The organism is Klebsiella sp. M5al, from assembly GCF_002090195.1.
GTDB classification, from domain to species: domain Bacteria; phylum Pseudomonadota; class Gammaproteobacteria; order Enterobacterales; family Enterobacteriaceae; genus Klebsiella; species Klebsiella grimontii.
Genome location: NZ_CP020657.1, coordinates 2757730 through 2871229, shown reverse-complemented (window position 1 = coordinate 2871229; position 113500 = coordinate 2757730). Strand labels below are relative to the sequence as shown.

At 57.8% G+C, this 113500-nt stretch carries 108 protein-coding genes and 2 pseudogenes (2 of these 110 running past the window's edge); 42 read left to right on the top strand and 68 right to left on the bottom strand.

Features of this window, described 5'->3' with window-relative positions; translation table 11 throughout:
* A protein-coding gene (locus BWI76_RS13770; RefSeq protein ID WP_064371751.1) for an alkylhydroperoxidase domain protein crosses the window boundary here: on the top strand, window positions 1-233 show its final stretch. 859 nt of this gene lie to the left of the window's left edge; the window shows 233 of its 1092 coding nt (coding positions 860-1092); its start codon lies beyond the left edge, outside the window; it ends in the stop codon at window positions 231-233.
* Window positions 234-238: 5 nt separating this feature from the next.
* On the opposite strand, the gene araJ is transcribed toward BWI76_RS13770, so the two are convergent.
* Window positions 239-1390, bottom strand: a complete 1152-nt coding sequence (araJ, locus tag BWI76_RS13765) for an MFS transporter AraJ (RefSeq protein ID WP_004138087.1) — start codon at window positions 1388-1390, stop codon at window positions 239-241.
* A 544-nt stretch (window positions 1391-1934) separates the two neighbouring features.
* Between araJ and BWI76_RS13755 the strand changes: the two genes are divergently transcribed.
* On the top strand, window positions 1935-2258 hold the full coding sequence (locus tag BWI76_RS13755) for a CcdB family protein (protein WP_004138090.1): 324 nt from the start codon (window positions 1935-1937) through the stop codon (window positions 2256-2258).
* A gap of 41 nt (window positions 2259-2299) precedes the next feature.
* Here the strand turns inward: BWI76_RS13755 and fdnI are convergent, their stop codons facing one another.
* The 3 genes from fdnI to fdnG are packed head-to-tail and all read right to left on the bottom strand — an operon-like array spanning window position 2300 to window position 6892.
* Window positions 2300-2956 carry a formate dehydrogenase-N subunit gamma gene (gene fdnI, locus BWI76_RS13750; RefSeq protein ID WP_024358230.1) on the bottom strand — a complete coding sequence of 219 codons (657 nt, stop codon included), beginning with the start codon at window positions 2954-2956 and terminating at the stop codon, window positions 2300-2302.
* Window positions 2949-3833 carry a formate dehydrogenase subunit beta gene (fdxH, locus tag BWI76_RS13745; RefSeq protein WP_024358231.1) on the bottom strand — a complete coding sequence of 295 codons (885 nt, stop codon included), beginning with the start codon at window positions 3831-3833 and terminating at the stop codon, window positions 2949-2951. Before fdxH ends, fdnI begins: the two co-directional genes overlap by 8 nt.
* 11 nt (window positions 3834-3844) lie before the next feature.
* Window positions 3845-6892 (bottom strand): formate dehydrogenase-N subunit alpha, encoded by a 3048-nt coding sequence (gene fdnG, locus BWI76_RS13740; protein ID WP_102649835.1) that lies wholly within the window; start codon window positions 6890-6892, stop codon window positions 3845-3847.
* A gap of 227 nt (window positions 6893-7119) precedes the next feature.
* On the opposite strand from fdnG, the gene yddG reads away from it, so the two are divergent.
* Complete coding sequence (gene yddG / locus BWI76_RS13725) at window positions 7120-7998, top strand: aromatic amino acid DMT transporter YddG (protein ID WP_004138101.1); 879 nt, start codon at window positions 7120-7122, stop codon at window positions 7996-7998.
* Here the strand turns inward: yddG and benD are convergent.
* The 7 genes from benD to BWI76_RS13690 all read right to left on the bottom strand — a co-directional run bounded on the left by benD (window position 7995) and on the right by BWI76_RS13690 (window position 14243).
* Entirely contained in the window at window positions 7995-8768 is a 774-nt protein-coding gene (gene benD, locus BWI76_RS13720) for a benzoate diol dehydrogenase BenD (RefSeq protein ID WP_004138104.1), read from the bottom strand. The two genes, yddG and benD, sit on opposite strands and share 4 nt — an antisense overlap.
* Before the next feature lie 9 nt (window positions 8769-8777).
* Window positions 8778-9794, bottom strand: a complete 1017-nt coding sequence (benC, locus tag BWI76_RS13715; RefSeq protein WP_004138105.1) for a benzoate 1,2-dioxygenase electron transfer component BenC — start codon at window positions 9792-9794, stop codon at window positions 8778-8780.
* Between the two features lie 9 nt (window positions 9795-9803).
* Window positions 9804-10289, bottom strand: a complete 486-nt coding sequence (gene benB, locus BWI76_RS13710; RefSeq protein ID WP_024358234.1) for a benzoate 1,2-dioxygenase small subunit — start codon at window positions 10287-10289, stop codon at window positions 9804-9806.
* On the bottom strand, window positions 10289-11671 hold the full coding sequence (locus BWI76_RS13705; protein WP_004138109.1) for a Rieske 2Fe-2S domain-containing protein: 1383 nt from the start codon (window positions 11669-11671) through the stop codon (window positions 10289-10291). Before BWI76_RS13705 ends, benB begins: the two co-directional genes overlap by 1 nt.
* A gap of 105 nt (window positions 11672-11776) precedes the next feature.
* Window positions 11777-12703, bottom strand: a complete 927-nt coding sequence (gene catA, locus BWI76_RS13700; RefSeq protein WP_004138110.1) for a catechol 1,2-dioxygenase — start codon at window positions 12701-12703, stop codon at window positions 11777-11779.
* 70 nt (window positions 12704-12773) lie between these two features.
* Window positions 12774-13064: a muconolactone Delta-isomerase gene (gene catC, locus BWI76_RS13695; RefSeq protein WP_004138111.1), complete on the bottom strand. Its 291-nt coding sequence runs from the start codon at window positions 13062-13064 to the stop codon at window positions 12774-12776.
* Window positions 13065-13076: 12 nt separating this feature from the next.
* Complete coding sequence (locus BWI76_RS13690; RefSeq protein WP_162685322.1) at window positions 13077-14243, bottom strand: muconate cycloisomerase family protein; 1167 nt, start codon at window positions 14241-14243, stop codon at window positions 13077-13079.
* Between the two features lie 172 nt (window positions 14244-14415).
* Between BWI76_RS13690 and BWI76_RS13685 the strand changes: the two are divergent.
* Window positions 14416-15254 (top strand): annotated as a pseudogene (locus BWI76_RS13685) (IclR family transcriptional regulator C-terminal domain-containing protein).
* A 4-nt stretch (window positions 15255-15258) separates the two neighbouring features.
* Here the strand turns inward: BWI76_RS13685 and BWI76_RS13680 are convergent.
* Window positions 15259-16749 (bottom strand): MFS transporter, encoded by a 1491-nt coding sequence (locus BWI76_RS13680; RefSeq protein ID WP_064371750.1) that lies wholly within the window; start codon window positions 16747-16749, stop codon window positions 15259-15261.
* Window positions 16750-16868: 119 nt separating this feature from the next.
* Here BWI76_RS13680 and BWI76_RS13675 point away from each other — a divergent pair, with 119 nt between their 5' ends.
* The 6 genes from BWI76_RS13675 to narI all read left to right on the top strand — a co-directional run bounded on the left by BWI76_RS13675 (window position 16869) and on the right by narI (window position 25773).
* Entirely contained in the window at window positions 16869-17444 is a 576-nt protein-coding gene (locus BWI76_RS13675) for a TetR family transcriptional regulator (RefSeq protein ID WP_049085249.1), read from the top strand.
* A 189-nt stretch (window positions 17445-17633) separates the two neighbouring features.
* Window positions 17634-19022, top strand: a complete 1389-nt coding sequence (locus BWI76_RS13670) for a NarK family nitrate/nitrite MFS transporter (RefSeq protein WP_004138117.1) — start codon at window positions 17634-17636, stop codon at window positions 19020-19022.
* Between the two features lie 97 nt (window positions 19023-19119).
* Entirely contained in the window at window positions 19120-22860 is a 3741-nt protein-coding gene (locus tag BWI76_RS13665) for a nitrate reductase subunit alpha (RefSeq protein ID WP_064371748.1), read from the top strand.
* Entirely contained in the window at window positions 22857-24401 is a 1545-nt protein-coding gene (gene narH / locus BWI76_RS13660) for a nitrate reductase subunit beta (RefSeq protein ID WP_004138127.1), read from the top strand. Before BWI76_RS13665 ends, narH begins: the two co-directional genes overlap by 4 nt.
* Window positions 24401-25096 carry a nitrate reductase molybdenum cofactor assembly chaperone gene (gene narW, locus BWI76_RS13655; RefSeq protein ID WP_004138128.1) on the top strand — a complete coding sequence of 232 codons (696 nt, stop codon included), beginning with the start codon at window positions 24401-24403 and terminating at the stop codon, window positions 25094-25096. The genes narH and narW overlap by 1 nt, the downstream gene beginning before the upstream one ends.
* Entirely contained in the window at window positions 25093-25773 is a 681-nt protein-coding gene (narI, locus tag BWI76_RS13650; RefSeq protein ID WP_004138129.1) for a respiratory nitrate reductase subunit gamma, read from the top strand. Before narW ends, narI begins: the two co-directional genes overlap by 4 nt.
* 129 nt (window positions 25774-25902) lie before the next feature.
* Here narI and nhoA read toward each other — a convergent pair whose 3' ends face one another.
* From nhoA to BWI76_RS13630, 4 genes are all read right to left on the bottom strand, one after another.
* The gene (gene nhoA / locus BWI76_RS13645) at window positions 25903-26748 is read right to left on the bottom strand and encodes an N-hydroxyarylamine O-acetyltransferase (protein WP_004138130.1); all 846 of its coding nucleotides are present in this window, start codon (window positions 26746-26748) and stop codon (window positions 25903-25905) included.
* A gap of 76 nt (window positions 26749-26824) precedes the next feature.
* Complete coding sequence (locus BWI76_RS13640) at window positions 26825-28480, bottom strand: ABC transporter permease (protein WP_004138131.1); 1656 nt, start codon at window positions 28478-28480, stop codon at window positions 26825-26827.
* A 278-nt stretch (window positions 28481-28758) separates the two neighbouring features.
* Window positions 28759-29727: an ABC transporter substrate-binding protein gene (locus BWI76_RS13635; RefSeq protein ID WP_004138132.1), complete on the bottom strand. Its 969-nt coding sequence runs from the start codon at window positions 29725-29727 to the stop codon at window positions 28759-28761.
* Window positions 29724-30428: an ABC transporter ATP-binding protein gene (locus BWI76_RS13630; RefSeq protein WP_172616324.1), complete on the bottom strand. Its 705-nt coding sequence runs from the start codon at window positions 30426-30428 to the stop codon at window positions 29724-29726. Before BWI76_RS13630 ends, BWI76_RS13635 begins: the two co-directional genes overlap by 4 nt.
* A 211-nt stretch (window positions 30429-30639) precedes the next feature.
* On the opposite strand from BWI76_RS13630, the gene BWI76_RS13625 reads away from it, so the two are divergent.
* Window positions 30640-31221, top strand: a complete 582-nt coding sequence (locus BWI76_RS13625; RefSeq protein WP_064371747.1) for a flavin reductase family protein — start codon at window positions 30640-30642, stop codon at window positions 31219-31221.
* 145 nt (window positions 31222-31366) lie between these two features.
* Here BWI76_RS13625 and BWI76_RS13620 read toward each other — a convergent pair whose 3' ends face one another.
* A complete protein-coding gene (locus BWI76_RS13620) occupies window positions 31367-32188 on the bottom strand; it encodes a helix-turn-helix domain-containing protein (protein WP_004138139.1) in 822 nt (273 codons plus the stop codon).
* 203 nt (window positions 32189-32391) lie between these two features.
* On the opposite strand from BWI76_RS13620, the gene BWI76_RS13615 reads away from it, so the two are divergent.
* The 3 genes from BWI76_RS13615 to BWI76_RS13605 are packed head-to-tail and all read left to right on the top strand — an operon-like array spanning window position 32392 to window position 37020.
* The gene (locus tag BWI76_RS13615) at window positions 32392-33963 is read left to right on the top strand and encodes a family 78 glycoside hydrolase catalytic domain (protein ID WP_064371746.1); all 1572 of its coding nucleotides are present in this window, start codon (window positions 32392-32394) and stop codon (window positions 33961-33963) included.
* 26 nt (window positions 33964-33989) lie between these two features.
* Entirely contained in the window at window positions 33990-35372 is a 1383-nt protein-coding gene (locus BWI76_RS13610) for a glycoside-pentoside-hexuronide (GPH):cation symporter (protein ID WP_064371745.1), read from the top strand.
* Between the two features lie 43 nt (window positions 35373-35415).
* On the top strand, window positions 35416-37020 hold the full coding sequence (locus BWI76_RS13605) for a carbohydrate porin (protein WP_064371744.1): 1605 nt from the start codon (window positions 35416-35418) through the stop codon (window positions 37018-37020).
* Window positions 37021-37060: 40 nt separating this feature from the next.
* Here the strand turns inward: BWI76_RS13605 and BWI76_RS13600 are convergent, their stop codons facing one another.
* The 6 genes from BWI76_RS13600 to BWI76_RS13575 form a co-directional block, all read right to left on the bottom strand.
* Window positions 37061-37507: a hypothetical protein gene (locus tag BWI76_RS13600; RefSeq protein ID WP_004138142.1), complete on the bottom strand. Its 447-nt coding sequence runs from the start codon at window positions 37505-37507 to the stop codon at window positions 37061-37063.
* Window positions 37508-37586: 79 nt separating this feature from the next.
* On the bottom strand, window positions 37587-37883 hold the full coding sequence (nadS, locus tag BWI76_RS13595) for a NadS family protein (RefSeq protein WP_004138143.1): 297 nt from the start codon (window positions 37881-37883) through the stop codon (window positions 37587-37589).
* A gap of 75 nt (window positions 37884-37958) precedes the next feature.
* Window positions 37959-38276, bottom strand: coding sequence for a type II toxin-antitoxin system RelE/ParE family toxin (locus BWI76_RS13590; RefSeq protein ID WP_004138145.1), 318 nt, complete (start codon window positions 38274-38276; stop codon window positions 37959-37961).
* A gap of 246 nt (window positions 38277-38522) precedes the next feature.
* The gene (pptA, locus tag BWI76_RS13585) at window positions 38523-38750 is read right to left on the bottom strand and encodes a tautomerase PptA (RefSeq protein WP_004138159.1); all 228 of its coding nucleotides are present in this window, start codon (window positions 38748-38750) and stop codon (window positions 38523-38525) included.
* A 68-nt stretch (window positions 38751-38818) separates the two neighbouring features.
* Window positions 38819-39436 (bottom strand): glutathione S-transferase family protein, encoded by a 618-nt coding sequence (locus BWI76_RS13580; protein WP_004138161.1) that lies wholly within the window; start codon window positions 39434-39436, stop codon window positions 38819-38821.
* Between the two features lie 100 nt (window positions 39437-39536).
* The gene (locus BWI76_RS13575; RefSeq protein WP_004138163.1) at window positions 39537-40541 is read right to left on the bottom strand and encodes a LacI family DNA-binding transcriptional regulator; all 1005 of its coding nucleotides are present in this window, start codon (window positions 40539-40541) and stop codon (window positions 39537-39539) included.
* Between the two features lie 304 nt (window positions 40542-40845).
* Here BWI76_RS13575 and BWI76_RS13570 point away from each other — a divergent pair, with 304 nt between their 5' ends.
* Both BWI76_RS13570 and BWI76_RS13565 read left to right on the top strand, forming a co-directional pair.
* Complete coding sequence (locus BWI76_RS13570) at window positions 40846-42042, top strand: L-talarate/galactarate dehydratase (RefSeq protein WP_004138165.1); 1197 nt, start codon at window positions 40846-40848, stop codon at window positions 42040-42042.
* A gap of 232 nt (window positions 42043-42274) precedes the next feature.
* Entirely contained in the window at window positions 42275-43585 is a 1311-nt protein-coding gene (locus BWI76_RS13565; RefSeq protein WP_004138166.1) for an MFS transporter, read from the top strand.
* A 65-nt stretch (window positions 43586-43650) separates the two neighbouring features.
* On the opposite strand, the gene BWI76_RS13560 is transcribed toward BWI76_RS13565, so the two are convergent.
* The 8 genes and pseudogenes from BWI76_RS13560 to BWI76_RS13520 all read right to left on the bottom strand — a co-directional run bounded on the left by BWI76_RS13560 (window position 43651) and on the right by BWI76_RS13520 (window position 52022).
* Window positions 43651-44544, bottom strand: coding sequence for a transporter substrate-binding domain-containing protein (locus tag BWI76_RS13560; protein WP_004138167.1), 894 nt, complete (start codon window positions 44542-44544; stop codon window positions 43651-43653).
* Complete coding sequence (locus tag BWI76_RS13555) at window positions 44541-45320, bottom strand: amino acid ABC transporter ATP-binding protein (protein ID WP_004138168.1); 780 nt, start codon at window positions 45318-45320, stop codon at window positions 44541-44543. Before BWI76_RS13555 ends, BWI76_RS13560 begins: the two co-directional genes overlap by 4 nt.
* A complete protein-coding gene (locus tag BWI76_RS13550; RefSeq protein WP_004138169.1) occupies window positions 45304-46230 on the bottom strand; it encodes an amino acid ABC transporter permease in 927 nt (308 codons plus the stop codon). The genes BWI76_RS13555 and BWI76_RS13550 overlap by 17 nt, the downstream gene beginning before the upstream one ends.
* Window positions 46231-46239: 9 nt before the next feature.
* Window positions 46240-46749: a GNAT family N-acetyltransferase gene (locus BWI76_RS13545; protein WP_004138170.1), complete on the bottom strand. Its 510-nt coding sequence runs from the start codon at window positions 46747-46749 to the stop codon at window positions 46240-46242.
* Between the two features lie 11 nt (window positions 46750-46760).
* Window positions 46761-49034, bottom strand: a pseudogene (locus tag BWI76_RS28510) (NtaA/DmoA family FMN-dependent monooxygenase).
* Window positions 49035-49064: 30 nt separating this feature from the next.
* Window positions 49065-50186: an amidohydrolase gene (locus BWI76_RS13530; RefSeq protein ID WP_004138174.1), complete on the bottom strand. Its 1122-nt coding sequence runs from the start codon at window positions 50184-50186 to the stop codon at window positions 49065-49067.
* Entirely contained in the window at window positions 50183-51184 is a 1002-nt protein-coding gene (locus tag BWI76_RS13525) for an LLM class flavin-dependent oxidoreductase (RefSeq protein ID WP_004138177.1), read from the bottom strand. The genes BWI76_RS13530 and BWI76_RS13525 overlap by 4 nt, the downstream gene beginning before the upstream one ends.
* A gap of 298 nt (window positions 51185-51482) precedes the next feature.
* Window positions 51483-52022, bottom strand: a complete 540-nt coding sequence (locus BWI76_RS13520; RefSeq protein WP_004138178.1) for an AAA family ATPase — start codon at window positions 52020-52022, stop codon at window positions 51483-51485.
* A gap of 267 nt (window positions 52023-52289) precedes the next feature.
* Between BWI76_RS13520 and ansP the strand changes: the two genes are divergently transcribed.
* Window positions 52290-53747 carry an L-asparagine permease gene (ansP, locus tag BWI76_RS13515; RefSeq protein WP_024358258.1) on the top strand — a complete coding sequence of 486 codons (1458 nt, stop codon included), beginning with the start codon at window positions 52290-52292 and terminating at the stop codon, window positions 53745-53747.
* A 49-nt stretch (window positions 53748-53796) separates the two neighbouring features.
* Here the strand turns inward: ansP and BWI76_RS13510 are convergent, their stop codons facing one another.
* Both BWI76_RS13510 and BWI76_RS13505 read right to left on the bottom strand, forming a co-directional pair.
* Window positions 53797-54018, bottom strand: coding sequence for a YgdI/YgdR family lipoprotein (locus BWI76_RS13510; protein WP_004120747.1), 222 nt, complete (start codon window positions 54016-54018; stop codon window positions 53797-53799).
* A gap of 171 nt (window positions 54019-54189) precedes the next feature.
* Window positions 54190-55251 carry a YncE family protein gene (locus tag BWI76_RS13505; protein WP_004872410.1) on the bottom strand — a complete coding sequence of 354 codons (1062 nt, stop codon included), beginning with the start codon at window positions 55249-55251 and terminating at the stop codon, window positions 54190-54192.
* Window positions 55252-55514: 263 nt separating this feature from the next.
* Between BWI76_RS13505 and pqqU the strand changes: the two genes are divergently transcribed.
* A complete protein-coding gene (gene pqqU, locus BWI76_RS13500; protein WP_064371743.1) occupies window positions 55515-57626 on the top strand; it encodes a TonB-dependent receptor PqqU in 2112 nt (703 codons plus the stop codon).
* Window positions 57627-57698: 72 nt separating this feature from the next.
* Here pqqU and BWI76_RS13495 read toward each other — a convergent pair whose 3' ends face one another.
* A complete protein-coding gene (locus BWI76_RS13495; protein ID WP_004138889.1) occupies window positions 57699-57998 on the bottom strand; it encodes a DUF406 domain-containing protein in 300 nt (99 codons plus the stop codon).
* Window positions 57999-58289: 291 nt separating this feature from the next.
* Here BWI76_RS13495 and rihA point away from each other — a divergent pair, with 291 nt between their 5' ends.
* The gene (gene rihA, locus BWI76_RS13490; RefSeq protein ID WP_024358260.1) at window positions 58290-59225 is read left to right on the top strand and encodes a pyrimidine-specific ribonucleoside hydrolase RihA; all 936 of its coding nucleotides are present in this window, start codon (window positions 58290-58292) and stop codon (window positions 59223-59225) included.
* A 44-nt stretch (window positions 59226-59269) separates the two neighbouring features.
* On the opposite strand, the gene BWI76_RS13485 is transcribed toward rihA, so the two are convergent.
* Complete coding sequence (locus tag BWI76_RS13485) at window positions 59270-60307, bottom strand: NADP-dependent oxidoreductase (protein ID WP_004138894.1); 1038 nt, start codon at window positions 60305-60307, stop codon at window positions 59270-59272.
* A 65-nt stretch (window positions 60308-60372) separates the two neighbouring features.
* Window positions 60373-60948, bottom strand: a complete 576-nt coding sequence (locus BWI76_RS13480) for a helix-turn-helix domain-containing protein (protein ID WP_004138903.1) — start codon at window positions 60946-60948, stop codon at window positions 60373-60375.
* A gap of 276 nt (window positions 60949-61224) precedes the next feature.
* On the opposite strand from BWI76_RS13480, the gene BWI76_RS13475 reads away from it, so the two are divergent.
* Together BWI76_RS13475 and BWI76_RS13470 are read left to right on the top strand one after the other, a co-directional pair.
* Complete coding sequence (locus BWI76_RS13475; protein ID WP_004138905.1) at window positions 61225-61743, top strand: GNAT family N-acetyltransferase; 519 nt, start codon at window positions 61225-61227, stop codon at window positions 61741-61743.
* Complete coding sequence (locus BWI76_RS13470) at window positions 61740-62189, top strand: DMT family transporter (protein WP_004138908.1); 450 nt, start codon at window positions 61740-61742, stop codon at window positions 62187-62189. The genes BWI76_RS13475 and BWI76_RS13470 overlap by 4 nt, the downstream gene beginning before the upstream one ends.
* 8 nt (window positions 62190-62197) lie before the next feature.
* Here BWI76_RS13470 and BWI76_RS13465 read toward each other — a convergent pair whose 3' ends face one another.
* The gene (locus tag BWI76_RS13465; protein WP_004120770.1) at window positions 62198-62431 is read right to left on the bottom strand and encodes a YdcY family protein; all 234 of its coding nucleotides are present in this window, start codon (window positions 62429-62431) and stop codon (window positions 62198-62200) included.
* A 16-nt stretch (window positions 62432-62447) separates the two neighbouring features.
* On the bottom strand, window positions 62448-64046 hold the full coding sequence (locus tag BWI76_RS13460; protein ID WP_049086504.1) for an ABC transporter substrate-binding protein: 1599 nt from the start codon (window positions 64044-64046) through the stop codon (window positions 62448-62450).
* A 269-nt stretch (window positions 64047-64315) separates the two neighbouring features.
* Here BWI76_RS13460 and BWI76_RS13455 point away from each other — a divergent pair, with 269 nt between their 5' ends.
* Window positions 64316-65749 (top strand): aldehyde dehydrogenase, encoded by a 1434-nt coding sequence (locus tag BWI76_RS13455; RefSeq protein ID WP_064371742.1) that lies wholly within the window; start codon window positions 64316-64318, stop codon window positions 65747-65749.
* 3 nt (window positions 65750-65752) lie between these two features.
* On the opposite strand, the gene BWI76_RS13450 is transcribed toward BWI76_RS13455, so the two are convergent.
* From BWI76_RS13450 to BWI76_RS13440, 3 genes are all read right to left on the bottom strand, one after another.
* Window positions 65753-67009, bottom strand: coding sequence for a putative acyl-CoA thioester hydrolase (locus BWI76_RS13450; protein ID WP_004138913.1), 1257 nt, complete (start codon window positions 67007-67009; stop codon window positions 65753-65755).
* 80 nt (window positions 67010-67089) lie between these two features.
* Entirely contained in the window at window positions 67090-67860 is a 771-nt protein-coding gene (locus tag BWI76_RS13445) for an alpha/beta fold hydrolase (protein ID WP_064371741.1), read from the bottom strand.
* 72 nt (window positions 67861-67932) lie between these two features.
* Window positions 67933-68106, bottom strand: a complete 174-nt coding sequence (locus BWI76_RS13440; RefSeq protein ID WP_004101823.1) for a GhoT/OrtT family toxin — start codon at window positions 68104-68106, stop codon at window positions 67933-67935.
* A 196-nt stretch (window positions 68107-68302) separates the two neighbouring features.
* Between BWI76_RS13440 and yncL the strand changes: the two genes are divergently transcribed.
* Entirely contained in the window at window positions 68303-68395 is a 93-nt protein-coding gene (yncL, locus tag BWI76_RS13435; RefSeq protein ID WP_004101822.1) for a stress response membrane protein YncL, read from the top strand.
* 52 nt (window positions 68396-68447) lie between these two features.
* On the opposite strand, the gene BWI76_RS13430 is transcribed toward yncL, so the two are convergent.
* On the bottom strand, window positions 68448-68732 hold the full coding sequence (locus tag BWI76_RS13430; protein WP_004138917.1) for a hypothetical protein: 285 nt from the start codon (window positions 68730-68732) through the stop codon (window positions 68448-68450).
* Between the two features lie 559 nt (window positions 68733-69291).
* On the opposite strand from BWI76_RS13430, the gene BWI76_RS28110 reads away from it, so the two are divergent.
* On the top strand, window positions 69292-69414 hold the full coding sequence (locus BWI76_RS28110; RefSeq protein WP_004138919.1) for a small membrane protein: 123 nt from the start codon (window positions 69292-69294) through the stop codon (window positions 69412-69414).
* A 360-nt stretch (window positions 69415-69774) separates the two neighbouring features.
* Here the strand turns inward: BWI76_RS28110 and patD are convergent, their stop codons facing one another.
* The 6 genes from patD to BWI76_RS13400 all read right to left on the bottom strand — a co-directional run bounded on the left by patD (window position 69775) and on the right by BWI76_RS13400 (window position 76905).
* The gene (patD, locus tag BWI76_RS13425) at window positions 69775-71202 is read right to left on the bottom strand and encodes an aminobutyraldehyde dehydrogenase (protein WP_064371740.1); all 1428 of its coding nucleotides are present in this window, start codon (window positions 71200-71202) and stop codon (window positions 69775-69777) included.
* A 22-nt stretch (window positions 71203-71224) separates the two neighbouring features.
* Entirely contained in the window at window positions 71225-72031 is an 807-nt protein-coding gene (locus tag BWI76_RS13420) for an ABC transporter permease (RefSeq protein WP_004138923.1), read from the bottom strand.
* Window positions 72021-72950, bottom strand: coding sequence for an ABC transporter permease (locus tag BWI76_RS13415; RefSeq protein ID WP_064371739.1), 930 nt, complete (start codon window positions 72948-72950; stop codon window positions 72021-72023). Before BWI76_RS13415 ends, BWI76_RS13420 begins: the two co-directional genes overlap by 11 nt.
* A gap of 1 nt (window position 72951) precedes the next feature.
* Window positions 72952-73962 carry an ABC transporter ATP-binding protein gene (locus tag BWI76_RS13410; protein WP_064371738.1) on the bottom strand — a complete coding sequence of 337 codons (1011 nt, stop codon included), beginning with the start codon at window positions 73960-73962 and terminating at the stop codon, window positions 72952-72954.
* A gap of 19 nt (window positions 73963-73981) precedes the next feature.
* The gene (gene ydcS, locus BWI76_RS13405; RefSeq protein WP_064371737.1) at window positions 73982-75127 is read right to left on the bottom strand and encodes a putative ABC transporter substrate-binding protein YdcS; all 1146 of its coding nucleotides are present in this window, start codon (window positions 75125-75127) and stop codon (window positions 73982-73984) included.
* A gap of 365 nt (window positions 75128-75492) precedes the next feature.
* Complete coding sequence (locus tag BWI76_RS13400) at window positions 75493-76905, bottom strand: PLP-dependent aminotransferase family protein (protein ID WP_024358270.1); 1413 nt, start codon at window positions 76903-76905, stop codon at window positions 75493-75495.
* Window positions 76906-77231: 326 nt separating this feature from the next.
* On the opposite strand from BWI76_RS13400, the gene BWI76_RS13395 reads away from it, so the two are divergent.
* The 4 genes from BWI76_RS13395 (at window position 77232) to BWI76_RS13380 (ending at window position 80166) form a co-directional block, all read left to right on the top strand.
* Window positions 77232-78629, top strand: coding sequence for a cytochrome ubiquinol oxidase subunit I (locus BWI76_RS13395; protein ID WP_064371736.1), 1398 nt, complete (start codon window positions 77232-77234; stop codon window positions 78627-78629).
* Window positions 78629-79639: a cytochrome d ubiquinol oxidase subunit II gene (gene cydB / locus BWI76_RS13390; protein ID WP_024358272.1), complete on the top strand. Its 1011-nt coding sequence runs from the start codon at window positions 78629-78631 to the stop codon at window positions 79637-79639. The genes BWI76_RS13395 and cydB overlap by 1 nt, the downstream gene beginning before the upstream one ends.
* The gene (locus BWI76_RS13385; protein ID WP_064510575.1) at window positions 79639-79764 is read left to right on the top strand and encodes a DUF2474 domain-containing protein; all 126 of its coding nucleotides are present in this window, start codon (window positions 79639-79641) and stop codon (window positions 79762-79764) included. The genes cydB and BWI76_RS13385 overlap by 1 nt, the downstream gene beginning before the upstream one ends.
* 168 nt (window positions 79765-79932) lie before the next feature.
* Window positions 79933-80166, top strand: a complete 234-nt coding sequence (locus BWI76_RS13380; protein ID WP_004138937.1) for a DUF2554 family protein — start codon at window positions 79933-79935, stop codon at window positions 80164-80166.
* Window positions 80167-80177: 11 nt separating this feature from the next.
* Here BWI76_RS13380 and BWI76_RS13375 read toward each other — a convergent pair whose 3' ends face one another.
* From BWI76_RS13375 to BWI76_RS13365, 3 genes are all read right to left on the bottom strand, one after another.
* Window positions 80178-82142, bottom strand: a complete 1965-nt coding sequence (locus BWI76_RS13375; protein WP_049090339.1) for a peptidase U32 family protein — start codon at window positions 82140-82142, stop codon at window positions 80178-80180.
* Window positions 82143-82390: 248 nt separating this feature from the next.
* On the bottom strand, window positions 82391-82927 hold the full coding sequence (locus tag BWI76_RS13370) for a helix-turn-helix domain-containing protein (RefSeq protein ID WP_004138941.1): 537 nt from the start codon (window positions 82925-82927) through the stop codon (window positions 82391-82393).
* Window positions 82928-83021: 94 nt separating this feature from the next.
* Window positions 83022-83447, bottom strand: coding sequence for a GNAT family N-acetyltransferase (locus tag BWI76_RS13365; protein ID WP_004138943.1), 426 nt, complete (start codon window positions 83445-83447; stop codon window positions 83022-83024).
* Window positions 83448-83639: 192 nt separating this feature from the next.
* On the opposite strand from BWI76_RS13365, the gene BWI76_RS13360 reads away from it, so the two are divergent.
* The gene (locus BWI76_RS13360) at window positions 83640-84806 is read left to right on the top strand and encodes a benzoate/H(+) symporter BenE family transporter (protein WP_064371735.1); all 1167 of its coding nucleotides are present in this window, start codon (window positions 83640-83642) and stop codon (window positions 84804-84806) included.
* On the opposite strand, the gene BWI76_RS13355 is transcribed toward BWI76_RS13360, so the two are convergent.
* Window positions 84786-85652 carry a helix-turn-helix domain-containing protein gene (locus tag BWI76_RS13355; RefSeq protein WP_064371734.1) on the bottom strand — a complete coding sequence of 289 codons (867 nt, stop codon included), beginning with the start codon at window positions 85650-85652 and terminating at the stop codon, window positions 84786-84788. The genes BWI76_RS13360 and BWI76_RS13355 overlap by 21 nt on opposite strands.
* A gap of 183 nt (window positions 85653-85835) precedes the next feature.
* Between BWI76_RS13355 and BWI76_RS13350 the strand changes: the two genes are divergently transcribed.
* Window positions 85836-86744 carry a DMT family transporter gene (locus BWI76_RS13350; RefSeq protein ID WP_004138947.1) on the top strand — a complete coding sequence of 303 codons (909 nt, stop codon included), beginning with the start codon at window positions 85836-85838 and terminating at the stop codon, window positions 86742-86744.
* 88 nt (window positions 86745-86832) lie between these two features.
* On the opposite strand, the gene BWI76_RS13345 is transcribed toward BWI76_RS13350, so the two are convergent.
* A complete protein-coding gene (locus tag BWI76_RS13345) occupies window positions 86833-87501 on the bottom strand; it encodes a DUF3313 domain-containing protein (protein WP_024358276.1) in 669 nt (222 codons plus the stop codon).
* Window positions 87502-87639: 138 nt separating this feature from the next.
* The gene (locus BWI76_RS13340) at window positions 87640-89232 is read right to left on the bottom strand and encodes an ABC transporter substrate-binding protein (protein WP_064371733.1); all 1593 of its coding nucleotides are present in this window, start codon (window positions 89230-89232) and stop codon (window positions 87640-87642) included.
* Between the two features lie 113 nt (window positions 89233-89345).
* Here BWI76_RS13340 and pepT point away from each other — a divergent pair, with 113 nt between their 5' ends.
* Window positions 89346-90575, top strand: coding sequence for a peptidase T (pepT, locus tag BWI76_RS13335; protein WP_004138953.1), 1230 nt, complete (start codon window positions 89346-89348; stop codon window positions 90573-90575).
* Here the strand turns inward: pepT and tehB are convergent.
* Together tehB and tehA are read right to left on the bottom strand one after the other, a co-directional pair.
* Window positions 90572-91168, bottom strand: coding sequence for a tellurite resistance methyltransferase TehB (tehB, locus tag BWI76_RS13330; protein ID WP_004138955.1), 597 nt, complete (start codon window positions 91166-91168; stop codon window positions 90572-90574). The two genes, pepT and tehB, sit on opposite strands and share 4 nt — an antisense overlap.
* A gap of 2 nt (window positions 91169-91170) precedes the next feature.
* Complete coding sequence (gene tehA, locus BWI76_RS13325; protein ID WP_064371732.1) at window positions 91171-92169, bottom strand: dicarboxylate transporter/tellurite-resistance protein TehA; 999 nt, start codon at window positions 92167-92169, stop codon at window positions 91171-91173.
* Window positions 92170-92279: 110 nt separating this feature from the next.
* Between tehA and ydcK the strand changes: the two genes are divergently transcribed.
* A complete protein-coding gene (gene ydcK / locus BWI76_RS13320) occupies window positions 92280-93260 on the top strand; it encodes a YdcK family protein (protein WP_004138962.1) in 981 nt (326 codons plus the stop codon).
* Window positions 93261-93355: 95 nt separating this feature from the next.
* Here the strand turns inward: ydcK and rimL are convergent, their stop codons facing one another.
* From rimL to BWI76_RS13295, 5 genes are all read right to left on the bottom strand, one after another.
* On the bottom strand, window positions 93356-93940 hold the full coding sequence (rimL, locus tag BWI76_RS13315; RefSeq protein WP_004138964.1) for a 50S ribosomal protein L7/L12-serine acetyltransferase: 585 nt from the start codon (window positions 93938-93940) through the stop codon (window positions 93356-93358).
* A gap of 75 nt (window positions 93941-94015) precedes the next feature.
* Complete coding sequence (locus tag BWI76_RS13310; RefSeq protein WP_004138966.1) at window positions 94016-95671, bottom strand: glucan biosynthesis protein D; 1656 nt, start codon at window positions 95669-95671, stop codon at window positions 94016-94018.
* 270 nt (window positions 95672-95941) lie between these two features.
* Entirely contained in the window at window positions 95942-96565 is a 624-nt protein-coding gene (ycaC, locus tag BWI76_RS13305) for an isochorismate family cysteine hydrolase YcaC (protein WP_004138968.1), read from the bottom strand.
* 172 nt (window positions 96566-96737) lie between these two features.
* Window positions 96738-98246, bottom strand: a complete 1509-nt coding sequence (locus BWI76_RS13300) for a carboxylesterase/lipase family protein (protein ID WP_064371731.1) — start codon at window positions 98244-98246, stop codon at window positions 96738-96740.
* Between the two features lie 42 nt (window positions 98247-98288).
* Window positions 98289-99632 carry a VOC family protein gene (locus BWI76_RS13295; RefSeq protein ID WP_049090336.1) on the bottom strand — a complete coding sequence of 448 codons (1344 nt, stop codon included), beginning with the start codon at window positions 99630-99632 and terminating at the stop codon, window positions 98289-98291.
* Window positions 99633-99871: 239 nt separating this feature from the next.
* On the opposite strand from BWI76_RS13295, the gene pcaH reads away from it, so the two are divergent.
* The 5 genes from pcaH (at window position 99872) to BWI76_RS13265 (ending at window position 105442) form a co-directional block, all read left to right on the top strand.
* On the top strand, window positions 99872-100612 hold the full coding sequence (pcaH, locus tag BWI76_RS13290; RefSeq protein ID WP_004138970.1) for a protocatechuate 3,4-dioxygenase subunit beta: 741 nt from the start codon (window positions 99872-99874) through the stop codon (window positions 100610-100612).
* Window positions 100609-101229: a protocatechuate 3,4-dioxygenase subunit alpha gene (gene pcaG / locus BWI76_RS13285; protein ID WP_004138971.1), complete on the top strand. Its 621-nt coding sequence runs from the start codon at window positions 100609-100611 to the stop codon at window positions 101227-101229. Before pcaH ends, pcaG begins: the two co-directional genes overlap by 4 nt.
* A gap of 172 nt (window positions 101230-101401) precedes the next feature.
* Complete coding sequence (locus BWI76_RS13280) at window positions 101402-102325, top strand: LysR substrate-binding domain-containing protein (RefSeq protein ID WP_004138972.1); 924 nt, start codon at window positions 101402-101404, stop codon at window positions 102323-102325.
* Window positions 102326-102617: 292 nt separating this feature from the next.
* Window positions 102618-104990: a glucose/quinate/shikimate family membrane-bound PQQ-dependent dehydrogenase gene (locus BWI76_RS13270; RefSeq protein ID WP_024358285.1), complete on the top strand. Its 2373-nt coding sequence runs from the start codon at window positions 102618-102620 to the stop codon at window positions 104988-104990.
* Window positions 104991-105163: 173 nt separating this feature from the next.
* On the top strand, window positions 105164-105442 hold the full coding sequence (locus tag BWI76_RS13265; RefSeq protein WP_004138973.1) for a hypothetical protein: 279 nt from the start codon (window positions 105164-105166) through the stop codon (window positions 105440-105442).
* A gap of 51 nt (window positions 105443-105493) precedes the next feature.
* On the opposite strand, the gene BWI76_RS13260 is transcribed toward BWI76_RS13265, so the two are convergent.
* The 3 genes from BWI76_RS13260 to cybB form a co-directional block, all read right to left on the bottom strand.
* The gene (locus BWI76_RS13260) at window positions 105494-106612 is read right to left on the bottom strand and encodes an S-(hydroxymethyl)glutathione dehydrogenase/class III alcohol dehydrogenase (RefSeq protein ID WP_004138974.1); all 1119 of its coding nucleotides are present in this window, start codon (window positions 106610-106612) and stop codon (window positions 105494-105496) included.
* Between the two features lie 22 nt (window positions 106613-106634).
* Window positions 106635-106910 (bottom strand): metal/formaldehyde-sensitive transcriptional repressor, encoded by a 276-nt coding sequence (locus BWI76_RS13255; protein ID WP_004101746.1) that lies wholly within the window; start codon window positions 106908-106910, stop codon window positions 106635-106637.
* Window positions 106911-107079: 169 nt separating this feature from the next.
* Window positions 107080-107607, bottom strand: coding sequence for a cytochrome b561 (cybB, locus tag BWI76_RS13250; RefSeq protein WP_004138977.1), 528 nt, complete (start codon window positions 107605-107607; stop codon window positions 107080-107082).
* Between the two features lie 225 nt (window positions 107608-107832).
* On the opposite strand from cybB, the gene BWI76_RS13245 reads away from it, so the two are divergent.
* Both BWI76_RS13245 and BWI76_RS28325 read left to right on the top strand, forming a co-directional pair.
* Entirely contained in the window at window positions 107833-108075 is a 243-nt protein-coding gene (locus BWI76_RS13245; protein ID WP_004120890.1) for a DinI-like family protein, read from the top strand.
* A 21-nt stretch (window positions 108076-108096) separates the two neighbouring features.
* Window positions 108097-108261 (top strand): hypothetical protein, encoded by a 165-nt coding sequence (locus BWI76_RS28325; RefSeq protein WP_004138979.1) that lies wholly within the window; start codon window positions 108097-108099, stop codon window positions 108259-108261.
* Window positions 108262-108393: 132 nt separating this feature from the next.
* On the opposite strand, the gene BWI76_RS13240 is transcribed toward BWI76_RS28325, so the two are convergent.
* Window positions 108394-108591: a hypothetical protein gene (locus BWI76_RS13240; protein WP_004138981.1), complete on the bottom strand. Its 198-nt coding sequence runs from the start codon at window positions 108589-108591 to the stop codon at window positions 108394-108396.
* A gap of 279 nt (window positions 108592-108870) precedes the next feature.
* Here BWI76_RS13240 and ydfZ point away from each other — a divergent pair, with 279 nt between their 5' ends.
* A complete protein-coding gene (gene ydfZ / locus BWI76_RS13235; RefSeq protein ID WP_004138983.1) occupies window positions 108871-109074 on the top strand; it encodes a putative selenium delivery protein YdfZ in 204 nt (67 codons plus the stop codon).
* A gap of 66 nt (window positions 109075-109140) precedes the next feature.
* Here the strand turns inward: ydfZ and BWI76_RS13230 are convergent, their stop codons facing one another.
* On the bottom strand, window positions 109141-110112 hold the full coding sequence (locus BWI76_RS13230; RefSeq protein WP_024358288.1) for a sensor domain-containing diguanylate cyclase: 972 nt from the start codon (window positions 110110-110112) through the stop codon (window positions 109141-109143).
* Window positions 110113-110244: 132 nt separating this feature from the next.
* Entirely contained in the window at window positions 110245-111171 is a 927-nt protein-coding gene (locus BWI76_RS13225; protein ID WP_004138986.1) for a LysR family transcriptional regulator, read from the bottom strand.
* 86 nt (window positions 111172-111257) lie between these two features.
* Between BWI76_RS13225 and BWI76_RS13220 the strand changes: the two genes are divergently transcribed.
* Entirely contained in the window at window positions 111258-111752 is a 495-nt protein-coding gene (locus BWI76_RS13220) for a GNAT family N-acetyltransferase (protein WP_004138988.1), read from the top strand.
* Between the two features lie 243 nt (window positions 111753-111995).
* Window positions 111996-112994 carry a type I glyceraldehyde-3-phosphate dehydrogenase gene (gene gap / locus BWI76_RS13215; protein ID WP_004138990.1) on the top strand — a complete coding sequence of 333 codons (999 nt, stop codon included), beginning with the start codon at window positions 111996-111998 and terminating at the stop codon, window positions 112992-112994.
* Between the two features lie 295 nt (window positions 112995-113289).
* Here the strand turns inward: gap and aldA are convergent, their stop codons facing one another.
* Window positions 113290-113500, bottom strand: the end of a protein-coding gene (gene aldA, locus BWI76_RS13210; RefSeq protein ID WP_004138991.1) for an aldehyde dehydrogenase. Its footprint extends 1229 nt past the window's final position; only the last 211 of its 1440 coding nucleotides appear in the window; its start codon lies beyond the right edge, outside the window; its stop codon occupies window positions 113290-113292.

The following is a 113500-nucleotide window of genomic DNA, read 5'->3' as shown; positions in this document are numbered from 1 at the left end:
CGGTGACGCCCGGAGAGAACCTGAGCGACGGGCAGACGCCGGGCTGGCAGGCGCAAATCGATTTCGCCGCCGCGATTTCCGTTACCCCGCCCGCCCTGGCCGCCGGCCACCTTGCCGCGGTCGAACAGCAGGGCCTGGATACGCTCGCTCAGCTGGATTTACTGCAATCGGCAGCGTTCTTCGCCTGGGCCAACCGTTTAATGTTAACCCTCGGCGAACCCTGGCAGGAGTAAATGAATCAGGCCAGACGCTGCTGATAGCGGGCATAAATCAGCAGCGAACTGAGGGCAAGAAACGAGAGCAGCGCGGCCGGTAAGGTAACGGAACGCCAGCCAAAATCGGCCGTAATCATCATTCCGCCAAACAGCGCGCCGATGGCGCTACCGAGATTAAAGGCGATCTGGCCGCCCGCCGCGCCCAGCATCTCGCCGCCTTTGGCGTTTTGCAGCAGCAGAATTTGCAGCGGCGCCGACAGGGCGAACAGCGCCGCGCAGCAAATAAACGCCAGGGTTAATGAGGCGGCTTTATGCTCAGCCAGCAGAAAAATCAATAATAAGGTCACCACAATAACGCCATCGGTAACGGCGGCAATACGCAGCGGGCTGTAGCGAACAGAAACTTTACCACTAAAGAGATTTCCGAGAACCATTCCGAGGCCCACCAGCATCATAATGAATATCATGGCGCTCTCACCGAAACCGGAGACGTTAATCATAAACGGCTTAATATAGCTGAACCACGCGAATACGCCGGCATTGCCGAACATCGTGGCGGCAAAAATTAACCACGGCGCGGGCAATTTTAAAAAATGAAACTGCGAGCGCAGGCGCGCCGTGGATTTATCAAACAGCGTGGGCACCCACCAGGCGATGGAGACCAGCACCGCGATATCAAATACCGCAATCGCCAGAAAAGTATAGCGCCAGCTAAACTGATGGCCGAGCCAGGTCCCGGCGGGCACCCCCAGCAAATTGGCGACCGTCATCCCGGCGATCATCCCCGCCACCGCCGCCGTCACCTTTCCTGGCGGGGCGATTTTTGACAGGATAATCGCCCCCACGCCAAAGAATGCGCCGTGCGGGAAGCCGGAGATCAGACGGCCCAGCGCCAGCATCGAATAGCTGGAAGATAAAGTGAAGATGGCATTGCCGATAACGCACAGCGCCACGAGAAACAGCATAACCGACTTTAACGAAAAGCGGCTGGAGAACAGCGCCATCACCGGCGCGCCGATCACCACGCCAAACGCATAATATGAGATCATATTGCCTGCGGCGGGAATCGATATCCCGACATCATGAGCGATTTCAGGTAATACGCCCATAATGCCAAATTCCGCCATCCCGAGACCAAAGGTGCCAAGCGCTAACGAAAAAATAGTCTTTTTCATACAACTAATCACTTGTTATAAAATAAACCGACGGCATTATTGTGCATTATCCAGCGGCAAACCAGATAAAAACGCCGGGTGACATTTTTATCCATATAACGGCGCGGTTATTTCATAAGCTTATTCGCAGATTGGAAAAAACGAATAAAGCCATTTCGCGCCCCACCGCTGCCCAGTAGCCAGCAACGGCATAGCGATAACAATTCACAACCGCGGTTCCATTAAAATTTCATCATTTCATGCCGTTGCTTTTCAATGGAACCCGTCTCGCAAATGCGACTTAACCAGGGCAATCGGTATTGTTTTTTAAAGTAGTAGACTGATAATGGCGACATTAACCACACGGAGGCAGGATAATGAAAGAATACACAGCGGAAGATAGCTTCCAGTCGGCGGCATCAACGAGTAAAAAGTGCCATTTATCCTCGATACCCACAGCTAAAAGTCAGTCAATGCATCCCCGTAACGAATTGTTCCGGTTAATGAATGAATTCGTCGACGAGCATGGGTCTATCACCGATGATGAATACTTCAGGGTGCTCTGATGCTTAAGCAATTCGACGTTTATCGGAACCCTTCTTCGCAAACGAAGAACTCTCTACCCTATTTTATGATTGTGCAAAATGATTTTTATGAAGACCTACCCACCAGGGTAATTATTCCCCTGATGCGTAATGCTCATCTGCCACTATGGCAGCATCCTTTAGTTCCTGAGGTCAATATTGAATTTGAAACGTTTATGCTTTGTTCGCCGATGATGACGAACCTTAACAATAAGCTGATCAAGCGCGAAGATTTTATCGGTAGCTTAAAAAGCGCCAGAGGCGAAGTGATTTCCGCCATTGACGCCCTTATCACCAATACCTGACCCGCTCCGGGTTTAACCGGAGCGGGTTTACGACGCAGAACTTATTTCAGTCCTTCGCAGCTCTCTTTCTTCGCTTCCTGACGCTCCACCTCGCGATACCAGCGCGGATGATGCTTCTTCGCCCAGCGGCGACTCACCTTCCCCTCAACCATTCCCTTAATCGATCCTTTAACCCAGAACGCCATATACATATGAATAAGAATCGCGTGAATAAGAATAATCGCCGAGGTCGCGTGAATCAGCAGGCTATAGCGAATCACCTGAATCGGAAAATAGTGGGCAAACCAGGGTCGCCAGATGATCACCCCGGTCACCAGCAGCACAAAAATCATGCTCATAATGGTCCAGAACATCATTTTCTGCCCGGCGTTATATTTCCCTACCCGCGCCACTTTATGCTCGTTGCCTTTCAGCACCTCAATAATCCCCTTGAGCCAGGGAATATCCTGCCTGTCAGGAATATTGTGGTGGACAAAGCGTACAAACATAAACATCAGGGCCACGAAAATCAGCACGCCGAAGAACGGATGCAGAATACGGCCCATCTGCGGCGTACCGAAGGTTTCGGTCAGCCACTGCAGCGTCGGGAAGAAAAATGAGATCCCCGAGAGCGCCACCAGGAAGAAGCTGATGACGACCGTCCAGTGACAGGCGCGGTCAATAAACTTCGTGCGCACAATCATTTTCGATTTACTCATCGTGATCCTCCTCATCGTCATCCGCTTCTTTGTTCGGCCCAATCCCAATGTAGTGATAAATCAGCCCGGCAAAGGTGGCGATAAACCCGACCGCCGAGAGCGGCTTCAGCGCCCCTTTCCACAGGTTGATCGCGGTATCGATCTGCGGTTCTTTCGCCAGGTTATGGTATAGCTCCGGTTGGTCGGCATGATGCAGCACGTACATCACGTGCGTGCCGCCGACGCCCGGCGGGTTATACACCCCGGCATGGGAATAGCCGCGCTTCTTCAGTTTTTCCACCCGCTCGTTGGCCACCTCGAGCATCTCTTGCTTGCTGCCGAAATGAATCGCGCCGGTTGGGCAGGTTTTCACGCAGGCCGGCTCCTGGCCGACGCTGACCCGGTCAACGCACAGGGTGCACTTATAAACCCGGTTATCCTCTTTATTGAGGCGCGGGACGTTAAAGGGGCACCCGGCGATGCAATAGCCGCAGCCGATGCAGTTCTCCTGCTGAAAATCGACGATGCCGTTGGCGTACTGAATAATCGCCCCGGCGGACGGGCACGCTTTCAGGCAGCCCGGGTCCTCGCAGTGCATACAGCCGTCTTTGCGTATCAGCCACTCCAGCTTGCCGTTCTGTTCGGTTTCGCTAAAACGCATCACCGTCCAGGATTTGGCGCTCAGATCGGCGGGATTGTCGTACACGCCGACGCAGTGCCCCACGTCATCGCGAATATCGTTCCACTCGGAACAGGCCACCTGGCAGGCTTTACAGCCCACGCAGGAGGAGACATCAATCAGCTTTGCCACTTCCGCCTTAAAATCCCGCGCGCGCGGCGCGGGAGTTATCGGGTTGGTGGCGGAGCGTTTAATGATGTCCTGGGTTTCCATCGCCATTGATTCGCTCCTTACGCTTTCTCGATGTTGACCAGAAACGCCTTATACTCCGGCGTTTGCGAGTTGGAATCCCCGACGTTCGGCGTCAGGGTGTTGGCGATGTAACCTTTGCGGGCTACCCCTTCAAAACCCCAGTGCAGCGGGATACCGACGGTTTCCACCTGCTGACCGTTAACGTTGAGCGTGTGCAGACGACGCGTCACCACCGCCACCGCGCGAATAAAGCCGCGCTTGCTGCTGACCGTGACCCGATCGCCGTTGGCAATCCCCTTCGCTCGCGCAAGGCCTTCGCTGATTTCAACAAACTGCTCCGGCTGCGCGATGGCGTTGAGCAGCGCATGCTTGGTCCAGGTGTGGAAATGCTCGGTCAGACGATAGGTGGTACCGACGTAGGGGAATTGCTCCTTCTTGCCTAAGCGCAGGGCATCCTCTTCGTACAGTCGCACCACCGGGCTGGAGACCACGTTCGGGTGCAGCGGGTTGGTGCCAAGGGGCGTTTCCATCGGCTCGTAGTGTTCCGGGAACGGGCCTTCCGCCAGCTTATTCAGCGCAAACAGTCGTCCCATCCCCTCTTGCTGCATAATAAACGGCCCGGTTTTGCTGCCCGGCGGGGCGTTATTAAAGTCCGCAATATCGTTGCCGACCCACTTGCTGCCGTTCCAGCGGATCAGCATCCGCTTCGCATCCCACGGCTTGCCGTTGATATCCGCCGACGCGCGGTTATACAGCACCCGCCGGTTGAGCGGCCACGCCCACGCCCAGCCGAGCGTATTGCCAAGACCTGACGGATCGGCGTTATCGCGGTTGGCCATCTGGTTGCCCTGCTCGGTCCAGCTGCCGGTATAGATCCAACAGGATGAAGCGGTGGTGCCGTCATCGCGCAGCAGCGCAAAGCTGTTCAGCAACTGGCCCTTCTTCGCCAGCAGCGCGCCGTTTGCGTCGTAGAGATCGTCCAGCGCGTAGCCGTTGTTCTCTTTGGCCACCTCTTCCGATTGCGGATGATCCGGCTGCTTATAGCGCCAGCCCATCTTCAGCAACGGCTCGGCGCCTTTGCCGCCCTCGGTGCGATACATCTCGCGCAGACGGTGGTAAATCCCGGCAAGGATTTCGCCGTCGTTGCGCGCTTCCCCCGGCGCGTCCTGACCTTTCCAGTGCCACTGCAGCCAGCGCCCGGAGTTGGCGATCGAACCATCCTCTTCGGCGAAGCAGGTAGACGGCAGGCGGAAAACTTCGGTCTGAATCGCCGCCGGATCGACATCGTTCGACTCACCGTGGTTTTGCCAGAAGGTCGACGTTTCCGTCACCAGCGGGTCGATCACCACCATGTACTTCAGCTTGCTCAGGCTGCGGACCACCTTGTTTTTATCCGGGAACGAAGCCACCGGATTGAAGCCCTGGCAGAGATATCCCGTCACCTTGCCGTTATCCATCATATTGAAGTACTTGATGACGTCGTAAGCCTGGTCCCACTTCGGCAGCCAGTTAAAGCCCCAGTCGTTCTCTTTTTGCGCCGCATCGCCGTAGAACGATTTCATCAGGCTGACGAAGAATTTCGGATAGTTGCTCCAGTAGTTCACCTGGTCCGCCAGCAGCGCTTTCGGCGTATTCGCCGTCAGATAGCTTTGCAGATCGGTCTGTTGTTCCGACGGCAGCGTCAGGTAGCCCGGCAGGCTGGTCGACAGCAGCCCTAAATCGGTAAGCCCCTGAATGTTGGAGTGCCCGCGCAGCGCATTCACGCCGCCGCCCGCCATCCCCATATTACCGAGCAGCAGCTGGATCATCGCCATGGTGCGGATGTTCTGCGCCCCGACGGTGTGCTGCGTCCAGCCCAGCGCGTAAAGGAAGGTGGTGGTCCGGTCCGCCGCGCTGGTTGAGGCCAGCACTGCGCACACCTTGAGGAAATCGGCCTTCGGCGTGCCGCAGATATTCTCCACCACCTCCGGCGTATAGCGAGAAACGTGCTGCCGGAGCAGATTCCATACGCAGCGCGGATGCTGCAGGGTTTCATCGCGCAGGGCGTAGCCGTTTTCGTCGAACTGATAGTTCCACGACGATTTATCGTACTGACGCTTTTCAGCATCGTAGCCGCTGAACAGGCCGTCTTCGAAGGCAAAATCGTCGCGCACCAGCAGGCTGGCGTTGGTGTAGTGCTTCACGTACTCGGCGTTGATTTTGTTGTTTTCGATCAGGTACAGCAGTACGCCCGACAGAAAGGTAATGTCGGTGCCGGAACGAATCGGCGCATAGATATCGGCCACCGACGCCGTACGCGTAAAGCGCGGATCGACGACAATCAACGTCGCATCGTTGTTGTTTTTCGCTTCCATCGCCCAGCGGAATCCCACCGGATGGGCTTCGGCGGCGTTACCGCCCATCACTACCACGACGTTGGCGTTTTTGATATCCACCCAGTGGTTGGTCATCGCACCGCGACCAAATGTTGGAGCAAGACTTGCTACCGTTGGTCCGTGTCAGACGCGCGCCTGGTTGTCTACCGCCAGCATACCGAGGGAACGCACAAACTTCTGCGTCAGCATGCCGGTCTCGTTGCTGGCCGCCGAGGCGCACAGCATCCCGGTGGTAAGCCAGCGGTTTACCGTGACGCCCTGCTCGTTTTTCTCCATAAAGTTGGCGTCGCGGTCGGCTTTCATCAGCCTGGCGATACGCTCAAACGCCTCATCCCAGGAGATGCGCTGCCATTTATCCGCACCCGGCGCGCGGTATTGCGGGTAGCGCAGGCGGTTATCGCTGTGGACGTAGTCCAGCAGCCCGGCCCCTTTCGGGCACAGCGCGCCGCGGCTTACCGGATGATCCGGGTCCCCCTCGATGTGATAAAGCGCTTCTTTCGCGTTCTTCGCGCCGTCGCCCAGGCTATACATTAATAGCCCGCAGCCTACGGAGCAGTATGTGCAGGTGTTGCGGATCTCTTTAGCGCGCAGCAGCTTGTAATTACGCGCCTGAGCCAGAGCCATTTTGGGCGCAAACCCCAAAGCAGCGGCTGTTGTTCCGGCCATACCGCCTGCGCAGATTTTAAAAAACTTTCTGCGGCTGACGTCCATTGTTCCCCTCCATGCGGGATGTTTATTCATCGCGGAGGGCAAAACTAACAGCAATATCCCTGTTTTATTTGCGTCAAATCAATGTCGAAAACTGACGCCCCCTTAATAGTCAGCGACGCCAATTTTTATTACTCCGATAGTATTAAGCATGGCGGAAAATATCCCCCCCGGCGGGCGTAAAAAGTGTTATAAAACCCGACTGCGTTTGAACCAACATCAGGTTAAATATGGAGAAAAAGAGAGCCACGCTCATTGGATTGGCCGCTATCGTACTCTGGAGCACCATGGTCGGGCTGATTCGTGGCGTCAGCGAAGGCCTTGGCCCGGTGGGCGGCGCGGCGATGCTCTACAGCCTGAGCGGCATGTTGCTGATCTTTACCGTCGGCTTCCCACAAATACGCCAGATCCCCCGCCCCTATTTACTGGCGGGGAGCCTGTTGTTCGTCAGCTATGAAATTTGCCTGGCGCTGTCGGTTGGCTTAGCTGGTACCCGCCAACAGGCTATTGAAGTGGGCATGGTCAATTATCTGTGGCCCAGCCTGACGATTTTATTCGCCATTCTGTTTAACGGCCAAAAAAGCAGCTGGCTGGTTATCCCCGGTTTATTCCTCGCTATATTTGGCGTCACCTGGGTATTAGGCGGTGAGCATGGTCTGAATATAGACGAAATTATCAGCAACGTGGTCTCCAGCCCGCTGAGCTATATTTTGGCGTTTATCGGCGCGTTTATCTGGGCGGCCTACTGCACGGTCACCGCGAAATACGCCAAGGGCAAAAACGGGATTACCCTGTTTGTTCTGCTCACCGCCCTGACCCTGTGGCTGAAATTCCTGTTCAGCGAGCAGCCGCCGATGGTCTTTAGCTGGCCGGTGACGATCAAGCTGATCGCGCTGTCCGTCGCCCTGGGGTTTGGCTACGCGGCGTGGAACGTCGGGATCCTGCACGGCAACGTCAGCCTGCTGGCCGCCGCCTCTTACTTTACCCCGGTGCTCTCATCGGCGCTGGCGGCGGTACTGCTCAGCGCCGCGCTGTCGTGGTCGTTCTGGCAGGGCGCCGGGATGGTATGTATCGGCTCCCTGCTCTGCTGGCAGGCGACCCGGCGCTAACCGAGGTCGCCCCCGGCGACGGGCAACGTCACGCCGGTAATATAGCTGGCCTCATCGCTGGCGAGAAACAGGATGGCATTGGCCTGTTCCGCCAGCGTACCGTAGCGATGCATCAGGCTGCTCGCCACCGTCTGATCCACCACCTGCTGATACCACTTCTGCTCTTGCGCCGTCGGCTGCTCTTCATTACGCGGCGTCAGGCGCGCAGGCGCCTCGGTTCCCCCCGGTGCCACGGCATTAATACGGATCCCGTTTGCGCTATATTCCAGGGCCAGCGAACGGGTCAGCGCGTTAACGCCGCCTTTCGCTGCGGAATAAGGTACCCGGTTCACTCCCGCCGTCGCCACGGACGAAATATTGACGATGCTTCCCTTTCCCTGCCTGAGCATCCACGGTAGCGCAGCCCGACAGCCCCACAGGGTCGGGAACAGCGAGCGGCGAATCTCCTTCTCAATCTGCTGCGGCTGATATTCGGCAAACGGCCGCGCCCAGATGGTGCCGCCGACGTTGTTAATCAGCACGTCAAGGCGACCAAAATGAGCCACCCCTTCGGCAAACGCCCGCTCGGTGCTTTCCCATTGCTCAAGATCGGCCTCCAGCGCCAGCGCTTCGCTGCCGGAGTCGTTCAGCGCCGCCGCCAGTTCGTGAACATAACGAGAACGGTCAATCAACAGCAGCCGGGCGCCCTCACGCGCCGCCTGCTCAGCCGTCTGTCGGCCTATCCCCTGCGCGGCGCCGGTAATGGCCACGACTTTATTGCTAAATCGCATCGTTGCTCCTTATGCCGCCGCGCTCTGGCTGGCGATAAATTTTTCATACCAGAAACCCGCCGGCGAAACGCCTCTCTCGCGCAGCGCCGTGGCTACCGCATTGACCATCGGCGGCGGCCCGCACAGATAGATATCCACATCGCCATCGTTGAGTATCGCGTCATCGAGATGTTCGGTCACAAAACCGCGCTGCGGGCATCCGCTTTGCGCGTCGGCAACCACCGGCAGCCAGCGATAGGCCGGAAGCTGGCCGGTAAATGCTTCGAGCGCATCAGTTTTCACCAGGTCGCAGTCGCGGGTCACGCCATAGAGCAAGGTGACGGGCCGGGTGCTGCGCTGCATAACCAGCGTTTGCAGCATCGAGAGCAGCGGCGCTAAGCCGGTGCCCCCCGCGAGCAGCAACAGTGGACGCTCGCCGCCGCGCAGATAAAAGCTGCCCATCGGACCGCTTAGCGTCAGACGATCGCCGGGGCTGGCCCGCTGCGTCAGCCACTGACTCATCAAGCCGCCGGGCACGTTACGGATCAGAAAGCTCCCCTCACGCGAGCCCGGTAGAGAGCTAAACGAATAGGCGCGCGCCTGCGGCGTTCCTGGCACCTCAATATTGATGTACTGGCCCGGCAGAAAATCCAGCGGTTCATCCAGCACAACGACCAGCTCAATGGCGGTGTCCGACAGTAGATTTACCTGTTTTACCGCTGCGCCCAGGCTTGCCAGCGCGGTTTTGCACTGGGCCGCCGCGGCCGGAACATCAATGACGCAATCGCTGGTTGGCACCATCTGACAGGTCAGCACCTGACGCTCTGCGGCTTCGTCCTCGCTGAGCGCCTCTTCAAGAAAATCGTCACCCAAACCATATTCGCCGCTGACGCAGCGGCACTTGCAGGTGCCGCAGACGCCGTCCGAGCAATCCATCGGCAGATTCACCTGCTGACGATAGGCGGCATCCAGCACTTTTTCCCCGGCATGGCATTGAATAAAGCGGGTGATGCCGTCTTCAAAATTGAGAGCAATATTAAAGGTCATAAACGCCTCTTAAATGTGGTAAACGTCAATCACCTGACGGATGTAATCGTTATTCAGCCGCACGGTTTTACGGATAATCTGCGGTTTGCCGGCACTTTCAATCAGCGTGCAGCAGGTAGAGCCAAACCAGGTATCCGTCTGCTGATAGCGATGACAGTAGGTGACCCAGTTGTAGCGCACCTCCATCCCCTGTTCGGTTTCGCCAAGCCGCTCAACGTTGCCGATCATGTGGGTGGTTCGCGGTTCCGGCGTGCTGGCCCCGGAGCGTTCCGTTTTGATGCGGTATACCCGGTCTTCGAGGCCATCGCGGTTCGGGTAGTAAATCAGCGAAATTTCGCGCTGCGGATCGCGGGTAAGCTGGTCGTCATCGCCCCAGGCGGGCATCCAGTACACCACCTGCGGGCTGTAGCAGTTCAGCCATTCATCCCACTGGCGATCGTCCAGCAGACGGGCTTCGTAATAAAGAAACTGGCGAACCTGTTCGAGAGTCAGCATCAGGCCACCTCCACGCGTTGAGTGATCGACTGGTCGTAGCGCTGCCGCTCTGTTTCCAGCGCCGCCAGCATCACGTTTTGCCAGTGATGATGATGGGCGATATACAGCGCTTCATCTTCCGATTTCACTCCGCTTAGCTGCGGGCTAAAGCCCGCCTGCAAGGCGTGGTCGTCAGGGCCGTCGACCCAGTGCAGCGCCCCGCGGCTGAGGTCGCTCCATGCCAGATTCTCGCCGAGATAACCGCGCTGACAGGCGCTGAACTCTTCCAGATCGTCAGGCGTCCCCATGCCGCTAACGTTGAAGAAATCCTCATACTGGCGGATACGCAGCGCTCGCGCCTGGTCAGATTCACCTCTCGGGGCGAAGCACCAGATGGTGACTTCGGTTTTATCCACCGCAATGGGGCGGATCACGCGGATCTGCGTCGAAAACTGATCCATCAGGTAGACGTTCGGATAGAGGCACAGGTTGCGCGTTTCGTTGACCATCCGATCGGCGCGAGACTCGCCGAATTCCGCCCGCAGACGTTCGCGATGTTCATAGACCGGGCGCACTTCCGGATTAAGCGCCCGGGTCCAGAGCAGCATATGCCCATTCTCAAAGCCGTATCCGCCGCCGACGCTTTTCGACCAGCCGTTTGCGTCTACCGCGTGCGTTCCTTCCGCTTCGTAGTTGCGGCGCGACATGGTGGAAGCGTAGTTCCAGTGCACCACGCTGACGTGATAGCCATCAGCGCCGTTTTCCGCCCCCAGCTTCCAGTTGCCTTCGTAAACATAGCTCGACGAACCTTTAAGTACCTCCAGCCCTTGCGGCGCCTGGTCGACGATCAGATCGATAATTTTGCGGGTTTCGCCGAGATACTCCTCCAACGGCTGCACATCAGCATTCAGGCTACCGAACAGAAACCCGCGATACGATTGAAACTTTGGCAGCTTTGTTAAATCATGAGAGCCTTCCTGTTTGAAGCTGTCCGGGTAACCACCGGTGCTTTCATCTTTGGCTTTTAATAGCTTGCCGTTATTGCTGAACGTCCAGCCGTGAAACGGGCAGGTCAATGAATTTTTATTACCGGTTTTGCGCCGACATAACATCGCTCCGCGATGGGCGCAGCTGTTAATTAGCGCATGTAGCTCATTCTTTTTATCGCGGGTTATTATCACCGGCTGGCGCCCAAGGGTCAGAGTGTAATAATCTCCTGGCTGCGCAATCTGGCTCTCATGGGCAAGGAACAGCCAATTGCCTTCGAAGATATGCTTCATTTCAAAATCAAATAACTGCGGGTCGGTAAATATTGAGCGATGGCAGCGATAAATATGTTTTTCACGATCAACAATTAATGCATTGCTGATTTTATCTTTTAATCTGGCGAACGTTTTTTGCATGAGTCGGCCCCTCCTGCATAATTCAGGAATAGAAAAAAGAGAACTCGTAATTTCGTTTTATTCTCCGGCCACGATATGGCCGGAGAATAGCATTAACGCAGCGTTTTATTCCTGTGCGCGCAGGCGCGTACCGCGCTGTTCTTCATCGGCGTTAAGCGCTTTACACAGGGTAAAATCAAAGCGTACTTCAGTATGTTCCCCATCCAGTTCGCGCTGCTGAATAAGCTCGCGGTCGCTTACTTTTACCGGGTCGGCAATCAGGCCATCGCGGGTAGCGAACGCGAAATCATCCCATAGATATTTGTCACCGTTGAGATTAATCTGGCTGGTCAAATGTTTATAACCTGGCGCAGAGACGAAGAAGTGGATATGCGCCGGACGATTACCGTGGCGCCCCAGTTGGTTAAGCAGCTTTTGCGTCGGTCCATCCGGCGGGCAGCCGTAGCCGGAAGGCATTATGCTGCGCACGCTGTAGCGGCCATCGGCGCCGGTACGGATACGGCGACGCAGGTTGTATTCACTCTGGCTTTTATCAAAGAAAGAGTAGTTCCCAAGGGTGTTGGCGTGCCAGATATCAACGATAGCGTTGGCAACCGGGCGGCCCTGAGTGTCGTTGACCTGGCCGTAAAGCCACATCACTTCCCCCGCATCTTTACCATCATCCATACGGGTATGTCCGTCGGCCAGCGGCGCGTTCGCCACGTACAGCGGGCCTTCAATGGTGCGAGGGGTGCCGGTTTCCCGCTGCTCCGCGGCGTCGATAGCGTCCTGGCGCAGGTCGAGAAAGTGTTCCAGTCCGAGGCCTGCCGCCAGCAGCGCCGCTTCCTGGCGCCCGCCTAATTCATGCAGATAATTCACCGCATGCCAGAACTCTTCTTCAGTGATGTTATAGTCATCAATCAGCGTACAGATGTTTTCCAGCAGGCGGTGAATAATCGTTTTAAAACGTTCGTCGCCGCCGCTAATATTTAAGCCCGCGCTTTCGCGCAATAAATTTTGCACAGCATCTGGTTGTACGAATGCATTACTCATAATTAGTCTCACTTATCATTGTAGGATATTCGCCGAATTTCTTCGGCGCGAGGTTAGTGATTATTATTTATTAACGGTCGTCTTCGCGAATCGAGGAGGGATGACGACAGAGCGCCTCCACGCGAATTTGCATAAAGGGATATAGTGGTAAAGCCATTAAGATTTGATGCAATTCTTCAGCATCTTTCACATCAAAAATACTGACATTGGCGTAAAGACCGGCGACGCGCCAAATATGCCGCCACTTACCTTCACGCTGCAGCTGCTGTGAATAATTTTTTTCTCGCAGCTTAATTTCCTCTATTTCGTCAGCAGGAAATCCCAGCGGAATATTCACGGTCATATCGACTTTAAATAGCATACTAATCCTCGCTTATCCTTTGCGGCTATAGAAGCGCAGCTTGTCTTCATCCAGTTCAACGCCAAGACCCGGCGTTTGCGGCAGCGTCACCTCGCCCTCGGCAAAGGTGAGCGGGACGCTGACAATATCGTCCTTCAGCAACAGCGGGCCAAACATCTCGCTGCCCCACTGCAGGGGGAGCGTAGACCAGGCGTGCAGAGAGGCCAGGGTGCCAACGGTTCCCTCAAGCATCGTGCCGCCGTAAAGCCCAATTCCCGCTGCTTGCGCAACTTTCGCCAGCGCCAGTACGCTATTGGGCCCCCCCGCTTTGGCAATCTTCAGCGCATAGGCGCCGCTAAACCCCTGCTGCGCCAGGCGATATCCATCGTAGTGGGTCGCCACCGCTTCATCGGCCAGAATGGCCGTGTCGATATGATGACTGAGGCGCACCAGCGCAGCGTTATCCTGAGCGCCGACCGGCTGTTCAATCAAATCCACGCCCATCGCCGCCAGCTCGCGGCAGCCTTTTGCCGCTACGGTGGCGTCCCACGCCTGATTCACGTCGACGCGGATGCTGGCCCGGTCGCCCAGCGCTTCAACAATCGCGCGCGTGTGGCGCAGGTCGGTCTCCAGCGCCCGGGCGCCGATTTTCAGCTTAAACGCCTGATGGCGGCGCTCCGCAAGAAGCTTTTCGCCCTCGGCAATATCTTTCTCGGTGTCGCCGCTGGCCAGCGTCCAGAGAACCGGCAGCGAGGTCGTCAGCGCCCCGCCAAGCAGCGCCGAAACCGGCAGACCGAGCGCTTTACCCTGCGCATCCAGCAACGCGGTTTCAATCGCCGATTTGGCGAAGGTATTGCCTTTAACCGCGCCGTCCATACGGCTGGTCAGGGCATTTAAATTATCGGCCGCCTGACCTTTCAGCAACGGCGTCAGGTAGTGGTTTATCGCCGATACGATGGCTTCCGGGCTCTCCACGCCGTAGCTGAGTCCGCCGATGGTGGTCGCTTCGCCAATCCCGCAAATGCCATCCGAGCGGGTAACCCGGATTATCGCCAGCGTCTGACAGCCCATCGTGGTCATGGAGAGTTTATGCGGCCGAATGGTCGGGATATCTACCAACCAGCTTTCAATACGTTCAATGGTCGCGGTCATCTTTTTTTCCTGGTGATGAAATACATAACTTTTCCTACCCCGGTTCATAACGTGGGGTAACGATGCTGATGACAATAGGACTGCGCAATGGAGAGGGTCAACGGCGATAATCGAAATGTTGTGCGATTATCGACGCAGTTGTTAAGTTGAGGTTAATAATGTGATCGGCGTGGTAAAACCAGCACCAGGAATCCCCGCGTTTTTTACCCGCGATATAGTGATGCTCCGTGAGCCTATATCTTCAACAATCGAGGGGGTTATATGAGCGAAAAACAACCTGGCACACTCAGCGCCCGCCAGGCTGAACACGGCCCTAACTTTATGTTATCCCTGGCGCGCGGTCTGGAGGTGCTGAACGCGTTTAGCCCCCAGCGGCAGCGCCTGACCATCTCCCAGCTTAGCCAGAAAACGCAGATCTCACGCGCGGCAGTGCGCCGCTGTCTGTATACCCTTGCCGCGCTGGGGATGGTGCACAGTCCGGATGGCCGCAGCTATGAACTGCTGCCTCGCGTACTGGCGGTGGGCCACGCTTATCTGGCCGGAACGCCGCTGGCTAAAGTCGCGCAGAGCGCGCTGGATACGCTGGGTAAAAACCTGGGAGAGTCCTGTTCCGCCGCCACGCTGGACGGCGATAACGTTCTGTATATCGCCCGCACGGCGGTGAATAATTTGCTCAGCGTGGATATCGGCCGCGGCAGCCGCCTGCCGGCATGGGCGACTTCCATGGGACGAGTCCTGCTGAGCGCATTGCCAGAAGAGCAGCTAGAGGTGACACTGTCACGGGCAAATTTAATCCGCTATACCCCGCATACCCTCTGCGATATACCGGGATTACGCGAAGAGATTGCCAGAGTGCGCATGCAAGGCTACGCGCTCGCCGATCGGCAAATTGAGGTGGGATTGTGTTCGCTGGCGGTACCGCTGCTTTCCCGCAGCGGCCAGGTGGTAGCGGCGCTTAACGTTGGCGTTCCCGCAGGCAGCACCAACGCCGCGGCGTTGAAAGAGAAAGCCCTGGCCCCGTTACGGCGGGCGGCGATGGCGCTTTCTCTTCAGCTATAAAGGATTAATTGAGTTCAGGCGCTTTTGCCAGGCTTCGCCAGATCCCCGCCGCCAGCAGCAGAAGCAGGACGCCAGCCGTCGCCAGCACGGTACTGTGCGAGTGAATAAACGCCGCCTTCGCCGCCTCAAGCAGGCTTTGCGCCGGAATGGCGGGCAGCGACTGCGCCAGCTTAATCGCCTCGCTGATGGAGGAGGACGCCTGCTCCGCCGCCGCGCCCTCGATCCCCTGCGGCAGGACGATTGACGAGGTGTAGCTGCGGGTCAGGATCAGGCCAAACAGAGCGATGCCCAGGCCCGCGCCCAGTTCATAGGCCATGGTCTCGATGGCCCCCGCCGCTGCCGCTTTCTCCTTCGGCGCAGCGGCCATGATCGCCGAGCTGGAGGCCAGCAGCGCGCTGGCGACGCTGAAGCCCAGCAGCGTCATCAGCCCCCATGCCTGCCACTGCTGCGTGCTGAAATCGGTCATCGACAGGCCGAGGAAGCTCAACGCGCTCAGCAGCATTCCGCCGGTGGCGACCTCGCGCAGCCCCAGACGCGACACCAGCATGCCGGCGATCGGTCCGCTGAAACCGCTCGCCACCATCACCGGCAGCATAAACAGCCCGGCTTCAAAAGGCGTTTTGCTATGCACAAACTGCAGCTCCTGCGCCATCAGCAGCTCAAACCCCACCAGCGTAATCAGCGCGGTCATCGCCATCATCACCCCGCTTAAAATAATGCGATGGGTAAACAGACGCATATCGACCATCGGCCGCGTTGCCGAGAGCTGTTTGCGCACGAACCAGAACAGCATCGCGGCGCCCGATACCGCCACCAGCCCGGTTAACCACAGCGCCATTTGCCCTTTGAGCGCCGTCTTGGCGCTAAACACCAGCATCAGGATGGCGGCGATGAGGATCAGCGCCTGGAAGAAATTGAGCGGCTGCTCGCGCCGCGCGGGCTGGCGCGGCACCACTTTGGCGTTAATCGCCATCACCAACAGCACGATCGGCACGTTGATCCGGAATACCGACCCCCAGTAAAAGTGCTCCAGCAGCATGCCGCCAATCAGCGGGCCAAACGCCGCGCCGCCGGAACCGACTGCCGCCCATAGACCCAGCGCCATATTGCGCTGTTGCGCTTGCGAAAAGGTGCTGCGGATACCGGCAAGGGTCGCCGGGACGATCATCGCCGCCCCCACCGCCAGCAGCGCGCGGGAGGCAATCAGCGTCTCCGCGGTTGGGGAAAACGCCGCCGCCAGCGACGCCGAGCCAAAAATACCGCTGCCAAGCAGGAGCAGCCGTTTAAAGCCGATTTTATCGCCCAGTGCGCCCATAGGCAGCACCATGCCTGCCATGACCAGCGAATAAATATCAATAATCCACAGTAGCTCGTTGCCGCTGGTGCCCAGCGCTACGCTTAGCGTGGGCGCGGCCACGTGGAGAACGGTGGCGTCAATCGCCACCGGAATATAAACCAGCAAAATCGCCATCAGCGTCAACCATTGCCGAGACATACTACCTTTCCTCAAAGTTAAATATTGGACAGCCGTCCAGGAAAGTGATCCTGCCGGAATGTTGAACGAGTGTCCAACTTTTTGTTACTATCGGCAAAAAAACCGGGGTCACAAACGTTATGAGCTACTTAAATCGCGATGCGCGTCGGGAAGTTATTGTACAGGCGGCCATGCGCGTGGCGCTTCAGGGCGGGTTTAGCGCCATGACCGTTCGCAATATCGCCGCCGAAGCCGGCGTTTCCGCCGGCCAGCTGCACCACCATTTCACCTCCGCGGGCGAGTTAAAGGCCCATACCTTCGTGCGCCTGATCCGCGAAATGATGGATATGCCGCTGGTCGCCGACGATGCCACATGGCGCGAACGCCTGTTTTCCATGGTGGGCAGCGATGACGGCAGGCTTGAGCCCTACATTCGTTTATGGCGCGAAGCGCAGCTGCTGGCCGATAGCGACGCTGACATTAAAGGCGCGTATCTGCTGACGATGAGCATGTGGCATGAAGAGACGCTGAAAATAATCCGGCGCGGGACCGAAGCGGGTGAGTTCAGGCCAAATGATCCCGCGGAAAGTATCGCCTGGCGGCTGATTGCCCTCGTCTGCGGTCTGGATGGTATTTACGCCCTGGGAATGAAGGAAATTGATGATGCCGCCTTTAACCAACATATCAATCATTATATTTCGCTGGAATTATTTTAATTCGGGTTACACTTTGTAACAAATAATCCCCACCTATTATTCGCGCGTCTCTTTTAGACGCGTTTTTCTTATCTATTCTTCATTCATTACAACAGATACATCACCCATCCCCTGGTTTTATTCCTTTTATTAATTTGCTGTTTTACAAGTTTATTCTTTTTGACTGACGACTGTTCATTCGAGGGCAATATGCAGAGCAAAAATGAGAAAAAGAATCATTATCTTTTAAAAGAGTGGAAACCAGAAAACGCGGCGTTTTGGGAGAATAAGGGAAAGAAAATAGCCCGCAGAAATCTTTGCATTTCCGTAGCTTGTCTGCTACTCGCTTTTTGCGTCTGGATGCTATTTAGCGCCGTCGCCGTCAATCTCAATAAGGTTGGATTTAATTTTACCACCGATCAGCTCTTTTTATTAACCGCCCTGCCTTCGCTCTCTGGTGCAATATTACGCGTGCCCTACTCCTTTATGGTACCTATATTTGGCGGGCGCTACTGGACGGTATTAAGCACGATTATTCTGGTCGCGCCCTGCATCTGGCTGGGCATAGCTATACAGAACACCGCTACTCCTTTTTGGGTATTTATTACGATTGCTTTACTCTGCGGTTTTGCCGGGGCGAACTTTGCGTCCAGCATGGGAAATATCAGTTTTTTCTTTCCTAAAGCGAAACAGGGCAGCGCCCTGGGCATCAACGGCGGCCTCGGTAATCTCGGCGTCAGCGTGATGCAGATGATCGCCCCGGCGGCGATTTTTGTGCCCATTTTCGCCTTTCTTGGCGTACACGGCGTGCCTCAGGAAGATGGTTCAATCCTCGCGCTAAGCAACGCCGCCCTCGTCTGGGTACCGCTGCTGGTGATAGCCACCATCGCCGCATGGGTAGGCATGAACGATATCGCCAGCTCGAAGGCATCCATTCGCGATCAGCTCCCGGTGCTAAAACGCCCGCATATGTGGCTGCTGAGCCTGCTCTATCTGGCCACCTTCGGCTCGTTTATTGGTTTTTCCGCGGGTTTTGCCATGCTGGCGAAAACCCAGTTTCCCGACGTTAACATCCTTAAGCTGGCCTTCTTCGGGCCGTTTATCGGCGCGCTGGCGCGATCGTTTGGCGGCATAATCTCCGACCGCCTCGGCGGCGTGCGGGTAACGCTGGTCAATTTTGTGCTGATGGCGCTGTTTACCGGCCTGCTGTTTCTTACCCTACCCGGCACCGGCTCAGGCAGCTTTCTCGCCTTTTACGTCGTGTTTATGGGCCTGTTTCTGACCGCCGGTCTCGGCAGCGGTTCCACCTTCCAGATGATCGCCGTGATCTTCCGCCAAATCACCATCGACAGCGTGAAGAAACGCGGCGGCAGCGATGAGCAGGCCCAGCACGAAGCGGTGACCGATACCGCGGCGGCGCTCGGCTTTATCTCCGCCATCGGCGCGATTGGCGGCTTCTTTATCCCGAAAGCCTTCGGTACCTCGCTGGCGATGACCGGCTCTCCGGTCGGGGCGATGAAGGTCTTCTTTGTGTTCTACGTAGTCTGCGTGCTGGTGACCTGGCTGGTCTACGGCCGGCGCAAACCGGCAAAAAAATAACGACATCTTTTTTAGCGGATGGCGGCTGACGCCTTATCCGGCAAACGGGATCGTAAGGTCTTGTCAGGCCGGACATTATCGAAGCAGGAGAAATGTCATGAGTAAACTACTGGATCGCTTTCGCTACTTTAAGCAGAAAGGCGAGAGCTTTGCCAACGGTCACGGACAGGTGTACAACACCAACCGCGACTGGGAGGACAGCTACCGTCAGCGCTGGCAGTTCGACAAAATCGTCCGCTCAACGCACGGCGTGAACTGTACGGGCTCCTGTAGCTGGAAAATTTACGTCAAAAACGGGCTGGTGACCTGGGAAACCCAGCAAACCGACTATCCCCGCACCCGCCCTGACCTGCCGAACCACGAGCCCCGCGGCTGCCCGCGCGGCGCAAGCTACTCCTGGTACCTGTATAGCGCCAACCGTCTGAAGTATCCGCTGGCGCGTAAGCGGCTGATTGCGCTGTGGCGCGAAGCACTGGCCCAGCATCCGGATCCGGTAGAGGCGTGGGACAGCATCATGCGCGACCCGGTAAAAACCCTTAGCTACAAGCAGGTTCGCGGCAAAGGCGGGTTTATCCGTTCAAGCTGGAAGGAGCTGAACCAGCTGATCGCCGCCGCCAACGTCTGGACCATCAAAAACTACGGCCCGGACCGGGTGGCGGGCTTTTCGCCGATCCCGGCGATGTCGATGGTCTCTTACGCCGCCGGTACCCGCTATCTGTCGCTGCTCGGCGGCACCTGCCTGAGCTTCTACGACTGGTACTGCGACCTTCCCCCCGCCTCGCCGATGACCTGGGGCGAACAGACCGACGTTCCCGAATCCGCCGACTGGTACAACTCCAGCTATATCATCGCCTGGGGCTCCAACGTCCCGCAGACCCGGACGCCGGACGCCCACTTTTTTACCGAAGTGCGCTACAAGGGCACCAAAACCATCGCGATTACCCCGGACTTTTCGGAAGTCGCCAAGCTCAGCGACCAGTGGCTGGCGCCGAAACAGGGTACCGACAGCGCGCTGGCCATGGCGATGGGCCAGGTGATCCTCAAGGCGTTTCACCTCGATAACCCCAGCGATTATTTTCTCAACTATTGCCGCACCTACACCGATATGCCGATGCTGGTGATGCTTGAACGCCGCGAGGAGGGTTTCTACGTTCCCGGCCGCATGTTGCGCGCCGCCGATCTGGTTGACGATTTGGGCGAAAGCAACAACCCGGAGTGGAAAACCGTCGCTTACAGCAGCACAGGCAATCTGGTTGCCCCTAACGGCTCAATTGGCTTCCGCTGGGGAGAGAAAGGCAAATGGAACCTCGAACAGCAGGCCGCCGGGCAAGCGATTGAACTCTCGCTGTCGCTGCTGGATAGCCGTGATGACGTGGTAACGGTGGGTTTCCCCTACTTCGGCGGCAACGAAAACCCGCACTTTCGTAGCGTTAAGCAGGAGCCGGTAACCCTGCATCAGCTGCCGGTTAAACAGCTGCCGCTGGCCAACGGCGAAACCGGCCTGGTGGTCAGCGTCTATGATCTGATCCTCGCCAACTACGGGCTCGATCGCGGTTTAGACGATCCCAACGCCGCGCAGGACTTCGGCGAGATGAAAGCTTATACCCCGGCGTGGGCCGAACAGATAACCGGCGTCCCGCGCCAGCACATCGAGCAGATCGCCCGTGAATTTGCCGATACCGCGCACAAAACCCACGGGCGGTCGATGATTATCCTCGGCGCCGGCGTCAACCACTGGTACCACATGGATATGAACTACCGGGGGATGATCAACATGCTGGTATTCTGCGGCTGCGTCGGCCAGAGCGGCGGCGGCTGGTCACACTATGTCGGTCAGGAGAAGCTGCGCCCGCAAACCGGCTGGCTGCCGCTGGCGTTCGCCCTTGACTGGAACCGCCCGCCGCGCCAGATGAACAGCACCTCTTTTTTCTACAATCACGCCAGCCAGTGGCGCTATGAGAAGCTGACTGCCCAGGAGCTGCTGTCGCCGCTGGCCGACGCCAGCCAATTCAGCGGCAGCCTTATCGACTTTAACGTCCGTGCCGAACGCATGGGCTGGCTGCCCTCCGCGCCGCAGCTGGGCGTCAACCCGCTGACTATCAAGGAACAGGCCGCCGCTGCGGGTCTTTCCCCTGCCGACTACACCGCCCGGGCGCTGAAGTCCGGCGAGATCCGCTTCGCCTGCGAACAGCCGGATAACGGCAAAAACCATCCGCGTAATCTTTTTATCTGGCGCTCTAACCTGCTGGGCTCTTCCGGCAAGGGCCACGAGTATATGCTCAAATATCTACTGGGTACCGACAGCGGTATTCAGGGCGATGAGCTGGGCGCCAGCGATAACGTGAAGCCCGAAGAGGTGGAGTGGCAGACCGCGGCCATCGAAGGCAAGCTCGACCTGCTGGTGACCCTCGATTTCCGCATGTCCAGCACCTGCCTGTTCTCCGATATCGTTCTGCCGACCGCCACCTGGTATGAAAAAGACGATATGAACACCTCGGATATGCATCCGTTTATCCACCCGCTGTCGGCCGCGGTAGATCCGGCCTGGGAATCACGCAGCGACTGGGAAATCTACAAAGATATCGCCAAAACCTTCTCCGAGGTCTGCGTCGGCCACCTCGATAAAGAGACCGACGTGGTGCTGGTGCCGCTGCAGCACGACTCCCCGGCGGAGCTGTCGCAGCCCTTCGAGGTGCTGGACTGGCGGAAAGGCGAATGCGAGCTGACGCCGGGTAAAACCGCGCCGTCGATCGCCGTGGTTGAGCGTGATTACCCGGCGACTTACGAGCGCTTCACCTCCCTTGGCCCGCTGCTCGACAAGCTGGGCAACGGCGGCAAAGGCATTACGTGGAACACCCAGAGCGAAGTCGATTTCCTCGGCAAGCTGAACTACGTCAAGCTGGACGGCCCGGCGAAAGGCCGCCCGCGCATCGACAGCGCCATCGACGCCTCGGAAGTGATCCTCGCCCTGGCCCCCGAAACCAACGGCCAGGTGGCGGTAAAAGCCTGGCAGGCCCTCGGCGAATTTACCGGCCGCGAGCACACGCACCTGGCGCGCAATAAAGAGGATGAAAAAATCCGCTTCCGCGATATTCAGGCCCAGCCGCGCAAAATCATCTCCAGCCCGACCTGGTCCGGCCTCGAGAGCGAGCATGTTTCCTACAACGCCGGCTATACCAACGTCCACGAGCTGATCCCCTGGCGCACCCTTTCCGGCCGCCAGCAGCTGTATCAGGATCATCCCTGGATGCGCGCCTTTGGCGAAAGCCTGGTGGTTTATCGACCGCCGATTGACACCCGCAGCGTCAGCCAGATGAAAGCGATCCCGCCCAATGGCTTCCCGGAAAAAGCGCTCAACTTCCTGACGCCGCACCAGAAATGGGGCATCCACTCCACCTACAGCGAAAACCTGCTGATGCTGACCCTGTCGCGCGGCGGGCCGATCGTATGGATCAGCGAAACCGACGCCCGCGAGCTGGGTATCGAAGATAACGACTGGATCGAGGCCTTCAACGCCAACGGCGCGCTCACCGCCCGCGCGGTGGTCAGCCAGCGCGTACCGCCGGGCATGACCATGATGTACCACGCCCAGGAACGCCTGATGAATATTCCGGGCTCGGAAGTCACCGGCCGGCGCGGCGGGATCCATAACTCGGTGACCCGCGTGTGCCCGAAACCAACCCATATGATCGGCGGCTACGCCCAGTTGGCTTACGGTTTCAACTATTACGGCACCGTCGGCTCCAACCGCGATGAGTTCATCATGATCCGCAAAATGAAAAATATTGACTGGCTGGATGACGAAGGTCGCGATGGGGTACAGGAGGCGAAAAAATGAAAATACGCTCACAGGTCGGCATGGTTCTCAATCTTGATAAATGCATCGGCTGCCACACCTGTTCCGTCACCTGTAAAAACGTCTGGACCGGACGCGAAGGGATGGAATACGCCTGGTTTAACAACGTCGAAACCAAACCGGGCATCGGTTATCCGAAAAACTGGGAAGACCAGGAGGTATGGGAAGGCGGCTGGGTGCGCGACGTTAATGGCAAAATACGCCCGCGTCTGGGCGGCAAAATGGGCGTCATCACCAAGATCTTCGCCAATCCGGTGATACCGCAGATTGACGACTACTATGAGCCGTTTACCTTTGATTACCAGCATCTGCACAACGCGCCGGAGGGCAAACATCTGCCTACCGCCCGCCCGCGCTCGCTTATCGACGGTAAACGGATGGATAAAATCATTTGGGGGCCCAACTGGGAAGAGCTGCTCGGCGGCGAATTTGAAAAGCGCGCCCGCGACCGTAACTTCGATAAGATTCAGAAGGAGATGTACGGCCAGTTTGAAAACACCTTCATGATGTATCTGCCGCGCCTGTGCGAGCACTGCCTGAATCCGAGCTGCGTCGCCACCTGCCCGAGCGGCGCCATCTACAAGCGTGAAGAAGACGGCATCGTGCTGATCGACCAGGATAAATGCCGCGGCTGGCGTCTGTGCATCAGCGGCTGTCCGTACAAAAAAATCTACTTCAACTGGAAGAGCGGCAAATCGGAGAAGTGCATCTTCTGCTACCCGCGCATCGAGTCCGGACAGCCCACCGTCTGCTCGGAAACCTGCGTCGGACGTATTCGCTATCTCGGGGTGCTGTTGTACGACGCCGACCGTATTGAAGAAGCCGCCAGCACCGAGCGCGAAATCGATCTCTACGAGCGGCAGTGCGAGGTGTTCCTCGACCCCCACGACCCGGCGGTGATTGAAGAAGCGCTGAAACAGGGGATTCCGCAAAACGTGATTGATGCCGCCCAGCGCTCGCCGGTGTACAAAATGGCGATGGACTGGAAGCTGGCCCTGCCGCTGCATCCGGAATATCGCACCCTGCCAATGGTCTGGTACGTGCCGCCGCTGTCGCCGATTCAGTCCTACGCCGACGCCGGCGGTCTGCCGAAAAGCGACGGCGTGCTTCCGGCCATCGAAAGCCTGCGTATTCCGGTGCAGTATCTCGCCAATATGCTCAGCGCGGGCGATACCGGCCCGGTGCTGCGCGCGCTGAAGCGCATGATGGCGATGCGTCATTACATGCGCTCGCAAACGGTGGAAGGCGTCACCGATACCCGCGCCATCGAGGAAGTGGGCTTAAGCGTTGAGCAGGTCGAGGAGATGTACCGCTATCTGGCGATCGCCAACTACGAGGACCGCTTCGTGATCCCGACCAGCCACCGTGAAATGGCGCGCGACGCTTTCCCCGAGCGCAACGGCTGCGGCTTTACCTTTGGCGACGGCTGCCACGGCTCCGACAGCAAATTCAACCTGTTCAACAGTAGCCGTATCGATGCCATCAACATCACCGAAGTACGCGATAAAGCGGAGGGGGAATAATGCAAATCCTCAAAGCGATCGGCCTGCTGATGGAGTACCCGGATGAGTTTCTTTGGCAGTGCAAGGAGGAGGTGCTGAGCATGGTGCGTCGCGACGCCCCCCTGCTCGACGACTTCGCCGCGGCGATGCTGAATGCCCCGCTGCTGGACAAGCAGGCCGAATGGTGCGAAGTGTTCGACCGGGGCCGCGCCACGTCGCTGCTGCTGTTTGAACACGTTCACGCCGAGTCTCGCGATCGCGGCCAGGCGATGGTCGATCTGCTCGCCCAGTATGAAAAAGCGGGCCTGGTGCTCGACTGCCGCGAACTTCCCGACCATCTGCCGCTGTATCTGGAATACCTCAGCATATTGCCGGAAGCCGAAGCCCGCGAAGGGCTGCAAAACGTCGCGCCGATTCTGGCCCTGCTGGGCGGGCGGCTCAAGCAGCGCGATACGCCGTGGTACCTGCTGTTTGACGCCCTGCTGAACCTTGCCGGAAGCCCTCTTTCAAGTGACAGTGTCACGAAGCAGGTCAAGCAAGAAACACGGGATGACACCCGGCAGGCGCTGGATGCGGTCTGGGAAGAAGAACAGGTGAAATTTATCGAAGACAACGCTACGGCCTGTGACAGCTCACCGTTACAGCAATATCAACGACGCTTTAGCCAGGACGTGGCGCCGCAGTACGTCGACGTCAGCGCGGGAGGCCCGAAATGATACAGTACCTGAACGTCTTTTTTTACGACATCTACCCCTACATCTGCGCGACGGTCTTTTTCCTCGGCAGCTGGCTGCGCTACGACTACGGTCAGTACACCTGGCGCGCCTCCTCCAGCCAGATGCTGGATAAACGCGGGATGGTAATCTGGTCGAATCTGTTCCATATCGGCATACTCGGCATTTTCTTTGGCCATCTGTTCGGCATGCTAACGCCGCACTGGATGTATGCCTGGTTTTTGCCGATTGCGGTCAAGCAGCAGATGGCGATGGTGCTCGGCGGCGTGTGCGGCGTTCTGACGCTGATTGGCGGCGCGGGGTTGCTCTGGCGCCGTCTGACCAACCAGCGCGTGCGCGCCACCTCGACGATGCCGGACATTATCATCATGAGCATTCTGCTGATTCAGTGTCTGCTCGGGCTGAGCACGATTCCTTTCTCGGCGCAGTATCCTGACGGCAGTGAAATGATGAAGCTGGTTGGCTGGGCGCAGGGCATCGTGACTTTCCGCGGCGGCTCGTCTGAAATGCTCAGCGGCGTCGCCTTTGTCTTCCGCGTGCATCTGGTGCTGGGGATGACGATTTTCCTGCTGTTCCCGTTCACCCGCCTGGTTCACGTCTGGAGCGCGCCGTTTGAATATTTCACCCGCCGCTACCAGGTGGTGCGTTCAAGACGCTGAGCAAAATCGGCAATCATCCCGGGTGACGGCGTCAACGCCTAACCCGGGCCACAGGAGCCTGTAGCCCAGCTAAGCGTAGCGCAAGCCGGGTAACATCCACGTTTGACAGCCAATGGTTCTGTACGATGTTTATTTTCCGGCCTCTGGATGGGTATCAAACGCCGCCATCACCGCCGCCAGCTCCGCTTCGCTGAAGCCGTATTTGGCATCATCGACGCCGAGACCAAAACGCGTTTTCAGCGCTTCATACAGCGCCGGAACATCCGCTAAATCCAGCTTTTCGACCACATGGTTTTTATCCCAATGGGTAAAGTGGAAATTGGTCAGCGTCATCTTGCCGCCGTCCGGTAAATGGCGGCACATCAGCAGATGGTGGCGGAAGTGCGACTGCGGCCAGTGCGCCGACCAGAAGTTGCCCATCACATAGTCAGCAGCGTACTGGCGACCTAAATCAAAATGGTACATCGACTGCCAGTGGCCGTGATGGCTAAACTGCAGCGCCCACTCATCCCCTTCGTAAATCAGACGATACTCGCCGTGCAGCGTGGCTTGTTCAATATCCGCCAGCAGCTTAATCGGCGCGGTGAGGGTCTGGCCGCCGAAGCCGACGTCGGCAATCCAGCGTTCACCCTCCACTTCCACCAGCAGCAGCCGGTGGGTTCGCGGCGGCATATGCGGCGGATTGGCCAGCACCACGCGGCCCAGAAGGCTGCGCACGTTAAAACCGATCTCGCGCAGCGCCCTCTCGAGCAGGCCGTTTTGCTCAAAGCAGTAGCCGCCGCGGCGACCATGAATCAGCTTATCCTCAAGGGTACGATCGTCGAGATGAATCTCTCTGGGCAGCAGCACATCGAGATTCTCAAAGGGGATGGCGCCATTATGATGGATATGCAGTTCGCGCAGGGTGTTCAGAGATACATCCGGGGTGCCCACCCAGCCCAGGCGAGAAAAATAGGCGCTTAAAAAGGGACTCATCAATGCCTCCAGCAATCGGTGTCCGACATTTATAGCCTTTTTTTGTCGCCTGATGGCGTATTTTGTGCGATCGGCGTTATTCGCGCGCGCCCCGCTGCATCAACGCCAGCGCGCTGAGCATCAGCCCCAGACCGGTAAACAACGTCAGCGAGGCCATCGCCATGCCTTGTCCTGGGGATCCCTGCTCAAACTGACGCCAGATAAACACCGCCACGGTTTGCGTCCCGGCGGGGGCCAGCAGCAGCGAGGTCACCAGCTCGCGTGAGGCGATGGCAAACACCATCAGCATCGCCGCCAGCAGCGCCGGAAAGACCAGCGGCAGGACGATCAGGCGCAGCGCCTGCAGGGGCGTGGCGCCGTGCACCCGCGCGGCGGGCTCAAGGTTATGACCAAGCTGGCGCAGCGCGCTGCCAACGTAGCGCACCGGCCACGGCAGCAGCAGACAGCAGTAGGACAGCAGCAGCATAAACCCGGTGTTGTAAGGCGACACCGGCCAGAACGGCTGGTTCCACAACAGAATCAGCCCGACGCCGACCACCACGCCCGGCAAAGCCGCCGGCATCAACGACAGCGCATCGACGATCGCGCTGCCCTTCATTTTCTGCACCAGCACCAGCCATGCCGCCAGCAGGCCAATGACGCCGACAATCAGCGCCGAAGCCAGCGCCAGCGAAAGGCTGGTGCCCAGCGCCGACAGCGCGTCGCCCTGCTGGGCAAACAGCGCCGTGAAATGGCGGAGGGTAAAGTTATCGCCATGAATACCGCCCGACAGGGTACTCATCAGGCTGGTCAGCACCATCGATGCTCCCGGCAGCATCACGGCCACGCCCCCGACGCTCGCCATTAACAACGCCGCAGGAAGCGCCAGCCAGCCCAACTCCGCCCCGCTATTCTCTCCCGGTTTGCCGGTGACGCTGGTGACCTCTTTATCGCCTGTCAGCCGTTTTTGCAGCCACCAGGCCAGCAGCGCCACCGCCATCAGCAGCAGCGACAGCAGCGACGCGCCGGGGAGATCGATAGGCCAGTCGGCGAGCTTTTTCTCAATTCCCACGGTGAGCATCAGCAGACCCGCGCGCGGCCCGAGGGCCGCCGGAACGCCGTACTCTTCAATCGCCAGGGTAAACGCCAGTAGCATCCCCGCCGCCAGCGCCGGTGAAAGCATCGGCAGCGTGATGTGCCAGAACGCCCGCCAGGCTCTGGCCCCGTGCACCCGAGCGACGATCGCCAGCCGCTGACCGCTCGCCAGCAGGCTGCGCGAAACGGCAAAATAGACCACCGGGAAAATATTGAGCGTCATCACCAGCACGATCCCGCTGCGGCTAAACAGCAGATCGTTGAGATCCCAGCCGGTTAGCTGTTGCAGATAGCCGTTGCTTTGCAGCAACAGCGTCCACGCCAGCGCAGCGATATAGGGCGGCGTAAGAAACGGGATCAGAAACAACACATCCCACAGCCGCGGCAACGGCACATTAAACAACCCGCGCAACACGCCCAGCGGCAGGCCGATCAGCACGCTCATCAGCGCCACGCCGCAGGCCACCCACAGGGTACCGCCGAGCATCATTGGCAGCTGCGGGTCGGCAATCAGCGCCGCCACGCCGCTAAACGCGCCTTCCAGCGATCCGGCGCTAAACCGGGGGAAAATCGCCTGCAGAATAATAAAGAGCAGCGGCAACCCCACCAGCACCAGCAGCACCGCCAGCGTGCCAGCGGAAATCAGTTTCTGTTTCACGGTATTTTCCTGGATACGATCTTACCCGGCTCGCGCTGCGCTTAGCCGGGCTACGGGGTCACTGCCCTCTGCGGTCCGCTAGCCCGGCAGGCGCGCCAGCGCCGCCTCCGGGGAATGTGCCGGGGCTGATGCCCTGGCGTTGCCTCTCCCCGGTGGCGCTACGCTGACCGGGCTACGGGGTCACTGCCATCTGCGGTCCGGTAGCCCGGACAGGCGCGCCAGCGCCGCCTCCGGGGAATGTGCCGGGGCAAATTTTCGCAGCCCCGGGCAAAATCGGTTTACTGGGCGAAAAGCGTATTAAAGCGGGAAAGCACCGCGCTGCGGTCGCTCTTGCCATCGCTGACGGTTGGCAGAATTTTTAGCTCGTTGAGCAGCGGGCGCTTCGCCGGAACATCGCTGCGGGCGGGCATCAGCCAGGCATCGGCGACCCGGGCCTGGCCTTCCGGCGACAGCACATAATCCACGAAGGCTTTTGCATCGTCAGCATGCTGGCTGGTTTTGAGGATCATCATCGGCCGCGGAGCAATCACCGTGCCGCTGGCCGGGAAAATCACCTTCAGCGATTCGCCCTGATCGATATTGCCGTATGACACATAATCGACCGCGCCGAACACCGCCGCTTTCGCCCCCTGCATCACCGGCGTCACCGCCTGGGCGTTCGGCCCGCTAACCACCATGCCGTTGTTTTTTAAATCGTCAAACAGCGCCCATGCTTTATCGCCCATGCCATTCTGTAACCCGATCAGCAAATCCAGCGATGCGCCGGAAAGCGCCGGGTCCGGCGTCGTCACTTTGTTTTTGAACGCCGCTTCGGTCAGGTCGCGCCACTCTTTCGGCTCCGGGGTGCCGCTTTTGCTGTTCCACACAATCCCCAGCGCCGAAATACCCTGGGCAACGTAATCGGCGGATTTCAGGTTGGCCGGAACCTTATCGGCGTTGGCGCTCTGGTACGGCAGCAGCCAGCCGCGATGATGGAGATCCTCCGCCGTATCCCACGAAGCGGAGATCAGCACATCCGCCTGCGGGTTAGCCTGTTCGGCCTCAAGACGCGCCATCACCTTGCCGGTGGTGGCCTGGAAAATATTCACCTTAACGCCGGTTTTCTGCTCATACCCGCTGGCGAGGCTTTTCGCCAGCGAGCCCGGACCGGCGGTATAAACGGTGAGCGCGTGGGCGCTGGAAATCATTGTGGCGGACAACATCATCGCGAGCACGGCTCCTTTCTTAACGGTCATAACGGCTTTCATGCGGGTTCCCCTGAGGATGAAGAAACGGCGCGGACGGCGGCAACGCAGCCCGCGGATAAATGCACAATCTTGTCGGCCAGCAGTTCGGCTTCGCGACGGTCGTGGGTGACGTAGACGGCGGTGATGCCCAGCTGGCGCAGCAGGCGGCTCATTTCGATGCACAGCGACTCGCGCAGCTCGCTGTCGAGATTGGAGAGCGGCTCGTCGAACAGCAGCACGCGCGGTTCGGCGACGATGGCGCGGGCCAGCGCGATGCGCTGCTGTTGGCCGCCGGAAAGCCCTGACGGTTTGCGGTCGGCGAAGCCGCTGAGGCCGACCAGCGCCAGCGCCTCCTCGACCCTATGCTGACGTTGCTGACGCCCGACGCCGCGCATGCGCAGCGGAAAAGCCACGTTCTGCGCCGCCGTCATATGCGGCCACAGGGCGTAATCCTGGAAGACCATGCCGAGATTGCGCTGCTCCGGCGGCATCCCCCAGCCGGCTTTCGCCACCAGGCGATCGCCAAAGTGAATGCTGCCGCTGGCGGGTACGGTTAATCCGGCGAGCAGGCGCAGCAGCGTGCTTTTACCGCAGCCCGAAGGCCCCAGCAGCGCAACAGTGCTGCCCGCATCGATATGCAGATCGATCTGATTAAGCACGGTGTGGGCGCCGAAGGCGAAAGAAACGCCGTCGAGTTTAATGCTGGTCAGCGCGCGCATTATCGCCCTCCCCGATGGGAAAGCGAGGCTCTGCCCGCGGTCAACATCCGCCGGCGCGCGCTCACCTGAGATAAATTCAGGGGAGCTAACATCTTGTTATCCTCTTTGGGACTTAGTGACGCCGACTATAGGGAGCCTCGATGACGTATTGATTACATTTTCATTGCGGATTAACGTGTTGTCTGGCATCAGACCCATTTACCAAGGAACGCATATGAGCCGTTTTCGCCACGTGGAACTCCAGTACGCCAGTCGCCTGCTCAACCATGGCCCGACCATTCTGATAACCAGCTATGACGCCCCGTCTCAACGCCGCAACATTATGGCCGCCGCGTGGTCGATGCCGGTGGAGTTCGCCCCGCCGCGGCTGGCCATCGTGGTGGATAAAAGCGCCTGGACACGGGAAATTATCGAGCGCAACGGCACCTTCGGCATCGTCGTCCCCGGCGTCGAAGCCGCCAGCTGGACCTACGCGGTCGGCAGCATCAGCGGGCGCGATGAGGATAAATTTAACGCTTATGGTATTCCGGTGGTGCAAGGCCCGGAGCTGGGATTGCCGCTGATTGAAGAAAAGTGTCTGGCGTGGATGGAGTGCCGACTGCTGCCGGCAACGGCGGCTCAGGAGCAGTACGATACGCTGTTTGGCGAAGTGGTTTCCGCCGCCGCCGATGAGCGCGCCTTCGTCACCGGCCGCTGGCAGTTCGACGACGATAAAATTAATACCCTGCATCATCTCGGCACCGGCAACTTTGTCGCCAGCGGTCGCCACGTCCGCGCCAATACCCCGGAAGAGTAGGCTCCCTCATTGACGCAGGCGCGGTTAGCGGCCTGCTCGCTTCATCCCGGGGGCGGCGCAGAGCGCCTTGCCCGGGCGACAGGTTCGCAGACCGCTGAGGGCGCGTAGCCCGGACAGATGCGCAGCATCGCCTCCGGGGAGAGAACTACCGCTGCAAACGACGCCGGTCTTCGCTGGGGGTCAGGCCAAAGACCTTTTTATATAAGGTGGTAAAGTGATTGCTGTTGGCAAAACCGCATAAATAAGCCACTTCGGTGATCGTCATATCGGTTTCGCGTAATTTTACGCGCGCCGAAACTAATCTCAGCCGCTTTAAATAATTATCCGGGGTCAGTCCCGTCGCCTCTTTAATATGACGAAAAGCGGTCCGCGTAGTCAGATGAAATTTATCCGCCAGCTGCTGCCAGTTATGTTCTTCAAAACAGTGCTCCTGTAGCCAGGTCAGCAGCTTATGCAGCTTATATTTGGTATTACTGTATTCGGCTTCGGTTTCCGCATGCAGAATCGTCGTCACCAGCTGGAAAAACGCGGCTTCTCTCAGGGCGATATTTCCTGCCTGCCGCAACTCGCGTGAAAAGATTTTGTCAACCAGCTCCTTGCAGGTATGGCGGGTGTCCGGTGCCAGCCAGCCGTAACAGGCGGCCTTCCGCGCGGAGAAGGTCTGCAATAACGTATCGAGCTGCTGTAAATAATGGAACTCAACCAGTGGGTTAATCAATACGTTAATTAACTTCAGCGTTCCCAGCTCATCATAATAATGTACATCGCCCGGCTGAACGTAAAAAACGTCCCCCTGTTGAATATATAATGGCCGGCCATTAATAACGTGTAAACCGTGTCCTTGCTCAACGATCACCAGTTCAGCAAATTCGTGACTGTGTTCATGGCTATTATCTTCCGGGTCACTGGCGTACATCCCCAACTTATCCTGCGGATGGGTGAAATAATACTCAACGGTTAACATCATCGATTAAGTCCAAAACGACATACGGTGCACGGGCAAGATAATGCATTTCACCGGCGGCCACGAGTCAGATTTGTGGAATTGTGATCGCCAACCCGCCCACCCCATTATCAGTGCCATTTTGTCAAATGCATTGGCATTGCCAGAGTGGTTGCCGCGGGCGGCGGCGTCTTATGCTGCGGACAATTAAACACAGAGGACGCAGTATGTCACAGGCAATTCAGCATAATTCTCAGGTCACGATGACTCGCCACCCGCATTTTTTACGCATCGCCGAGGCGCTCCGGCCCGCGCTGCGCCGTCAGGCGCATCTGCCGAGCGCGGTGGTGGAAGCCCGCGCCGACGCCGCGGCGCTCTTTGGCTGGCGCGCCGAGCCGGTGAGCACCCTGGCCGCGTTTTACCAGCGCGAGCTGACCAGCGGCGATAGCGTCATTATTGATTTTGGCAGCCACTACGTTGGTTACCTGCATTTTCTCTGCCGGAGCGCCGGGAGCCCGCCGGACGCTCCGGCCCATCTGCAGTTCACCTTCGGCGAAACGCTGAGCGAAGTGTGCGAACCGTTCAGCGATTATCAGGGCTGGCTCAGCAGCAGCTGGCTGCAGCAGCAGGATCTGTGGCTTGATGTCCTGCCCGCCGAAGTTGATCTCCCGCGTCGCTACTGTTTCCGCTACCTGAAGGTGGAGGTCAAAGCCGTTTCGCGCAAATTTCGTCTGCAGTTTGACCAGATCCAGGTTAATGCCGTTACCTCAGCCAGCGGCGCATGCCCGGCGGCGACCACCTCCGACCCGCAGCTCCAGACCATCGATAGCATCGCCGTTCTGACCCTACAAAACTGCATGCAGGAGGTGTTTGAAGATGGGCCCAAACGCGACCGCCGCCTGTGGCTCGGCGATTTACGCCTGCAGGCGCTGGTGAACGATGTCACCTTCGCCCGCCACGATCTGGTGCGCCGCTGTCTGTACCTTTTCGCCGGGCATACTCGCGAGGATGGGATGGTGTCGGCCAACGTGTTCGTCCAGCCGGATGTCGTTGCGGACGATACCTTTCTGTTTGATTATTCATTGTTTTTTGTCGACGTTCTTTATAACCATTGGCAAAGCGCCGAGGACGTTGAAACGGCCCGCGAGCTGTGGCCCACGGCGCGCCGTCAGGTAGAGCTGGCGCTAAGCCGCTGCGGCCCCTCCGGTATTGTGCGCGATAGCGACGACTGGTGGGTGTTTATCGACTGGCAAGCGTCGCTGAATAAACAGGCGGCGGCGCAGGGCGTGCTGATTTACTGCCTGCAGCGCGCGGTCTGGCTGGCGGAACGCTTTGAGCCTGAATTAGCCGCCCGCTATCGCACCCGTTTACAGCAGCTTAAAGCGGCGGCGCTTGATTCGTTCTGGGACGAGCGGCAAGGCTTCTACATTAGCGGCCCGCTGCGCCAGGTCTCATGGGCATCGCAAATCTGGCTGGTGCTGGCGGAAGTCGGCACGCCGCAGCAGAGACGGGAGATCATGCGCAACCTGGAGAAAAATCCCCCCGCCATCGCCATGAACACGCCGTACCTGCGTCACCACTATATCGCCGCCCTGTTGCAGTGCGGGCTGCGGGATGAAGCGATTGCGCAGATCAAGGCCTACTGGGGCGCCATGGTCGACTACGGCGCCGATACTTTCTGGGAAATCTTCGACCCGGCGCATCCTGACTTTTCCCCTTATGGCAGCAAACTGATCAACAGTTACTGCCATGCGTGGAGCTGCACCCCGGCCTGGTTTATTCGCCAGTACGGACTTTAACAACAACGATAAGCGAGTTTATTTTTATGGCAGAAACAACCTTTACCCTATGGCGGCAGCGCCTTGGCTATGGCATCGCCGACCTCTCCTGCAACCTTGTGTGGCAGATGATCTCTCTTTATCTGATGTTCTTTTACACCGACGTGATGGGGCTGCCCGCCTATTACGTTGGCCTGATGTTCCTCGTTACGCGTCTGGTGGACGGCGTTGCCGATGTGCTGATGGGGTTGGTTATCGACAACACCGCCACCCGCTGGGGACGCTGTCGTCCATACCTGCTGATCGGCGCGCTTCCCTTCGGACTGCTGTGTATTCTGGCCTTCTACGTGCCGGATTTCGGCACCACCGGTAAGCTGATCTACGCTTTTATCACCTACCTGTGCCTGTCGTTTCTCTATACCCTCGTCAACATTCCGTTCTGCGCCATGCTGCCGTTTCTGACGAACGACTCGCGCGAACGCACCACGCTGTCGGCGGTGCGTATCCTGCTCGGCTCGCTCGGCGCAACCATTGTCGCGGTCGCCACTCTGCCGCTGGTTAGCGCGCTGGGGAAAGGCAATCAGCAGCACGGTTTCTTCTATACGGCGGTAGTTTTCGGCGTTATTGCCACCTTTTTCCTGCTGGTGAGCTTTCGTAATGTTAAAGAAAATATCAGCATTACCCAGGAGCGCATGACTTTAAAACGCGCCTGGGTCAGCCTGCGCGCCAACCGGCCATGGTTCGTCTTCGCCATTAATATTTTCCTGATGTGGGGCGCGTTCTTCTTCCAGACCGGGGCGCTGGTCTACTTCTTCCACTACTACGTCGGCAATAACGATCTCACGGCGATCGTCGCCGGGATCTCCACCTTCGTGCCGCTGCTGGGTACTCTCACCGTACCGCTGCTCGCCAGCCGCATGAAAAAACGCCACGTCTACCTGGTGGCCAGCGCGATCAACCTGGTCGGCATGGGCATGATGATGGCGGCAGGCGTTAACAGCTGGGGGCTGATCGCCGGCGCGGTGGTGCTATCGCTCGGCGCCGGACAACGCACGGCGATTTACTTCTCCATGCAGGCCGACCCGGTGGATTACGGGGTGTGGAAAACCGGCATCAATACCGCCGGAATTCTAACCTCGATAAACGGTTTTCTCGGCAAAGTGGCCATGGCCGGCGCCGGCGCCATTACCGGCGTTCTGCTCTCTTCCGGCGGCTATATCGCCAACCAGACGCAAAGCGACAGCGCGATGCTGGCGATTAAAGCCTGCTACCTCTATATCCCGGCGCTGTTGATTGTCGCCTCGATGCTGTGGATAGGCCGTTTCTACCGCCTCGACGACCAGTACGAGCAGATCCGCGCCGACCTTGATGCCGGACGCCGCGCGCCGTCGGATGCGTCATCAGTCGCCGGAGAAAACCACGCCCTGTAAGGCGCTGCATACCCTTCATACCTCTGAAAAAATAAGGATTAATATGCGTATCTCTTTGATTAGCGCAGCGGTTTGCTGCGCCCTTTTTTCAGCTTACGGCGCGAGTGCGGCCCCGCTCAGCGTTGAACAACGTCTGGCGCAGCTGGAGGCCCGGCTTAACCATGCGGAGCAGGAGGCCGGAGAGGCCAAGCGTCAGGCGCAGCAGGCGGAGCTGCGCACCAGCGCGGCAGAACAGCGCGCGGCGGCGGCGGAAAAACAGGTGCAGACGTTAAGCCAGCGCACCGATGCCACGGAGCAAAAGCAGCAGGCTGCCGACAAACAGCTGGCGAAAACCCGCCTGAGCGATGGCTTTGAATTTAACGCCTACGCCCGCTCCGGAATGCTGGTCAACAGCCACGGCAAAGGCGAGCGCGGCGGTCCGGGGATCTCGCCGGCCAGTTCGCTCAACGGTGACGCCCACGTTGGCCGTCTCGGTAACGAGAAAGATAACTACGTCGAGCTGAGCTTCGGCAAGAAAATGACCTTCAGCGACGGGTCGTGGGCGCACTTTAAAACCATGCTGGCCGACGGCGCGACCAACCCGGATCCGTGGGTGCAGGATAACGATAGCCATCACCTGAACGTGCGCCAGCTGTACGTCGAGATGGGCAATTTCGCCGATTTTTCCGGGCCGTTCAGGAACGCCTCCATCTGGGCGGGCAAGCGTTTCGACCGCGATAACTTCGATATCCATTTTACCGATAGCGATATTATGTTCCTCGGCGGTACCGGCGGCGGGATCAATGACGTCAACTGGAACAGCGCGCTGCGCGGCGACTACTCGGTTTATGCGCGCAGCTTTGGCGATCTGGGTAGCGATAACTATGAAGATAACGATATCCAGAACCTGATGTTCACCGCCAACCACTTCTGGAACAACTGGCAGCTAATGACCACGGCAATGACCGCGCAGGGTAACGATTCGCTGAAGGATAATACGTCGACGACCGGCAGCTACGCCCTGCGCAGCGATAATACGGCGAAGAACGGCTACTATGCGATGCTGGCGTATCACGATAAACAGCGGTTCTACGGCCTGGCGCCAGGCGTATCGGAGAGCGCCCTGCAGTACGGCGGCGGACTGGGCGCCGAGGCGCGGCAGCCCGGCAGCGATGGCGATCTTACTGAAAACGCCAAATCTCTGCGCTTTGCGTCCTACGGTATTTTGCCGCTGGGCAAAAACTGGCAGCTTGCGCCATCGGTTATCGCCCAGCATAGCGAAGATCGCTATCGCGACGGCGACCGCTACGATTGGGCGACCTTCAACCTGCGGGTTTCGCAGGGGATCACCCGCAACTTCGCCCTGCTGTACGAGGCGTCCTGGCAATATATGGACCTCAATCCCCATGGACGAACCTATCGCTACGACAGCGGCGTGCATCAATACCAGGCGGTGAGCGGCGATTTTTACAAGCTGACCTTCGCCCCGACGTTCAAAGTGGGCGATGTATTGGATATTAAAGCGCGACCGGAGATACGTTTCTTTGTGACCTGGATGAACTGGGACAAGAATCTGGATCGCTACGCAATTAACGATGATTTCGGCAGTAAAGGCTTTACCGCCGGGGGGAACTGGAACTTCGGGGTACAGACGGAGATTTGGTTTTAATAAAGTTGCCCGTCCGGGGCAAACGCCTGGACGGGTTTATTTAAATACACGCTGTAACTTTATCGCTATGCCAGTTCTGTATGAAGTAAAATAAACTAATAAAATAAAAACCATAACAGGCTAAAAAGATAAAGGTTGTTTTTATAATTCCAACAAGTGACTTTCGTTTTTTCTCAACGATGAGAAGATCGTCAAACCTTTCTTGCTGTTGTTCTGGTGTTAAATTATTAAGTATTTTATTTTTTATATCATCGTGAATCTTTTTAAACGTTCGCTTTTCACCTGGAAAGCTACCGTGTAGAAGAAACAAAAAAATAAAGAAAAGCATAACGAATGCCAATATCCGAATACTGGGCTCAGTTACCCCCCAGCATCCAAGGGTAGCAATAAACAACCAGATACCATGAATGTTTGCTCGCGCTCTAAACCTATCAATATGAGTGTTGTATTTCTCGATTTCTTTCAAAATAGAATCATTGGTTTCCATACGTAATACTCTCCTTTTTAAATGTCCTCGGTTACGAAAGGGTGCAGATCCTGCCATTTTCGTTGCGAAGCGTAACGATTCAAATAACCTTCAACAAATTGATAATCAATGGATTGCCCTGAAGCAATAAAAGCAGCTTTCTGGATGCACCGGTTGGATGACGTCGTTTCGTTTCCCAGCTTTTAACTAGCTCATAGCTAACGCCAACGGCGGCGGCGAAGTCCTGCTGTTTTAAACCTGTGGCTTCGCGTATCGCTTTCACATCAACTTCGCTGAAGGTATGAACGTGGTGCACCTTCGGCGTTTGTTCACCCTTCTCAATCCTGACCATCTCTTCTGCACTAGCCAGCAGATCGGCAAACAATTCGTCTTTCATATACACCTCAGTTGGCTCTCTGGCGCTATCGATGTTTCAATCATTAATAGCTCAGCCTTACTTTATGTTTATTGGCTAGTTTAATAACTCAGCAACCTGCCTTAACATCTTTTTCTGCTCCTGGCTTAATTCATCCTGTTCATTTTTAGGATAGATGAGCGCCAGGTAAATTCTTCCCTTTATCGTTACATTATAGTAAATCACCCGCACGCCGCCGCGCTTGCCCGTTCCGGGACGACTCCAGCGGATTTTACGAAAACCTCCGGTTCCCGAAATGGTGTCACCTGCCTCAGGATCATTGATCAGGATTTCCTGAAAGGCCCGAAATTCATCATCCGGTAACAGCACCTGGCGTCGTTTACTGAAGCCTTGTAGTTCAATAAAAGTAAACATCTCATTCCCTGATGTCCTTACGACTTACCAGACAATATACATGTACTGTGTACAGTAATCAAAGGATTTTATGTACCCGGTACATTGTGACGCGTTGGCCCAGGACAAGACGTATCGCTCATGACCTGGCTTCAGTGCCCACGCTCCCGGGGGCGGCGCGATGCGCCTTGCCCGGGCTACCGAATCGCAGACCACTGAGGACCCGTAGCCCGGACAGATGCGCAGCATCGCCTCCGGGGGCCCGGGTTACATGCTGTAACCCGGCTTCTTAATCAACTGCTCCATCTGCGGCGCGATTTCGCTATCCCAGACCTGCTGCCAGTCGCTCGGTTCTACCTGCTGCAGGGCCACACTCACCGAACTCTCTTTGCTGTTCAGATGGCGAATCAACACCTCGGTAATATCGGCGGCCAGCGCCGTTTTTTGTTCATCATTCAGCTCGCGGGGAAAACATTTAATATCAACGTGCGGCATAGCAGGCTCCTTATTGTCAAGACAATAAAGCTATCATAGCAGGCGACGTTCAGTTCTCATTTTGTGCTTTAAATCAGCTCGTTGCGACGCAGCGCGGATTGGAGTTTGGGATGGCGATACACCGCATCCGCCACGGCGACGAATTTTGGCGTATGGGCCGCAAACCACTCCCGGCGCGGGCCCCAGGCGCACATCGCCGCGATATAGCAGTCGAGCAGGGTTATCTCCGCGCCCAGCGCATACGGCGCGGCGGCAAGCTGCTGCTCCAGCCACAAATAGAGCGATTTACGATAGCGGATGCAGCTTTCCCGCAGCTGCTCTGGCGCATCGGCGGCCCAGCGTTCGGGGTAATCCGCAAAGGTAAAGGTGGGATAAACGTTCGCCACCAGCCAGATGAGCAGACGCTGAAAGGCATGCCGCTGCGGCGAGCCCGGCGCCGGGGCCAGATCCGGCCGCCTGTCGAGAATCATCAGGGCGATAGCGGCGGTTTCGGTCATCACGCTGCCGTCTGCAAGCGTCAGGGTCGGCACCTGACACAGCGGGTTTATCTGTTTGAGGCGGTCGCGCTGCGGGCCCGGCTGGTCAAAGCCCTCAACGTTGACAAAATAGTACGGGATATCGGCCAGCGTCAGCATCAGTTCGCTAATTGTCGACCCCCAGCCGGGTACGCCATAGACGGTGATCATGTTCTGCGCCCTCGTGAATTCGCCGCACAGGAGCGCGGCGGCGGCAGGTTTAGCCATGTTGCAGTATAGATTCGATCGCGCGATGCCGCTATAGAACGCCCTACGCCGACTCCCGCGCCACCAGGTGAAAGCCGATATCAATAATCACGTCCCCTTCACCGCCGCCTTCGATGCGGTCGGCGAGCAGCGTGGCCGCCTGCTCGCCGATGGCGTGACGGTCGACGCTGACGGTGGTGATCGCCGGACGGTTGCTGGCGGCGAAGTCCAGATCGCCAAAACCGATCACCGCCAGATCCTGCGGCACGCGCAGACCCCGGCTTTCGGCTTCCATAATCGCCCCCTGGGCAAGGGTATCGGAGCTGCAGACGATAACGTCAAATTCGCCGCCAGCGAGCAGCTCGGCCAGGCCGCGACGCCCCAGCGCCAGTGATGCCGGAAGCGGCACTTCGACCTGCGGCGCATCGTCAATGCCATTTTTGGCCAGCCGTGCGCAGAGCCCCTGCTTTCGCAACGTCGCGCGCGCGTCGCCGGCCCACAGCAGACCCGGTCGGCGGTAGCCTTTTTCCAGCAGATACTCGCCAATGGTTTCACCGACTTTTTCATGCGAAAAACCGACCAGCATATCCAGCGGCGTCGGGGTGAGATCCCAGATCTCCACCACCGGCGTAGCGGCGTTGAGAATCGTCTTCTTCAACGCCGGGGCGTGCTGAATGCCGGTCAACACGACGCCATCCGGACGCCGGGAGAGTAAGGTTGCGACCAGCTCGGCTTCGGTCTGTCGGCTGTAGCCCGCCACGCACAGCAGCATATGGTAGCCGCGCGCCGCCAGGGTATCGCTCAGCGCCTGGATGGTATCGACAAACATATTGTTGTTAATTTGCGGCACCACCACGGCCACCAGCTTGCTGCGCCTGGAGGCCAGGCCGCCGGCCAGCGCGTTGGGGATGTAGCCCGTCGCCTGCACCGCCTGCATCACTTTCTCGACCGTTTTTGGCCGTACCAGCTGCGGCGTATTCAGCGCCCGACTAACCGTCATCGATGACAACCCGGCGCTGCGGGCAACGTCATCCAGCGTCGGCGCGCGCGTCGGTTTTCTGCTTTTCACGACTAAGCCCCTGTGTTGAGTCGTTTCCTGTGGGCATTATTGATGATGGCCCGCGCAATTGCCAGCGCCCTCCGGGACATCTCTAAGAGAACCAACGACCTGAAAAACAAAATGTTATCGCTATCATTATGCTTTGTAACTTTTCACAAACCTTTTTGGATCGTGACCTGCGCTGCATAATTTCACTCGTTATAACCGCTAATTGTGATCGTTTGTACAAATTAAAATCACTGTCGTAGCGTAAAGACAATTCCAGGATTAAAAATGTTAGCGCAAACATTTTATCACTAAAAAGGAACTGACTATGACCTCGAGTGCTAATTCCGAGTCCGTGACCTACGCCAAAGCTTCCGGCGTCAAAACCGCCGCTGAGACCGGTGACCGTATTGAACACGTCAAACTGTCGCTGGCTTTTCTGCCGCTGGCGACCCCCGTCAGCGATGCAAAAGTTCTGACCGGTCGACAAAAGCCGCTGACCGAAGTGGCGATTATCATCGCCGAAATCCGCTCCCGGGACGGTTTTGAAGGCGTCGGCTTTAGCTATTCCAAGCGCGCGGGCGGCCAGGGCATTTACGCCCACGCCAAAGAGATCGCCGATAATCTGCTCGGCGAAGACCCGAACGATATCGACAAGATCTACACCAAACTGCTGTGGGCCGGGGCTTCCGTAGGTCGTAGCGGCATGGCCGTACAGGCCATCTCCCCTCTCGATATTGCGCTGTGGGATATGAAAGCCAAACGCGCCGGACTCCCGCTGGCGAAGCTACTCGGCTCGCATCGTGATTCCGTCCAGTGCTACAACACCTCCGGCGGCTTCCTGCATACCCCGCTGGATCAGGTATTGAAAAACGTGGCTATCTCCCGCGAAAACGGCATTGGCGGGATTAAGCTGAAAGTCGGTCAGCCGAATACCGCTGAGGATATTCGTCGTCTGACGGCGGTGCGCGAGGTGCTGGGCGATGACTTCCCGTTAATGGTCGACGCCAATCAGCAGTGGGATCGCGAAACCGCTATCCGCATGGGGCGCAAAATGGAGCCGTTCAACCTGATCTGGATTGAAGAACCCCTTGACGCTTACGACGTTGAAGGCCACGCGCAGCTCGCCGCCGCGCTGGATACACCGATTGCCACCGGCGAGATGCTGACCAGCTTCCGCGAACACGAGCAGCTGATCCTCGGCAACGCCAGCGACTTTGTCCAGCCGGACGCCCCGCGCGTCGGCGGGATCTCCCCGTTCCTGAAAATTATGGATCTGGCGGCGAAGCACGGTCGCAAGCTGGCCCCGCACTTTGCGATGGAGGTGCACCTGCATCTCGCCGCCGCCTACCCGCTCGAGCCGTGGCTGGAGCATTTCGAGTGGCTGAACCCGTTGTTTAACGAACAGCTGGAGCTGCGCGACGGGCGGATGTGGGTTTCCGAACGCCACGGTCTGGGCTTCACCCTGAGCGAACAGGCCCGCCGCTGGACCCAGCAAAGCTGCGAGTTTGGTAAACGTCCTTAACAGAATTCCCCGGATGGCGGCGTAAACGCCTTATCCGGGCTACAGGCCCAGTCGCCCGGCCAAGGCGTATTAAGCGCCGCCCCCGGGAGAATACAGCGTTTTCCCGGAGGCGATGCTGCGCATTTGTTCGGGCTACCGGTCCGCAGGCGACTGAAAACCCGTAGCCCTCCCGGGGAAATACCTCTTATTGCCTGTACCCACAATACACAACCCTGCAAAGGAGTTGATTAAAATGCAACAGCAATTAAAACGCAGCAACGTGCGTTACGGTATATTACTGTTTTTATTTCTGGCCACCGTATTTAATTATGCCGACCGGGCAACGCTGTCCGTCGTCGCGCCTATTATGAGCAAAGAGTTAGGTTTTGATCCCGAGGCGATGGGGCTGGCCTTTTCCGTTTTTGGTATCTCCTACGTCATTATGCAAATACCCGGCGGCTGGCTGTTGGATAAATATGGTTCGCGGCTGGTCTACGGCTGCGCGCTAATTGGCTGGTCGATCGTCACCATGTTCCAGGGCACCATCTATATGTTCGCCAGCCCGCTGGTAGCGCTGGTTATTCTGCGCCTGATGATGGGGGCGATTGAAGCCCCAGCCTTCCCCGCCAACAGCCGTCTGAGCGTGCAATGGTTTCCCAATAAAGAGCGCGGATTCGTCACCTCGGTCTATCAGGCCGCGCAGTATATCTCTTTGGGGATTATTACGCCGCTGATGACCATTATTCTGCATAATTTAAGCTGGCACTACGTATTTTATTATATTGGCGCTATCGGCGTGGTGCTGGGGATATTCTGGCTGGTAAAAGTAAGAGATCCCTCTCATCATCCAAAAATTAACCAGCAGGAGCTCGACTATATTCGTGAAGGCGGCGGCGAGCCGGAGTTAGGCACGAAAAAAACGCAGCAGAAATTAACCCTCGCGCAAATCAAAAGCGTCTGCGTCAATCGTATGATGATCGGGGTATATATCGGCCAGTTCTGCGTAACGTCCATTACCTGGTTCTTCCTGACCTGGTTTCCGACCTATCTTTACCAGGCCAAAGGTATGTCGATCCTGAAAGTCGGCTTTGTCGCCAGTATCCCAGCCATTGCCGGATTTATCGGCGGCCTGCTGGGCGGCGTATTCTCGGACTGGCTGTTGAAACGCGGCTACAGCCTGACGACCGCCCGCAAGCTGCCGGTGATCTGCGGCATGCTGCTCTCCTGCGTGATTGTTGTCGCCAACTACACCACCTCGGAAGTGGTGGTGATCGCCGCCATGAGCGTGGCCTTCTTTGCTAAAGGGTTCGGTAACCTCGGCTGGTGCGTGCTGAGCGACACCTCACCGAAGGAGATGCTCGGTATTGCCGGCGGCGTGTTCAACATGTGCGGCAACCTGGCGAGCATCATCACGCCGCTGGTCATCGGCGTGATCATCGCCAACACCCACTCGTTTGATTACGCCATCCTGTACGTCGGCTCCATGGGCGTACTGGGCCTGTTCTCCTATCTGTTTATCGTCGGGCCGCTGGATCGTTTGACGCTGACCCCGCGCGCCGCCTGATTTAACACCCTGGCGAGGATTCGCCCCCGCTGTTTCGCATCACACTCCTGCGAAACAGCGGTTTTTTAGTAGGTTATCCCCGGCGGATTCACCGTCGATTGCGTCACCTCTTCGCCCTGTTCGCCCCAGCGCGCCAGCACCTTCTGGTATTCCCCACGAGCAATCGCGCCATTTAGCGCCGCTTGCAGCGCCACCACCAGGCCGTTGCCCTTTTTGGTCGTCGTGGCAACGTATGCTTTTTTCGGCCCCAGGCCGACGACTTTGGTTTTGCCGCTGAGCGCCGCTTTATAGGCCGCCACCGACTGCGGCCCAAAGAACACATCCGCGCGCCCGGACTGAATATAGAGATTGCCCGAAGCGTCATCGGTCAGGTAGACCGGCAGCGCCGGTTGACGCCCGGCGGCTTCATTTTCGGCGTTCCAGCCGAGCAAAATCCGCTCCTGATTGGTCCCGGACCCGACGATCACCTTTTTGCCCGCGAGATCCGCCGGTCCGCTGACGCTGGCGATATCGCTGGTCGATTTCACGGAAAAGGCCAGCGAATCGACGCGATAGGTCGCAAAATCAAACTTCTCTTTCCGCTGCTCGGTCACCGCAATATTGACCAGCGCCACGTCGTAGCGACCGGAAGTCATCCCCAGCGGCCAGTCCTCCCAGGCGGTGGGCACCAGCTTCAGCTTTAGCCCGAGGCTGCCGGCCAGCAGCCGGGCGATATCCGGGTCGCTGCCGATACGCGTGCGGTTATCGCTGGCCAACAGCGCCAGCGGCGGCGAGTTGAGCGCCGAAATCGCCACCGTTAAGGTGCCCGGCTCGACGAAGGCGTAATTTGCCGGGATCTTCGCGATCGCCTGCTCATCGCGGGTCACCGGCAGCGGCTGCTCGTTGGCGCGAAGGTCGATAGCCGCCTGCGATGCCGCGGATAAAGATAATAACGTCAGGGCTAAAAGTCCGTTTCTCATGCCGCTAATACCCTCGATAAGAACTGCCGCGTCCGCGGGTGCTGCGGGTGGTTCAGCACGGCGTCGCTGCCGCCCTGCTCGACAATTTTGCCGTCGACCATAAACACCACCCGATCCGCCACCTCTTTCGCAAAGCCGATTTCATGAGTCACCACCACCAGGGTAGTGCCGGAGCGCGCCAGCTTTTTAATCACATCCAGCACTTCCCCCACCAGCTCAGGGTCAAGCGCGGAGGTCGGTTCATCAAACAAAATCACCCGCGGGTTCAGCGCCAGCGCCCGGGCAATGGCGATGCGCTGCTGCTGCCCGCCGGACAGGTGTCGCGACCAGGCATCGGCTTTGTTGCGCAGTCCGACCACGTCCAGCAGGTCATACGCCCGCGCGATAGCCTCTTTGCGGGTCGCCTGTTTGTGGGCGATGGGCGCCTCAATCAGGTTTTCCAGCACCGTCAGATGCGGGAACAGATTGAAGTTCTGAAATACGTAGCCGACGTTGACCCGCTGGCGGAGGATCTCTTTCTCTTTCAGTTCGTACAGCTTGTCGCCTTTGCGGCGATAGCCGATATAGTCGCCATCGATCTGGATAAAGCCTTCATCGACGCGCTCCAGGTGGTTAATCGCCCGCAGCAGCGTCGATTTTCCCGAGCCGGACGGCCCGAGGATCACCGTTACCGTGCCGGGTTCGATTTCCAGCGACACGTCATCCAGCGCTTTATGGCGGCCAAAGTATTTGCTGACGCCGGTAATGGAAATATGACCGTTACGAGAGTTGGACATGGACAGGCTCCTGCGGTTGTGGGCGGCGAACGGGTTCAGCGCGACGGCTGCTGCGGGCGGTATTGACCGCCGAGCGGCGTTCGCTGCGGGCCAGGCCGCGCTCGACCAGAAACTGAATCAGCGACAGCACGCTGGTGATCACCAGATACCAGGCGGCGCCGACCATCAGCAGCGGAATGACTTCCTGGGTGCGGTTGTAGATCATCTGGATGGTGTAAAACAGCTCCGGCATCGCCAGCACGTAAACCATCGCCGTCCCCTTGGCGAGGCTGATAATTTCGTTAAAGCCCGCCGGTAAAATGGTGCGCAGCGCCTGCGGCAGGATAATGCGCAGCGTGCGACGGCTGGCCGGAAGCCCCAGCGCCGCCGCCGCTTCATACTGACCGTGATCGACGCCAAGGAAGCCACCGCGGATAATTTCGGCGGTGTAGGCGCTTTGCACGAGGGTCAGCCCGACAACGGCAGTGGAAAACTGCCCCAGCACGTTGATGGTCTCAAAGCTGGCCCAGCTAATGCCGGTGAACGGGATACCGATCGATAACCTGTCGTAGAGATAAGAGAAGTTGTAGAGAATAATCAGCACCACGATCAGCGGCAGCGAGCGGAACAGCCAGATATAGCCCCAGGCCAGGCTGCTCAGCAGCCATGAGCTGGAGAGGCGGGCCAGCGCCAGCAGGCCGCCGAGAATAACGCTCAGCGCCGTCGCCAGCAGGGTCAGCAGCAGCGTCTGCCCGAGGCCCTCGAGGATCACCGGGTCAAAGAACCAGCGGGCAAAAACGCCCCACTCCCAGCGCGGGTTAAAGGCGACGGATTGAATCACCACCGCCAGCGCCAGCAGCGCCAGCGCCGCGCCTACCGCCCGCAGCGGATAGCGCGCGGGGACAACCTTAATCGTTTCCGGGGTATGCATAGGGGCTCCTTAAGCGCTCTGGCTTAGCGCGCTGACCGCCAGCGCTTTGGTGAAGCGCAGTCGGCCATCAAACGGCGGCAGACTGTACTCTTCCGGATCGCGGCTGAGGTCAAACTGCGCCTCGTAGCCCTGGCTCAGGTAGAGCCGCACCGCTTCCGGCTGCCGAAAACCGGTGGTCAGATAGATATGGCTGTAGCCGGCAAGCAGCGCCCGACGCTCCAGCTCCTGCACCACTTTCGCCGCCAGCCCCTGCTGGCGCAGACGGCGATGGGTCCAGATACGTTTGATTTCCGCCGTATGGGCGTCTTTCGGTTTGTACGCGCCGGTGGCGATAATTTCGCCCTCGCGCTCCAGCACGATAAACAGCCCCTGCGGCGCCAGATACCATTCAGTCAGCTCGATTTCGGCATCGCGGGAGAAGTAGTCGCCGTAGCGCGCGGCGTACTCACCGAACAGGCCCTCAATAATCGGCTGCAGCTCCGGGGTTTCCGGAGAGACATCGCGGAAAATATCGCTCATCATGCCTCCTGTTAGTCGCCGAGTCCGGCCGGGTTGATTTCCGATTGCGGGATGCTCTCCACGCCTTCGCCCCAGCGGTTCAGTACCTTCGCGTAATCGCCGCTGCGGATAGCGCCGTTCAGCGCCGTCTGTACCGGTTCAACCAGACCGCTGCCTTTTTTCACCGTCACGGCGATATGCGCCGCCTTCGGCCAGCCGCCGTCAACGCTGCCCACCAGCTTGGTTTTGCCGGTCAGCGCCGCTTTCCACGCGCCGATCACGTTGGGGCCGAAGAAGGCGTCGGCGCGCCCGGACTGCAGCGCCAGGGTTTGGGCGGCGTCATCTTTGGTATAAACCGGGGTAAACGGCTTCAGCCCCTTCTTAAGGTTCTCGGCGTTCCACGCCAGCAGGATCGCTTCCTGATTGGTACCGGAGCCGACGATAATCCGCAGCCCGGCAATATCTTCGGCTTTTTCAATTTTGCTCAACGGACTGGTGCTCTTGACGTAAAAACCCAGCGAATCTTTGCGGTAGGTGGCGAAGTCAAACTTCTCTTTGCGCTCTTTGGTTACGGTGATATTGCTGACCGCCGCATCATATTTGCCGGAGGCGACGCCGAGCGGCCAGTCTTCCCATGATGTCGGTACCACGTTCAGCTCAAGCCCAAGGCTGTCGGCCACCAGGCGGGCGATATCCACTTCGCTGCCGAGCAGGGTTTTGTTATCGTCAGAAAACACGGTCAGCGGCGGCGAGTTCAGCGCGGCGACCGCGACGGTCAGTTTGCCCGGCACCGCCAGGTGAAGACCTTTGGGCAACTGCGCGATAGCCTGCGGGTTTTTCGCCGTATGAATCGGCGTTTTGTTAGCTTCGAGGCTCACGCCGGTGCCGTTGATCGTGACGTTCTGCGCCCAGGATGAGGCGCTAACGGCCAGCGCAAGCGCCAGGAGTAGCGATTTTTTCTGCGTTTTCTGCATAGCGGGTGTTCTCTATTATTGTTTTTGGAATTGATTAACGGGCTCTGCCAGCCCTAAGCTATCGCGCAGCGTGGCGCCGGGATATTCCCGGCGGAATAATCCGCGCTGCTGAAGAATGGGTACGACCTGATCCACAAAGCGCGGGAAGGTGTCCGGCGTGCCGCCCTGGATAATAAAACCGTCCGCCGCGCGCTGTTCAAACCACTGCTGCAAACCATCCGCCACCTCTTCGGCGGTGCCAGAGAAACGCGGTCGCGGGCTGGCCGCCTCCAGCGCCACCTGGCGCAGCGTCAGGCCGCGTTCGCGGGCGTTGCGTTTTATCTCGTCGGTGGTGCTGCGAAAGCTGTTCTGCCCGAGGTCGCCGATATCCGGAAACGCCTCGTCCAGCGGATATTGGGAGAAATCGTGATGCTCAAAATAGCGGCCGAGGTAATTCAGCGCGTCCTCAATCGATACCAGCGCGGCGGTGGTCTGGTATTGCTGCTCCACATCGTCGGCGCTATCGCCAACGATCACGCTGACGCCCTGGAATATGTGTAGTTCGCTCTCCCGGCGGCCGTACGCGTCGAGCTGGCTTTTGACGTCGCGATAAAAGGCCTGCGCTTCCGCCAGCGATTCCTGATGGGTAAAAATAGCGTCGGCATGGCTGGCGGCTAATTTTTTGCCGTCATCGGATGCGCCCGCCTGAAAGATAATCGGTCGCCCCTGCGGGGTGCGGGCAATATTTAGCGGACCGGCTACTTTAAAGAAATCGCCGTGATGATTAAGCGTGTGCAGCTTATTTTTATCAAAGAACTGGCCGCTCTCTTTATTCCGAATAAACGCATCCTGCTCCCAGGAGTCCCACAGGCCTTTGACAACCCGCAGATATTCATCGGCAATGCGGTAGCGCAGAGCATGATCGGGATGCTGGGCGCGGGAGAAGTTTTTCGCCGAGCCCTCCAGCGGCGAGGTGACCACGTTCCAGCCCGCGCGCCCGCCGCTCAGATGATCGAGGCTGGCGAACTGGCGGGCGGTGGTAAAGGGTTCGCTGTAGGAGGTCGACAGGGTACCAACCAGGCCTAAACGCGTGGTTACCGCCGCCAGGGTGGATAATACCGTCAGCGGTTCAAAACGATTTAAAAAATGCGGGATCGATTTTTCATTAATATATAAGCCGTCGGCGACAAAAATAAAATCGAGCTTGCCCTCTTCCGCTTTTAGCGCCGTCTGCTTAACGAACTCAAAGTTAATACTGGCGTCCGCCAGCGCGGCCGGATGGCGCCATGCCGACATATTTCCCGATGCGCCATGTAATATAGTGCCAATACGCAGCTGCCGTTGTTCAGACATCGTTAATCCTTAGTCTATGACCCTGAATAATTAAAGTTCTTTTAATGCCTGCTCTGCCAGATCGGCAAAATAGTGCGCCGCCGGCGCGATCAACCGCTCATCCGGGTTAAACGCCGGATGGTGAAGACCAAATTCGCTGGCGCTACCGATGCTGACGAAAGCGCCGGGTATATGCTGGAGATAAACGGCAAAATCTTCGCCGCCGAGATGGAGGTCCGCATGATGCGTGCGGTAGCCGGACTTATCGGCCACGTCGCTGGCGAATGCCGCCCAGCGCTCATCATTGACCAGCGCGGTCGGCCCGGCGTACCAGAAGACATCGATCTGCGCGCCGAAGGCGCTGGCGAAGCCGGCGGCAATCTCGCTCACCCGCGCCTTCACCCGCTGCTGGACTTCGCTGCTATGGGTGCGCAGCGTACCTTCCAGCTCGACGCTTTCCGGCAGGACATTCCACGTATTGCCACCCTGAATCCGCGTGACGCTCAGCACCACGGAATCGAGGGTGTTCACTTCGCGGCTGGCGACGCTTTGCAGCAGGGTCACCAGCTGGCTGGCCAGCAGAATGGCGTCCTTCCCTTCATGAGGCCGGGCGGCGTGAGCGCCTTTGCCGGTCACCTTAAACACAAAGCGATCGACGTTGGCATAAAACGCGCCGCCTCGGGTGGCGAATTCCCCCACCGGCAGCCCCGGTTCATTATGCATACCGAAAATGGCGGAAACGCCCTCCAGCACGCCGGCGCGAATCAGGGTTTTCGCGCCGCCGAAGCTCTCCTCCGCCGGCTGGAACAGAATGCGGACGCGTCCCGCCAGCTGCGCTTCGCGTTGTTTCAGTAGTAAGGCCGCGCCAAGGATCACGCTGGTATGAATATCATGCCCGCAGGCGTGCATCACGCCGGCATTCAGCGAGCGAAACGGCACGCTGGCCGCCTCTTCGATAGGCAGCGCATCAATATCGGCACGCAGGGCAATCACCTTATTGCCGCTCCCAACCTCGGCAACCGCTCCGGTTTTCAGATCATATGGCAACAGGCTGATGCCGCCGCTTTGTAGCCAGTCGCGAATACGCGCGGTGGTGTCGACCTCCTGCAGCGAAAGTTCCGGATACTGATGCAGCTCGCGCCGCCAGCGAATTAACTGTTCAGCAAGGCTCATGGCTGGACCTCCGCGCTCAGATGCGCCCGGGCCAACAGACGCAGGGAGTTAAGGCGCGCCGCGCCGTCGCTAATGGGCGTGTCGATAATAAATTCGTCGATGTTCCACGCCGACTGCAAGGCATCCAGCTGCGCTTTCACCTGCTCGGGGGTGCCGAACAGCACCGCCGATTCCCGACGGGCGATGCGCGTCGGCCTGCTACCCGCCTGGCGGGCAAAGGCGGCCGCCTGCGCTTCGCTGCCGACGGTCACCCGCTGGCCGTTTTCCAGCTCAACGCCCCAGACTTCCACGGCGTTTGCCAGATCGGCTGCGGTGGCAGAATCGTCGGCCACCACGGCCTGGACGGCAATAATCGCGTCGCGACGGCTCAGTTCGCGCCAGCGGGTGAGCACCTCGCGCAGCAGATGCTTATCGCCGTTGAGATGGGCGGCGAAGACAAAGTTCCAGTCCAACTGCGCCGCCAGCTGCGCGCTTTCCAGGCTGGCGCCGAGGAGAAAGCCGTCTGCGCGACGCGGCGGAATCGGGGTTGCGCGGACGCTCTCTTCCCCATCGGTTTCGGTCAGCGACAGCCAGTTATCGAGCTGCGCCAGCTGGTCGGCAAAACTCCCTTTTTGCTGGGGATTAAGCCCCTGCTGCAGCGCGCGGGTAGAGAGCGGCAGGCCGCCGGGAGCTTTGCCCACGCCCAGATCCACGCGGCCCGGCGCGAGGGAGGCCAGCATATTGAAGTTTTCCGCCACTTTGTACGGGCTGTAGTGCTGGAGCATGACGCCGCCGGAACCGACGCGAATCCGGCGGGTCTGGCCGAGGATCCAGGCGATCGCCAGTTCCGGCGACGGGCTGGCAAGCTGCTCGGTATTGTGGTGTTCGGCTATCCAGAAACGGTGATAGCCCCAGGCTTCCGCCTGTTGCGCCAGCGTTAATGTACGCGCCAGCGCCTGGGCGGCCGTTTCTCCGGCCGCCAGCGGGCTTTTATCCAGGATACTGATTCGATAAGACATTTCGCAGGCTCATGTGAATTAACATGTCTGCATTATTAGAAGCGGCCGCGGTCAGTGAGAAACAATTTATTTACATTTGCTCTGCCGGAAATTAGATATGCGGTGAGGTAACTGCCCCGGAGGCGATGCTGCGCATCTGTCCGGGCTACGCATCCTCAGCAGTCTGCGGGCCTGTAGTTTGTAGTCCGGCTAAGCGCAACACATTCCCCGGGTTGCGGCGTAAACGCCTTACCCGGGCTACGGGTTCCCGGCAGTCTGCGACCCGGTAGCCCGGCTAAGCGCAGCGCGAGCCGGGGGATTATCGGCTATTCTGCCGAAGCTCGCGCACCAGCGCCTCGGTCTGCTGCTGGTTGCGCAGACGCACAAAGCGAATGTGTTGATACTGGGGATCGCGCATATCCGCCAGATAGCGCCGGCGATTATTGCGCCAGGTTTTTAGCGTCCAGAGAATAATGGAGTCCCGGCTAAAGAAGGAGCGGCGGAAGGTTTCACAGTTACCGGTGCCAGGCCACAGTTCCTGGCGACGGCTGGCGCGTGAAGCCGCGCGCCAGACCGCCTGACGCAACGTGCGCCAGAAGCTGTAGTCCACCCACACCACCAGATCCACGTCGCGCCATTTTACCGGGCGGCTGCGGTTATAGTTACCGTCCAGCACCCAGCCGGGCGCGGCGAGCGCGGCGGCAAGTTTGGCGTAAAACTCATCGTCCGGCGTCCCTTGCCATTCGGGCAGCCAGTAGAGCACATCCATTTCGATATAAGGCAGCGACAGTTCCTGAGCCAGCCGACGCGCGAGGGTAGATTTGCCGACGCCGCTGGTCCCTACTACGTTGATTTTCATCGTGGTCTCTCGGGCAAAACGCGGGCTGAAAATAATAGCGCACGTTGGGCAAAATCGATCAGCGAAATTTCCAGGTGATTATCCCCCCACAAAACGCGGCGATCTCATTGATATTTAAGCAAGTGCGGTCCGCAAATCTTTTACGTGCGTCCATTTTCCGATACGTGTAGGATTCTCCGCCATGCTCGCTTATCTCATTCCTCAGAATGATGAGAGAGCCAGCAGCACGAACCACTCATGGACATTGACAGGAAAATAGCGACATCAATGAATACAAAACACTCTAGCGTGGCGGAGCAGCACGCTGCCAAACGCCACTGGCTGAATTCGCAGGAGTCCGGCTACCACAAGGCGATGGGCAACCGTCAGGTACAGATGATTGCCATCGGCGGCGCCATCGGTACCGGCTTGTTTCTCGGCGCGGGCGCGCGCCTGCAGATGGCCGGGCCGGCGCTGGCGCTGGTTTATCTGGTCTGCGGCCTCTTTTCGTTTTTTATCCTACGCGCGCTGGGCGAGCTGGTGCTTCATCGCCCTTCGAGCGGCAGCTTCGTCTCCTACGCCCGCGAGTTCCTCGGTGAAAAAGCGGCTTACGTGGCGGGCTGGATGTACTTTGTCAACTGGGCGATGACCGGGATCGTCGATATCACCGCCGTCGCGCTGTATATGCACTACTGGGGCGCGTTCGGCGACGTCCCGCAGTGGGTATTCGCCCTCGGCGCGCTGGCGATTGTCGGCACCATGAACATGATCGGCGTGAAATGGTTCGCCGAGATGGAGTTCTGGTTCGCGCTGGTGAAAGTGCTGGCGATCGTGGCATTTCTGGTGGTCGGAACCATTTTTCTCGGCAGCGGCAAGCCGCTTGATGGCAATGCCACCGGCTTCCACCTGATTACCGATAACGGCGGCCTGTTCCCGCACGGCCTGCTGCCAGCGCTGGTGCTGGTTCAGGGGGTGGTGTTCGCCTTCGCCTCTATCGAACTGGTGGGCACCGCCGCTGGCGAATGTAAAGACCCGCAGACCATGGTACCGCGCGCGATTAACAGCGTTATCTGGCGTATCGGTCTGTTCTATGTGGGTTCGGTGCTGCTGCTGGTGCTGCTGCTGCCGTGGAATGCCTATCAGGCCGGGCAGAGCCCGTTCGTCACCTTCTTCTCGAAGCTGGGCGTGCCGTATATCGGCAGCGTGATGAATATTGTGGTGTTAACCGCCGCGCTCTCCAGCCTCAACTCTGGTCTCTACTGCACCGGGCGTATTCTGCGCTCCATGTCGATGGGCGGTTCCGCGCCGAAGTTTATGTCGAAAATGAGCCGTCATCACGTGCCTTACGCCGGGATTCTGGCGACGCTTGGCGTCTACGTCGTTGGGGTATTCCTCAACTATCTGGTGCCTTCACAGGTGTTTGAGATTGTCCTCAACGTCGCGTCGCTGGGGATTATCGCTTCGTGGGGCTTTATTGTGGTGTGCCAGATGCGCCTGCGCAAGGCGATTAAGGAAGGGAAAGCGGCGGACGTCAGCTTCAAGATGCCGGGAGCGCCTTTTACCTCCTGGCTGACACTGCTGTTCCTGCTGAGCGTGCTGGTATTAATGGCTTTCGATTATCCGAATGGGACCTATACCATCGGTTCGATTCCGCTGATCGCCGTGCTGCTGGTCGCCGGCTGGTTTGGCGTACGTAAGCGCGTACATGATATTCACAGCACCGCGCCGAATATTGAAAAACCGTAACTCGTTCCTTTTGCGGTTTGCCCCACCGGGCAAACCGCAACGGCACAACTTAATTATCTTCCACCAGCTGAGCGACGTCGCTGCTGTTAATCTGGCGCTTATTGCCTGACTCATCGGTATAGCTGGTCATGCCGGTATCTTTATCCAGCTGCGGCTTGCCCTGCGTCACGATAGTCTGCCCGCTTTTCGTCGTCATCACATAGTTTGAGCTACAGCCCGCCAGAAGGGCCAGCATCGCGCCGGCGCAAACGACCATAAATGATTTTTTCATCTTTTCTCCAGGATTAATGCCACCGTCCCGCTTGCGCAGGAAAGACGTCAGTTTATAGCCATTGTATTTATCAGGCTAATAAGTGTTTGTAACAGAGGGTGATATCGCTGAAGGCGTCAGCCGCCGCCCGGCAGACAGACTTTCAGGAGGGGTTACCCCCTCCCGTCAGGATCACAGCGCGATGCGGATAACGTCATCCGGCTGGGTGGCCTCTTTCTGGCGAGTCGATTCCTGCTTCACGCTGACATACAGCGTTTTGCCATCGGCGGATAAGGTCAGGCTGTTCGGGTGAGTCGGGGTTTTGAAGGTCTTGACCACTTTGTAGGTCTTACCATCGATCACGCTCACTTCGCCGGCTTTACGGTGAGTTACGTAGGCTTCATTGCGGGTCGGGTTAAACAGCACGGCCAGGGATTCCGGCGCGGCGATTTTCTCCAGCACTTTACCATCGCGAATATCGACCACCAGCACTTCCGGCTGTTTGCCGTCGGTGATAAAGGCCCGGTGACCGGCGGTATCGAGGCTCAGGTTGAGGTAGAAGTGCTCTTTGCCGTCATCCTGCAGTTTCTTACGCGTCAGGATTTTATTGCTGGCGCTGTCGATGGTCACCAGTTCGCCGTCGGCGTTAGTGGTGTAGATACGGTTCGCTTCCGCGTCCACCGCCAGGCCCGTCGCCATCGCGCCGGTATTGGCAATAGTGTCTTTCAGCGTCAGCTTGTCGCCGTCCACCACCCAGATCACGCTCTCTTTACCCAGACCGGTGATGTAGACAGTTTTGGTTTTCTCGTTAACCGCCAGTTCGCGCGGGGCCAGCGGGCGCACGGTTTCGCTGCGCTGACGGGGATCGAGCACCAGACGCCCTTTCACCTTCCCGGTTTTGGCATCAATTGCCGTTACGCTGCTGTCGGTGGTATTGCCAAACCACAGGGTCTGGGTAGCGTTGTTGATCGTTGCGCCGAACGGTTTTAGATCGTTATGAATAATCTGCGTCACTTCCAGCGTCGTCGGATCGAGGCGGTAAACAATACCGCCCTTATCCAGCGAACGGCTTTGCGAAGTCGCCACCCACAGCGCATTCTCCTGCTGGCTATAGGCCATTTCGTACGCGCCCTTGCCAACGGCTTTGCGCAGCATTTCTTCCGCCGCGTGGGCGCTGAAGCTCCCCGCCAGCAGTAATGAAGTTAACAACAGTGAACGGCGCAGACGCGGCGCGGACAGATGACGTAATGACATGACGACTCCCTTTGATAAAACGAATATGTGCCTGCTCGACAGTGCTTCCGTGGCGCAAAATCATGGCTTTGCGCTACTCTTTGTAATGCGAATAGTAATCATTATTTATCGCAATGTGGAGAGTTAATTGCGTTTTGTCCACCCGCCATCACGCAATTCTTGCTATTTGTTAACTCAAATCCTGTTAAGTCTTTTCAAAAAATTTACAAAAGAGTTAACATATATACATATGTTCCGTTTGGTTCGTTTTGCGAGTAACTTTGATGAAAATCCTTTCCGTGCGCGCCGCCGCGCTCCCCGCACTGCTTCTGCCGCTTATTTCTTCAGCGCCAATCGCCCACGCCGCTGAACAGTCCATGGTGGTTACCGCCGCACCGTCGGCGGTTTCTGAACTCGATACTCCCGCCGCCGTAAGCGTGGTTAACGGCGACGAGATGCGCCAGGCCGCGCCGCGGGTCAACCTTTCCGAGTCGCTGGGCGCGGTACCGGGGCTACAGGTGCAAAACCGTCAGAACTATGCGCAGGATCTGCAGCTTTCGATTCGTGGCTTCGGCTCCCGCTCCACCTACGGCGTGCGTGGGCTGCGAATTTACGTCGACGGCATTCCGGCCACCATGCCTGATGGCCAGGGACAAACCTCGAATATTGATATTGGCAGCCTCGATTCGCTCGAAGTACTGCGCGGGCCTTTTTCCGCCCTGTACGGCAACTCCTCCGGCGGGGTGATTAACGCCACCACCCAGACCGGCAGCCAGCCGCCCACTATCGAAGCCAGCAGCTACTACGGCAGCTTCGGTACCTGGCATTACGGTATGAAAGCGACCGGCGCGGTCGGCGACGGCAGCCATGCGGGCGATGTCGACTATGTGGTTTCCACCAACCGCTTCACCACTCACGGCTCCCGCGACCATAGCGGCGCGCGTAAGAACCTCGCCAACGCGAAGCTCGGCGTGCGCATTAATGACGACAGCAAACTGACCCTGCTGTTTAACAGCGTGGATATTAAAGCTAATGACGCGGGCGGCCTGAGCTATGACGAATGGCAAAATAACCCGCGCCAGTCGCCAAGAGGCGATCAGTACAATACCCGCAAAACCATAAAACAGACCCAGGCCGGTTTGCGCTACGAGCGCCAGCTGAGCGATCAGGACGATCTGAGCGTGATGATGTACGCCGGCGAGCGTGAAACCACGCAATATCAGTCGATTCCTCGCGCTCCGCAGCTCAAACCCACCCATGCTGGCGGCGTGATCGACCTGACGCGCCACTATCAGGGGATTGATACCCGCTGGACCCATCGCGGCGAGCTGCTGGTGCCGGTCACCTTTACCACCGGACTTGATTATGAAACCATGACCGAGCGCCGTAAGGGTTATGAAAATTTTGTCATGAGCAACGGCGCGCCGCAGTACGGTGAAAAGGGCGACCTGCGCCGCAACGAACGCAATTTGATGTGGAACGTAGACCCCTATTTGCAAACCCAGTGGCAGCTCACCGAGAAACTCTCTCTCGACGCCGGCGTGCGCTACAGTTCGGTGTGGTTTGATTCCAACGATTATTACGTTACGCCGGGTAACGGCGATGACAGCGGCGAGGCCAGCTATCATAAATGGCTGCCGGCGGGCTCGCTGAAATACGCGGTAACCGATGCCTGGAACGTCTACGTCTCCGCCGGCCGCGGTTTCGAAACGCCGACCATCAATGAGCTTTCCTACCGCTCCGGCGACCAGGGCGGGCTGAACTTTGGCCTGCAGCCGTCCACCAACGAAACCGTTGAAATTGGCAGCAAAGCGCGAATCGGCAACGGCCTGTTGACCGCCGCGCTATTCCAGACCGATACCGATAATGAGATTGTCGTCGACGCCAGCAGCGGCGGGCGCACCAGCTATAAAAACGCCGGTAAAACGCGCCGTCAGGGGATGGAGCTGGGGCTGGATCAGCAGTTCGGCGAGAGCTGGCGTTTAAAAGCGGCCTGGACCTGGCTGGATGCGACCTATCGTACCAACGTCTGCGACGATGCCAGCTGTAAAGGCAATCGTATTCCGGGGATCGCCCGTAATATGGGCTACGCCTCCTTCGGCTATCAGCCCGAGAAAGGCTGGTACGCGGGCAGCGATATTCGCTATATGAGCGATATTATGGCAAACGATGAGAACACCGCCAAAGCGCCGTCCTGGACGGTGGTCGGCCTGACGACCGGCTATAAATGGAGCTACGGCAAGATGGATATGGATCTGTTTGGCCGGGTAGATAACCTGTTCGACCGCAGCTACGCGGGCTCGGTTATCGTGAATGAATCCAACGGCCGCTACTACGAACCGGCGCCGGGCCGTAACTATGGTATCGGGCTAAACCTGGCATGGCGGTTTGAGTAACGCTTGACCACGGCACCTCAACGGAATCGCACGCAGGATCCTGTTGAGGGTTAGCCGTGGGCGCTCGCTACGTTAAATAACGTTTCTTAACGACAATTCGAAAATGATCTTTTCCGCCTGGCAGGAGAAGGCAATGGAAGCCTCAAGCTTTGCCTCATCACCGGCGGGCGCGATGGTATAATCGACCTGCGGCGGCTCGCTGGCGGGCGCGGCGGCCAGGGCACGTTCGCGGACCGCCGCGATGGTGGACTCGGCCTCTTCGCGGCTGGCGAAGTTTTTCTCAACCCGCCAGACGCAGTCCTCATTATCAATAATCGAGCCTACGTCGATGGCACAGCCTTTGGTACTGCATTTATCTACCACATCTTTCATTGCGATTATCTCCTGGAGTTTTCTTTAGAATAAGAATCCGTTGGCGGAAAGCAAACCATTAATATTTGTATGGTTGCGTCGTTTTATCATTATAGGCCTCCGCGGGAAGCGACTTCTTGCGCCACCGCATGGCTACCTCCTGATTGCGCACAGATCAAGCAGCTATGTTGGCAAGCGTCGCGTTATGTCGCGCTCAATCGTGCACGCCATCACACTATTCTGCGTTGAGCCTCGTCTATGGCGCTTTGCGGCGTTACCCTTGTCACAAAATAACGCCAACAAGGAGCTGCCATGGCACTGCCAGTCATTATCGATTGCGATCCGGGTCATGATGACGCGATTGCCCTCGTTCTTGCCCTCGCCTCACCCGAACTCGATGTAAAAGCCGTGACGTCCTCCGCGGGAAACCAGACCCCGGACAAAACGCTGCGTAACGTACTGCGCATGCTCACCCTGCTTAAACGCCCGGATATCCCGGTCGCCGGCGGCGCGCTTAAGCCGCTAATGCGGGAGCTGATTATCGCCGACAACGTGCATGGCGAGAGCGGTCTTGACGGCCCGGCGCTGCCGGAGCCGGGCTTTGCCGCGCAAAGCTGCACCGCCGTCGAGCTGATGGCCAACATCCTGCGCGACAGCGTCGAACCGGTCACGATCGTTGCCACCGGCCCGCAAACCAACGTCGCCCTGCTGCTCAACAGCCATCCGGAACTGCATGCCAAAATCGAGCGTATTGTGATTATGGGCGGCGCAATGGTGCTGGGGAACTGGCAGCCGGCGGTCGAATTTAATATCTACGTCGACCCGGAAGCCGCGGAGATCGTTTTCCAGTCCGGCCTTCCGGTGGTGATGGCCGGGTTAGACGTCACCCATAAAGCGCAAATCCACGTTGAGGATATCGAGCGTTTCCGCCGTATCGGCAACCCGATATCCACCATCGTCGCCGAACTGCTCGACTTCTTTCTTGAGTACCACAAGGATGAGAAATGGGGCTTTGTCGGCGCGCCGCTGCACGACCCGTGCACCATTGCCTGGCTGCTGAAGCCGGAGATGTTTACCACCGTTGAACGCTGGGTCGGCGTGGAAACGCAGGGGAAATATACTCAGGGGATGACGGTCGTCGATTTTTACAATCTGACCGGTAAGCAGCCGAACGCTACGGTGATGCTCGATGTCGATCGCCAGGCGTTTGTTGACCTGCTGGCCGAGCGGCTGGCGTTTTACGCGTAAATCATCATAAAGCCCGGCAGGCGCGACGCCTGCCGGGTAAGCGGTTACTCGTCCGGAGAGACGCGAACCACCACCTTACCGAAGTTCTCGCCCTTCAGCAGACCGATGAGCGCCTGCGGCGCGTTCTCCAGGCCGTCAACGACCTGCTCGCGGTATTTGATTTTCCCTGCCTGCACCCAGCGCCCCATCTCCTGCTGGAACTCGGCAATCCGGTGACCGTAATCCTGGCCGATAATAAAGCCCTGCATGCGGATGCGTTTTTTGAGGATCGTCGCCATCAGCAGCGGCAAGCGATCCGGGCCGTCGGGCAGCGCGGTGGCGTTGTAGCCGCTGACCAGGCCGCAAACCGGCACGCGGGCCGAGGTATTCAGCAACGGCAGAACTTCATCGAACACTTTCCCACCGACGTTCTCATAGTAGATATCGATCCCCTGCGGGCAGGCTTCAAGCAGTTTGACGGCGAAATCGGGCGCGCGATGATCGACACAGACGTCGAAGCCGAGAGTTTCTACCGCATAGCGGCACTTCTCGCTGCCGCCGGCGATGCCCACCGTGCGGCAGCCTTTCAGCTTCGCGATCTGTCCGACCGTTGCGCCAACCGGCCCGGTGGCGGCGGCGACCACCAGCGTCTCGCCCGCTTTCGGCTGACCAATATCCAGCAGCCCCATATAGGCGGTAAAGCCGGGCATGCCGAGGATCCCCAGCGCCCACGAAGGGTGTTCAGGACTGTCGCCTAATTTCACCAGCCCGCTGCCGTCGGAAAGTTCATAATCCTGCCAGCCGCCGTAGCCCAGCACCCAGTCGCCGGGCTGAAAATCGGCGTGGTTCGATGTCACCACGCGGCTCACGGTGCCGCCGACCATCACCGCACCAATGGCGACAGGCGGCGAATAGGAAGGCGCGTCGCTCATCCGCCCGCGCATATAGGGATCCAATGACAGAAAGACGGTGCGCAGCAGCAGCTGCCCCGGCCCGGGAGACGCGACCTCGCCCTCTTCCAGGCGGAAGTTATCCCCGGTTGGCTCGCCGTGCGGACGCGATGCCAGCAGCCAGCGGCGGTGGCGTTGCGGATTGAAAGCCATAACACACTCCTCTTTTGACAAGTCTGTATTGAGGCTAGCTGCTTTCCCGGCAGCGCGCATTGACATTATGAGGCAGATTGATTGAGTCGGACGACCAGATAGACGCAGGGCTGCGTGGTTTCATTAATAAAGCGGCAGTCGTTAGGCGGCCCGAGCTCCAGGCAGTCCCCCGCCCGCATCTCGTGTCGCGCGTTGCCTTCGATAAACACCAGCTCGCCCTGCTGTAGCCAGATCAGCTGCCGGGCCTGGGCGTAGGATGACGCAGGCATCGGCACATCGCTGCCCGCCGGAAGCTCCACCTGCACCAGGTCGATTGGCAGGTCGCTACGCGGCGAAACGTGCCGCCGCAGATAGTGGCTCTGCGGGTCGCGCCACACCGGCTGATGGGCAAAGCGCAGCAGCTTGCCTTCCTGCATCTCCGCCCTGGCGATCAGCGTCGACATGCTAATGCCGAAAGCGCCGGATAACCGTCCCAGCATCGATGCCGTCGGGCTGCTTTCGCCGCGCTCGATCTTGTGGATCATCGCCCGCGACGCCCCCGCCCGCTCCGCCAGTTCGCTGAGCGACCAGCCGCGGGATTCCCGCTCGATTCGGATACGTGCGCTGATGCGCTGGTTAAGATTGTCTTCTATAGTATTCATAGCGTAATACTATAGTGTAGCCCGCCTGTTTGCACAACCAGACGCCCGGCACCGGGAATGAAAATGAAAAAGCCCGGCGTAATAATCGGCCGGGCAAACACGGAGAGTCATTCAATCCGTTAATGTAAACGGCGTTACGGCAATAAATGAAAAGAAATCGCGTATCCGACGCCGGTCAGCCGAGGATAAAAATTTCTGCCTAAAACAGGTGACAGCCTTGCGTACATTATTGTAATAATATCGTACTACTATAGTGTACAAGCCTTGAGGGTTACCATGACCATCCGCCATGCCAGCAAAGACGATTGCGCGGCAATCGCTGAAATCTACAACCATGCGGTACTGCATACCGCCGCTATCTGGAACGACAATACCGTCGATACCGACAACCGTATTGCCTGGTTTGAGGCCCGACAGCTCGTCGGCTATCCGGTGCTGGTCAGCGAAGAAAACGGCGTAATTACCGGTTATTCTTCCTTCGGCGACTGGCGCGCCTTTGACGGCTTTCGCCACACCGTCGAGCATTCGGTCTATGTTCACCCCGATCATCAGGGCCAAGGGCTGGGCCGCCGTCTGCTGGTCGCCCTCATCGCCGAGGCTAAGCGGTTGAATAAGCACGTTATGGTTGCCGGTATTGAGGCGCAAAATCAGGCTTCACTGCATCTGCATGATACCCTGGGCTTTATCACCACCGGGCAAATGCCGCAGGTTGGCACCAAATTTGGCCGCTGGCTGGATCTGACCTTTATGCAGCTGCAGCTTGACGATCGCCGCGATCCGGACGGTAGCGCATGAATCAAACGCTAACCCTCGCCTGTTTAGTTGCCGCTGGCGTCGGGCTGGTGCTGCAAAACACGCTGATGGTGCGCATTACCCAGTCCGCATCGACCATTCTGATCGCCATGCTGCTTAACTCGCTGGTCGGCATCGTGATTTTCGTGACCATCCTGCTGCTTAAGCACGGCGCGGCGGGGTTTCAGGAGCTGGCGGTTAGCGTAAAGTGGTGGACGCTCATTCCCGGTTTGCTAGGCTCGTTCTTTGTCTTCGCCAGCATCAGCGGCTATCAGAACGTCGGAGCGGCAACCACCATTGCGGTATTGATTGCCAGCCAGCTGGCGGGGGGGTTAGTGATGGATCTGATTCGTGCGCACCACGTCCCGCTTCGCGCGCTGATTGGCCCGCTCTGCGGCGCGGTGATGCTGGTGGTCGGCGCCTGGCTGGTGGCCAGACGCCAGTTCTAACGGCTTGACTAATGAATTTCGCCGCCGCGGGTTAGCTGCTCGCGGCGCGCTTCCTGCTCCTCATGCTGCTGGCGGCCATGGTGGGCGATGGCGGTCCGCAAACGCTGCTGCTGAACGTAGCGCTCTTCCCGCCCCAGCTCCGCGTCATCGCTCAGCGCGATCAGCAATTCATTCATATGGGTAATGACGCTTTCGGCAATCGCGGCGTCCACGCGGGCGACGACCTCATCCAGATGCGACATGTTTTCTCCTTGCAGCTTAGTTGAGTTTAACTTTGGAAAAATCGCTGCCCATCAGGCTCACGCTGTAGCCGCTGACGTTGCTGCGCGTCGCGTAGAAGGTCTTCCCGGTCGCCAGGGTGATCCAGGGGGCCTGCTGCTGAAAAATCGTCTGCGCCTCGCCGTATAGCTTAGCCCGCGCCTGCGGATCGCTGACCAGGATAGCCTTTTTCACCAGCGCATCGTAGGACTTATCGCACCAGCGGGCAACGTTAGAGCCGGTTTTGATGTTATCGCAGCTTAGCAGGGTGCCGGCGAAGTTATCCGGATCGCCGTTATCGGACATCCAGCCAAACAGCGCGCTGTCGTGCTCGCCTTTACGCATTCCGGCGAGATATTCCCCCCACTCATAGGTGACGATTTTGGCTTTAATCCCGACCTTGCTCCAGTCATTCTGGATCATCTCGGCAATACGGCGCGAATTGGGGTTATAGGGACGCTGCACCGGCATCGACCACAGGGTCACTTCGGCCCCCTTCTCCAGTCCGGCCTGCTTAAGCAGGTCTTTCGCTTTTTGCGGATCGTAGTCGTAGTCCGGTAGATCTTTCTTATAGCCGAGCATATTGGCGGGGATCGGTGATTTCGCGACGCTGCCGGAGTCGAGGAACACCGCTTTCACGATCGCCTGCTTGTCGGTCGCGTAGTTCAGCGCCTGACGCACCAGAACATTATCAAACGGCTTTTTCTCGGTATTAAAGGCCAGATAACCAACGTTGAGCGCTTCTACCGAATGCAACGCCAGATCTTTATTGCCCTTAATCACCGGGAACTGTACCGGCGACGGCGCGGGAATAATCTGGCACTCATTGGTTTGCAGCTTCGCCAGCCGCGTCTCAACGTTCGGCGTGATCGAGAAGATCAGGTGTTTGGTCGGCACTTCACCGTCCCAGTAGTGCGGATTGGCGATATAGCGGATCTGCGAATCCGCTTTATATTGCTGCAGCGCGTAAGGTCCGGTGCCGACAGGCCAGGTATCGACATACTCCGGCGTCCCTTTTTTCAGCATCGCATCAGCATATTCAGAGGAGAGTATCGACGCAAAATCCATGCCCCAGTCGGCGAGGAACGCCGCGTTGGGTTCGCTCAGTACAAACTGGACGTGGTAATCATCGAGCTTTTTAACCTCTTTGATCAGCTTATCCAGCCCAACGTCATGAAAGTATTCGTAATGCCCCTGAGAAACATTATGGTACGGATGGTTGGCATCTTTCTGCCTCAGCACCGAGAACAGCACGTCATCGGCGTTGAAATCGCGGGTCGGCTTAAAGAATTTGTTGCTGTTGAACTGCACGCCCTTACGCAGGGTGAAAGTCCAGGTTTTGCCGTCCGGCGAGACGCTCCATTCGGTCGCCAGCGAAGGAATTGGCGTGTTTTTCACCGGATCGAAGTTTATCAGGCGGTTATAAAGCACCTGAGAACTGGCGACGAACGATGGGCCCGAACTGGCAATCTGCGGGTTGAAAGATTCCGGCGAAGCTTCGGAGCAGTAGACCAGCGTATCGTTTCCCGCCGCCCAGGCGCTGGCCGCCGGAAAGAGTGCGCTCAACGCCAGCGCAAGCAGCGTTTTCCCTGTAGACATGGTTATAAGCCTTATGAATTTGTTATAAGTGCTTTAATAACAGCACAGGAGGATTCAACCGGCAAATAATCAATTGCTATCAGGTTATGCTAAAAACCGCGTTTTCGCCGATTAATTCTACATCCGCTCGTTTGACGTTATTGAATCCAGCAATAAATGTGAAGCGTGCGGAAGGTTACGAAAAAAGCGGGCGATAACCGCCCCGCCGGCATCGCGCTTCCGCGCCACCCGGTACACTCGGCAAATCGTAACGTCAGGAGAAGATAACAATGACCATAACCTGCAGCCTGTACACCAACGGCCAGTGGCACGATGCCGAAGGCCGCGGCACCTTTACCCGCAACAATCCGCTGACGCAAGAGACCGCCTCCGTTGCCAGCGCCGCCAGCCTGGCGGACGCTCGTCGCTGCGCCGATACCGCGGGCGCGGCGTTCCCGCAGTGGCGCGACACGGTCCCCGCCGAACGCCGACGCCTGCTGCTGGAAGCCGCAGAAGAGATGCTGCGCCGCGAGGCGAAGTTTATTGCCGCGATGGCGGCAGAAACGGGGGCCACCGCGCACTGGGCCGGTTTTAACGTCCACCTGGCCGCCGATATTCTGCGTGAAGCCGCCGCGCTGACCACGCAAATCGAGGGCCAGGTGATCCCCTCCAACGTGCCGGGAAATCTGGCGCTGGCCATCCGCCAGGGCGCGGGAGTCGTGCTCGGCATGGCGCCGTGGAACGCGCCATTAATCCTGGCGACCCGCGCTATCGCCACGCCGCTGGCTTGTGGAAATACGGTTATCCTCAAAGGCGCGGAGCTGTCTCCGGCAACCCAGGGGTTGATCATCGATGCCCTGGCAGCGGCAGGCTTTCCCGCCGGGGTGGTCAATTATCTGACCTGTCCCCCCGCCGACGCGCCTGCGCTGGTGGAGTCCCTGATCGCCCACCCCGCCGTACGCCGCATCAATTTCACCGGTTCGACGCCGGTGGGGCGGATAATCGCCCGCACCTGCGGTGAACATCTGAAACCCGCGATACTGGAACTGGGCGGCAAAGCGCCGCTGCTGGTGCTGGATGACGCTGACCTCGAACAGGCCGCGGCAGGGGCAATTTTTGGCGCCTTCGCCAACGCCGGGCAAATCTGCATGTCAACCGAGCGCATCATCGTCGATGCCGCCGTCGCGGAACCGTTCGTGGCGCTGCTGGCCAAACGAGCCGCCGCCCTGCCCGCCAGCCTTCTCGGTCCGGTGGTGGAGATGAGAACCGTCGCCCGCTGCAACGCGCTAATAGAGGACGCGCTGGCGAAAGGCGCGCGCCTGCTCGCAGGTGGCATGTCCGACTCAACGCAGATGCGCGCCACCCTGCTCGATGGCGTCACCCGCGAGATGCGCATCTGGCATGAGGAGTCCTTTGGCCCGGTGAAATCGATTATTCGCGTTCAGGATGAAGCCGAAGCGCTGGCCGTCGCCAATGAAAGCGAATATGGCCTCTCGTCGGCGATCTACAGCCGGGACAGCGCCCGGGCGTGGAACCTGGCGCAAAATCTGCAAACCGGCATTTGCCACATTAACGGCCCCACCGTGCATGATGAGGCGCAAATGCCGTTTGGCGGCTGCAAATCGTCGGGCTACGGCCGCTTTGGCGGACGCGCGGGGGTGGCGGAGTTTACCGAGCTACGCTGGATAACGCTGCAAACGGTCCCGCGCGAGCTACCGTTTTAAGCCTCAGGGCTGCCAGTGGTTATTGAATTCCCACAGGCGATTGAAGGCAACATCATCAAGCTGACGTTCTGCGGCGGGATTGCCGCGGAACGGCCGGGAGGTGGTGGCCGCAGCGCCCCAGGGGGAAAGCCGATCGTAGCTTTGATCGATAGTACTGTTGGCGATAAGCGCCTGACCGTTAGCGGTTTTTCCGGGTAAATAGCCGGTCTTGCCCGCCCCCTGATCCCAGGCGCGGCCCAGCTTCGCCTTGAAGCCGCCCCGATAGCCGCTATCGCCGGTAAAACGGCTGTTGATCACCAAAAATCCACACGGGTTATCCGGCAACGTATTCGGCGCAAGCACGTAAGCTTCGGGCGAGCGGCGCGTTGAGACGGTGTGAAAATGGACATTATCAAAAACCACGTTTGCCCGGCCAAAAACATAGTCCACATCGCCTTCTACATAGCTGTCTTTGACATATACCCGGCTGATACGGTCGGTCCCCGCCTCATTGCGCCGATTGCTGGTATTGACATAGAGCGTATCCTGGCGTCCCAGCAGACGGACGTTCTCCAGCTGCCCCCGATCGCCATCCGTCCGCAGCGCCACGCCCTGATGGGTCGCACCGTCGACGGTGTCGAGCAGGCTATTGACTACGCTGAGGTTCAGCAGTTGAAAATCCGCGCTTTGCGACCACATCACCGCCGCGCAGTTGGTGCCTATCGTCCTGGCAGTACGTCCGGCGCACAGCGCATACTGATACCATGCCGGATCGCCTTCACGATACTGTTGCTGGCTATTCACCTGCTGGCGATAGCGCGATACCGGGAACTGCGAGTCTATCGCCAGCTCTATTCTCACCGCTTGAGGATTATCCCCGGCGCCGTAGAGGGTTATCGGCGGCGCCCCTTCAGGGATATAGACCGTCTCCCGATAGATACCCGGTTCAATGCGGATATAGATACGCTCATCACCGGCCGCATGCTGGTTGATTGCCGCGTTGACCGCCTGCTGAATGCGGGTGAACGGCGCACCCGACGGCGCCACGCGCCACGCGCTTTCGGCCCGCGGGAGACGCGCAGGCGATGGCGACCAGGGGCCATCGGGGGCACTCAACGCGCCGCCTTTTGCAAAATAGCGTTCCATGGTGAAGGTTGCCGCTTCCGCCGCCGTAAGCTGCGGGCGGGAGGCTGTCCCGCGCGGATTTTGCGACACGCACCCTTGCAGAAGCAGCGGTGTACAGAGTAAAGCCGAGATACCCAGGATAGTGATTTTTCGCATTTCGCACTCGCCAAAAATAAAAGAAACGAAAAATCAAAATAAATGAAATATCGTTTCTTTTTGTATATAGCGATCACGAATCAGGCTTCTGCCTCAATACCGGCGTAAAAATCGGCCAGCGTACGCGCCAGCGCTGAGGGGTTTTCCCACGCCATGGAATGCCCGGCCTGCGGTATCACCAGCAGCGGGATCCCGGCGGCTTCACTCTCCGTCGCTTCCCGGGCAGGCAGCGAAAACGCTCCGTATATCAGCGCTCTGGGGCAGGATAAATTGACAAAGCGCGCGAACCAGGAGGGATTAGCGCCCTTCACCAGGCTGGCCGCGCCGCGCCACACCGCCCAGGGGGCGCTGTTTTGCAGGCAGCCGGCCCAGGGCGAGGTTTCGGCGGACAGCATTTCGGCGTAGCCGCGGGCAATAAAGCGTTCTTCCGTTTGCCCGGCGATGCGCCTGCTGTACATTCCACCCCCGGGATAGAGATTGGGCTCGGCTACCAGCAACGCCCGCACCCGTCCGGCAAGGCGCCCGGCCGCTTCAATCGCGACGCTGCCGCCCATGCTGTGACCAAATAAATAGCAGCGTTCAAGGGCTAAGCGATCCACCAGCTCGACCACTACCGCGGCCTGATCGGCGATACGGTAGCTGAAGGATTCAGGTTTATCGCTATAGCCGAAACCGGGTAAATCGACAAGGATCATTCGCCGCCCGGCCAGCGCCGGGTCGGCAGCAACGCGCGGATAATCATAGCTTGAGGCACAGCCCAGGCCGTGGATAAACACAATGGGTTCGCCGTAACCGGGTAGATCGAGCCAGCGCACGGTGGCGCCAGCCTGAGGAGAATAAAAACCGTTCATCGAAAAGCTTCCATTTAATTATGCCTGTTTTTTTATACAGTCATAACGAAAGGTGAGCTATCGATTTTTAAATCAAAACAGGGAGACCAGCAGCGCCATTGGAAAACTGAACGGCCAGGTCGCGCCAATCAGCAGCGCCGCCAGCAGGCGGATCCAGCGGCTCTCTTTGGTTAAGAACCAGCTTATTACCGCACAGATACAGCCCATAACTGCATAAAAAACCAGCATTTTCTGGTATAAAGTCATTTTTCTTCTTCCTTCCCTGACTGGCATTTACGCATATCGCGATGCCTTTTCGCACCCCAGAGTGCGTCAGAGATTATGACATTTTAAAACACACAACAGCGTTAATTTCGGAAAAACGCCCGATTCATCTTTGTCCGATAGCGCAACCTTTAAGCGCGTACTATAACTGTAGAGGCTTATTCATAAAGGTGGCGTTATGGATGTTTCCAGCAAAACCGTCCTTCTGATAAATGTCGGCGCGGCACTTGCGCTTATCGGCCTGTTATCCGTTCGTTTTGGTTGGTTTTAAAGATTTTACTCAGCAGCGAAACCTAAAAAAGCAGCCTGGTCAGGCTGCTTTTTTACGATTTGAAAGACCCCGCCTCCGCTGCAAGCGTACGCTTTTGCGCGACCATTAGCTTTTGAACGTCGGGATTCCATGCCGGCAGCAGATCGACTTTTTCACTATCCCACGCGGCCGCTATGCAGATCGATTCCGCGCCACCCTGCTTTTCACAGCCAATAATCTGTTTGGCCGGAAAATTGCCGTAAAGTATCGCCGTGGCGCAGGCCACAAAGAGAAAACACGCTATTTTATTCAAAACAATATCAACTTCGAAGCAACAAATTGCGCCGAATGTTCGCATGAGCGGCTATAGAAAGTCAAACGCCCGGCGCATGGCTTATTAGCCGTAATGATGCCCGCAAATTTAACAAAAAAAATTACATTCACCCTAAGCTTAAAGGTGAAAATGGGCGATTAAATATCGCCAATGTTAAATCGCTACCGTCGGAGATAATAATCACCCCGGCCGCCGTAAATACCATTATAAATAATAGGCCTAATTCCAACTATAAATATGCCCCATGCGTCGTAAGCCGCACGACACGGTATTGCTGAAAGCGAATGCGCTTTTCATCGCGCGGGGTAATTGTTCATTATTCTTTATACACGCAGGTTCGCAAGAACGTATTGCGATCATCATTATTAGCAGGGTCAGCGGCGGCAAGGATTTATGAAAAATGAACAGACTCACAAAAATAATTAATATATCAATAGGTTATATCGGAAAATGATAGTCTAAAGCCTGAAGATTATTTTAAATGATAAGAAATATCATTTGCGTTATTTAGCACAAAATCATACATTCATAATCACAAGTTATGCGAAGCTTGTTTTTTACTCATTTATTTTTGAGGTGGCACATGTCCGGAATCGCCGTTCTTATTGTGGCGTTAATTTTATTAATTGCTGCAATTTATAATCTTTTTTCCTACGTTCGCGAGCGTCGCCAGGCGAGTTTACCGAGCAAAAAAACAAAACGTTAGCCTGATTATCATTTGCCAAAAAATAGATGTCTTGATACGTAATAAATACGCGATCGCATGACATCGGGCAAACTCGCAGTAACAAACCCGTAGCGCCTGAACAACAAAAAGCCCCTGCAGGTGATGCAGGGGCTCGAGAATGAGTAGCGTCATATCGCGGCTTCCCGCTCAGGGCGCATCGCGCGCCCCGGGGAAGGAAACCAGCCCCATCCGGCGCTTATCTCCGGCACTCATCATGGCTTAGCTCTTGAAGGGGCATGAGAATATTCTCATAAATCCCCGCTCCCGTTTTAACTTTTTCTGCTATTGCTAACTATTAGCACGGTAATTTGTCCACGCCGCAATTATCACAACCGTGCCCTACCCGTGTTTAATCATTACGTGCCGGATAGTGGTGTAATCCTCCAGGCCGTACATCGACATATCCTTGCCGTAGCCGGAAAGCTTCTGCCCGCCGTGCGGCATTTCGCTGACCAGCATGAAATGGGTGTTGACCCAGGTGCAACCATATTGCAAACGCGCGCTAAGGCGATGCGCTCGGCCGACATCCCGGGTCCACACCGACGAAGCCAGACCATACTGCGAATCGTTGGCCCAGCTCAGCGCCTGCTCTTCATCAGTAAACGAGGTGATGCTGACGACCGGGCCGAAGACCTCGCGCTGGACGATCGCATCTTCCTGCCTGGCTCCCGCCAGCAGCGTCGGCTGGTAGTAGTAGCCGTTACCGGGCGCTTTGCTGCCGCCGGCGATCACCTGAATATGCGGCAGCGCGCGGGCGGCATCGACGGCGGCGCTGACCCGGTCCAGATGCGCCTGCGAACTCAGCGGCCCCAGTTCGGTGGTCTCATCTTCCGGCGGGCCCATCTTCAGGCTGGCAACCGCGGCGCCGAGTTTTTCCACCAGCTGGTCATAAATCCCGGCCTGGGCGTAAATCCGGCAGGCGGCGGTGCAGTCCTGACCGGCATTATAGAAACCAAAGGTCCGTACGCCCTCCACCACCGCGTCGATATCCGCATCATCAAAGACGATAACCGGCGCTTTCCCGCCCAGTTCCATATGGGTACGCTTAATCGACGACGCGGTGTGGCCGATAATATGCGCGCCGGTGGCAATCGAACCGGTCAACGACACCATGCGCACCTTCGCATGGGCGGTGAGCGGATCGCCGACGGTAGCGCCGCGGCCAAACAGCACGTTAAGCACCCCGGCGGGGAAAATCTCTTTTGCCAGTTCGCCCAGCTTCAGCGCGGTCAAGGGGGTAATCTCCGAAGGTTTGATCACCACGCAGTTGCCGGCGGCCAGCGCCGGGGCCAGTTTCCAGGCCGCCATCATCAGCGGGTAGTTCCACGGCGCGATGGAGGCCACCACGCCAACCGGATCGCGGCGAATCATGGAGGTGTGGCCTTCGAGATACTCACCCGCCGCCATACCCGGCAGACAGCGCGCCGCCCCGGCAAAGAAGCGGAACACATCGGCGACCGCCGGCAGTTCATCGTTGATCACGCAGTGCAGAGGCTTGCCGCAGTTGAGCGATTCAAGCTTAGCCAGCGTCTGCGCATGTTCGTCAATCACGTTCGCCAGTGCCAGCAGGCATTCGGCGCGGCTCCTGGGCGTGGTCTGGCTCCAGCTGATAAAGGCCTGGTCTGCGGCCTCAACCGCGGCCTCAACCTGCGCCGCCGTGGCTTCGGCAATCGACACGATCTCTTCACCGGTGGCAGGATTAAACACCGGCACAGCCTCGCCTTCCCCAGCCACTAACTTACCGTTAATCAAAAGGTTATTTTGCATAGCATTATCCTGTATCGGTATTTTATTTTCCGTTTTCAGCGCTGATGTCGCCGTCACGGGTGAGCCACCAGGCCCCCAGAATCGGAATCATCGTCACCACCATCACCAGCAGCGCGACCACGTTGGTGACCGGGACATCGCGCGGGCGTCCGAGCTGATTGAGCAGCCAGAGCGGCAGCGTACGCTCGTGTCCGGCGGTAAAGGTGGTAACGATAATTTCATCAAACGACAGGGCAAACGCCAGCATCCCCCCCGCCAGCAGCGCCGAACCCAGATTGGGTAGCACCACGTAGCGAAAGGTTTGCCAGCCCGTTGCGCCTAAGTCCATCGACGCTTCCACCAGGCTCCAGGAGGTCCGGCGAAAGCGGGCAATCACGTTGTTAAACACCACCACGACGCAGAAGGTCGCGTGGCCCACGACTATCGTCAGCAGTCCCGGCTCCAGATTGACAGCCTTAAAGGCGGTAAGCAGCGCCAGTCCGGTAATAATGCCCGGCAACGCTATCGGCAACAGCAGCAGTAACGACACGGCGTTCTTGCCAAAAAACGCGCTGCGCCACAGCGCACCTGCAGCCAACGTGCCAAGGACCAGCGCGATGGTGGTGGAAAGCGCGGCAATCTTAAGTGACAACGTCACGGACTCGATAATATCGCCGCGCCCCGCCGCTGCGCTAAACCAGCGCAGCGTCAGGCCCTGCGGCGGAAAGCTGAAGGCGGCGTCTTCGGTATTAAACGCATAGAGGGCGATAATCAGCAGCGGGAAATGCAGGAAGATCACCCCGCCCCAGGTTGCCACCTTCAGGAGCAGCGGCGCGCGTTCAGAGTGCATCAAACGCTCCCAGACGTTTCACGAACGCCAGATAAAGGGCAATTAGCACGATCGGCACGAGGGTAAAGGCCGCCGCCATCGGCATATTGCCAATCGCCCCCTGCTGGGAATAGACCATATTGCCGATAAAAAACCCCGGCGGCCCCACCAGCTGTGGGACGATAAAATCGCCGAGCGTCAGGGAAAAGGTAAAAATCGATCCCGCGGCAATGCCGGGAATCGCCAGCGGCAGCACCACGTAGCGGAAGGTCTGGCGCGGACGGGCGCCAAGATCGGCGGAGGCCTGAAGCAGCGACGGCGGCAGGCGCTCCAGCGCGGCCTGCACCGGCAGGATCATAAACGGCAGCCAGATATAGACGAACACCAGAAAGCGGCCCAGACCGGAAGTCGACAGCGTATTGCCGCCTACCGCCGGGATCGTCAGCACCAGGCTCAGCAGGCTTTCCAGCCCCAGATGGCGCAGAAACCACTGCGCGACGCCATCTTTCGCCAGCAGCAGCGTCCAGGCATAGGCTTTGACGATATAGCTCGCCCACATCGGCAGCATCACGGCGATATAGAAAAACGCCTTCATCTTGCCGCGGGTATAGCGGGCCATATACCAGGCCATAGGCAATGCCAGGATCGCGCTGGCGATCGTTACCGACAGCGCCATCATCAGGGTACGGAGAATGATGTCGTAGTTTGCCGGGTTAAACAGCGCCCGCAAATTGGCCAGCGTCAGGTCCTGGGTCACCGACATGGTGAAATCGTCGAAGGTGTAGAAACTTTGCCATAGCAGGGTCAACAACGATCCCAGATAGACAATGCCGAACCACATCAGTGGGCCAAGTAGAAGCAAAAACAGGGCCAGCGAGGGTTTACGCCAGAACAGCGCGGATAAGCGCCCGGGAGAAGCGGACGGACTCGCCATCGTCATATCAGCCCCCGCTCTCCAGCGGCACCATCGCCGCGCGCGACCACGAAGCCAGCACCGTTTGCCCCACCGGCGGCGCGTTTAACGCGGCGTGACCATCAACGTTCGCCTGGCTCACCAACAGCTTCTCGCCATCGGCCAGCTTGAGCTCGACCCGGGTCGCGGCCCCCTGATACTGTACCGCCTGCACCACGCCCGCAATCTGGATCTCGCCGGCGGCATTCAGGCGAATATGCTCCGGACGCAGCGACCAGGATCCCGCCATCGCGCAGAGCTTGTGCGCCCGTTCTCCGCTGAACACGTTGGCGGTACCGACAAAGCCAGCCACAAACGCCGTTTTCGGCCGCAGATAGAGGTCCTGGGGCGCATCAATCTGTTCGATTCGCCCGTTATTAAACACCGCCACGCGATCGGACATCGACAGCGCTTCCCCCTGGTCATGGGTCACAAAAATAAAGGTGATGCCCAGCGCCTGCTGCAGTTTTTTCAGCTCCAGCTGCATCTGTTCACGCAGTTTTAAATCCAGCGCGCCGAGCGGCTCATCCAGCAGCAGGACCCGCGGCTGATTTACCAGCGCGCGGGCGATCGCCACCCGCTGGCGTTGGCCGCCGGAAAGCTGCGATGGCCTGCGCGCGTGCACAAACGCGAGCGCGACCCTCTCCAGCGCCTCCATCGCGCGGGCGTGCCGCTCCTTTTTGCCGATCCCTTTGACCATCAGCCCGTAGGCGACGTTATCGAGCACCGACATATGCGGAAACAGCGCGTAATCCTGAAAAACGGTATTGACGTCGCGCTGCCACGGCGGAAGCTCGCTGGCCGGTTTATTAAAAATGCGAATCGCGCCGCCAGAGAGCTGTTCAAACCCGGCAATCAGGCGCAGGCAGGTGGTTTTGCCGGAGCCGGAGGGCCCCAGCATGGAGAAAAACTCACCGTCGCGAATGGCGATGCTGACGCCATCCACCGCCCGTACGTCGCCGTACAGCCGCGAAACATTATCGAACTCTACCGCGTGCATATTGTTCGCCTCCGGCCACTTAACGACCGCCCATAATCGCGATGTAGTCCTGGGTCCAGCGGCTGTAGGGCACGAATTTCCCGCCTTCCGCGACCGGCGTTTTCCAGAACGCGATTTTGGAGAACTCGTTGTAGCCGTTGGTCTCGCAGCCCTTATCTCCCAGTAGCGTACTGGCTTTACACCCTGCTGGAACCACCGGCAGCGAACCAAACCAGGCGGCGACATCGCCCTGGACTTTCGGCGTCAGCGACCAGTTCATCCATTTATAGGCGCAGACCGGATGTTTGGCTTCGCTATGCAGCATGGTGGTATCCGCCCAGCCGGTGACGCCCTCTTTCGGGAAAACGGTGGCAATCGGCTGGCCTTCCGCTTTCAGGCCGTTGGCCTGATACGGCCAGGCGCTGGAGGCCACGACGCCTTCGTTTTTAAAATCACTCATCTGTACGGTGGTATCGTGCCAGTAGCGATGAATCAGGGCGTGCTGATCGCGCAGAACTTTGAGTACCGCCTGATATTGCGCTTCAGTGAGCTGATAGGGATCGGTGATGCCGAGCTGCGGCTGAGTGGCTTTGACAAACAGCGCAGCGTCGGCAATATAGATCGGCCCGTCATAGGCCTGCACCCGGCCCAGGTTGGTTTTGCCGTCCGGCAGGTTTTGTTTGACGAACACCGCGCTCCAGCTATCCGGCGGCGTCGGGAAGGTTTTCGTGTTGTACATCAGCAGGTTCGGCCCCCACTGGTACGGAGTGCCGTAAACCTTACCGTTGACGTTGAACCACGCGCCTTTTTCCACCCTCGGGTCGAGGGACTTCCAGTTGGCGATCAGCGCGGTGTTAATTGGCTGTACGCGTTTGCCCATAATCAGGCGCAACGAAGCGTCGCCGGAGGCGGTGACCAGGTCATAACCGCCTTTCGCCATCAGGCTGACCATCTCGTCGGATGTGGCGGCGGTTTTAACATTGACCTGACAGCCTGACTCTTTTTCAAACTGGCTGACCCAGTCGTAGCTTTTATCGGTCTGTCCCCGTTCGATGTATCCCGGCCAGGCGATAATATCGAGACGGCCTTCGCCTTTATCGAGAGAAGTCGGCGGCTCGGCGGCCTGCGCCGTCAGGAAAACCATACCCAGCACGCATAGGCTGCCACGGGCAATTTTATTGCTCATCGGGTCTTACTCCTGTCACAAGAAAATGAGCGGCAGCCGTGCCGTAAAAATATCTCCCTTAATAACAGTAGACGGCGCGCTATGGCCCCCCGGGGAAATTTATTCAGGTTGTGACAAGGGGCGCATTACGCAAAAAACGAGATTCACGCGATAACTTTATGGATTATAGACAAGGAGTTAGCGAGATAATACGACTATGCAAATTTCCTATGGCTCGTGCCGGTAAAATAATAACCGGCATGATACCTGAGAGCCTTCCGTGGCTTATTTTTCGGCAGCGGATAAGTGCCGGATATAAACAAAACCGCAGCGTGGTGCCCTCCCTTTTAACCGCTGCCGCGCATGCCTGACGGGCGCAGTTTTAGTCAAGTCAGCATCTCGCGAATCAGTTCGCCCAGCCGTTTAACCCCCTGTTCTTCTTTTTCGCCCCAGCCCCAGGCGGTATTAAAGCGGAAAAATGCGGTCCAGCTGGCGGTGGTGGAAAACATTTTCCCCGGCGCAATGCTGATGTTATACGCCAGCGCGCGGGCGCTCAGTTCCCCCGCATCGCTCCCGGTGGGGAGCTCAAGCCAGAGAAAATAGCCGCTATCGCTATGATGAATTTTCACCTCTGCCGGAAGATGACGCAGCAGCGCCTGCCAGGCCAGCTGCTTGCGCTCGGCAAGCTGGCGGCGCAAACGCCGCAAATGGGCGTCATAGCGCTTGGTCGAGAGGTAATCCACCAGCGCCAGCTGCATTGGCGAACTGGTAGAGAGGGTGCTCATCAGCTGTAGCTGCTGAATACGTCGGGCGTGCTTACCCGCCGCCACCCAGCCGATACGGAATCCGGGGACCAGACATTTGGAGAAGGAGCTGCAGTGCAGCGTCATATCGTCGCGATCCCAGTACTTTGCCGGCAGCGGTTTCTCACGGCCAAAGTAGAGCTCGCTGTACACATCATCTTCAATCAGCATCACGTTATAGCGCGCCAGCAGCGCCACCAGCCGCGCTTTTTTCCCCGCGCTGAGGGTAAAACCGAGCGGGTTTTGCCCGTTGGTCATCAGCCAGCAGGCTTTAACCGGATAGTTCTGCAATGCCTGCTCCAGCGCGTCGAGATCAATCCCCTCTTTGACGTCGGTCGCCACCGACAGCGCCTTGAGGCGCAGCCTCTCCAGCGCCTGCAGCGCCCCGTAGAAGCAGGGGTTTTCCACCACCACCCAATCGCCGGGTTCGGTGACGGCCTGCAGGCTAAGGTTTAACGCCTCCAGCGCCCCGGCGGTAATGACGATTTCATCCGGCGAGATATTCATTCCCTGCAGCGCGTAGCGTCGGGCAATGGCGTGGCGAAGTTCATCATTCCCCGGCGGCAGATTTTCAATCACGCTCATGGCGGTAGCGGTTTTGCTCACCTGCGCCAGCGATCGGTTGAGCTGCGGCAGCGGGAACAGGCGCGGGTCGGGAAACGCGGAGGCAAAGGGCAGCATCGATGCCTGACGGCTGGCCTGCAGCACCTCGAAAATGTAGGTATTGATATCCACCGCCTCATCACGCGTTACCTGCGCAGGCGGCGCGGGCTGACGCGGTTTAGTGGGCTGCGGCGCGACATAATAGCCGGACTGCGGGCGGGCGATGATACGTCCCTGGCTCTCCAGCAGCTGATAGGCGTGGCTGACGGTCATAAAACTCATTCCGCTGCTTACCACCTGTTCGCGCAGCGAGGGCAGCCTGTCGCCGGGTAACCACACCCCAAGCGCGATCTGTTCGGTAATCTGCTGCGCCAGCCGCTGGTACTTTTTCATCAGTCGATCCGTGTTGCGATTCGTAGGGTCAATAATATATCAGATGAGAAATGATGGTGGTTTATAAAAACTGTTATGGTGTATCGTGAAATAACACATGCCCGGAGGCGGCGCTGACGCGCCTGTCCGGGTTACCGCCCCGCAGACGGTTGCGAGCCCGTAGCCCGGCTAAGCGCAGCGCAGGCCGGGAGAGCGCCATTCTGCGTTTTGCCAAAATGTCATAACAGACCCCAACTGTTATAGGGAAAAACAGCGTTTCTGTTCCTGCAACCCGTTATCAACGAAGCCTAGAATTGCGCTGAATCAATTTTGTTGCGGAGCTCTGCATGTTCGGTCTTGATGCATTTCACCTGGCGCGGATCCAGTTCGCTTTCACCGTGTCATTTCATATTATCTTCCCCGCCATTACCATCGGATTAGCCAGCTACCTGGCGGTACTCGAAGGCTTATGGTTAAAAACGAAAAACCCGACCTGGCGCTCGCTGTACCACTTCTGGTCGAAAATATTCGCCGTCAACTTCGGTATGGGGGTGGTCTCCGGCCTGGTGATGGCCTACCAGTTTGGCACCAACTGGAGCGGGTTCTCCGAGTTTGCCGGGAGCATTACCGGCCCGCTGCTGACCTATGAAGTCCTGACCGCCTTCTTCCTGGAAGCCGGATTCCTCGGCGTCATGCTGTTCGGCTGGAACCGCGTCGGGCCGGGCCTGCACTTCTTCGCCACCTGTATGGTCGCGCTGGGGACGATTATCTCCACCTTCTGGATCCTCGCCTCCAATAGCTGGATGCAAACGCCGCAGGGGTTTGAGATCGTCAATGGCCAGGTGGTGCCGGTGGACTGGTTCGCGGTGATCTTTAACCCGTCATTCCCCTACCGCCTGCTGCATATGTCGGTGGCGGCCTTTCTCAGCAGCGCGCTGTTCGTCGGCGCCTCGGCAGCCTGGCACCTGCTGCGGGGCAACAATACGCCCGCCGTTCGCGCGATGTTCTCCATGGCGCTGTGGATGACGCTGATTGTCGCCCCCATTCAGGCCATGATTGGCGATATGCACGGGCTGAATACGCTCAAGCACCAGCCGGCGAAGATCGCGGCGATTGAAGGCCACTGGGAAAATACCCCCGGTGAGCCCACCCCGCTGCTGCTGTTCGGCTGGCCGGATATGCAGCAGGAGCGTACCCGCTATGGTCTGGAAATCCCGGTCCTCGGCAGCCTGATCCTCACCCACAGCCTGGATAAACAGGTGCCCGCGCTGAAGGAGTTCGCCGCGGAAGATCGGCCTAACGCCACCATCGTATTCTGGTCCTTCCGCCTGATGGCCGGGCTAGGGATGCTGATGATCCTGCTCGGCGCGCTGGCGCTGTGGCTGCGCTATCGCGGCCGCCTGTATCGTTCCAGACCCTTTTTACGCTTTGCGCTGTGGATGGGGCCATCGGGACTTATCGCTATCCTCGCGGGCTGGGTGACCACCGAGGTGGGCCGCCAGCCGTGGGTTGTCTACGGGGTACAACGCACCGCGGATGCCGTCTCGGCGCACGGCGACCTGCATATGTCGATCAGTCTGCTGACGTTTATCGTCGTCTACGGTTCGGTATTCGGCGTCGGCTATAGCTATATGCTGCGTCTGATTCGCAAAGGGCCGCAGGAAGCGCAGCCGCCCGCGTCAGGGACGCCAGCGCGCCCCCTTTCCGCCGCTACCGATCATGCACAGCAGAAGGAGTCCTGGTAATGGGTATCGATTTATCGGTTATTTGGTTTGTGATTATCGTCTTCGCCACCCTGATGTATATCGTGATGGACGGCTTCGATCTGGGCATCGGCATTTTATTTGCTACCACGCGGGACGCTTCCGACCGCGACGTCATGGTGAACAGCGTCGCGCCGGTCTGGGATGGCAACGAGACCTGGCTGGTACTCGGCGGCGCGGGCCTGTTCGGCGCGTTTCCGCTGGCCTATGCGGTGATTATCGACGCGCTGGCGATCCCGCTCACCCTGATGCTGATCGGGCTTATTTTCCGCGGCGTCGCCTTTGAATTCCGCTTTAACGCGACGCCATCGCACCGCCCGTTCTGGGATCGCGCCTTTATGGGCGGGTCGATTCTGGCCACCTTCACCCAGGGGATGGTCGTCGGGGCGGTGATCAACGGCTTCGCGGTCAGCGGCCGCAGCTTCAGCGGCGGAATGTTTGACTGGTTGACGCCGTTTACCCTGTTCTGCGGCCTGGGGTTGTGCATTGCCTATGCGCTACTGGGGGCCAGCTGGCTGGTGATGAAGAGCGAGAATGCGCTGCACCACAATATGCGCGTCACCGCGCGCGGTTTGCTGCTGGCGCTGCTGGCGGCAATCGTCGCCATCAGTATCTGGACGCCGCTGGCGCAGCCGGCCATCGCCGAGCGCTGGTTTAGCTTGCCTAACCTGTTCTTCCTGCTGCCGGTGCCTCTGCTGGTCGCGGCGATAAGCGCCTGGCTATGGCGAGCGCTTCGCAACAGCGCCAGCCACCTGCTACCGTTCGTTCTTACGCTGGGGCTGATCTTTCTCGGCTTTAGCGGACTGGGGATCAGTATCTGGCCGCATATTATTCCGCCGGGCATTACCCTCTGGCAGGCCGCCGCTCCGCCGCAAAGTCAGGGCTTTATGCTGGTCGGCGCGCTGCTGATTCTGCCGGTGATCCTCGGCTATACCTTCTGGAGCTACTACGTTTTTCGCGGCAAAGTTCAACACGGCGAGGGGTATCACTGATGCAACGAGTATGGCTTAAGCGGACATTATGGATGGTCGCCCTGTGGGGAGGCAGCGTGCTGGCGCTGGCGGCGGTGAGCATGGGATTTCGGCTGCTGATGACGGCCGCCGGATTGAAATCGTGATCGCGCGCGTATCGTTGTGAGTTCGGCCCGACGGCACGCCGTCGGGCTTTTTTTCGCCCTCCGTCAGCTGCCGCTGACAAAGGCTTTTCTCTTCTTTGATAACCGCAGAGATAAACTCAACCCATTCCGGGCATAGTAACCCCATTCGCCGATAGCATGGAAAAAGAGATGTTCAGGAGAAGCGTTTCGACGTTACTGCTGGTGTGCGCCCTGTTTTCCGGGCACGTGCTGGCCCGCAAACAAGGGCACGATTTCTTCCCGGTACAGAGTCTCGAACAGCAGTTACAGCACGAAGCCGATAGCGATGAACTGCGCAGCCAGGCGGAAGAAGCCGCCTCCGACCTGCGCGAACATCACCGCTGGCAGAATGCGCGAAAACCGAAAATGCATCACTACCAGTAGCGATTTCGTTATCAGGCGCCCTTGCGTTTCGGCAGCGTTTTCATCAGCTCATCGGGGCTCACGGACGCCACGATACTGCCCGGCAGCGGCATTTTCAGAATATGATTTTTTATCTTACCGACCACGTGCATTTCGCACGGCCGGCAATCGAACTTCAGCGTCAGCACTTCATCACCGTGGATAAGCTGCATCGGCGTCGCTTTCCAGCTCTTTATCGAGCCTTTGGCCTGTTTCGGACACAGGTTGAAGGCAAAGCGCAGGCAGTGCTTGGTAATCATCACCGGCACATCGCCCTTCTCTTCGTGGGCTTCATAGGCGGCGTCGATCAGCTGTACGCCGTAACGTTGATAAAACTCGCGCGCTTTGTGGTTGTAAACGTTAGCCAGAAACGACAGATGCGTTTCCGGATAGACCGGCGGCGGAACGGAAACCGGCTTGCGGCTGCCGCGCGCCACGGCCTTCAGACGGGCATCATCGAGCATTTCAGCCGTTTCACGGCGCAGCTGGTTGAGCAGGCTGTTTGGCACAAACAGCGCGCCCGGCAGGTTAATCTCGACGTTGCGCGAATAGTAAAGGGTCTGGCCAAGCTTCGCCACGCCATCGCGCAGGTTCGCCAGCGCTTTCTCCGCCTGGGTCGCCTCGGCAAACTCGCCGTCCAGCGTGTGGGTGACGCTGACGCCCTCTTCGCTGGTCATCGTCAGGACCAGCTGCTCCTGCCAGCCGCTCAGCTCGATATCGACGGCGATGCGGCGCTCGCTGGAGGTTTTCAGCAGCGCCTGCTGCCAGTTATGATCGAGGTTGCGGTTTAACGGCTGGTGCGGACGCACTTTGTATAAATCCGCGGGCATCTCATTCGGCCATACGCGATAGCGATTTTCGCCGGTTTTCTCCACCGTATTGGCGCGAAAGCCGACGATTTCACGTTTAATCATCACGTTCAGGCCATCGCCGTTGGTCAGCGCTTCGCTCACCTCAACGTCGAGAAAATCTTTGCCGACTTTCAGGACTTCACCCACCGGCAGGCCAATAAACTTCGGTGAATCAAAAGCCCCAATGTCGCCTTTGCGCGCATTGACAAAATAGTCGGTGCTGCCGCGATGGAAGGTCTTGTCCGTCGACGGGACAAAGAAGTGTTCGGTCCGCCCCGACGAGGCGCGGGCCAGGTCGCCGCGATCGTCAATAATGGCGTCGAGCATCTGGCGATAGTGCGCGGTGATGTTCTTCACATAGCTCATATCTTTGTAGCGGCCTTCAATCTTGAAGGAGCGCACCCCGGCATCGATCAGCGCGGCCAGGTTGGCGGTCTGATCGTTGTCCTTCATCGACAGCAGATGCTTTTCGTACGCCACCACGCGGCCCTGGTCATCTTTCAGGGTATAGGGCAGACGGCAGGCCTGCGAGCAGTCGCCGCGGTTGGCGCTGCGCCCGGTCTGGGCATGGGAAATATTGCACTGCCCGGAATAGGCCACGCACAGCGCGCCGTGGATAAAGAATTCAATGGTCGCGTCGGTATTATCGTAAATCGCTTTGATCTGCTGAAGATTCAGCTCGCGGGCAAGCACGATTTGGCTGAAGCCGACGTCAGAGAGAAACTTCGCTTTCTCGACGCTGCGGATATCGCACTGGGTGCTGGCGTGCAGCTCTATCGGCGGAATATCCAGCTCCATCACCCCCATGTCCTGGACAATCAGCGCGTCCACGCCGGTTTCATACAGGTCGGTTATCAGGCGCTGCGCCGGTTCCAGTTCATCATCATGAAGAATAGTGTTCAGGGTCACGAACACCTTCGCGCCGTAGCGATGGGCAAACGGCACCAGGCCGGCGATATCGCTCAGGCTATTGCTGGCGTTGTGGCGAGCGCCAAAGCCCGGCCCGCCGATATAGACCGCATCCGCGCCGTGTAAAATCGCTTCACGGGCGATCCCGGCATCGCGGGCGGGACTCAGTAGTTCAAGATGATGGTTTTGCAGGCGCATACGCTCGTCGTTATCCATTATAGGGGGTCGAAATGGCGGCTATTGTAGTCAGAACTGGGCACAGACCAAAACATTTTCCATCGCCGCGGCGGGAGGAATTTTCAGTTTTTAGCAAAGCATTGAAGGAAAAGATATTTCCCAGAAAAAGCGCCTGAGGATAGAGTCATCACGTATTCCGGATTTTCCTCGTCACGTTGTGATTTGCTGTCTCAGTCATTTGCCTGGCCGCGAGTTTGCTCGCGGCTTTTTTATTTCTCTTTCGGATAGTGGATCAGCGAATGGAAATGGGCGGTCTGCGCCCCGCTATTGCGATAGGCGTGCGCTAAATCGCCGGCGAAGCGCCGCCCTTCGCCGGGCTGCAGCGTCAGCCACGCCCCCTGCAGGCAAAGATCCAGCACGCCGCTAATCACCACCACATGTTCGATAACCCCTTGCTCATGCGGCGTTGACTCGCTCAGCGCGCCGGGGGCAAGGGTAATGGAGAAGTGGTCGAAACGCAGCACCGGGTCCCACGGGAAGAGCGGCGTCACCACCATGGCCTGCTGCTGGGGATCAAAAGCCGTCGGTTCGGCGGCGTCATCGGCAACGATAAAGGCGGAAAACGGCACGTTAAGCCCGGTGGCGATTTTCCATAACGTCGCCACCGTCGGACTCGATTCGTTGCGTTCAATCTGGCCCAGCATCGCCTTCGACACGCCGGTCTCTTCCGCCAGGCGCGACAGGCTCCAGCCGCGCAGCTGACGCTGCGTTTTTAACGTTGCCGACAGGTGTTGCGCAATATCCATTCAACCTCCCAATCATCTCTGCGGGAATTATACGCGCATTCGTCTGATTCTACAGGGGCTAACCGAGTAGGCGTTTTCACAACCCTTCTGGCTTTCATGAGATAAGCGATTTTAAAAAGCGTTTTCTGACTTCTTTATAGCCGTTGTTCTGATAAAACTTATGCGCCTGTTCTCGTCGTTCGCTGCTGGAGAGTTCAATTTGGCTACAACCGCTGGCGGCAGCGATCCGTTCGGCTTCAGCCAGTAATATTCGCCCCACTCCCATGCCCCGGCACGACTCATCAATCACCAGCGCCGAAATTAGCCCCCAGCGTCCTTTTTCATGCATCGGTTCAATCAGGTTCACCACAATCACCCCGGATAAGCGTTCTTTTACCTCGGCAATCAACGCGTAGCGGCAGGGATTATATTCCCGTAATGAGGATTGCAGGTTGTCTAAATCTACCGAATAGCCGAGCTGTTGAAAAAGCACGAGCAGGCCGGGCGCATCGACCTCCTTCGCTGTTCTGGTCGTAACCATGGTGGCTTGTTTCCCTGGTGATTGATTGGCAGAGATATCTATTGCGTTTCGCTCGGTAATGTCAAGATCGGATAGCCTCGCTTGTTCTGTCCCACCCCGCCGTCCCCAGCGCAGAACCCAAACAAAGCCGGTTGTGCGCTATAGCGCACAATGCTAAATTATATCGACCGTTATAACGCACAAGGCACAACCATGCGCTCTTTTACTCTCCCTTTCTCGACCCTGCTGGCCGGCTTCGTTGCCGTACTGGTCGGCTACGCCAGCTCCGCGGCGATCATCTGGCAGGCCGCGGCGGCGGCGGGCGCCGATGCTTCGCAAATCGCGGGCTGGATGACCGCCTTAGGCCTGGGGATGGGCGTCAGTACGCTGGCGCTCACCCTGTGGCGGAAGGGGCCCATCCTGACCGCGTGGTCGACGCCAGGCGCCGCGCTGCTGGTCACCGGCCTGCAGGGGGTCACACTCTCCCAGGCGGTTGGCGTCTTTATTTTTGCCAACGCCTTAATCGTGCTTTGCGGCATCACCGGCATCTTTGCCAGGCTAATGAAAATCATCCCTCATTCGCTGGCGGCGGCGATGCTGGCCGGGATTTTGCTGCGCTTCGGCATGCAGGCTTTCGCCAGCCTGCAGGGAAATTTGCTGCTCTGCGGCAGTATGTTCGCCGTCTGGCTGCTATGCAAAGTCTGGCTTCCCCGCTTCGCGGTGGTGGCCGCCCTGCTGGCAGGTGGCGCGGTAGCCGGGTTTAGCGGAGAAGTGACAACGTCACAAATAGCTTTCAGCTTCGTCGCTCCGTCCTGGATTGCGCCTGAATTTACGCCAGCGCTGTTGCTCAGCGTCGGCGTGCCTTTTTTCCTCGTCACCATGGCGTCGCAAAACGCCCCCGGATTCGCCACCCTTCAGGCCTCGGGCTACCGGGTCCCGGTTTCGCCGCTGATTGTCGCCACCGGCGGCCTGGCGCTGCTGCTGTCGCCCTTTGGCGTCTACTCGATCTGCATCGCCGCGATAACGGCTGCGATTTGCCAGAGCCCGGAAGCCCATCCGGACCCGCAAAAGCGCTGGCTCGCGGCAGCGGCGGCGGGCGTTTTTTACCTGTTGGCGGGGATATTTGGCGGCTCTATCACCTCGCTGATGTCGGCGCTGCCGATGGCGTGGATCCAGATGCTTGCCGGGCTGGCGCTGCTCGGTACCATCAGCGGCAGTCTGTTTCAGGCGTTGAATCAGGAGAGTGAGCGCGATGCGGCGGTGGTGACTTTTCTGGTCACCGCCAGCGGCGTGACGCTGGGCGGTGTCGGTTCTGCATTTTGGGGACTGGCTCTCGGCGGCGTCAGCTACGTTTTGCTCTCAACGCTGCGCCGCGCGTAGCTGCGATGGCGTCAGGCCGGTGGCGCTTTTCACCCGGTTACTAAAGTGGCTGGCCGTACTAAACCCGCAGGCCATCGCAATATCGGTTAACGACATCTGGCTGCAGTAAATCAACTCCTGCGCTTTCACCATCCGGCGCTGCATCACGTACTGATGCGGCGCCATCTTCATCGACTGGCGAAACATCCGCGCAAAATGGTATTCGCTCAGCGCCGCTTCCTGCGCCAGATCGGCGAGAGTGAGCGGCCGATCCAGATGCTCCTCAATCCATGCCAGCAGATTGCGCAAGACGTGCGGCGCCAGCCCGCCGGTCACCGTCGGTAGACGCCACTGGACGTTCGAATAGTGCTGAATCAGGTGAGTGAGCAGCAGCGTGCTGGCCGAACTCAACGTCAGCTGATTCGCCTGCTGCTGCCAGTCGTTGTCGAGAAGAAACTGGCGATAGACAGCGGTGATTTTGTCATCGCTGGAGAACGTTTTTTCCTGCAGCGTGAACGAGGCCGGGCTGCGATCCCAAATCTGCTCGCCTACCCGGCGCAGGTGTTCATCGGTGCAGTAAAGATGTACAAAAGAGAGATCGCCGCGGATATCCCAGGTGCTCTCATCGCCTTTTGGCATCAGGCAGAAACGGTCCGGCCCGCCGCCGTTTTTCCAGCCGTGGGGCGTTTTTTGGTAACTTTCGTAGCCATCGGCAATATACAGGCTCAGGGTATGGTGGTCGCTTTGTACCGTAATAGTATCAAGATTGTTATACCATGCCGCCAGCTGAATACCGGAGTTGAGCTTCACCGTCTCGCGCAGCACGGCATTTTTTTGACGCAATGTTTCGAAAGTCCCGTAAGCCATAGCCCTTCACACTTCTGATTCCGCAGATCTCTAGTCTATGAAGAGTCGCTGGCAGATACCAGCATTCCCCCGCCGCTGGCTAAAAATAAGCGCAAGAATTTGCAAGTCGGCAACAAGCAGATGACAGCGCCGCGCGGTGCCAGGCCGCAGAATGATCGCGACAACACTCACAGGAGAGACATTTTGAACGCATTACTCTACGGGTTGGTCGTGGTTATCTGGGGCACGACATGGATTGCTATCTTTTTACAGCAGGGGCCGGTTGCCGCGCCGGTGTCCATTTTCTGGCGTTTTGCCGTCGCCAGCGTCGCGATGCTGACCATTTTGCTGGTTACCCGCCGCCTGCGCCCGTTGGCCGCGCGCGACCATGTCTTCTGTCTGCTGCAGGGCTGCTGCGTCTTCTGTTTTAATTTCTGGTGTTTCTATACCGCCGCCGCGTATATCAATACCGGCCTTGAGTCGGTGATCTTCTCTATGGCGGTGCTGTTTAACGCGATCAACAGCTTTCTCTTCTATCGCCAGCAGCCTCCTGGCCGTTTCTGGCTGGCCGCCGCGCTGGGCCTGGCGGGGATCGTGACGCTATTCTGGGATGATTTATGGGCCAGCGGCCTGAACGCCTCGCTGCTGCTGGGTATCGCCCTCAGCGCGCTGGGAACCTATGGCTTTTCACTCGGCAATATGCTCAGCATCCGCCACCAGCGCCGCGGCCTGGAGACCTTGACCACCAACAGCTGGGCCATGCTTTACGGCACCCTGGTCATGGGCGCTATCGCCCTGATACGCGGTGATAATTTTGCCCCGCAGTGGACGCTGAGCTATATGGGAGCGCTACTGTATCTGGCCGTTTTTGGCTCGGTGATAGCTTTTGGCGCCTACTTCACCCTGGTGGGGCGCATCGGCGCAGGGAAAGCGGCATACAGCACCCTGCTGTTTCCGCTCGTCGCCCTGACGATTTCCACCTTTTATGAAGGCTACGTCTGGCATAGTAACGCCGTGGCCGGGCTGGCGCTGATCCTGGTGGGAAATCTGGTGATGTTTGCGCGTCCGGAGCAGTGGCTGCTACGTCGCAGGCCGGCCCAGGTTCGCTCGTAACGGCGTGGACGCTGCGTTGAGGCTGAGGGTAAGCCAATAAAAAAGGCGCTATCAACGAATAGCGCCTTTACTTGACGACGACCCTTGCTTAGCGGTTATTCGGATCGAATTTCACCGCGTCAATCGCCATATCGTCAATCACCTGCTTCAGCGTCTCGACGGTGAGCGGCGTATTTTCGTTGGACAAGTTTTTACCTTCGCCTTTACGGACCACTTTGATGACCGGCTTTTTGGTCGCCGCATCAATCAGTTCACCTTCGAAGTACAGGTTGGTATCCATAGTACGGTGACCGGTAGCCGCCTGGGTACCGGCGATAATCATCGCGACCGGGATCACTTCGTAGAACTGCAGGCCTTCTTTGCTGGAATCCACGCCGGTGATGGCGCCGCGGAAGATCAGGCTGCGCTTACCTGCGGTGGTGGCCAGCGGTTTACGCTCGGAAATCGCCTGTTTCATCTCTTTATTGGTGTAATTCAGGATGTCGCTGAGCGCCTTCTCGCCCACCTGAGTGGTCGGTTTCGGTACCGGGTAGTAGGTGATTGGATTATAAACAACGTTGTCATAGTTGCTCGGATTGTAATCCGGAGAAATCCAGCGCAGTTCCGGTTTGCCGGACGCCGAGGTGGTTTCTTTTAAGTTAGAGTAATCTTTTAAAAATCCCGAATATTGTTCCGGCTTAGCGATTTTTGATGAGCAGCCGGCCAATGCTAACAGGCCAGCGAGCGCGGCGACTTTAAAAAATAACTGAGTTCGCATATAGGTTAATCCCTGTGAATACCATTTTTGGTAAGAGTTATAGCAAATAACAGGGGTAAGTTTTGTGGCAAAAGTGGTGCTACGTCAAGTAGCACAATAAAATAAACCCGCCGTTGCTGGCGGGTTGTCTTTAGCTGTTTATTTAATATCAACCTGATAAAAAATATGCTTGCCAAAGGGATCAATTTCATAACCGGAGACGTTTTTACGTACCGGTTCGAATATTGTTGAGTGGGCAATCATCACGGCCGGCATCTGGTCATGCATCATCTGCTGCGCCTGAAGATAGAGCGCTTCGCGTTTTTGGCGATCGGTTATCGATTTTGCTTCGGCAATAATTTTATCAAACGGCTGATAGCACCATTTTGCCGAGTTAGACCCGCCATTCGCCGACTGGCAGGTAAATAATGGGCCAAAGAAGTTATCCGGGTCACCGGTGGCGGTGGTCCAGCCCATCAGCGCCGCCTGATGTTCGCCATCCTTCACCCGCTTTAAGTATTCACCCCACTCATAGGTTGTGATTTTAGTTTGCACGCCGATTTTCGCCCAGTCGGCCTGAATCATCTCGGCCATACGTTTGGCGTTCGGATTATAGGGCCGCTGCACCGGCATTGCCCACAGATCGATGCTAATTGGCCCCGCAACGCCCGACTCCGCCAGCAGCGCTTTGGCCTTCTGCGGGTCGTATTCATAATCCTTAAGCTGGCTATTCGCGCTCCATACGCCCGGCGGCAGCAGGTTTTTCGCCGCCGTACCGGTACCGTGGAACACCGCTTCAATGATCGCCGGTTTATTAATCGCCATCGCTAAGGCCTGGCGCACCTTAACGTTGTCCAGCGGCGCTTTTTGGGTGTTAAAAGCAAGAAAGCCGGTGTTAAGGCCCGCTTTGCTCATCAGGTTGATCGCCTTGTTCTCTTTCATTCGCGGCAGATCGGCCGGATTGGGGAACGGCATCACCTGACACTCATTTTTCTCCAGTTTGGCGTAACGTACCGAGGCATCCGGCGTGATACTAAAGATGAGACGATCGATATGCGCCTTCCCCTGCCAGTATTCCGGGAACGCGGTGAAAAGAATACGGGAATCTTTTTGATATTGAGCGAGTTTGAAAGGACCGGTGCCAATCGGATCCATATCCACGCGCTCTGGCGTACCGGCTTTTAACATCGCATCGGCATATTCCGCTGATAAAATAGAGGCGAAATACCAGGCAAGATCGGCGACAAATGGCGCTTCGGCATGGGCCAACGTGAAACGCACCGTATATTCATCGGGCTTATCAATTGCGGTAATTAACTGGCCAAATTCCAGGCTCTCAAAATTAGAATAATTACCGCTGGAGATATTGTGATAAGGGTGTTGAGGATCCTTTTGCCGCATAAACGAAAAAATAACGTCATCGGCATTAAAATCTCGGCTGGGTTTAAAATATTTATTGCTCTGGAATTTAACGCCTTTGCGTAAATGGAAAATATAAACTTTGCCATCTTCGCTGACTTCCCAGCTTTCGGCGAGGCTCGGCACCAGTTCCGTGGTGCCGGCTTTAAAATCGACCAGCCGGTTATAAACGGGCACCGCGCTGGCGTCCACGCTGGTCCCGGAGGTGTAGAGTTGAGGGTTAAAATTTTCCGGCGACCCTTCTGAACAGTAGACCAGCGTTTTTGCGCTAATGGCCGAGCTGGCCGTCAGGGCCGCTAACGCCAGAGCAAGCGTCGTGAATCTGCGTTGCATAGGTTTTCCTTTTTAATTTGTCAGCTAATGAATAGCTTGTTGTTTTCCCTTCCATACATAACACTAAAGACTGATTGCAAACACCTGAAAACTCGAATAAAGAAGGAATCACTATGTCATCAGCCCTGGCCAGTCAATTAACCCAACGCTTCTTTCGCTACCTGGCGATCACCAGCCAAAGCGACCCGCGAGCCGCGACTTTGCCCACCACCGCCGGGCAACACGCGATGGCGCGGGCCCTTGCGGATGAGCTACGCCAGCTGGGGCTGGATGAGATTGTGATCGACGAGCACGCTACCGTCACGGCGGTGAAAAGAGGCAATGTCGCAGACGCGCCGCGGATTGGCTTTATTACCCATATCGATACCGTTGACGTCGGGCTGTCGCCGGATATTCATCCACAAATCCTGCGTTTTACTGGTGAAGACCTCTGTTTGAACAGAGAAAAAGAGATCTGGCTGCGCGTCGCTGAGCATCCCGAAATCCTCGCTTATCCCGATGAAGAGATCATTTTTAGCGACGGTACCAGCGTGCTCGGGGCGGATAACAAATCCGCCGTGACGGTAGTGATGACGGTACTGGAGAACCTGACGCCAGAGCACCGCCACGGCGATATCGTGGTGGCGTTTGTGCCGGATGAGGAAGTGGGCCTGCGCGGTGCAAAAGCGCTGGATCTCTCGCGTTTTGCCGTCGATTTTGCCTGGACCATCGACTGCTGCGAGCTCGGGGAGATCGTCTATGAGAACTTTAACGCCGCCGCCGCGGAAATTCGCTTTACCGGCGTGACCGCCCACCCGATGTCGTCAAAAGGGGTGCTGGTGAATCCGCTGCTGATGGCCACCGATTACATGAGCCATTTCGATCGCCAGCAAACGCCGGAGCATACCGCCGGACGTGAGGGCTACGTGTGGTTTAACGGCATCCAGGGCGATCAGAACAGCACCCTGCTGCAGGCCAGCATTCGCGATTTCGACCTTGAAAGCTTTACTCGCCGTAAGCAGCAGATTGGCGAGGTGGCGCAGAAAATCGCCGCGCAGTATCCCACGGGCAATGTGGAATACCAGGTGAGCGATATTTACAGCAATATCAGCAACGCCGTTGGCGAAGACCGCCGCGCGATTGACCTGCTATTTGAAGCGATGGAAAGCTTGGGCATCACGCCAAAACCGACGCCGATGCGCGGCGGCACCGACGGCGCGGCCCTGTCGGCAAAAGGCATATTAACGCCCAATTTCTTTACCGGCGCGCACAACTTCCACTCAAAATTTGAGTTTCTGCCGCTGCGCGCCTTTGAGGCCTCTTATCAGACCGCGCTACAGCTCTGCCTGTTAGCGGCGCGTTAAGCCGGCTTGCGCGCCAGCATCGTGGCGAAACGCAGCTTAATACGCTTACCGCTGGCGTCGGTGCGGTGGAGTTCACCGACGTCTTCGTTATATTTGAGCAACGCCCAGCCTGCATAATAGTTGCGCAGCTCTTCCGGTTTAAACGCGAACGGGAAACCAACGGTGCACGGAAAATCGTCGGTATCCATAGCCGCAACAATCAGATTGTAGCCGCCGGGACGGGTGCAGCGCTGCATGTTGGCAATCAGACCCGGTATAGTCTTCGCTTCCAGGAACATCATCACCACGGTCGAAAGAATAAAGTCATACTCGCCGTCAAAGCTGAGGGCGTTAAGGTCCTTAATCGCCGTCCGCAGATTCTCCAGCCCTTCCGCCTGACGAATACGTTCAAGATTGCTGATGCTGGCCGGATTTTTATCCCACGCGGTAACGTCAAACCCGTTGGCCGCCAGGTAGAGGCTATTGCGCCCGTTGCCGCAGCCCAGATCCAGCGCCTTGCCCGGCGCGATCAGCGTGGCGGCGTGCAGCACCTCGGAGTGGGTGCGGGTCATTCCGTATTTGTCGGTGAAGTAATTTTCGTCGCGAAGAGTCATGGTTAATCCTTGTTTTTTAATAACGTGTCGCGTTCGACGCGAATCAGCAGTTTACCGCGCATCAGCAGCAGGAAGGTACGAATCAGCAGCAGCCCAACGATCAGATTGGTAAAGAGAAACAGCGGGAGCGCGAGGATGTGGAAAAAGCCGTCCGGATGCTGATGACCGAGATGCAGGCCGGTGGTCGCCAGCGCGGAAACGCCGAACGAGAAGCTCCAGAACGAGGCGTTAAACGGCTGGCGCAGGTACCACGGCATCAGACGCAGCATAAACAGCAGCTGGAGCAGACCATAGCCGAACAGCAGCTTAGCAAAGGTATCCGCCTCGCCGCCGTTCACGCTCAACCAGGCGCTGCACGCCACCAGCGCCGGAGCCAGCTGAATGCCGAGCGAGGTGCGCATGGCCATCGGCAGTTCGCCGTCGCTGCGCAGGCGTTGCAGAATCACCGGTTCAAGGCTAAGCCAGGAGAATAAGCCGGCGCCGAGAAACACCAGCCCGGCGTCGGTAAAGCCCAGCGCGCCGCAGGCCATAGCGCTGATAAAGTTGTTTGCCACCGTCGGCAGATAGAGGCCCGGGGTGGTCGCCTCGTTGGGATGGCTCCCCCGCCATAGCCCGGCGCTCTGCCAGGCCGCGTAGCTCAGTTGCAATACTACGCCAATGCTGAATAACACCAGAGACAGCGGACGCAGCCAGGGTACGAAACCGATAGCGACCAGCATCGTGGTGGCCGGAAACAGGCTGACAAAACTGCTGGCGACCGGATGGCGCATCTCCTGTAGTACGCTGTGCGGGAAACGGACTGCCCGGCCGATAAACGCCAGCGCCAGCAGCACCCAGACAACCGTCGCCGCGACCACCAGACCGTCGCCGACGATCCGGCTCACCGGCCAGATCGTGCTGGCGTAGCGCCAGGCGAAGCCCATGCCGATAAGACCCAGAACCATACCAAAATAGCCCGCCGGAAGATTCAGCACCCGGCTCGCGCCCTGCTTTTTATTCATTTTGTTTAAACTTTCAATTTATCTTAAGTTGCATTCTAAAAGAACCTTCAAAAACGCGCTACGGCGTTTTTTGCTATGTTTATGTTAACCATATGTAATGAGTAAGACCGATGCGCAAATATTCCCTCAGCGAACAGGTTCGCCCGTTTCACTACCAGACAGACGGCATTAAACATAGCGTAAATCTGCGGCAAATTGTCGCCTTGCGAGATTTCGCCGATGTGAAAACCGGCGACGAAGGCGGCTGGATCGATGATGAGGCCGCCCTGAGCCACGACGGCGAGTGCTGGATTTATGACGCCAATAGCGCCGTTTTTGCCGGTGCGAAAATCGAGGGCAACGCGCGCTTAACCGGCGAGTGCATTATCAGCATGGGGGCGATCGTTAGCGATAATGCCCGACTGGATAGCGTACACGTTAGCCACTGTGCGCGATTAAGTGACAACGTCACCGCTTCGCATTCGCAGATTCGCGGTTATTGTCACCTGGCCGACAATGCGCGCATCCTCCCCCATTGTCATATTATCGCCGCCCGAGGCCTGACCGCCGACAATGATAAAATCCTGCGCATTTATCAGCGGGCGACGGTCAGCGCATCGCGAATCGTTCACCAGGCGCAAATTTACGGCGACGCCTTTGTCGAACACGCGTTTGTTGAGCATCGGGCGGAAATCTTCGACCAGGCGCGGCTGGAAGGCAACGATGAGAACGACGTCTGGGTCTGCGATAACGCCAGGGTATACGGGAACGCGAAGATTATCGCCGGTCGTGAAGAGGACGCCATCCCCACCCTGCGCTACAGTTCACAGGTGGCTGAGCACGCGGTGGTCGAAGGAAATTGCCTGCTGAAGCATCGGGTGATGGTCGGCGGGCATGCGCACCTGCGCGGCGGGCCGATCCTGCTTGACGATAGCGTGTTAATTGAAGGCCATGCGGTCATTTGCGGCGATGTGGTGATTGAACATCAGGTGACGATCGGCGATCGGGCGCGAATTGAGGCCAGCGCGGGCGACGCCATTTATATCCGCGGGGAGAAAGTGATAAACGGCGACGAGCATTTTACCCGCACGCCCATCGTCGGCTTTCTTTAACGCGTGGTTTATTATGCGCTCTGGTTCCCGGGGGCGGCGCTCAACGCGCCTTGCCCGGGCTGCATGTCCGGACGGCCTGTAGCCCGGGTAAGGCGTCAGCCGCGACCCGGGAACTGCTCAGAGCGACAATCAATAATGCGCCCGTAGATATTCTGGTCATCATACGAACCGTTCAGATACTCGGCCTGCTTCAGACACCCTTCGAGGGTGAAACCGTTACGCAGGGCGACCTGATTGCTTCTCTGGTTTGCTACCCGACATTTAATGACGAAGCGTCGGACCGTCCCGCTGCGGGCAAAAGAGTCCATCAGCGCCTGTAGCGCCTGAGAGAGCAGCCCCTGCCCCTGATGGCTCTCATCAATCCAGTAGCCGATGTAGGCGGTCTTATTGATCGGCTCAATCTGGTTAAACGACAGCACGCCGACGATCTCTTCCTGCAGAAAGAGCAAAAACATTTTGGCGTAGCCGCGCTGGTGCAGCATCACGTTGCCCTGCACGTGGCGGCGGGTTTCGTCTTCGTGACTCACGTCAGCGGGCCAGCTCAGCGATTGCTGGAGCCAGCGCTGGTTTTTCATCACCAATTGGTGCAGTTCCGTCACGTAGCGCTCATCCACCGCGCGCAGAGAGAGCGATGCGGTGACGGGAATGCGTTCGATCGAAGCGGTATTTTCGGCAGACATGGCGCACTCTGATTAATCGTCTGATAAAAAGAGAAACGCCCGCAGAGTCACCTCGGCGGGCGGAGTGACGGGCTATTACTTCATGACCCGGTCATCGACATAGTTGCGTTTATCCGGCGCTGGCGGGAAGTACTGATACAGCCAGGTTTCGCTGATCGCCTCCCCCTGACAGCGCAGGAACATGCGCATCTCGACGGGGTCGGTCGAATCAGAGGTCGGGTACCAGTCAAACTGGATACGATAGCCATCAAACGGTTCCACGTAGAGAATCTCTATCTGTTTAGCTTCGCCGCTCGACAGGGTAATCACCGGCTCGATGCCTCTTGGCGCAGCGGCCTTCAGGTCTCCGCCGACAAAATCAATGGCAAAACGACGGGTCCATTTATCCGGGTAATGCTCACCCGGCGCCCAGCCTTCAGGGAAACCGCCCATGCCGGTACGCGTCGCCAGCACCCGCGCCAGCGGCGAACGGACCGGCGGCTGCGCGCTCCAGTAGAGACGATAGCGGAAGTCCAGTTCATCCCCGGCCTTCACCGGTTTCTCCGGCTGCCAGAAGCACACGATATTGTCCAGCGTTTCGCCGGTCGTCGGGATCTCCATCAGGTTGACGGCCCCTTTGCCCCACTGGTTGCGCGGCTCCACCCACAGGCTTGGGCGTTTGTTATACCAGCCCATAATGTCCTGATAGTGGGAGAAGTCGCGGTCCAGCTGCAGCAGGCCAAAACCGCGCGGATTTTTATCCTGGAAAGCGTTGAACTGCAGCTTCTGCGGGTTGTTCAGCGGACGGCACACCCATTCGCCGTTGCCCAGCCACATCGACAGGCGGTCGGAGTCGTGGATCTGCGGATGGATAGTGTCGCACATCCGCCGTTCGTTATTGCCGCAGCTGAACATACTGGTCATCGGCGCGATGCCCAGTTGTTTGATGTCTTTACGCGCGTAGATGTGGTTTTCCACATCCATAATCACCTGCGTCTCCTGACAGTTCACGACGAACTTATAGGCGCCGGTGACGCTTGGGCTGTCGAGCAGCGCATAGACGGTAAATACCGTCGCCCCCGGTTTAACGGTCTCAAACCATAAAGAGGTGAAGTCAGGGAACTCTTCCGGCGTATCAGTAAAGGTATCGATCGCCAGGCCGCGGGCTGACAGTCCGTATTGATACGTGCTGTCCACCGCGCGGAAATAGCTCGCGCCGAGGAAGGCGACGATATCGCGACGCGCCAGCTCCGGCGCTTTAAATACGCGGAATCCGGCAAAGCCGAGATCGCTCTGGCCTTCCAGCTGTTTGGTGTCGACGCCGGCGTCATTATATTTAAACAGCTCAGGGCGGAAGTGAATTTCCCGCGCCTGCTGGGTTTGTGAATCCAGGGAGAACATCCGCACGCGGCGGCGGAACCCCATCCCCACGTGGAAGAACTGAATGTCCAGCTTGCGCTCTTCAATATTATTCCACAGCGAATGCGCAGCGTCGTACTGAATGCTGTTGTAGGCCTGGGGGGTCAGGTTTGCCAGGGTTGGCGGCAGATCGCGCGGCGCGCCGCCCCAGGGCTGACGCGCAAGATCGTGGGCCATCGACTGGAGTACGGAGTAGTCAAAGCGACGGGTCTGACCGTCGGCAATTCCTGAGTCCTCGGCGAATGCGGCTTTCGAGAATAGAGAGGCGACTCCTGACGTTCCGCATACGGCGGCAACAGCCATGGAGGATTTGAGAAAACGTCTGCGGTTCATGCCTGAGAGAGCATCCTTCTTCATATGTGAATTGAGACGCGACGTAACAAACCCATGCGTCGTGAATGTCGCTCACTCTAGACAAAAACGATTGATAATCCAATTGTTGACGGCAGAAATGCGTGAAAAAAATATGTCCACCGGACCAGACCGAATTGCCGATATCCACAGGGCGGCGATGATTCCGCCAGGCGGCGACGCTTCATACGAAATACAGCGCCAGCGAAACCTGAAGGGAAGCGGCCAGACGAACGCTGACCGCGAGAGCGACTATTTTTGCTGCAGAAGGTTAAAACTGGTCATCAGGTTGCGATAGTCCGGGATATGGTTAGAGAACAGCGTCCCTAGCCCTTCAACATCATTCCGCCAGTCGCGGTGTAGTTCGCAGGCAACGCCAAACCACGACATCAGCTGCACCCCAGCCTGCGACATACGATCCCAGGCGGCATCGCGGGTAATGGGGTTGAAGGTACCGGAAGCGTCGGTCACGACAAAGACATCAAAGCCCTCTTCGATGGCCGACAGCGCCGGAAATGCCACGCAGACTTCCGTCACCACCCCGGCGATGATCAGCTGCTTCTTGCCCGTCGCTTTCACCGCCTTCACAAAATCGTCGTTATCCCAGGCGTTAATATTGCCCGGCCGCGCGATATAGGGCGCATCCGGAAACTGCGCTTTTAACTCCGGCACCAGCGGACCGTTCGGACCGTTCTCGAAGCTGGTGGTTAAGATGGTCGGCAGAGCGAAGTACTTCGCCAGGTCGCCAAGGGCAAGGACGTTGTTCTTGAATTTATCGGGATCGATATCGCGCACGAGAGAGAGCAATCCGGTCTGGTGATCGACCAGCAGCACGGCGGCATCATTTTTATCCAGACGAACATACGGTTTGGCCATGATTTCATCCTCATTTCAGCAGCACATTTTCCGTCAGAACCCCGGTTCCGCGGATGTAGGGTTAACAGCACCGATCATAGTGTAACCACTGGCTGAGGATTAGCCGCCGAAAGTGGGACGCATCGTCCCACTGACAGAACGCGCAGCGGCTCAGGGCATCTTCCAGGCAACGTTAATCCAGGGTCACATGATGCTTCATCACCCGACGAAACAGCGCCAGCCGCGCGCGCATAAAGCGGTTTTCCACCTTAAAACCAGCGCGTTTGCGCAGGCCAATACGCAACAAACGATCCCGACCGCGCACGCTGGCGGGCCAGCGCACCGGCCCCTGGAGATCGTGGCAGCCGTTACCGGCCACGCGGGCGAAGTTAGCCCAATAGTCGGCGACCTGGCCGGCAAAGGTCCGGTCGCGATCGTTAGCATACTGGCGTACCGGCTCGGCAAGATCGAGGTTGTCAAAAACGTATGCCACTTCATTCCCGTGCCATGCGCCGTGCGGATAGGTCTGATGTTCCGCCTCGGCAACGTAGTCAAACCAGTAGCGCCAGCACGGTTGTCCTACCCGCTGCTGCGCCTGCATCACCACGTAGCCCAGAGTGGTGAACGCCATATCGCGGCAGACTTCGCGCCCCAGCGCTTCATCGCCTTTGACGCCGGGATACAGCAGTTTAATCAGTCCGAGACCCAAGCGGCGTTCGCGGCGAAGCTTCTGAATCTGTCCGGCGATATCGACGCCAAACACCGCCATAACGCTGGCCTCATCGCTGTTTGAACCAATCATCACCGGCAGCGGATGCTGACGCCCGCTAAAAAAAGTTTCCAGCATCGGCTGGGGCAGCACGGTATCGCCAACAATCGGCGCCGGGCCGATGGTCAGCGGCGCGGTTAGCGACCAGAACGCCTCTGCCGGAATCGCCCGCAGCTGTTCGGCGCTGGCCTGCGGTAAAGCGAAGTGCTCAGCGATAAGCTGCCCTTTGGCCAGCGCCTTTTCCCGCGGCAGATCCGGCAAGGTATAGCCGCTCTGGATAATCGCTTTATGGAACAGTCCCCGGGATTTCGGCGAAACCATGAGCGACAGCACGCTGCGCGCCCCGGCGGACTCGCCGAACAGGGTGACGTTGGCCGCATCGCCGCCGAAAGCGTGAATGTTCTCCTGAACCCATTGCAGGGCGGCAATTTGGTCAAGCAGCGCGAAATTATAGATGCGCTCGCCCTCCTCTTCCTCCAGCGCCGGATGGGCAAAAAAGCCCAGGTGCCCCAGCCGGTAGTTGACGGTCACCACGACGACGTCACGGGAGGCTAAGGCTTTGCCGTCATAGGGCGGTAAACTTCCCGCGCCGATGGTATAGCCGCCGCCGTGCAGCCAGACCATCACCGGCAGCGGCTGCGCGCGCGAAGCGGGCGACCAGACGTTAAGGTAAAGGCAATCCTCGGAGAAGCTGCCAGGATCGCCGCCGCCGAGCTCACGACAGTATTCAATATCCTGCCAGCTGGAGGCCGAGAAAGTCTCCGCCCGGCGTACGCCCTGCCAGCGGGCGGCAGGCTGCGGCGCGCGCCAGCGGAGATCGCCGACGGGCGGCGCGGCATAGGGAATACCGCGCCAGATATGAATGTTCTCTTCCGAGGTGCCGGATAGAGTGCCCTGCCGGGTTTTCACCAGCGGGGTAGACGGATTCTGCATGGCCTGCTTCCTTTAACGACTCATGCCAGCAGAGTACTGATTTTACAGCAGACCGCAACGTCGTTTACTGCGCTCTTCCGCCTGCTGATAAAGGGCAAACTCATCGTAAACCGCACAGCCCAGCGCCTCCTCAAAGGCCTCGCGGCTGGCGTTGCCGTGGCTGCGGGCCTGTATCTCGTTACCCAGGTTAGACTGAAAAATCCCGGCGGCGCTGACCGGTAAAAAGTCTTCATAAATAATCGGTTGTGCGATAACCCAGCCGCGCTCAATCAACGGCTGCGGATCGTCGCCCGGACGAAAGGCCTGGCGGTGCGCCTCGCCGGCGGGCGTCAGGCGGTAGCGAAAGTACGCCAGCCCCTGCTGACGCAGCAGGAATTCGCTGTCCGGGAACGGGCTAAACACCTCCTGCAGATGACGCTGATGGTTAAGATTATCTTTGCCCACCCCCGCCTCGCTAAGCAGTCGGTCGTACAGAGCGCGGCCTTTGGGCGTCAAGGCGATGCCGCGCTGCTCTATTTCGCCAAAGCGCGCCGTATGGGTGCCTCGATGCTCCCCGGCAAACATCACCGGCTCTTCAAGGGCCTTAAAGCTGGTCTGGCGCAGCAAAATCGGCACATCGCGGCGCGGCGGGCCTTCTATTAACGCTTTCGGCGCGATACCGCATTCGGGCATCAGCGCCTGAACCCGGTCGATATCCAGCGTGCGCGGCGTCAGATGATTAATGTGGCAACCGGGGAAACAAACCACATCGGCAATCAGCCGGTGCTCTTCGTGCAGCGCGTGGTAGGTTTCCTCATCGACGGTGGCATGTCGATGCCAGCGAAAGGTTTCCAGCGCCTGCTGCACAAATTCACGCGCCTCCGCGGCGGTGAACTCCCCCTTCTGTTCATGAAGCGCGATCAGTTCGCGACAGCGCGACGTGAAGATATCGCGCCGGGCAAGAATTTCCGCCGCCCGCTTGCGCAACGCCTCATCGGCGATCAGCTCAAGACGCAGGAGCGAGGTAAAAACGCGAAACGGATTGCGCGCCAGCGCTGCGTCATCGATGGGGCGAAACGCGGTGGAGTGAACCGGCACGCCAGCCTGCGACAGATCGTAATAGCTAACGGGATACATGCCCATAATGGCAAACATGCGACGCAGGGTCGCCAGTTCCTCCGCCGTACCGACGCGGATCGCGCCGTGGCGTTCAACGTTTAGCCGCGCCAGCTCATCGGCGTTGGCCAGTTGTTCGTGCAGCGTCGGGTTATTCTCCAGTATGGCCAGGTTAACGTCGGCCACCAGCTCCAGTAGCGTCCCGTACTGCGGAACTTCCTGCTGGTACATCGCCGACATCGCCTGCGAAAAGCTTTCCCGAATCTCATCAGCCGTGATGGTGTTCGCCATGATGTCTTACCTCCAGTGAATTCTCCCTGGAGTGTAGGAAAGCTCTCTGAAGACGGCGGGAAGAATTTACAAACTGTGATGCCGGTAGCTGGCCGGTTTCTTTTCATCCGCTCACTTCATAACCACCGGTTATGTTAAACACCCTTTAATTTCACTTTAAATTAACAAAGCATTTACACACACTGCAAGTGGCGACATTACAACAACATGCCTCTCTACCGATAACACGGAGTCCCCTCATGAATGATAAATGGTCACCGCGCGAGGTCCTGCATCGCGACTACAGTAGCCATCCACCCGCCTACGCGCCGGGCTATAAAACCAGCGTACTGCGCTCGCCGCGCAATGCGCTCATTTCCCTGCAGAATTCACTTTCGGAGATCACCGGCCCGGTGTTCAGCAGCGACGATCTCGGCGCGCTCGATAACGACCTGATCCTCAACTACGCCAAAGACGGCCTGCCGATTGGCGAGCGGATTATCGTGCACGGCTACGTTCGCGATGGGTTTGGCCGGCCGATGAAAAATACGCTGGTCGAAGTCTGGCAGGCTAACGCGGGCGGCCGCTACCGGCATAAGAAAGATCAATATCTGGCGCCTATCGACCCGAACTTTGGCGGCTGCGGACGCGTGCTGACCGACGAGAACGGCTACTATTGTTTCCGCACCATCAAGCCCGGCCCCTACCCGTGGCGCAACCAGGTCAGCGACTGGCGTCCGGCGCATATTCACTTTTCGCTTTGCGGCGACGCCTGGGCGCAGCGTCTGATCACCCAGATGTATTTCGAGGGCGATCCGCTGATTAAACAGTGCCCTATTGTCAAAACCATCAATAACGATGATGCCATCAGAACGCTGATCGCCGAGCTGGATACCCATGCCGCCGTCCCGCTGGACTCTCTGGCCTACCGTTTTGATCTCGTGCTGCGCGGTCATCGGGCAACGCTGTTTGAAAACCGCACGCAGGGGGCCGCCCGATGAGAGATTTTTTACCTGAAACCGCTTCGCAAACCGCCGGTCCTTATGTGCATATCGGCCTGGCGCCGGACGCCGCGGGCTTTCATATCTTTGAGAGAAACTTTGGCCCGACGCTGACGACGGCCGACACCGAGGGCGAACGCATTACTATTGAAGGCAGAGTCATCGACGGCTCCGGCACCCCGGTGCGCGATGTGCTGCTGGAAATCTGGCAGGCCAACGCCGCCGGGCGCTATAACCATCCCGACGACCGACAGCAGGGTAAGAAGCTGGATACGGCGTTTCGCGGCTGGGGACGCAGCTGCTCGGACTTCACCAGCGGCGTCTGGCGCTTCGAAACCATTAAACCCGGGGCCGTTGTGGGCCGCGATGGTCGCACCATGGCGCCGCACGTCAATTTATGGGTGGTCGCCCGCGGGATTAATATTGGCCTCAACACGCGGATGTACTTCTCCGACGAACAGGATGCCAACCAGGCCGACCCGGTGCTGAATCTGATTGAGTGGGAAGTGCGCCGCCAGACCCTCATCGCCCAGCGCGAGGTGCGCGGGACGGAGATCGTCTATCGCTTCGATATTTATCTGCAGGGCGAAAACGAAACCGTCTTCTTCGATATCTGAGTTTTCACTTCCTTTTTCCGCCCCTGTTGGCCGGGGGCAGTACTTTACGGCAATGCCAATAAAATCAACTTGTAAAATAATAATATAAAATGTTAATAATATTTTGCTATGAAGTTAACAATTTTAAACACCCTTACTTGTCACCGGTACACCTCTGTTTTTAACATTGATTATGCAAAAAAATGGTCTTTTCAGTCAGCGCATTCGCTTGCGCCATCTACATACCTTCGTGGCCGTCGCTCAACAGGGAACTCTTGGGCGCGCGGCTGAAACCCTCAATCTGAGCCAACCGGCCTTATCCAAAACGCTGAACGAACTGGAGCAGCTCACCGGCACGCGGCTGTTTGAGCGTGGGCGGCTGGGCGCGCAGCTGACGCTGGTCGGCGAACAGTTTCTCACCCATGCGGTTAAAGTGCTCGACGCGCTCAATACCGCGGGTCAGGCGCTCAATCGTAAAGAAGGCCTCAACAGCGATATCGTACGCATCGGAGCGCTCCCCACCGCCGCGCTGGGGATCCTGCCCTCGGTGATCGGCCAATTCCATCAGCAGCAAAAAGATATCACCCTTCAGGTCGCCACCATGAATAACACCATGCTGCTGGCGGGGCTAAAATCGGGAGAAATCGATATCGGCATCGGGCGGATGTCCGATCCGGAGTTGATGAGCGGGTTGAACTATGAACTGCTGTTTCTCGAATCCCTGAAGCTGGTGGTTCGTCCGGGTCACCCGCTGCTGCAGGAAACCGTCACGCTGAGTCGGGTCATGGAGTGGCCGGTAGTGGTTTCGCCTAAAGGCACGCTGCCGCGACAGAACGCCGAAACCCTGCTGCAAAGCCAGGGCTGCAAAATTCCCACTGGCTGCATCGAGACGCTGTCGGCTTCCCTGTCGCGCCAGCTCACCGTCGACTACGACTACGTATGGTTTGTCCCCTCCGGCGCGGTTAAAGACGACCTGCGTCGTGGGATGCTGGCCGCGTTACCGGTGCCCACCCAGGGCGCGGGTGAACCAATAGGGATCCTCACGCGGGTGGACGCCACGCTCACTGCGGGTACGCAAACCCTGCTCAGCGCCATTCGTAAATCCATGCCCGTCTGAACACGATCTCCCCGGCTTCGCCCGTCGGGGAGAGATAATCCGCCCGTTTTCCCTGCTGCTGCCCGGTATTATTCATCACAATAATCAATTAGTGCGAAATCATTCATTAACAATTGCGTAAATTTCTTTAACAGATCTATCATATCCGCGATTTCACCAAATGGTTCACATGAAATCAATAACAGTAAAAATCCCGCTTTTATGAAGGCTACTATCACTTCATTCAAAAGAGTTCACTTGAAAAATTGATTCATCTGGTTCACGCCTGTTCAGGGGTGGTTAAGGAGAAAAAATGGCAACTGACAACGCGCCGCGAGGGTTCCCCCGGATCCTGCAGTGGCTTCTCGCCGGGCTGATGCTGATCATCGGTCTGGCTATCGGTATTCTTGGTGCGAAGCTCGCCTCCGTCGGCGGGACGTTCTATTTTGCGCTGATGGGCCTGGTGATGGTTATCGCCGCGGTGCTCATCTTCCGCAGCCGCCGCGGCGGCATCATGCTGTACGCCGTTGCGTTTGTCGCATCGATCGTCTGGGCGATTAGCGACGCGGGCTGGACCTACTGGCCGCTATTCTCCCGCCTGTTCGCGCTCGGGGTCCTGGCCTTCCTTTGCGCGCTGGTCTGGCCGTTCCTTTCCCGCCAGCCGGCGAAAAAAGGGCCGGCGTTTGGCCTGGCTGCGGTGATCGCCGTGGCGCTGCTGGTCAGTTTCGCCTGGATGTTCAAATCCCAGCCGCTGGTCAGCGCCAGCGAAGCGGTGCCGGTCAAACCGGTCGCCGCGGACGAGCAGCAGAAAAACTGGGCGCACTGGGGCAACACCACCCACGGCGACCGTTTCGCCGCCCTCGACCAGATTAACAAACAGAACGTCGACCAGCTGCAGGTCGCCTGGATCGCCCATACCGGCGATATTCCGCAGAGCAATGGCTCCGGCGCGGAAGATCAGAACACCCCGCTGCAGATTGGCGATACGCTTTACGTCTGTACGCCCTACAGTAAAGTGCTGGCGCTGGATGTCGATAGCGGCAAAGAGAAGTGGCGCTACGATTCAAAAGCCACCGCCCCCAACTGGCAGCGCTGCCGTGGTTTAGGCTATTACGAAGATAGCCAGGCTCAGGTTTCCCCGGCCGCCGACGCGCAGCCGGCCGCCTGCTCCCGTCGCCTGTTCCTGCCTACCACCGACGCCCGTCTGATCGCTATTGATGCCGACAACGGCAAACTGTGCGACGCCTTTGGCGACCACGGTATCGTTGATCTGAGCATTGGCATGGGCGAGATCAAAGCGGGTTACTACCAGCAAACCTCCACGCCGCTGGTGGCGGGTAATGTCGTGGTCGTTGGCGGTCGCGTGGCGGATAACTTCTCCACCGGCGAGCCTCCGGGCGTCGTTCGCGCCTATGACGTCCACACCGGGAAACTGGCGTGGGCATGGGATCCGGGCAACCCGGCGCTGACCGGCGAACCGCCGGCAGGCCAGACCTATACGCGCGGCACGCCGAACGTCTGGTCGGCCATGTCCTACGACGCGAAGCTGAATCTGATTTATCTGCCGACCGGTAACGCGACGCCGGACTTCTTTGGCGGCGAACGTACCGCGCTTGACGATAAATACAGTTCATCCATCGTGGCCGTTGACGCCACGACCGGCCAGGTCCGCTGGCATTATCAGACCACCCATCACGATCTGTGGGACTTCGACCTGCCTTCCCAGCCGCTGCTGTACGATCTGCCTGACGGTAAAGGCGGCACCACGCCGGTGCTGGTGCAAACCAGTAAGCAGGGCATGATCTTTATGCTTAACCGCGCCACCGGTGAACCGGTCGCTAAAGTCGAAGAACGTCCGGTACCGGCCGGCAACGTTAAAGGCGAGCGTTACTCGCCTACCCAGCCTTACTCCGTCGGTATGCCGATGATTGGCAACGAGACGCTGACCGAGTCGGATATGTGGGGCGCGACGCCTGTCGACCTGCTGCTGTGCCGCATCCAGTTTAAAGAGATGCGCCACCAGGGCGTCTTCACCCCGCCGGGCGAGGATCGTTCGCTGCAGTATCCCGGCTCGCTGGGCGGGATGAACTGGGGCAGCGTGTCGGTTGACCCGAATAACAGCCTGATATTCGTCAACGATATGCGCCTTGGCCTCGCCAACTATATGGTGCCGCGCGCCAAAGTGGCGAAGGACGCCAGCGGTATCGAAATGGGGATCGTGCCGATGGAAGGCACGCCGTTCGGCGCCATGCGCGAGCGTTTCCTGTCGCCGCTGGGCATTCCATGCCAGAAACCACCGTTCGGCACTCTGTCAGCGGTTGATTTGAAAACCGGCAAACTGGTGTGGCAGGTTCCGGTAGGCACCGTTGAGGACACCGGCCCGCTGGGGATCCGCATGCATATGCCAATCCCTATCGGCATGCCGACGCTGGGCGCGTCGTTATCAACCCAGTCCGGTCTGCTGTTCTTTGCGGGCACCCAGGACTTCTACCTGCGCGCGTTTGATACCGCCAACGGGAAAGAGATCTGGAAATCGCGTCTGCCGGTCGGCAGCCAGTCCGGGCCGATGACCTACGTATCGCCGAAAACCGGTAAACAGTACATCATCATCAACGCGGGCGGCGCTCGCCAGTCGCCGGATCGCGGCGATTACATCATCGCCTACGCGCTCCCGGAGCAGAAGTAACCCTCAGGGCCCCAATCGGGGCCCTTTTTGCTGGCAAAGTACGTAGCCAGGGCATTGCCCGATAGCGCGATATAAAAATCGTCTTCGCATCTCCCCCCCAGCAAGCCATTCTTATTCCGTCATGTTATTATTGCGAATGGTTATCAATAATAAATACTGAACAAGGATAATGGATGAAGCGTTCAACCTGCCGCCTGCTCGCAGGCGCCATCATGTCGATAGCGGCCGCCTCAGCTCAGGCGTTACAAGCCCCGGAAGTGGACCTGCGCGATCCGGCGATTTGGGAGGAGAAAGCGGCGTCTCCGCTCACCGCTCACCCGCAGCCCTGCGAGGTGTTCAGCGGCCCGCACTGCGCGGTCTGGGATGATGAGAAGTCGGATATTCAGCGCGAACGAGAGCGGCGGGAACAGCGGCGCTGGCAGAATGGTTATGAAAACCTGCGGCGGGAATAATCCCGCTTAAACGATAACCCGGGCACGCCCGGGTTATTTATTACCTGAAAATCAATTCTCGCCGAAATGAATAACGGTACGAATGGATTTACCTTCGTGCATCAGGTCAAAGGCTTCGTTGATGCGGTCCAGCGGCATGCGGTGGGTAATAAACGGGTCGAGGCGAATTTTGCCCGCCATCGCCTCTTCTACCATTCCCGGCAGCTGCGTGCGCCCTTTCACGCCGCCGAACGCGGAGCCGCGCCAGACGCGCCCGGTCACCAGTTGGAATGGACGGGTTTTAATCTCCTGACCCGCGCCAGCGACGCCGATAATCACGCTTTCGCCCCAGCCTTTGTGGCAGCACTCCAGCGCGGCGCGCATCACGTTGACGTTACCGATACACTCGAAGCTAAAGTCGACGCCGCCGTCGGTGAGTTCAACAATCACATCCTGAACCGGCTTATCGTAATCATTCGGGTTGATAAAGTCGGTGGCACCCATCTCTCTCGCGAGGGTGAATTTTTCCGGGTTGGTATCCACCGCCAGAATGCGCCCGGCTTTCGCCTGTACCGCCCCCTGGATCACCGCCAGGCCGATCCCGCCGAGGCCGAAGACGGCGACGGTATCGCCCTCTTTTACTTTCGCCGTATTGTGCACCGCGCCGATGCCGGTCGTGACGCCGCAGCCCAGCAGGCAAACTTTGTCCAGCGGCGCCTGCGGGTTCACTTTCGCCAGCGAAATTTCAGCCACCACGGTGTATTCGCTGAAGGTGCTGGTGCCCATATAGTGATAAATCGGTTCGCCGTTGTAGGAGAAACGCGTGGTGCCGTCCGGCATCAGGCCCTTACCCTGGGTGGATCGGACCGCCTGGCAGAGGTTGGTTTTGCCTGATTTACAGAACTTACATTCGCGGCATTCAGCGGTATACAAAGGAATAACGTGGTCGCCCGGCTGCAGGCTGGTCACGCCTTCCCCGACTTCGACGACAATCCCGCCGCCTTCATGGCCCAGCACCGCCGGGAAAACGCCTTCCGGATCGTCGCCTGAGAGGGTAAAGGCATCGGTGTGGCATACGCCGGTATGGGTGATCTTGACCAGTACTTCGCCTTTTTTCGGCGGCGCGACGTCAATCTCAACGATTGAAAGCGGCTGGCCCGGGCCAAACGCGACGGCTGCACGTGATTTCATATCTCTCTTCCTCGTGGTGATTTTATTTTAAATAGGATCGTAGCAGATGCCCGACTTCCGCCATTCTGGCGGCGCGCTGATCGGGCGTCGTTTCGCCGCTAACCAGTTCATCCTGCAGGTGAATTTCCACCATCTCCCCCATCAGGCCGTTAGCGGCGCCGCGTATTGAGGCGATTTGCTGCAGAATGGTCATACAGGGTTCGCCGGATTCCAGCGCCCGCTCGAGCGCTTCAACCTGGCCACGAATGCGCCTTACCCGGCTGAGGGCACGCTTTTTATCTTCAGGTGAATGTGGCATGGTGACGCCCTCCATATCATATAGGGGGGTATACTATATTTATTATTGCCGTGAGGCAAATGCGTTCGCCGCTTTAACCGTAGCATAGCGGCGAGAATTTGCGCTTAGCTGAAGTTGAGGATCCCGAAGAAAGAGACAAAAAAACCCGCCGAAGCGGGTTTATCGAGGTTTAACGCCTGCGCGGCATCATCCGCAGCAGCGTGTTATCTTTCCACAAATAGTGGTGCATCAGCGCCGCCAGCGCGTGCAGGCCGATAATAAAGTAGCCGGTATTGGCCAGCAGCTCATGCCACGCTTTCAGGGTATCCACCAGCTCAAAGTCGCTTTCCGCCGCGTGCGGCATGGTCAGGCCAAAAGCGAACCAGGGGTTGCCGCGGTAGTACATCATGACCATGCCGATGGCCGGCAGCGCGATAAACAGCAGATAGATAACCAGATGCCCAAGATGCGCGAAGCCGGTCATCATCGGCGACGGTTTAGGCACAATCGGCGGCGTCGGGGATTTGAGGCGCACCAACAGACGCACCGCCATCAGAACAAAAATTGAAATCCCGCAGGAGACGTGGATCATATTAATCACGGGCCGCGCGCTGCGGGGGAAAAAGCCCCGCAGCTCCATCGCCGCGTAAGCGCCAATCACTAAAAAAAAGACCAGCCAGTGGATGCCTATTTGCAGACCAGAGTATTTATCGCGCATGAGAAACCCTTAATAAAACGGTGATATCGCCAACATAAACACCTTTTATTAAAAATTCATTAACTTTTACGTACTTATAAAAAAACAATTGTCGGTTTCGCGCAGATAAAGCAAAAGCAGCGGGTTACCTGCGGCGCGGCAATACGAGGAACCTATACCTCAACCTTGACGCTGTATATAATCACAGTACAATACGGTCTGCTATTACCATTAATGGGATAAAAAATGTTCGTAGAGCTGATTTATGACAAGAGAAATTTCGAAGGATTAGCCGGCGCTAAAGAGATCATTCTGACGGAATTGACGAAGCGAGTGCATCGCATTTTTCCCGATGCCGACGTTCGCGTTAAACCGATGATGACGCTGGCCTCCATCAATACCGACGCCAGCAAGCACGAGAAAGAGCAGATCAGCCGCGCCGTGCAGGAAATGTTCGAAGAAGCTGACATGTGGATGCAGGAAGATTAACGGGCGACATTCGAGGAAATAATGAATACCTTCACCATCATGGCTATCCCCTTCTTCGCCGCAGCGATCGTTATGCTGACGCTGGGGGCAACCAGGAAAAGTCGTGCCTGCGCTATCGTGGGCGGCGTTTTGCTGGCCGCGACCGTGGTAAACGCGGTGACGGGCATGGCGCTACAGGGCGGGTAACAGAATGAGTTTTGTTTGGTACATGGCGCTGATATGCGTTGCGATCGCGTATCTCATGATGCGCTTCCTTCCTGTTTAACCCCGGGTTTGCGCATACCCGGGCTTCAAATAGCGTTCTTTTTACCGGCGGGATCATAACCCCTTACGCACCAGCGTCGCCGCCTGTTTAAAAATCTCGTCCTCGACGCCGTCCCCCTTCTGTCTTCCCAACCTCACCAGTTCTTCGACAATACTTTCCCGGTTAATAGGCTTCTGCTCAGAAACCAGACCAATGACCGCCGCGCCGATGGCAAGACCAATCAGCCCCGTTTGTTCGTCTTTGTTCTTCATCGTTCCGCTCCGTTATGCCCGAAAAAAGTTTAGCAGCCGCATCCGCGACTGCAACCCGAGCATCCGCAGGCTTTGGCGCCAGCGAAAACGGCTTCAGAGGACATACGGATGCCGGGTCAGACAAAGCCAGCCTCCGGCTCGTTAGCCTGTTGCGGGACGCTAAAAAGTGTGAAGTTGATCAAAAACAACAAAATGACGCTCTGAGAGGCGTATTTGTATTACCGCCGCGCCGGGACAGCCCGGAGCGTGACGACACGATGATGAAAAGGAGAAAAAACCATGATCACATACGATCGTAACCGCAATCCTATTACCAACGGCAGCCAGGTGATGATTAATGGGACGGGCAAAACCGGTAAAATTATCGCTATCCATTCTACGGGTTTGACCCCAGCCCAGCTGCGTCGTAATAAGACCGTTGAAGTTGAAGGGGCTGAAGGGAAGTTCGAACCGGTTGAACTGATCCGCCTTGGCCTCCACTAAGGAGGCGACAGCCGCTGCGGCATCGCCCAAACGCCGACTATCGGCTGGCGACGCCCGGCGGTTCTACTACCGACGTTCCGCTCCATGGCTGCTCTTCGCCTGATACATGCGCCGGTCCGCCACCGCGACGATCTCATTGAGGCTATGATGCGCAGCGGGATCGTATTCAACGCAGCCCCATGAGAACGCCAGCTGCCACGGATTGCCCGCCTGCTGATTGTACTCCGCGACGTTCTTGCTAAGCTGCTCCATCGCCAGGCCCGCGGTCTGCTGCGAGGTATTGGCAAGCAGGATGATAAATTCGTCGCCGCCCTGCCTGGCAATTAAATCCGACTCTCTGAAGGTGGCCTTCATCAAATCGGCAATCGCCCTCAGGGCTTTATCTCCCTGTTCATGACCCCAGGTATCGTTAATCAGCTTAAAGCGATCGAGATCGATAAAGATGAGGCTCGCTGGTTCATTCCGCCGTCTGGCGGTCAGCAGCGCGTACTCCGCTAACGACATAAAGCCCCGGCGGTTGAACAGCCCCGTCAGCTCGTCGGCGGTCGCCGCGTCCAGCACCTTGAATTCATCTTCAACGATGGCGGCCAGGTCGCTTAAGATTTGTATTTCATGAACGGAGAAAGCGCGCGGCTTGTGATCCATCAGACAGAACGCGCCTACCGTCGCGCCGTCAGGCAGCTGCACCGGGTAGCCGGCATAAAAGCGGATAAAAGGCGCTTCGGTGACCAGCGGGTTATCGTGAAAGCGCAGGTCCTGCTGCAGGTCGTTGACGATTAAAGGGTCGGTCTGCAGGATAGTATGCGCGCAGAATGTGATATCCCTCGGCAGGGTATCCACTTCCAGTCCGGCGCAGGATTTTACGTGCAGGGTATTTTCCCCCACGAGGCTAATCGAAGCCACCGGTAGATCGTAGAGCGTACGCGCAAGCCTGGTCAGGCGATCGAAACGCTCTTCTTTTCCGCTGTTTAATAATCCGGATGTCCGCAGCGATTGCAGACGGCGCAGTTCATCTGGATGAAGTCCGGCTAATTTCAATTTTTCTCTCTTACGTTATCAGGATAAATGACGCAGCGCTTACCAATGAAACGCGCATCAGGCTGTTAACAGACGATTCACATGTGTTATCTGATGAGTTAAGCATATATCGCTGGCTCGTCAAACGAGACTTCAGGCGCGCTCCGCCGCGGCCCACTCCCTCAGCTTCGCTTTCAGCCACTGGCTCGCGCCGCGCTGCCCGCTCCGCTTATGTGAATAGATTTTCACCTCGAATGGCGGAACCTCAAACGGTAGTTCAAAAACCTTCAGCTTCGCCGCGCCGAGCATTTTTTCCGCTGCCGAGCGCGGTATCGCCATAAGCAGTTCACTTTGCGCAATAATGAAGGGCGCGCTCAGCATAGAGGGCGTTTTGATGGTGATATGCCGCGCAAACCCCATTTTCGCGAGCTGTACGTCGAGAACCCCCTGGCTTTCATTCCACGGGGTAACCACCAGATGCTGGGCTGCCAGGTAATCCGCCAGCGTTAGCCGGGACCGGCCGACGTGGCTTATCGCAACATAATCATCTTTCAGCCAGCAGATCTCATCCAGCTCCGGATGCTCTGCTTCATTCAGGGCGCTAAACCCCAGCGCTAAATCCACCTCGCCGGCCAGCAGTTCCGTCAGCGCCGGGCTGTGCGGCAGATAGCGCAGCTCGAAACGCAGGCCGGGCGCCTGTTGCTGTAGCCTGGGCATCAGCGTCGGGAAAACGCACTGCGCGGTGAAATCCGTGATCGCTATCTGTAAGCAGTCGGTACTGGCTGAGGCGACAAACTTCGGCTGCGGGGTCAGCTCCTGATCTAAAAACGTTAACGCCGAGGCAATAGAAGGCGCGAGCTGGGTGGCGAACACGCTGGGGCACATACGATGCCCTTCGCGATAGAAAAGCGGGTCATTGAGCGTGGCGCGCAGCCTGGACAGCGCGTGACTTAACGCCGAGGTGCTCATCGCCAGCTCTTCCGCCGCCAGGCGCACCGAACGATAGCGGTAGACCGCCTCGAATACCGGCAGCAGGTTCAAATCAAGACGGCGAAGGGCTGGATGCATAATATTCATCATTACGTGATTTCATTGCACTTAATTCTTCTAACCTTAACGTTTATGCTTTGCGGTATCAAACTTACGATGGCACAACAGGTAATCCAATGAATATGACCATTCGTCAGGCCAGCCCGGCGGACGCAAAAGCAATTTATGACATGATTTACGAGCTGGCGGTGTATGAAAAGGCGCCGGAACAGGTGGTCACCACGGTTGAGGAAATCCAGGCATCGCTTTTCGCCAGCGACAGCAAAACGGAAGCGTTAATCTGCGAGATTGACAATAAGATCGCCGGCTACGCGGTGTTCTTTACCAGCTATTCCACCTGGCTCGGCCGCAACGGCATCTATATGGAAGATCTCTACATCACCCCCGAGTTTCGCGGCCGCGGCGCAGGAAAAGCGCTCCTGAAAACCATCGCTCAGCTGGCGGTAAAAAGAGAGTGCGGTCGCCTGGAGTGGAGCGTGCTCGACTGGAACCAGCCGGCCATTGATTTTTATCTGAGCATTGGCGCCGTTGCGCAAAGTGAGTGGGTTCGCTATCGCCTTGACGGCGCTGCGCTTACCGCTTTTGCTGAACTGGGCAGGACCGCCGACTAGTCCGCCATCAGGCGGGTCCTTCTCTGGCCCGCCTTTTCACTCTGTTGCCAATATGCCCCTGGCGTATAAAGCTGAAACAAAAAATTATTACCCCTTAACGCTCCGCCCGCAACCCGCCGAATTTATTCACTTTTCCGTTCGCGTTTTTATCAGCATTTAACGGCGCCAAATAAATCGCTGGTTGCCCTATCCCGACGGCTGGACTAAGCCTGGAGAAGTTTTCACCTGACCTGGAGATTCTTCATGAGCAAACTTGGGATTAATGGATTTGGGCGTATTGGACGTTTAGTACTGCGCCGGTTACTGGAGGTCGACAGCCCTTTAGAGGTCGTGGCGATTAACGACCTGACATCACCTAAAGTGCTGGCCTACCTGTTAAAGCATGATTCAAACTACGGTCCTTTCCCATGGAGCGTGGATTTTACGGAAGATGCGCTGATCGTTGATGGCAAAAAAATTACCGTTTATGCGGAAAAAGAGGCTCAGCATATTCCGTGGAAAGCGGTAAGCGCCGAGCTGATTGTCGAGTGTACGGGTTTTTATACCTCCGCGGAGAAAGCGCAAGCGCATCTGACCGCCGGGGCTAAAAAAGTGCTGATTTCCGCGCCCGCTGGCGACATGAAAACCATTGTCTATAACGTTAACGACGACACGCTAGACGCCAACGATACGATTATTTCCGTGGCCTCCTGCACCACCAACTGCCTGGCGCCGATGGCGAAAGTGCTCCATGACGCCTTTGGTATAAAGGTGGGGACCATGACCACTATTCACGCCTATACCGGTACGCAATCGCTGGTTGACGGCCCGCGCGGCAAGGATTTGCGCGCTTCCCGCGCCGCGGCGGAAAATATCATTCCGCATACTACCGGGGCGGCGAAAGCCATTGGGCTGGTTATTCCCGAGCTTAGCGGCAAGCTGAAGGGTCACGCCCAGCGCGTACCGACCAAAACCGGGTCGGTGACTGAGCTGGTGTCAGTGCTGGAGAAAAAGGTCTCCGCCGAAGAAGTCAATCAGGCGATGAAAAACGCGGCGGCGAACAACGAATCATTCGGTTATACCGAAGAGGAGATCGTTTCGTCGGACGTTATCGGCAGCCATTTCGGTTCCATTTATGATGCCACGCAGCTGGAGATTGCTGAGGTTGGCGATCTGCAGTTGGTGAAAACCGTGGCCTGGTACGATAACGAGTATGGCTTCGTTACCCAGCTTATCCGGGTGCTGGATAAATTCGCGAAGTAAGATGCAGACTACTCGGCACGCGTAGCCCGGGTAAGGCGTCAGCCGCGACCCGGGGGGCAGTCTGCGGGCTGGGTAGCCGGACAGATACACAGCAACGCCTCCGGGAAATTCTGCTACTCCGCGCTCTGCTCCCGGGGGCGGCGCAAAGCGCCTTGCCCGGGCTACAGGTACGTGCGGCCTGCGTTTGGGTAGCCCGGGTAAGGCGTCAGCCGCGACCCGGGGGGCAGTCTGCGGGCTGGGTAGCCGGACAGATACACAGCAACGCCTCCGGGAAACGCGCCGCTCCTCTGCTAAATCAGGCCTGCAGATAGACCACCTGAGTTTGCAGATACTCATTCAGGCCGTGACGTCCGTCGGCGCCGCCGATGCCCGATTTACGCCATCCGGCATGGAAACCCTGCATCGCTTCGAAGTTTTCGCGGTTAATATAGGTTTCGCCAAACTTCAGCCCCTTAATCGCCTTCATCGCGACGTTCAGGTCGCGGGTATAGATTGACGACGTCAGC

Coding starts and splice junctions, on each gene's coding strand:
- BWI76_RS13605 (WP_064371744.1), top strand. CDS start 35,416: ATGCGTATCTCTTTGATTAGCGCAGCGGTTTGCTGCGCCCTTTTTTCA.
- BWI76_RS13370 (WP_004138941.1), bottom strand. CDS start 82,927: ATGGATATTGCGCAACACCTGTCGGCAACGTTAAAAACGCAGCGTCAG.
- araJ (WP_004138087.1), bottom strand. CDS start 1,390: ATGAAAAAGACTATTTTTTCGTTAGCGCTTGGCACCTTTGGTCTCGGG.
- fdxH (WP_024358231.1), bottom strand. CDS start 3,833: ATGGCGATGGAAACCCAGGACATCATTAAACGCTCCGCCACCAACCCG.
- BWI76_RS13220 (WP_004138988.1), top strand. CDS start 111,258: ATGAATATGACCATTCGTCAGGCCAGCCCGGCGGACGCAAAAGCAATT.
- BWI76_RS13635 (WP_004138132.1), bottom strand. CDS start 29,727: ATGAAAGCCGTTATGACCGTTAAGAAAGGAGCCGTGCTCGCGATGATG.
- BWI76_RS13675 (WP_049085249.1), top strand. CDS start 16,869: ATGAGCTACTTAAATCGCGATGCGCGTCGGGAAGTTATTGTACAGGCG.
- BWI76_RS13265 (WP_004138973.1), top strand. CDS start 105,164: ATGAAGCGTTCAACCTGCCGCCTGCTCGCAGGCGCCATCATGTCGATA.
- yncL (WP_004101822.1), top strand. CDS start 68,303: ATGGATGTTTCCAGCAAAACCGTCCTTCTGATAAATGTCGGCGCGGCA.
- BWI76_RS13510 (WP_004120747.1), bottom strand. CDS start 54,018: ATGAAAAAATCATTTATGGTCGTTTGCGCCGGCGCGATGCTGGCCCTT.
- BWI76_RS13375 (WP_049090339.1), bottom strand. CDS start 82,142: ATGCGCCTGCAAAACCATCATCTTGAACTACTGAGTCCCGCCCGCGAT.
- pqqU (WP_064371743.1), top strand. CDS start 55,515: ATGAAAATCCTTTCCGTGCGCGCCGCCGCGCTCCCCGCACTGCTTCTG.
- BWI76_RS13365 (WP_004138943.1), bottom strand. CDS start 83,447: ATGGTTACGACCAGAACAGCGAAGGAGGTCGATGCGCCCGGCCTGCTC.
- BWI76_RS13400 (WP_024358270.1), bottom strand. CDS start 76,905: ATGAAAAAGTACCAGCGGCTGGCGCAGCAGATTACCGAACAGATCGCG.
- ansP (WP_024358258.1), top strand. CDS start 52,290: ATGAATACAAAACACTCTAGCGTGGCGGAGCAGCACGCTGCCAAACGC.
- patD (WP_064371740.1), bottom strand. CDS start 71,202: ATGCAAAATAACCTTTTGATTAACGGTAAGTTAGTGGCTGGGGAAGGC.
- BWI76_RS13310 (WP_004138966.1), bottom strand. CDS start 95,671: ATGAACCGCAGACGTTTTCTCAAATCCTCCATGGCTGTTGCCGCCGTA.
- BWI76_RS13255 (WP_004101746.1), bottom strand. CDS start 106,910: ATGCCACATTCACCTGAAGATAAAAAGCGTGCCCTCAGCCGGGTAAGG.
- BWI76_RS13555 (WP_004138168.1), bottom strand. CDS start 45,320: ATGTCCAACTCTCGTAACGGTCATATTTCCATTACCGGCGTCAGCAAA.
- catC (WP_004138111.1), bottom strand. CDS start 13,064: ATGCTATTTAAAGTCGATATGACCGTGAATATTCCGCTGGGATTTCCT.
- BWI76_RS13450 (WP_004138913.1), bottom strand. CDS start 67,009: ATGCGAAAAATCACTATCCTGGGTATCTCGGCTTTACTCTGTACACCG.
- BWI76_RS13485 (WP_004138894.1), bottom strand. CDS start 60,307: ATGGCTTTCAATCCGCAACGCCACCGCCGCTGGCTGCTGGCATCGCGT.
- BWI76_RS13460 (WP_049086504.1), bottom strand. CDS start 64,046: ATGTCTACAGGGAAAACGCTGCTTGCGCTGGCGTTGAGCGCACTCTTT.
- BWI76_RS13380 (WP_004138937.1), top strand. CDS start 79,933: ATGTTCAGGAGAAGCGTTTCGACGTTACTGCTGGTGTGCGCCCTGTTT.
- BWI76_RS13420 (WP_004138923.1), bottom strand. CDS start 72,031: ATGCACTCTGAACGCGCGCCGCTGCTCCTGAAGGTGGCAACCTGGGGC.
- nadS (WP_004138143.1), bottom strand. CDS start 37,883: ATGAAAGACGAATTGTTTGCCGATCTGCTGGCTAGTGCAGAAGAGATG.
- BWI76_RS13530 (WP_004138174.1), bottom strand. CDS start 50,186: ATGAGCCTTGCTGAACAGTTAATTCGCTGGCGGCGCGAGCTGCATCAG.
- BWI76_RS13270 (WP_024358285.1), top strand. CDS start 102,618: ATGGCAACTGACAACGCGCCGCGAGGGTTCCCCCGGATCCTGCAGTGG.
- pcaG (WP_004138971.1), top strand. CDS start 100,609: ATGAGAGATTTTTTACCTGAAACCGCTTCGCAAACCGCCGGTCCTTAT.
- BWI76_RS13300 (WP_064371731.1), bottom strand. CDS start 98,246: ATGCAGAATCCGTCTACCCCGCTGGTGAAAACCCGGCAGGGCACTCTA.
- narI (WP_004138129.1), top strand. CDS start 25,093: ATGATACAGTACCTGAACGTCTTTTTTTACGACATCTACCCCTACATC.
- BWI76_RS13440 (WP_004101823.1), bottom strand. CDS start 68,106: ATGACTTTATACCAGAAAATGCTGGTTTTTTATGCAGTTATGGGCTGT.
- yddG (WP_004138101.1), top strand. CDS start 7,120: ATGGAGAAAAAGAGAGCCACGCTCATTGGATTGGCCGCTATCGTACTC.
- benD (WP_004138104.1), bottom strand. CDS start 8,768: ATGCGATTTAGCAATAAAGTCGTGGCCATTACCGGCGCCGCGCAGGGG.
- BWI76_RS13615 (WP_064371746.1), top strand. CDS start 32,392: ATGTCACAGGCAATTCAGCATAATTCTCAGGTCACGATGACTCGCCAC.
- ycaC (WP_004138968.1), bottom strand. CDS start 96,565: ATGGCCAAACCGTATGTTCGTCTGGATAAAAATGATGCCGCCGTGCTG.
- BWI76_RS13755 (WP_004138090.1), top strand. CDS start 1,935: ATGCTTAAGCAATTCGACGTTTATCGGAACCCTTCTTCGCAAACGAAG.
- BWI76_RS13225 (WP_004138986.1), bottom strand. CDS start 111,171: ATGATGAATATTATGCATCCAGCCCTTCGCCGTCTTGATTTGAACCTG.
- fdnI (WP_024358230.1), bottom strand. CDS start 2,956: ATGAGTAAATCGAAAATGATTGTGCGCACGAAGTTTATTGACCGCGCC.
- rimL (WP_004138964.1), bottom strand. CDS start 93,940: ATGTCTGCCGAAAATACCGCTTCGATCGAACGCATTCCCGTCACCGCA.
- BWI76_RS13395 (WP_064371736.1), top strand. CDS start 77,232: ATGTTCGGTCTTGATGCATTTCACCTGGCGCGGATCCAGTTCGCTTTC.
- BWI76_RS13670 (WP_004138117.1), top strand. CDS start 17,634: ATGCAGAGCAAAAATGAGAAAAAGAATCATTATCTTTTAAAAGAGTGG.
- cydB (WP_024358272.1), top strand. CDS start 78,629: ATGGGTATCGATTTATCGGTTATTTGGTTTGTGATTATCGTCTTCGCC.
- BWI76_RS13620 (WP_004138139.1), bottom strand. CDS start 32,188: ATGATGTTAACCGTTGAGTATTATTTCACCCATCCGCAGGATAAGTTG.
- cybB (WP_004138977.1), bottom strand. CDS start 107,607: ATGCGCGATAAATACTCTGGTCTGCAAATAGGCATCCACTGGCTGGTC.
- narW (WP_004138128.1), top strand. CDS start 24,401: ATGCAAATCCTCAAAGCGATCGGCCTGCTGATGGAGTACCCGGATGAG.
- BWI76_RS13520 (WP_004138178.1), bottom strand. CDS start 52,022: ATGAAAATCAACGTAGTAGGGACCAGCGGCGTCGGCAAATCTACCCTC.
- nhoA (WP_004138130.1), bottom strand. CDS start 26,748: ATGAGTCCCTTTTTAAGCGCCTATTTTTCTCGCCTGGGCTGGGTGGGC.
- BWI76_RS13610 (WP_064371745.1), top strand. CDS start 33,990: ATGGCAGAAACAACCTTTACCCTATGGCGGCAGCGCCTTGGCTATGGC.
- BWI76_RS13455 (WP_064371742.1), top strand. CDS start 64,316: ATGACCATAACCTGCAGCCTGTACACCAACGGCCAGTGGCACGATGCC.
- BWI76_RS13560 (WP_004138167.1), bottom strand. CDS start 44,544: ATGAGAAACGGACTTTTAGCCCTGACGTTATTATCTTTATCCGCGGCA.
- benB (WP_024358234.1), bottom strand. CDS start 10,289: ATGCTGACTCTCGAACAGGTTCGCCAGTTTCTTTATTACGAAGCCCGT.
- BWI76_RS13680 (WP_064371750.1), bottom strand. CDS start 16,749: ATGTCTCGGCAATGGTTGACGCTGATGGCGATTTTGCTGGTTTATATT.
- tehB (WP_004138955.1), bottom strand. CDS start 91,168: ATGACTCTTCGCGACGAAAATTACTTCACCGACAAATACGGAATGACC.
- BWI76_RS13385 (WP_064510575.1), top strand. CDS start 79,639: ATGCAACGAGTATGGCTTAAGCGGACATTATGGATGGTCGCCCTGTGG.
- BWI76_RS13590 (WP_004138145.1), bottom strand. CDS start 38,276: ATGTTTACTTTTATTGAACTACAAGGCTTCAGTAAACGACGCCAGGTG.
- BWI76_RS13480 (WP_004138903.1), bottom strand. CDS start 60,948: ATGAATACTATAGAAGACAATCTTAACCAGCGCATCAGCGCACGTATC.
- BWI76_RS13550 (WP_004138169.1), bottom strand. CDS start 46,230: ATGCATACCCCGGAAACGATTAAGGTTGTCCCCGCGCGCTATCCGCTG.
- BWI76_RS13565 (WP_004138166.1), top strand. CDS start 42,275: ATGCAACAGCAATTAAAACGCAGCAACGTGCGTTACGGTATATTACTG.
- BWI76_RS13505 (WP_004872410.1), bottom strand. CDS start 55,251: ATGTCATTACGTCATCTGTCCGCGCCGCGTCTGCGCCGTTCACTGTTG.
- BWI76_RS13345 (WP_024358276.1), bottom strand. CDS start 87,501: ATGCGAACTCAGTTATTTTTTAAAGTCGCCGCGCTCGCTGGCCTGTTA.
- BWI76_RS13570 (WP_004138165.1), top strand. CDS start 40,846: ATGACCTCGAGTGCTAATTCCGAGTCCGTGACCTACGCCAAAGCTTCC.
- BWI76_RS13705 (WP_004138109.1), bottom strand. CDS start 11,671: ATGCAAAAAACGTTCGCCAGATTAAAAGATAAAATCAGCAATGCATTA.
- pepT (WP_004138953.1), top strand. CDS start 89,346: ATGTCATCAGCCCTGGCCAGTCAATTAACCCAACGCTTCTTTCGCTAC.
- gap (WP_004138990.1), top strand. CDS start 111,996: ATGAGCAAACTTGGGATTAATGGATTTGGGCGTATTGGACGTTTAGTA.
- BWI76_RS13625 (WP_064371747.1), top strand. CDS start 30,640: ATGAGCCGTTTTCGCCACGTGGAACTCCAGTACGCCAGTCGCCTGCTC.
- narH (WP_004138127.1), top strand. CDS start 22,857: ATGAAAATACGCTCACAGGTCGGCATGGTTCTCAATCTTGATAAATGC.
- BWI76_RS13430 (WP_004138917.1), bottom strand. CDS start 68,732: ATGCGAACATTCGGCGCAATTTGTTGCTTCGAAGTTGATATTGTTTTG.
- BWI76_RS13665 (WP_064371748.1), top strand. CDS start 19,120: ATGAGTAAACTACTGGATCGCTTTCGCTACTTTAAGCAGAAAGGCGAG.
- pcaH (WP_004138970.1), top strand. CDS start 99,872: ATGAATGATAAATGGTCACCGCGCGAGGTCCTGCATCGCGACTACAGT.
- rihA (WP_024358260.1), top strand. CDS start 58,290: ATGGCACTGCCAGTCATTATCGATTGCGATCCGGGTCATGATGACGCG.
- BWI76_RS13445 (WP_064371741.1), bottom strand. CDS start 67,860: ATGAACGGTTTTTATTCTCCTCAGGCTGGCGCCACCGTGCGCTGGCTC.
- benC (WP_004138105.1), bottom strand. CDS start 9,794: ATGACCTTTAATATTGCTCTCAATTTTGAAGACGGCATCACCCGCTTT.
- BWI76_RS13475 (WP_004138905.1), top strand. CDS start 61,225: ATGACCATCCGCCATGCCAGCAAAGACGATTGCGCGGCAATCGCTGAA.
- BWI76_RS13470 (WP_004138908.1), top strand. CDS start 61,740: ATGAATCAAACGCTAACCCTCGCCTGTTTAGTTGCCGCTGGCGTCGGG.
- BWI76_RS13295 (WP_049090336.1), bottom strand. CDS start 99,632: ATGGCGAACACCATCACGGCTGATGAGATTCGGGAAAGCTTTTCGCAG.
- ydcK (WP_004138962.1), top strand. CDS start 92,280: ATGCGCAAATATTCCCTCAGCGAACAGGTTCGCCCGTTTCACTACCAG.
- BWI76_RS13360 (WP_064371735.1), top strand. CDS start 83,640: ATGCGCTCTTTTACTCTCCCTTTCTCGACCCTGCTGGCCGGCTTCGTT.
- BWI76_RS13465 (WP_004120770.1), bottom strand. CDS start 62,431: ATGTCGCATCTGGATGAGGTCGTCGCCCGCGTGGACGCCGCGATTGCC.
- BWI76_RS28110 (WP_004138919.1), top strand. CDS start 69,292: ATGTCCGGAATCGCCGTTCTTATTGTGGCGTTAATTTTATTAATTGCT.
- BWI76_RS13240 (WP_004138981.1), bottom strand. CDS start 108,591: ATGAAGAACAAAGACGAACAAACGGGGCTGATTGGTCTTGCCATCGGC.
- BWI76_RS13245 (WP_004120890.1), top strand. CDS start 107,833: ATGTTCGTAGAGCTGATTTATGACAAGAGAAATTTCGAAGGATTAGCC.
- BWI76_RS13600 (WP_004138142.1), bottom strand. CDS start 37,507: ATGGAAACCAATGATTCTATTTTGAAAGAAATCGAGAAATACAACACT.
- catA (WP_004138110.1), bottom strand. CDS start 12,703: ATGAGTAATGCATTCGTACAACCAGATGCTGTGCAAAATTTATTGCGC.
- BWI76_RS13415 (WP_064371739.1), bottom strand. CDS start 72,950: ATGACGATGGCGAGTCCGTCCGCTTCTCCCGGGCGCTTATCCGCGCTG.
- BWI76_RS13260 (WP_004138974.1), bottom strand. CDS start 106,612: ATGAAATCACGTGCAGCCGTCGCGTTTGGCCCGGGCCAGCCGCTTTCA.
- BWI76_RS13495 (WP_004138889.1), bottom strand. CDS start 57,998: ATGAAAGATGTGGTAGATAAATGCAGTACCAAAGGCTGTGCCATCGAC.
- BWI76_RS13355 (WP_064371734.1), bottom strand. CDS start 85,652: ATGGCTTACGGGACTTTCGAAACATTGCGTCAAAAAAATGCCGTGCTG.
- BWI76_RS13545 (WP_004138170.1), bottom strand. CDS start 46,749: ATGAGCGATATTTTCCGCGATGTCTCTCCGGAAACCCCGGAGCTGCAG.
- BWI76_RS13580 (WP_004138161.1), bottom strand. CDS start 39,436: ATGATCACCGTCTATGGCGTACCCGGCTGGGGGTCGACAATTAGCGAA.
- tehA (WP_064371732.1), bottom strand. CDS start 92,169: ATGAATAAAAAGCAGGGCGCGAGCCGGGTGCTGAATCTTCCGGCGGGC.
- BWI76_RS13340 (WP_064371733.1), bottom strand. CDS start 89,232: ATGCAACGCAGATTCACGACGCTTGCTCTGGCGTTAGCGGCCCTGACG.
- BWI76_RS13525 (WP_004138177.1), bottom strand. CDS start 51,184: ATGTCTTATCGAATCAGTATCCTGGATAAAAGCCCGCTGGCGGCCGGA.
- ydfZ (WP_004138983.1), top strand. CDS start 108,871: ATGATCACATACGATCGTAACCGCAATCCTATTACCAACGGCAGCCAG.
- BWI76_RS13410 (WP_064371738.1), bottom strand. CDS start 73,962: ATGCACGCGGTAGAGTTCGATAATGTTTCGCGGCTGTACGGCGACGTA.
- BWI76_RS13690 (WP_162685322.1), bottom strand. CDS start 14,243: ATGAACCGGGGTAGGAAAAGTTATGTATTTCATCACCAGGAAAAAAAG.
- ydcS (WP_064371737.1), bottom strand. CDS start 75,127: ATGAGCAATAAAATTGCCCGTGGCAGCCTATGCGTGCTGGGTATGGTT.
- pptA (WP_004138159.1), bottom strand. CDS start 38,750: ATGCCGCACGTTGATATTAAATGTTTTCCCCGCGAGCTGAATGATGAA.
- BWI76_RS13280 (WP_004138972.1), top strand. CDS start 101,402: ATGCAAAAAAATGGTCTTTTCAGTCAGCGCATTCGCTTGCGCCATCTA.
- BWI76_RS28325 (WP_004138979.1), top strand. CDS start 108,097: ATGAATACCTTCACCATCATGGCTATCCCCTTCTTCGCCGCAGCGATC.